General features: G+C 68.6%; 108 protein-coding genes and 1 pseudogene (1 of these 109 running past the window's edge). 72 read left to right on the forward strand and 37 right to left on the reverse strand.

Annotated elements, in window-relative coordinates; genetic code table 11:
- Positions 1-106: 106 nt before the first annotated feature.
- Together GLP40_RS19495 and GLP40_RS19500 are read right to left on the reverse strand one after the other, a co-directional pair.
- Positions 107-667, reverse strand: coding sequence for a DivIVA domain-containing protein (locus tag GLP40_RS19495; protein ID WP_154789419.1), 561 nt, complete (start codon positions 665-667; stop codon positions 107-109).
- Between the two features lie 86 nt (positions 668-753).
- Complete coding sequence (locus GLP40_RS19500) at positions 754-1,419, reverse strand: TetR/AcrR family transcriptional regulator (RefSeq protein WP_154789420.1); 666 nt, start codon at positions 1,417-1,419, stop codon at positions 754-756.
- Positions 1,420-1,476: 57 nt separating this feature from the next.
- Between GLP40_RS19500 and GLP40_RS19505 the strand changes: the two genes are divergently transcribed.
- The 7 genes from GLP40_RS19505 (at position 1,477) to GLP40_RS19535 (ending at position 9,402) form a co-directional block, all read left to right on the forward strand.
- Positions 1,477-2,970: a flavin-containing monooxygenase gene (locus tag GLP40_RS19505; RefSeq protein WP_328290394.1), complete on the forward strand. Its 1,494-nt coding sequence runs from the start codon at positions 1,477-1,479 to the stop codon at positions 2,968-2,970.
- 306 nt (positions 2,971-3,276) lie between these two features.
- Positions 3,277-3,681, forward strand: a complete 405-nt coding sequence (gene yajC / locus GLP40_RS19510) for a preprotein translocase subunit YajC (protein ID WP_154789422.1) — start codon at positions 3,277-3,279, stop codon at positions 3,679-3,681.
- Positions 3,682-3,782: 101 nt separating this feature from the next.
- Entirely contained in the window at positions 3,783-5,483 is a 1,701-nt protein-coding gene (gene secD, locus GLP40_RS19515; RefSeq protein ID WP_328290395.1) for a protein translocase subunit SecD, read from the forward strand.
- A gap of 2 nt (positions 5,484-5,485) precedes the next feature.
- On the forward strand, positions 5,486-6,721 hold the full coding sequence (secF, locus tag GLP40_RS19520) for a protein translocase subunit SecF (RefSeq protein ID WP_154789423.1): 1,236 nt from the start codon (positions 5,486-5,488) through the stop codon (positions 6,719-6,721).
- Positions 6,722-6,763: 42 nt separating this feature from the next.
- Positions 6,764-8,461 carry an ABC transporter substrate-binding protein gene (locus GLP40_RS19525; protein ID WP_328290396.1) on the forward strand — a complete coding sequence of 566 codons (1,698 nt, stop codon included), beginning with the start codon at positions 6,764-6,766 and terminating at the stop codon, positions 8,459-8,461.
- A 52-nt stretch (positions 8,462-8,513) separates the two neighbouring features.
- Positions 8,514-9,071: an adenine phosphoribosyltransferase gene (locus tag GLP40_RS19530; RefSeq protein ID WP_407671639.1), complete on the forward strand. Its 558-nt coding sequence runs from the start codon at positions 8,514-8,516 to the stop codon at positions 9,069-9,071.
- Positions 9,072-9,075: 4 nt separating this feature from the next.
- The gene (locus GLP40_RS19535; protein WP_154789425.1) at positions 9,076-9,402 is read left to right on the forward strand and encodes a hypothetical protein; all 327 of its coding nucleotides are present in this window, start codon (positions 9,076-9,078) and stop codon (positions 9,400-9,402) included.
- 193 nt (positions 9,403-9,595) lie between these two features.
- Here GLP40_RS19535 and GLP40_RS19540 read toward each other — a convergent pair whose 3' ends face one another.
- Positions 9,596-9,886: a hypothetical protein gene (locus tag GLP40_RS19540; RefSeq protein ID WP_154789426.1), complete on the reverse strand. Its 291-nt coding sequence runs from the start codon at positions 9,884-9,886 to the stop codon at positions 9,596-9,598.
- 128 nt (positions 9,887-10,014) lie between these two features.
- Between GLP40_RS19540 and GLP40_RS19545 the strand changes: the two genes are divergently transcribed.
- The 7 genes from GLP40_RS19545 (at position 10,015) to GLP40_RS19575 (ending at position 19,680) form a co-directional block, all read left to right on the forward strand.
- Positions 10,015-11,994, forward strand: coding sequence for a peptidoglycan DD-metalloendopeptidase family protein (locus GLP40_RS19545; protein ID WP_328290397.1), 1,980 nt, complete (start codon positions 10,015-10,017; stop codon positions 11,992-11,994).
- Positions 11,995-12,044: 50 nt separating this feature from the next.
- Positions 12,045-12,518, forward strand: a complete 474-nt coding sequence (locus GLP40_RS19550; protein ID WP_154789692.1) for an RrF2 family transcriptional regulator — start codon at positions 12,045-12,047, stop codon at positions 12,516-12,518.
- Between the two features lie 65 nt (positions 12,519-12,583).
- Positions 12,584-13,789 (forward strand): MFS transporter, encoded by a 1,206-nt coding sequence (locus tag GLP40_RS19555; RefSeq protein WP_154789427.1) that lies wholly within the window; start codon positions 12,584-12,586, stop codon positions 13,787-13,789.
- A gap of 170 nt (positions 13,790-13,959) precedes the next feature.
- A complete protein-coding gene (locus GLP40_RS19560) occupies positions 13,960-15,558 on the forward strand; it encodes an ABC-F family ATP-binding cassette domain-containing protein (protein WP_154789428.1) in 1,599 nt (532 codons plus the stop codon).
- A 210-nt stretch (positions 15,559-15,768) separates the two neighbouring features.
- Entirely contained in the window at positions 15,769-18,132 is a 2,364-nt protein-coding gene (locus GLP40_RS19565) for a RelA/SpoT family protein (RefSeq protein ID WP_154789429.1), read from the forward strand.
- Between the two features lie 283 nt (positions 18,133-18,415).
- A complete protein-coding gene (ppnP, locus tag GLP40_RS19570; protein ID WP_154789430.1) occupies positions 18,416-18,724 on the forward strand; it encodes a pyrimidine/purine nucleoside phosphorylase in 309 nt (102 codons plus the stop codon).
- A gap of 83 nt (positions 18,725-18,807) precedes the next feature.
- Entirely contained in the window at positions 18,808-19,680 is an 873-nt protein-coding gene (locus GLP40_RS19575; protein ID WP_154789431.1) for an LLM class flavin-dependent oxidoreductase, read from the forward strand.
- 125 nt (positions 19,681-19,805) lie between these two features.
- On the opposite strand, the gene GLP40_RS19580 is transcribed toward GLP40_RS19575, so the two are convergent.
- Positions 19,806-20,954 carry an epoxide hydrolase family protein gene (locus GLP40_RS19580; RefSeq protein ID WP_154789432.1) on the reverse strand — a complete coding sequence of 383 codons (1,149 nt, stop codon included), beginning with the start codon at positions 20,952-20,954 and terminating at the stop codon, positions 19,806-19,808.
- Between the two features lie 62 nt (positions 20,955-21,016).
- Between GLP40_RS19580 and GLP40_RS19585 the strand changes: the two genes are divergently transcribed.
- Complete coding sequence (locus GLP40_RS19585) at positions 21,017-21,961, forward strand: helix-turn-helix transcriptional regulator (protein WP_328290398.1); 945 nt, start codon at positions 21,017-21,019, stop codon at positions 21,959-21,961.
- Between the two features lie 227 nt (positions 21,962-22,188).
- Here GLP40_RS19585 and GLP40_RS19590 read toward each other — a convergent pair whose 3' ends face one another.
- From GLP40_RS19590 to GLP40_RS19605, 4 genes are all read right to left on the reverse strand, one after another.
- Entirely contained in the window at positions 22,189-23,019 is an 831-nt protein-coding gene (locus GLP40_RS19590) for an alpha/beta fold hydrolase (protein WP_154789433.1), read from the reverse strand.
- 165 nt (positions 23,020-23,184) lie between these two features.
- Positions 23,185-23,397, reverse strand: a complete 213-nt coding sequence (locus tag GLP40_RS19595) for a hypothetical protein (RefSeq protein ID WP_154789434.1) — start codon at positions 23,395-23,397, stop codon at positions 23,185-23,187.
- Complete coding sequence (locus GLP40_RS19600; protein ID WP_154789435.1) at positions 23,394-24,236, reverse strand: SDR family oxidoreductase; 843 nt, start codon at positions 24,234-24,236, stop codon at positions 23,394-23,396. Before GLP40_RS19600 ends, GLP40_RS19595 begins: the two co-directional genes overlap by 4 nt.
- 33 nt (positions 24,237-24,269) lie before the next feature.
- The gene (locus GLP40_RS19605) at positions 24,270-25,307 is read right to left on the reverse strand and encodes an alpha/beta hydrolase (RefSeq protein ID WP_154789436.1); all 1,038 of its coding nucleotides are present in this window, start codon (positions 25,305-25,307) and stop codon (positions 24,270-24,272) included.
- Between the two features lie 231 nt (positions 25,308-25,538).
- Between GLP40_RS19605 and GLP40_RS19610 the strand changes: the two genes are divergently transcribed.
- The gene (locus GLP40_RS19610) at positions 25,539-26,312 is read left to right on the forward strand and encodes an ArsR/SmtB family transcription factor (RefSeq protein ID WP_154789694.1); all 774 of its coding nucleotides are present in this window, start codon (positions 25,539-25,541) and stop codon (positions 26,310-26,312) included.
- Positions 26,313-26,335: 23 nt separating this feature from the next.
- Positions 26,336-26,869 (forward strand): hypothetical protein, encoded by a 534-nt coding sequence (locus GLP40_RS19615; protein ID WP_154789437.1) that lies wholly within the window; start codon positions 26,336-26,338, stop codon positions 26,867-26,869.
- A 14-nt stretch (positions 26,870-26,883) separates the two neighbouring features.
- On the opposite strand, the gene GLP40_RS19620 is transcribed toward GLP40_RS19615, so the two are convergent.
- Entirely contained in the window at positions 26,884-27,645 is a 762-nt protein-coding gene (locus GLP40_RS19620) for a 3-hydroxyacyl-CoA dehydrogenase (RefSeq protein ID WP_328290399.1), read from the reverse strand.
- 334 nt (positions 27,646-27,979) lie between these two features.
- Between GLP40_RS19620 and GLP40_RS19625 the strand changes: the two genes are divergently transcribed.
- From GLP40_RS19625 to GLP40_RS19685, 13 genes are all read left to right on the forward strand, one after another.
- The gene (locus tag GLP40_RS19625; protein ID WP_154789438.1) at positions 27,980-28,621 is read left to right on the forward strand and encodes a hypothetical protein; all 642 of its coding nucleotides are present in this window, start codon (positions 27,980-27,982) and stop codon (positions 28,619-28,621) included.
- Positions 28,622-28,637: 16 nt separating this feature from the next.
- A complete protein-coding gene (locus GLP40_RS19630) occupies positions 28,638-29,513 on the forward strand; it encodes a MinD/ParA family ATP-binding protein (RefSeq protein ID WP_154789439.1) in 876 nt (291 codons plus the stop codon).
- The gene (locus GLP40_RS19635; protein ID WP_154789440.1) at positions 29,510-30,163 is read left to right on the forward strand and encodes a hypothetical protein; all 654 of its coding nucleotides are present in this window, start codon (positions 29,510-29,512) and stop codon (positions 30,161-30,163) included. Before GLP40_RS19630 ends, GLP40_RS19635 begins: the two co-directional genes overlap by 4 nt.
- 178 nt (positions 30,164-30,341) lie before the next feature.
- Positions 30,342-30,632, forward strand: a complete 291-nt coding sequence (locus GLP40_RS19640; protein ID WP_154789441.1) for a hypothetical protein — start codon at positions 30,342-30,344, stop codon at positions 30,630-30,632.
- A gap of 26 nt (positions 30,633-30,658) precedes the next feature.
- Positions 30,659-30,937 (forward strand): hypothetical protein, encoded by a 279-nt coding sequence (locus tag GLP40_RS19645; RefSeq protein ID WP_154789442.1) that lies wholly within the window; start codon positions 30,659-30,661, stop codon positions 30,935-30,937.
- 51 nt (positions 30,938-30,988) lie between these two features.
- Positions 30,989-31,813, forward strand: a complete 825-nt coding sequence (locus tag GLP40_RS19650) for a hypothetical protein (protein WP_154789443.1) — start codon at positions 30,989-30,991, stop codon at positions 31,811-31,813.
- 52 nt (positions 31,814-31,865) lie between these two features.
- Positions 31,866-33,344: a hypothetical protein gene (locus GLP40_RS19655; protein WP_154789444.1), complete on the forward strand. Its 1,479-nt coding sequence runs from the start codon at positions 31,866-31,868 to the stop codon at positions 33,342-33,344.
- Complete coding sequence (locus GLP40_RS19660) at positions 33,341-34,831, forward strand: SCO6880 family protein (RefSeq protein WP_154789445.1); 1,491 nt, start codon at positions 33,341-33,343, stop codon at positions 34,829-34,831. The genes GLP40_RS19655 and GLP40_RS19660 overlap by 4 nt, the downstream gene beginning before the upstream one ends.
- A 6-nt stretch (positions 34,832-34,837) precedes the next feature.
- A complete protein-coding gene (locus GLP40_RS33920; RefSeq protein ID WP_230329740.1) occupies positions 34,838-38,227 on the forward strand; it encodes a hypothetical protein in 3,390 nt (1,129 codons plus the stop codon).
- Positions 38,228-38,250: 23 nt separating this feature from the next.
- Entirely contained in the window at positions 38,251-38,532 is a 282-nt protein-coding gene (locus tag GLP40_RS19670) for a transposase (protein WP_328290400.1), read from the forward strand.
- Between the two features lie 92 nt (positions 38,533-38,624).
- Complete coding sequence (locus GLP40_RS19675) at positions 38,625-39,245, forward strand: hypothetical protein (protein WP_328290401.1); 621 nt, start codon at positions 38,625-38,627, stop codon at positions 39,243-39,245.
- A gap of 37 nt (positions 39,246-39,282) precedes the next feature.
- Positions 39,283-41,187 carry a type IV secretory system conjugative DNA transfer family protein gene (locus GLP40_RS19680; protein ID WP_154789447.1) on the forward strand — a complete coding sequence of 635 codons (1,905 nt, stop codon included), beginning with the start codon at positions 39,283-39,285 and terminating at the stop codon, positions 41,185-41,187.
- The gene (locus GLP40_RS19685; RefSeq protein ID WP_328290402.1) at positions 41,184-41,621 is read left to right on the forward strand and encodes a DUF4913 domain-containing protein; all 438 of its coding nucleotides are present in this window, start codon (positions 41,184-41,186) and stop codon (positions 41,619-41,621) included. The genes GLP40_RS19680 and GLP40_RS19685 overlap by 4 nt, the downstream gene beginning before the upstream one ends.
- Positions 41,622-41,708: 87 nt before the next feature.
- On the opposite strand, the gene GLP40_RS19690 is transcribed toward GLP40_RS19685, so the two are convergent.
- Both GLP40_RS19690 and GLP40_RS19695 read right to left on the reverse strand, forming a co-directional pair.
- Positions 41,709-42,269 (reverse strand): hypothetical protein, encoded by a 561-nt coding sequence (locus GLP40_RS19690; RefSeq protein ID WP_154789448.1) that lies wholly within the window; start codon positions 42,267-42,269, stop codon positions 41,709-41,711.
- A 402-nt stretch (positions 42,270-42,671) separates the two neighbouring features.
- Positions 42,672-43,529, reverse strand: coding sequence for a peptidylprolyl isomerase (locus GLP40_RS19695; RefSeq protein WP_328290403.1), 858 nt, complete (start codon positions 43,527-43,529; stop codon positions 42,672-42,674).
- Positions 43,530-43,709: 180 nt separating this feature from the next.
- Here GLP40_RS19695 and hisS point away from each other — a divergent pair, with 180 nt between their 5' ends.
- The 3 genes from hisS to GLP40_RS19710 all read left to right on the forward strand — a co-directional run bounded on the left by hisS (position 43,710) and on the right by GLP40_RS19710 (position 46,967).
- Positions 43,710-44,990, forward strand: coding sequence for a histidine--tRNA ligase (hisS, locus tag GLP40_RS19700; protein ID WP_328290478.1), 1,281 nt, complete (start codon positions 43,710-43,712; stop codon positions 44,988-44,990).
- A 186-nt stretch (positions 44,991-45,176) separates the two neighbouring features.
- Positions 45,177-45,824 (forward strand): hypothetical protein, encoded by a 648-nt coding sequence (locus GLP40_RS19705; protein WP_328290404.1) that lies wholly within the window; start codon positions 45,177-45,179, stop codon positions 45,822-45,824.
- A 141-nt stretch (positions 45,825-45,965) separates the two neighbouring features.
- Positions 45,966-46,967, forward strand: a complete 1,002-nt coding sequence (locus GLP40_RS19710) for a malate dehydrogenase (RefSeq protein ID WP_328290405.1) — start codon at positions 45,966-45,968, stop codon at positions 46,965-46,967.
- Here the strand turns inward: GLP40_RS19710 and GLP40_RS19715 are convergent, their stop codons facing one another.
- Complete coding sequence (locus tag GLP40_RS19715; RefSeq protein ID WP_154789450.1) at positions 46,968-47,840, reverse strand: TIGR03619 family F420-dependent LLM class oxidoreductase; 873 nt, start codon at positions 47,838-47,840, stop codon at positions 46,968-46,970.
- Between the two features lie 247 nt (positions 47,841-48,087).
- Here GLP40_RS19715 and GLP40_RS19720 point away from each other — a divergent pair, with 247 nt between their 5' ends.
- Positions 48,088-48,837 carry an SDR family oxidoreductase gene (locus GLP40_RS19720; protein WP_154789451.1) on the forward strand — a complete coding sequence of 250 codons (750 nt, stop codon included), beginning with the start codon at positions 48,088-48,090 and terminating at the stop codon, positions 48,835-48,837.
- Positions 48,838-48,979: 142 nt separating this feature from the next.
- Here GLP40_RS19720 and GLP40_RS19725 read toward each other — a convergent pair whose 3' ends face one another.
- Together GLP40_RS19725 and GLP40_RS19730 are read right to left on the reverse strand one after the other, a co-directional pair.
- Positions 48,980-50,515 (reverse strand): hypothetical protein, encoded by a 1,536-nt coding sequence (locus tag GLP40_RS19725; RefSeq protein WP_154789452.1) that lies wholly within the window; start codon positions 50,513-50,515, stop codon positions 48,980-48,982.
- On the reverse strand, positions 50,512-50,841 hold the full coding sequence (locus GLP40_RS19730; protein ID WP_154789453.1) for a type VII secretion target: 330 nt from the start codon (positions 50,839-50,841) through the stop codon (positions 50,512-50,514). Before GLP40_RS19730 ends, GLP40_RS19725 begins: the two co-directional genes overlap by 4 nt.
- 125 nt (positions 50,842-50,966) lie before the next feature.
- Between GLP40_RS19730 and GLP40_RS19735 the strand changes: the two genes are divergently transcribed.
- From GLP40_RS19735 to GLP40_RS19750, 4 genes are all read left to right on the forward strand, one after another.
- Positions 50,967-51,953 carry an NAD-dependent epimerase/dehydratase family protein gene (locus tag GLP40_RS19735; protein ID WP_154789454.1) on the forward strand — a complete coding sequence of 329 codons (987 nt, stop codon included), beginning with the start codon at positions 50,967-50,969 and terminating at the stop codon, positions 51,951-51,953.
- Positions 51,954-51,984: 31 nt separating this feature from the next.
- Positions 51,985-53,001 (forward strand): Rv2578c family radical SAM protein, encoded by a 1,017-nt coding sequence (locus GLP40_RS19740; protein WP_328290406.1) that lies wholly within the window; start codon positions 51,985-51,987, stop codon positions 52,999-53,001.
- Positions 53,002-53,107: 106 nt separating this feature from the next.
- Positions 53,108-55,072, forward strand: coding sequence for a 2-oxoacid:acceptor oxidoreductase subunit alpha (locus tag GLP40_RS19745; RefSeq protein ID WP_230329741.1), 1,965 nt, complete (start codon positions 53,108-53,110; stop codon positions 55,070-55,072).
- The gene (locus GLP40_RS19750) at positions 55,072-56,151 is read left to right on the forward strand and encodes a 2-oxoacid:ferredoxin oxidoreductase subunit beta (protein ID WP_154789455.1); all 1,080 of its coding nucleotides are present in this window, start codon (positions 55,072-55,074) and stop codon (positions 56,149-56,151) included. The genes GLP40_RS19745 and GLP40_RS19750 overlap by 1 nt, the downstream gene beginning before the upstream one ends.
- A 10-nt stretch (positions 56,152-56,161) precedes the next feature.
- Here GLP40_RS19750 and GLP40_RS19755 read toward each other — a convergent pair whose 3' ends face one another.
- Both GLP40_RS19755 and ypfJ read right to left on the reverse strand, forming a co-directional pair.
- On the reverse strand, positions 56,162-56,605 hold the full coding sequence (locus tag GLP40_RS19755) for a hypothetical protein (protein ID WP_328290407.1): 444 nt from the start codon (positions 56,603-56,605) through the stop codon (positions 56,162-56,164).
- A gap of 255 nt (positions 56,606-56,860) precedes the next feature.
- Positions 56,861-57,781: a KPN_02809 family neutral zinc metallopeptidase gene (ypfJ, locus tag GLP40_RS19760; protein ID WP_154789457.1), complete on the reverse strand. Its 921-nt coding sequence runs from the start codon at positions 57,779-57,781 to the stop codon at positions 56,861-56,863.
- 596 nt (positions 57,782-58,377) lie between these two features.
- On the opposite strand from ypfJ, the gene aspS reads away from it, so the two are divergent.
- Positions 58,378-60,171: an aspartate--tRNA ligase gene (gene aspS / locus GLP40_RS19765; protein ID WP_328290408.1), complete on the forward strand. Its 1,794-nt coding sequence runs from the start codon at positions 58,378-58,380 to the stop codon at positions 60,169-60,171.
- A gap of 70 nt (positions 60,172-60,241) precedes the next feature.
- Here aspS and GLP40_RS19770 read toward each other — a convergent pair whose 3' ends face one another.
- Complete coding sequence (locus tag GLP40_RS19770; RefSeq protein ID WP_230329742.1) at positions 60,242-61,129, reverse strand: DUF2189 domain-containing protein; 888 nt, start codon at positions 61,127-61,129, stop codon at positions 60,242-60,244.
- A 357-nt stretch (positions 61,130-61,486) separates the two neighbouring features.
- On the opposite strand from GLP40_RS19770, the gene GLP40_RS19775 reads away from it, so the two are divergent.
- Both GLP40_RS19775 and GLP40_RS19780 read left to right on the forward strand, forming a co-directional pair.
- A complete protein-coding gene (locus GLP40_RS19775; protein ID WP_154789459.1) occupies positions 61,487-62,656 on the forward strand; it encodes a phosphotransferase family protein in 1,170 nt (389 codons plus the stop codon).
- 84 nt (positions 62,657-62,740) lie between these two features.
- Positions 62,741-64,099 (forward strand): replication-associated recombination protein A, encoded by a 1,359-nt coding sequence (locus tag GLP40_RS19780; protein ID WP_407671629.1) that lies wholly within the window; start codon positions 62,741-62,743, stop codon positions 64,097-64,099.
- 82 nt (positions 64,100-64,181) lie between these two features.
- Here the strand turns inward: GLP40_RS19780 and GLP40_RS34880 are convergent, their stop codons facing one another.
- A complete protein-coding gene (locus GLP40_RS34880) occupies positions 64,182-64,835 on the reverse strand; it encodes a CatB-related O-acetyltransferase (protein WP_407671640.1) in 654 nt (217 codons plus the stop codon).
- A 77-nt stretch (positions 64,836-64,912) separates the two neighbouring features.
- Between GLP40_RS34880 and alaS the strand changes: the two genes are divergently transcribed.
- The 4 genes from alaS to GLP40_RS19805 all read left to right on the forward strand — a co-directional run bounded on the left by alaS (position 64,913) and on the right by GLP40_RS19805 (position 70,624).
- On the forward strand, positions 64,913-67,579 hold the full coding sequence (alaS, locus tag GLP40_RS19790; protein ID WP_328290410.1) for an alanine--tRNA ligase: 2,667 nt from the start codon (positions 64,913-64,915) through the stop codon (positions 67,577-67,579).
- A 219-nt stretch (positions 67,580-67,798) separates the two neighbouring features.
- The gene (ruvX, locus tag GLP40_RS19795; RefSeq protein ID WP_328290480.1) at positions 67,799-68,323 is read left to right on the forward strand and encodes a Holliday junction resolvase RuvX; all 525 of its coding nucleotides are present in this window, start codon (positions 67,799-67,801) and stop codon (positions 68,321-68,323) included.
- Complete coding sequence (gene mltG / locus GLP40_RS19800; protein ID WP_154789461.1) at positions 68,320-69,825, forward strand: endolytic transglycosylase MltG; 1,506 nt, start codon at positions 68,320-68,322, stop codon at positions 69,823-69,825. Before ruvX ends, mltG begins: the two co-directional genes overlap by 4 nt.
- Entirely contained in the window at positions 69,800-70,624 is an 825-nt protein-coding gene (locus GLP40_RS19805) for a shikimate dehydrogenase (protein WP_407671631.1), read from the forward strand. Before mltG ends, GLP40_RS19805 begins: the two co-directional genes overlap by 26 nt.
- 27 nt (positions 70,625-70,651) lie before the next feature.
- On the opposite strand, the gene GLP40_RS19810 is transcribed toward GLP40_RS19805, so the two are convergent.
- A complete protein-coding gene (locus tag GLP40_RS19810; RefSeq protein ID WP_154789462.1) occupies positions 70,652-71,128 on the reverse strand; it encodes a DUF3291 domain-containing protein in 477 nt (158 codons plus the stop codon).
- 13 nt (positions 71,129-71,141) lie between these two features.
- Positions 71,142-71,759, reverse strand: coding sequence for a helix-turn-helix transcriptional regulator (locus tag GLP40_RS19815; protein WP_230329744.1), 618 nt, complete (start codon positions 71,757-71,759; stop codon positions 71,142-71,144).
- A 123-nt stretch (positions 71,760-71,882) separates the two neighbouring features.
- Between GLP40_RS19815 and GLP40_RS19820 the strand changes: the two genes are divergently transcribed.
- A complete protein-coding gene (locus tag GLP40_RS19820; protein WP_154789463.1) occupies positions 71,883-72,359 on the forward strand; it encodes a B-4DMT family transporter in 477 nt (158 codons plus the stop codon).
- A 125-nt stretch (positions 72,360-72,484) separates the two neighbouring features.
- On the opposite strand, the gene aroB is transcribed toward GLP40_RS19820, so the two are convergent.
- From aroB to GLP40_RS19840, 4 genes and pseudogenes are all read right to left on the reverse strand, one after another.
- Entirely contained in the window at positions 72,485-73,603 is a 1,119-nt protein-coding gene (gene aroB / locus GLP40_RS19825; protein ID WP_154789464.1) for a 3-dehydroquinate synthase, read from the reverse strand.
- Between the two features lie 803 nt (positions 73,604-74,406).
- Positions 74,407-74,898, reverse strand: a pseudogene (locus tag GLP40_RS33925) (shikimate kinase); the annotation flags it as partial.
- A 113-nt stretch (positions 74,899-75,011) separates the two neighbouring features.
- Complete coding sequence (aroC, locus tag GLP40_RS19835; RefSeq protein WP_328290412.1) at positions 75,012-76,217, reverse strand: chorismate synthase; 1,206 nt, start codon at positions 76,215-76,217, stop codon at positions 75,012-75,014.
- Between the two features lie 61 nt (positions 76,218-76,278).
- Entirely contained in the window at positions 76,279-76,746 is a 468-nt protein-coding gene (locus tag GLP40_RS19840; RefSeq protein ID WP_154789465.1) for a prepilin peptidase, read from the reverse strand.
- Between the two features lie 150 nt (positions 76,747-76,896).
- Between GLP40_RS19840 and GLP40_RS19845 the strand changes: the two genes are divergently transcribed.
- Genes GLP40_RS19845 through GLP40_RS19860 form a run of 4 tightly spaced genes read left to right on the forward strand, consistent with a single transcriptional unit; the run spans position 76,897 to position 79,423 of the window.
- Entirely contained in the window at positions 76,897-78,018 is a 1,122-nt protein-coding gene (locus tag GLP40_RS19845; protein WP_154789466.1) for a M24 family metallopeptidase, read from the forward strand.
- 37 nt (positions 78,019-78,055) lie between these two features.
- Positions 78,056-78,619: an elongation factor P gene (gene efp, locus GLP40_RS19850; protein ID WP_328290413.1), complete on the forward strand. Its 564-nt coding sequence runs from the start codon at positions 78,056-78,058 to the stop codon at positions 78,617-78,619.
- Positions 78,620-78,639: 20 nt separating this feature from the next.
- Positions 78,640-79,146: a transcription antitermination factor NusB gene (gene nusB, locus GLP40_RS19855; protein ID WP_328290414.1), complete on the forward strand. Its 507-nt coding sequence runs from the start codon at positions 78,640-78,642 to the stop codon at positions 79,144-79,146.
- Positions 79,147-79,165: 19 nt separating this feature from the next.
- Entirely contained in the window at positions 79,166-79,423 is a 258-nt protein-coding gene (locus tag GLP40_RS19860; protein ID WP_328290415.1) for a YciI family protein, read from the forward strand.
- Between the two features lie 9 nt (positions 79,424-79,432).
- On the opposite strand, the gene GLP40_RS19865 is transcribed toward GLP40_RS19860, so the two are convergent.
- Positions 79,433-80,410: a quinone oxidoreductase family protein gene (locus GLP40_RS19865; protein ID WP_328290416.1), complete on the reverse strand. Its 978-nt coding sequence runs from the start codon at positions 80,408-80,410 to the stop codon at positions 79,433-79,435.
- A gap of 84 nt (positions 80,411-80,494) precedes the next feature.
- Here GLP40_RS19865 and GLP40_RS19870 point away from each other — a divergent pair, with 84 nt between their 5' ends.
- Entirely contained in the window at positions 80,495-81,085 is a 591-nt protein-coding gene (locus GLP40_RS19870) for a TetR/AcrR family transcriptional regulator (protein WP_154789469.1), read from the forward strand.
- Positions 81,086-81,154: 69 nt separating this feature from the next.
- Here GLP40_RS19870 and GLP40_RS19875 read toward each other — a convergent pair whose 3' ends face one another.
- The 5 genes from GLP40_RS19875 to GLP40_RS19895 all read right to left on the reverse strand — a co-directional run bounded on the left by GLP40_RS19875 (position 81,155) and on the right by GLP40_RS19895 (position 86,338).
- A complete protein-coding gene (locus GLP40_RS19875) occupies positions 81,155-81,784 on the reverse strand; it encodes an NUDIX domain-containing protein (RefSeq protein WP_328290417.1) in 630 nt (209 codons plus the stop codon).
- 10 nt (positions 81,785-81,794) lie between these two features.
- On the reverse strand, positions 81,795-83,048 hold the full coding sequence (locus GLP40_RS19880) for an adenylosuccinate synthetase (RefSeq protein WP_154789470.1): 1,254 nt from the start codon (positions 83,046-83,048) through the stop codon (positions 81,795-81,797).
- A 37-nt stretch (positions 83,049-83,085) separates the two neighbouring features.
- On the reverse strand, positions 83,086-84,066 hold the full coding sequence (locus GLP40_RS19885) for a hypothetical protein (RefSeq protein ID WP_154789471.1): 981 nt from the start codon (positions 84,064-84,066) through the stop codon (positions 83,086-83,088).
- A 5-nt stretch (positions 84,067-84,071) separates the two neighbouring features.
- A complete protein-coding gene (locus tag GLP40_RS19890; RefSeq protein ID WP_154789472.1) occupies positions 84,072-85,091 on the reverse strand; it encodes a hypothetical protein in 1,020 nt (339 codons plus the stop codon).
- 95 nt (positions 85,092-85,186) lie between these two features.
- Complete coding sequence (locus tag GLP40_RS19895) at positions 85,187-86,338, reverse strand: serpin family protein (RefSeq protein ID WP_154789473.1); 1,152 nt, start codon at positions 86,336-86,338, stop codon at positions 85,187-85,189.
- A gap of 136 nt (positions 86,339-86,474) precedes the next feature.
- Here GLP40_RS19895 and GLP40_RS19900 point away from each other — a divergent pair, with 136 nt between their 5' ends.
- Together GLP40_RS19900 and GLP40_RS19905 are read left to right on the forward strand one after the other, a co-directional pair.
- Positions 86,475-86,987 (forward strand): DUF4334 domain-containing protein, encoded by a 513-nt coding sequence (locus tag GLP40_RS19900; RefSeq protein ID WP_230329767.1) that lies wholly within the window; start codon positions 86,475-86,477, stop codon positions 86,985-86,987.
- Between the two features lie 81 nt (positions 86,988-87,068).
- A complete protein-coding gene (locus GLP40_RS19905) occupies positions 87,069-88,301 on the forward strand; it encodes an FAD-dependent oxidoreductase (protein ID WP_154789474.1) in 1,233 nt (410 codons plus the stop codon).
- Positions 88,302-88,452: 151 nt separating this feature from the next.
- Here GLP40_RS19905 and GLP40_RS19910 read toward each other — a convergent pair whose 3' ends face one another.
- The 4 genes from GLP40_RS19910 to GLP40_RS19925 all read right to left on the reverse strand — a co-directional run bounded on the left by GLP40_RS19910 (position 88,453) and on the right by GLP40_RS19925 (position 92,593).
- Positions 88,453-89,079 carry an alpha-ketoglutarate-dependent dioxygenase AlkB gene (locus tag GLP40_RS19910; RefSeq protein ID WP_154789475.1) on the reverse strand — a complete coding sequence of 209 codons (627 nt, stop codon included), beginning with the start codon at positions 89,077-89,079 and terminating at the stop codon, positions 88,453-88,455.
- A gap of 719 nt (positions 89,080-89,798) precedes the next feature.
- A complete protein-coding gene (locus GLP40_RS19915; RefSeq protein WP_154789476.1) occupies positions 89,799-90,170 on the reverse strand; it encodes a hypothetical protein in 372 nt (123 codons plus the stop codon).
- Between the two features lie 49 nt (positions 90,171-90,219).
- Complete coding sequence (locus GLP40_RS19920; RefSeq protein WP_154789477.1) at positions 90,220-90,675, reverse strand: roadblock/LC7 domain-containing protein; 456 nt, start codon at positions 90,673-90,675, stop codon at positions 90,220-90,222.
- A gap of 1,027 nt (positions 90,676-91,702) precedes the next feature.
- A complete protein-coding gene (locus GLP40_RS19925; RefSeq protein ID WP_328290418.1) occupies positions 91,703-92,593 on the reverse strand; it encodes an alpha/beta fold hydrolase in 891 nt (296 codons plus the stop codon).
- Between the two features lie 411 nt (positions 92,594-93,004).
- Between GLP40_RS19925 and pyrR the strand changes: the two genes are divergently transcribed.
- From pyrR to GLP40_RS20010, 17 genes are all read left to right on the forward strand, one after another.
- Positions 93,005-93,643 carry a bifunctional pyr operon transcriptional regulator/uracil phosphoribosyltransferase PyrR gene (pyrR, locus tag GLP40_RS19930; protein WP_154789478.1) on the forward strand — a complete coding sequence of 213 codons (639 nt, stop codon included), beginning with the start codon at positions 93,005-93,007 and terminating at the stop codon, positions 93,641-93,643.
- The gene (locus GLP40_RS19935) at positions 93,640-94,605 is read left to right on the forward strand and encodes an aspartate carbamoyltransferase catalytic subunit (protein ID WP_328290419.1); all 966 of its coding nucleotides are present in this window, start codon (positions 93,640-93,642) and stop codon (positions 94,603-94,605) included. Before pyrR ends, GLP40_RS19935 begins: the two co-directional genes overlap by 4 nt.
- Complete coding sequence (locus tag GLP40_RS19940; RefSeq protein ID WP_154789479.1) at positions 94,602-95,897, forward strand: dihydroorotase; 1,296 nt, start codon at positions 94,602-94,604, stop codon at positions 95,895-95,897. The genes GLP40_RS19935 and GLP40_RS19940 overlap by 4 nt, the downstream gene beginning before the upstream one ends.
- Before the next feature lie 105 nt (positions 95,898-96,002).
- Positions 96,003-96,500, forward strand: a complete 498-nt coding sequence (locus GLP40_RS19945) for a PH-like domain-containing protein (protein ID WP_154789480.1) — start codon at positions 96,003-96,005, stop codon at positions 96,498-96,500.
- Positions 96,501-96,646: 146 nt separating this feature from the next.
- Positions 96,647-97,786: a glutamine-hydrolyzing carbamoyl-phosphate synthase small subunit gene (gene carA / locus GLP40_RS19950; RefSeq protein ID WP_154789481.1), complete on the forward strand. Its 1,140-nt coding sequence runs from the start codon at positions 96,647-96,649 to the stop codon at positions 97,784-97,786.
- Positions 97,786-101,091: a carbamoyl-phosphate synthase large subunit gene (carB, locus tag GLP40_RS19955; RefSeq protein WP_154789482.1), complete on the forward strand. Its 3,306-nt coding sequence runs from the start codon at positions 97,786-97,788 to the stop codon at positions 101,089-101,091. The genes carA and carB overlap by 1 nt, the downstream gene beginning before the upstream one ends.
- Positions 101,088-101,912 (forward strand): orotidine-5'-phosphate decarboxylase, encoded by an 825-nt coding sequence (pyrF, locus tag GLP40_RS19960; protein ID WP_154789483.1) that lies wholly within the window; start codon positions 101,088-101,090, stop codon positions 101,910-101,912. Before carB ends, pyrF begins: the two co-directional genes overlap by 4 nt.
- A 104-nt stretch (positions 101,913-102,016) precedes the next feature.
- Positions 102,017-102,859, forward strand: coding sequence for a patatin-like phospholipase family protein (locus GLP40_RS19965; RefSeq protein ID WP_154789484.1), 843 nt, complete (start codon positions 102,017-102,019; stop codon positions 102,857-102,859).
- 42 nt (positions 102,860-102,901) lie between these two features.
- Entirely contained in the window at positions 102,902-103,054 is a 153-nt protein-coding gene (locus GLP40_RS19970; protein ID WP_154789485.1) for a hypothetical protein, read from the forward strand.
- Between the two features lie 216 nt (positions 103,055-103,270).
- Complete coding sequence (locus GLP40_RS19975; RefSeq protein WP_154789486.1) at positions 103,271-103,699, forward strand: VOC family protein; 429 nt, start codon at positions 103,271-103,273, stop codon at positions 103,697-103,699.
- A 514-nt stretch (positions 103,700-104,213) separates the two neighbouring features.
- The gene (gene mihF, locus GLP40_RS19980) at positions 104,214-104,537 is read left to right on the forward strand and encodes an integration host factor, actinobacterial type (RefSeq protein ID WP_033086940.1); all 324 of its coding nucleotides are present in this window, start codon (positions 104,214-104,216) and stop codon (positions 104,535-104,537) included.
- Between the two features lie 7 nt (positions 104,538-104,544).
- Positions 104,545-105,129: a guanylate kinase gene (gmk, locus tag GLP40_RS19985; protein ID WP_328290420.1), complete on the forward strand. Its 585-nt coding sequence runs from the start codon at positions 104,545-104,547 to the stop codon at positions 105,127-105,129.
- Between the two features lie 110 nt (positions 105,130-105,239).
- Positions 105,240-105,518, forward strand: coding sequence for a DNA-directed RNA polymerase subunit omega (gene rpoZ / locus GLP40_RS19990; RefSeq protein ID WP_067713345.1), 279 nt, complete (start codon positions 105,240-105,242; stop codon positions 105,516-105,518).
- Between the two features lie 7 nt (positions 105,519-105,525).
- Positions 105,526-106,746 carry a bifunctional phosphopantothenoylcysteine decarboxylase/phosphopantothenate--cysteine ligase CoaBC gene (gene coaBC / locus GLP40_RS19995; protein ID WP_328290421.1) on the forward strand — a complete coding sequence of 407 codons (1,221 nt, stop codon included), beginning with the start codon at positions 105,526-105,528 and terminating at the stop codon, positions 106,744-106,746.
- Between the two features lie 215 nt (positions 106,747-106,961).
- Positions 106,962-108,176, forward strand: a complete 1,215-nt coding sequence (metK, locus tag GLP40_RS20000; RefSeq protein WP_328290422.1) for a methionine adenosyltransferase — start codon at positions 106,962-106,964, stop codon at positions 108,174-108,176.
- Between the two features lie 102 nt (positions 108,177-108,278).
- A complete protein-coding gene (locus GLP40_RS20005) occupies positions 108,279-110,711 on the forward strand; it encodes a primosomal protein N' (protein WP_328290423.1) in 2,433 nt (810 codons plus the stop codon).
- A gap of 96 nt (positions 110,712-110,807) precedes the next feature.
- The gene (locus GLP40_RS20010) at positions 110,808-111,032 is read left to right on the forward strand and encodes a hypothetical protein (RefSeq protein ID WP_154789487.1); all 225 of its coding nucleotides are present in this window, start codon (positions 110,808-110,810) and stop codon (positions 111,030-111,032) included.
- Positions 111,033-111,046: 14 nt separating this feature from the next.
- Here GLP40_RS20010 and GLP40_RS20015 read toward each other — a convergent pair whose 3' ends face one another.
- Positions 111,047-111,484: a MarR family winged helix-turn-helix transcriptional regulator gene (locus GLP40_RS20015; RefSeq protein ID WP_154789488.1), complete on the reverse strand. Its 438-nt coding sequence runs from the start codon at positions 111,482-111,484 to the stop codon at positions 111,047-111,049.
- 163 nt (positions 111,485-111,647) lie between these two features.
- Positions 111,648-112,502, reverse strand: coding sequence for an SDR family oxidoreductase (locus GLP40_RS20020; protein ID WP_154789489.1), 855 nt, complete (start codon positions 112,500-112,502; stop codon positions 111,648-111,650).
- Positions 112,503-112,576: 74 nt separating this feature from the next.
- Here GLP40_RS20020 and GLP40_RS20025 point away from each other — a divergent pair, with 74 nt between their 5' ends.
- Complete coding sequence (locus GLP40_RS20025) at positions 112,577-113,170, forward strand: TetR/AcrR family transcriptional regulator (protein ID WP_328290424.1); 594 nt, start codon at positions 112,577-112,579, stop codon at positions 113,168-113,170.
- 341 nt (positions 113,171-113,511) lie between these two features.
- Here GLP40_RS20025 and GLP40_RS20030 read toward each other — a convergent pair whose 3' ends face one another.
- A complete protein-coding gene (locus GLP40_RS20030; protein WP_154789490.1) occupies positions 113,512-114,309 on the reverse strand; it encodes an ABC transporter ATP-binding protein in 798 nt (265 codons plus the stop codon).
- 615 nt (positions 114,310-114,924) lie between these two features.
- Here GLP40_RS20030 and GLP40_RS20035 point away from each other — a divergent pair.
- On the forward strand, positions 114,925-115,343 hold the 5' portion of the coding sequence (locus GLP40_RS20035) for a PadR family transcriptional regulator (protein WP_154789720.1). It continues 178 nt past the right edge of the window; only the first 419 of its 597 coding nucleotides appear in the window; it begins with the start codon at positions 114,925-114,927; its stop codon lies off the right edge, out of view.

Raw genomic sequence — 115,343 nt, forward strand, 5'->3', positions numbered from 1 at the left:
CGTTTGCGCATGACGACCAGTCTGTTGTGCTGGCCCGATGCGGGAGCAGGGCCCAAAGTCCCCTCGCCTCCGACGTCGGATGGAGATTCCACTACGACTTCGGACGTCAGCACCGGCGCGCTTCGGAATTCTCGAGCTGGTGGACCACGAGGTCGAGGAATGCGTCGACCTCCTCGCGGTGATAGGCGGGGACACCTTCGGGGGCTAGGTGGAAGGTGATGTCGCGAACGTCTTCGGGAGTGAGGCCGCTCGGGCCGTGGTGGGCGAGAGTGGCGGCGAGGCGGTCGAGGAAGGCCCCGACCTCCTTGGCGTGATAGCCGGGCAAGCCGTAGGGGGGCGCGGAGAATTGGATGCGTAGGACGTCGTCGGGGGTCAACGGGTCGTGGGCGCGGCCCGCGCTGCTGCCCTGACGCAGGTATTCCAGTTCCATGCAGACCTGGTCGAGGAAGTCGTCGACCTGGTCGATGTCGTAGCCGCGGTGATCGGGTGGGGGCGCGTCGAATTCGATGAGCCGGATATCGGCGATGGTGAGATGGTCGCGGCCGAGCATGGTGTCGGCGATGCGCGCGCAGAAGGCATCCACCCGGGCGGGGTGGTAGCCGTGATGCCCGAACGGTGCATGGCCGAACCGGGTGCGGCGGACGTCGTCGGGGGTCACCCGGGTCATTGTGCCAATGGGTTCATGTCCGAATTTCTTCCGCCCCTTGCGAATCCGGCCGCACCGGACAAACCGGTCTGGTTGCGCAGGGTGGCTCAGCGCTTGCGCACACCGTCGATGAGCAGGTGCCGGATGGCATGGCTGAGATCGTCGACCGCCTGCACATCGGGGGTGCGGATACCGTGCAGGATCGCGGCCAGCAGCATGCCGGTCACCGCCCGCGCGGTGTTCACCGTGTCGAGATCCGCGCGCAGATAACCGCGCTCGACGCCGTGCTCGAGATAGCCGGCGGTCAGCGCGTCCGCGGTATCGAGCAATCCGTAGAGCCGCGTGGTCAATTCGGTGTCGATCCCGGTGGCCTGAAACAGCAGCAGCTGCGCCACCCGCCGGTCCTCGAGGAAGATCCGGTTCAGCGCGTCGCCGATGCGGTCCACCTGCGCCCGGTATTCCTCGAGGCTGTCGGCCGCGTCCGGGGCGTTGTCGGTGCCCAGCGACTCGATGATGCGCGCGGCCAGGTCGTCGATGACGTGGTCGATGATGTCGCGCTTGTTCTCGAAGTAACGGTAGAACGTCCCGTGCCCGATGCCGAGCTCATTGGCGATGTCGGCGATGCCGGTGGCGTGGTAGCCCTTCTCGGCGAAACACGCGAACGCGGTGTCGATGATCTCCTGCCGGAGTTCGGCCTTGCGCCGTTCGATTCTCGAGGATGGCTTCGTCACGAGCCCGATGATACGGTGATCACAAGCGGAATGAGGTGTCATTCCGTGACATATGCATCACTTCAGTGGATCGAACAGTGTTCTTGCGGGAGGTTCGGCGTGGCACCTCAGTACGACGCCATCGTGGTCGGCGCCGGATTCGGCGGAATGGGCGCGGGGATCGAGCTGGATCGGCTCGGCCTGAGTAATTTCCTCATCCTCGAGCGGGAGGACGATCTGGGCGGCACCTGGCACGTCAACCACTACCCGGGCCTGGCCGTGGACATCGCCTCGGTCACCTACTCGTACTCCTTCGAGCCCAATCCGTACTGGTCGCGGCTGTTCGCCCCGGGTTCGGAGCTGAAGAAGTACGCCGAGCACGTCGCCGACAAGTACGACCTGCGCCGGCGCATGCGCTTCGACACCACGGTCGGCGGCGCGCGCTGGGACGAGGAGCGGCGGCACTGGGTGGTTTCGGTCCAGAACGGTGAATCGCTGACCGCGCGCTACCTCATGGCCGCCACCGGGTTCCTGTCGCAGCCCTACACCCCGCCGTTCCCGGGCATCGACACCTTCGCGGGCAAGATCATCCATACCACCGCGTGGGAAGACGACTTCGATCTCACCGGGACCAGGGCCGCCATCATCGGCACCGGCGCGACCGCCGTGCAGTTGATCCCGGAGGTCGCCGAGAAGGCACGGGCGCTCACCGTCTTCCAGCGCACCCCGATCTGGGTGGTGCCCAAGATCGATGCCCCCATTCCGCCCGCCGTCCAGCACCTGTTCGCGCGAGTTCCGTTGACGCAGAAGGCCGCTCGCCTGGTCAACACCGCCGCGCTGGAGGCGCTCATGGTGGTCGGCGTGCTGCACTTCAAGCAGGCCAAGCCGCTCAACAAGGCCGCGGGCATCCTGGCCAAGGCGCATCTGCGGACCCAGGTGCGCGACAAGGAGACCCGCGAGAAGCTGACGCCCGACTACGACTTCGGCTGCAAGCGGCCCACCTTCTCCAATCTCTACTTCAAGACTTTCAACGAGCCGCATGTGCGCCTGGAGACCAACTCCATCGACCGCATCGAGCCCGACGGCATCGTCACCGCCGACGGCCGCAAGACCGAGATCGACACCCTCATCCTGGCCACCGGCTTCAACCTGTGGGACGTCAACTTCCCGGCCATCGAGATCATCGGCCGTGATGGGCGCAACCTCGGAAAGTTCTGGCGAGACAACCGTTTCCAGGCCTACGAGGGCATCACCGTGCCGAAGTTCCCCAACTTCATCAGCCTCAACAGCCCCTACTCCTACAGCGGCCTGTCCTACTTCACCACCATCGAGGCGCAGATGAAGCATATGGCGCGCCTGTTCGGTGAGATGTTCCGCCGCGGCGAGCAGGTCTTCGAGGTCACCGAGCACGCCAACGCCGAATTCCTCGACCGCGTCACCGACAGGCTCGGATCGTCCGTCTTCTACGGAGGCCAGTGCTCGAGCGCCCGCAGCTACTACTTCAACCAGCATGGCGAGGCGGCGCTGCTGCGCCCGACAAGCACCCTGAACGCCCACCGCGAGGCGGTCACGTTCCCGCTCGACGACTACACCTACGGGGTCGAATCCGCTTGAGCGGGACCGCGGGGGTCAGCACAGTCGGCGGCCGAGCGCGGCACTGACCGGAACGAGGTCCGCAAGCCGTCTTCACGGTTCGCGGCGCAAGCGCGGGGAGACGGAGCGCTCGATTCCGGACTGCGGCTCGATGGACCACGTCGTGGAGCGGAGGAGGGAAGAATCGAGACCACCGGCGCCGCGAACCGGTCCGGAGCGCGGAGGAAGGCAAATAGAACGCCGCCGCCGCGCATTCTCTCAGGGATTACTGGCAGACTGTGTGGGAAACGCATCCAACCGACCACTTACTAGGGGTTGACTTCGACGATGGACCTTCTGCTGCCGCTGCTGCTGGTTGCCCTGCTCATCCCGATGTTCCTCGGCGTCCGTCGCCAGAAGCGGGAGATGGCCAAGGTCACCGAGATGCAGGACGCCCTGAAGGTCGGCGATCGTGTCGTCACCACGTCGGGGCTCTTCGGCACCGTGGTCGAACTCGATGACACCAGCGTCGATCTGGAGATCGCCGAGGAGGTCGTTACCACCTGGCTGCGGCAGTCGATCCGCGAGGTGCGCAACGACGACATCGACGCCACCGGGGACACCACGGCCGAGGACAGCGCCGAGGCCGTATCCTCGAACAGCGCGGAGGCCGCCGCTTCGAACGGCACGGCGGACGATCACGTCGCCGCGCCCGAAGCCGCCGCCGACGCGTCACGGCTGACCAAGGACTGACATACTCCGCGCCATCGGCCGCCCCAGATTCCTGGCGGCCGGTGGCGCTGCGGTGTGTGCCCGATCGTTCCACCTTCGAATCCGCCTAGGAGATAAGTACTGTGCCACCTTCTCAGGGAACGGCGCACCCGTTGCGCCTGCTCGGCATCTACGCCGCGCTGGTGGCTCTGATGTTCGGCCTGATCTTCTTCACCGGAGACAAGCAGCACACCCCGAAGCTCGGCATCGATCTGCAGGGCGGCACCCGCGTCACCCTCACGCCCCGCACCCCGGATGGCGGCAAGCCGAGCCAGGACAGCCTCAAGCAGGCGCAGAACATCATCGAGCAGCGCGTGAACGGCCTGGGCGTGGCCGGCTCCGAGGTCGTCATCGAGGGCGATAACCTGGTGATCACCGTCCCGGGCGAGGATGGCGCGCAGGCCAAGACGCTGGCGACCACCGCCAAGATGTACTTCCGCCCGGTGCTGCAGAGCGCTCCCGCGCAGGCGGGTAAGCAGGCCCAGCAGCCACAGCAGACCCAGCCGCAGCAGCCGAGCGCGACCGCGACGCCGACTCCCACCGAGACCGCCCCGGCCACCAGCGAGGCGCCGGCGCCGACGACGACCGGTGAGGCCCCGCAGAACCGCGTGTTCCCCCAGCAGGCCCCCACCACCCCGTCCGCGCCGCCGTCGACGCCGGCGCAGCCGGGCCAGCAGCTGACCGCCCAGGAGATCGCGGCCGCGAAGGCGGCCCGGCAGAGCACCGATCAGACCGCGCAGCTGCAGGCGATGGCCACCCTGGACTGCTCCAAGCCGGATCCGTTGCAGGGCAATGACGATCCGAACCTGCCGCTGGTCACCTGCGGCACCGACGGCACCACCGTCTACCTGCTCGACAAGAGCGTGATGGACGGCCAGGAGATCAAGGACGCGTCCGGTGTGCTGCAGCAGGGCCAGTGGGTGGTGAGCCTGCAGTTCAAGTCCAGCGGCACCGACCAGTGGGGCAATCTCACCAACAAGTACGTGGGCAAGCAGATCGCCTTCACCCTGGACTCCCGCGTGGTCTCCGCGCCGGTGATCAAGGAGGGCGGCCAGTTCTCCGGTAGCACCGCGATCTCGGGTCCGGGCATCAACAGCAAGACCTCCAAGGAACTGGCGAACACCCTGAAGTACGGTTCGCTGCCGCTGTCGTTCGGCACCTCCGAGGCCGAGACGGTCTCGGCGACCCTGGGCATGTCCTCGCTGCACGCCGGTCTGATCGCCGGCGCCATCGGTCTGGTGGCAGTGCTGCTGTACTGCCTGCTCTACTACCGCATGCTCGGCTTCCTGGCCGGTTTCTCGCTGCTCGCGGCGGGTGTGGCGGTGTACGCGCTGATCGTGTTGCTGGGCAGGTGGATCGGTTTCACCCTCGATCTGGCCGGTATCGCGGGTCTGATCATCGGTATCGGTATGACCGCGGACTCGTTCGTCGTCTTCTTCGAACGCATCAAGGACCAGATGCGCGAGGGCCGCAGCTTCCGGTCAGCGGTGCCGCGCGGCTGGCAGCGCGCGCAGCGCACCAACCTGTCGGGCAAGACGGTCTCGCTCATCGCCTCCGCGGTGCTGTACTGGCTGGCCGCGGGCCAGGTGAAGGGCTTCGCCTTCACCCTCGGCGTCACGACCGTGCTCGACGTCATCGTGCTGTACCTGGTGACCGCACCGCTCATGATGCTGGTCTCGCGCTCGCCGTTCTGGGCGAAGCCGTCGGTGAACGGCCTGGGCGCTATTGCAGAGCTTGCACAGGAACGCAAGGCCACCGCCGGCGTCCTGGTGAAGGAGGCGTGATCATGGCCAAGTCCTCTCCCGTCGTCGTCGATTCCGACCCCGAACTCGACTACGAGGCCGCGCCGTCGGACAAGCGGCACAGCCTGTTCGAACGGCTTTACACCGGTACCGGTGGTTTCGAGATCGTCGGCAAGCGCAAGGTGTACTACGGCATCGCGGCCGTGCTGGTCGCGATCGCCGTCGCCAGCATCGTGTTCAAGGGCTTCACCCTGGGCATCGACTTCGCGGGCGGTTCGCGGATTCAGTTGCCGGCGTCCGACACCGTCACCACTTCCAAGGTGGAGGACGTCTACCGCTCGGCGCTCGGCCACGACCCGGTGACCGTGCAGAAGGTGGGTTCGGGCTCCTCGGCCACCATCCAGATCCGTTCCGACACACTGAATACCGAGCAGGCGGACAAGCTGCAGTCCGCGCTCTTCGACGCCTTCCACCCGAAGGATTCGAACGGCCAGCCCAGCCGCAACGCCATCAGTGTCGCCGAGATCAGTGAGACCTGGGGCGGCGAGGTCACCAAGAAGGCGCTGCTGGCGCTGGTGGTGTTCGTCGGATTGACCATGCTGTACATCGCGATTCGCTTCGAACGCGATATGTCGATCGCGGCGATCGCCTCGCTGTTCTTCAACCTGATCGTGACCGCCGGCATCTACTCGCTGGTCGGTTTCGAGGTGACGCCGGCGGCCGTCATCGGCCTGCTCACGATTCTGGGCTACGTGCTCTACGACAACGTGGTCGTCTTCGACAAGGTCGAGGAGAACACGCGCGGCGTGCTCCACCTGAGCAAGCACACCTACGCCGAAAAGGCGAACCTGGCGGCCAACCAGACGCTGATGCGATCGATCAACACCACCGTCATCGGCATCCTGCCGATCATCGGCATGCTGGTGATCGCGGTGTGGCTGCTGGGTGTCGGCACCCTCAAGGACCTGGCGCTGGTGCAGTTGGTCGGCATGATCGTGGGTGGTTACTCGTCCATCTTCTTCGCCGTGCCGATCCTGGTGTCCATCAAGGAGACCTGGGGCCCGGTGGCCGCGCACACCAAGAAGGTCCTCAACCGCCGCGCCGGCGGCGCGAAGGCGCGGGTGGGCATGGCGGCGGCCGAACGGGTCGGCGTTGCGGGCCGAGGTATCGACGTCTCGGCCAACGGTTACGGGCGTGACCACGCGCCGCGCAGTCAGAGTGCCGGGGCGCCGCGCCCCGGGGCCCGGCCGAGTGGGAAACGACAGAAGCGACGGCACTGAGCGCGCAGGGGGTTTGCGACGGTGAAGCAAGACCATAGGGTTGTGCGCCGGACCGCCGCCGCGCTGGCGGCGGGTGCCCTCGCCGCAGGCGCGCTGGCCGGATGCTCCAGCAAGAACCAGGTGCCCTCGATCGGGTACGGCGTGGACGCGGTCATCGCCAGCTACAACGGCGGCAGCACGCTGGGCGCCAACAGCGGTGCGGCCGCGGTGTTCTCGCGGGTGCTGACCGGCTTCTTCTACACCGGCCCGGACGGGCAGCCGGTGGCCGACACCGATAGCGGCACCGCCAAGGAGGTGCCGGGCGACGCACAGACCATCCAGTACCGGCTCAGCCCGGAGGGCGTCTACTCCGACGGAGTGCAGACCTCCTGCGATGATCTGGTGCTGGTCTGGGCGGCGCACAGCGGACGGTTCACCAAGGCCGGTCCGGGCGGGCCGGTCCCGCTGTTCGACGCCGCGAGCACCGACGGCTACCGTGATATCGAGCGGGTCGACTGCCAGCCCGGATCCAAGGACGCCACCGTGGTGTTCCGGCCGGGCAAGCACTACTCGGCGTGGAAGACGCTGTTCAATGCCGCCGAGCTGATGCCCGCGCACGTGATCGCCGCCCAGGTGAAGATCCCGAATGTGGTGACGCCGGTGCAGACCGGGGATCAGCCCACGCTCGAACGCATCGCCGACTTCTGGAACAACGGCTGGAAGCTGGCGCCGGGCAAGGTGGACCTGACGCTGCTGCCCTCCTCGGGTCCGTACCGGATCGACTCCTTCGGCGACAAGGACGGTCTGGTGCTGGTCAAGAACGAGAAGTGGTGGGGCGATCAGCCCCGGACGCCGCGGATCGTGGTGTGGGACGGCCACTCCGACCTGAAGTCGAAGGTGTCGGACAAGTCCGTCGGCGTGCTCGATGTGGGCGCGGGATCGCTGGGTGATGTGAACCTGGGCGGATTCCGCCGGCAGAATCTGCCGGGCCGCGGGGTCGAGCAGTTGGTGCTGGGCACCGGCGGGGTGTTCGGTTCGGCGGACGCCCGCCGGGCGTTCGCGCTGTGCGTGCCGCGGCAGGCGCTGTTCGACAAGTTCGGGCACCCGGACTACAATGTCAAGCTCGGGCTGGGCGCGGGGCCGCTGAATTCGCGCACCGTACAACAGGATTCGGTGTACTACCAGGCCATCTCGGGTGCGGGCGACAAGTACAAGGGCGGTGACGCCACCGCATCGCAGGCCGCGGCCTCCTCTGGGATGCAGAACCAGACCGTGCGCGTCGGCTACCTCGAGCCCGACGAGCAGCACACGGCCATGGTCGCCGCCATCGGTGACGCTTGCAGGGCGGCGGGTATCACCGTGATCGACGCGGGCGCACCGGATTTCACCGCCTCGCAGCTCACCGACGGCAAGGTGGACGCCATCCTGGGTGGCACGGCCGGCATGCCGGGCCCGTCCGGATCGCTGAACGCCACCGACGCCATCGCCTCGCTGCGCACCGGTGCGGGCCTGAATTTCGGCCGATTCGGTAACGGCCGCTACGATGCCATCGCGGATCAGCTTGCGGCCGAGGACAACTCGGGCACCGTGCTGAATCTGCTGACGGAGCAGGAGAATCTGCTCTGGAGCGAGATGCCGTCGATACCGCTGTTCGCCGCCCCCCGCACCATCGGGTTCGGCGACGGCATGGAGAACGGCGTCGCCGGCCCCACCAAGGAGGGAGCGGGCTGGAACATGGATCGCTGGGTGCTGAAACGGTGAATGCCGTGGTGGCGTGGTGGATGAGGAATTGGTGCAGATGAGCAAGCACGAGATGCGGGAGACGGCCGAGGTGGCGGGAGAGCGGGCGGCCCGTGCCGAGGCCGCGGTGCAGCGGTTGACCCGCTGGCATGACGACTTCCCGACGCCGGGAGTGCGTTTCGCCGACCTGACCCCGGTCTTCGCCGACTCCGAGGGCTTCCGCGCGGTGCTGGACTGCTTCGCCGCCTGCGCGCCCGACGCCGACCTGGTGGCGGGCGTGGATGCGCGCGGCTTCCTGCTCGGCGCGGGGGTGGCCGCCTCCCTCGGAACCGGCGTGATCGCCGTCCGCAAGGCGGGCAAGCTGCCGCCGCCGGTCATCTCGCGCGAGTACACCCTCGAATACGGTTCGGCCACGCTGGAGATCCCGGCCGAGGGCATCGACCTGAAGGGTCGCCGTGTGCTGCTGCTCGACGACGTGCTCGCCACCGGCGGCACCCTCGCGGCGGCGGCCGAGCTGTTCATCGCCGCCGGAGCCGAGGTGACCGCGGCGGCGGTGGTGCTGGAGCTCGGTTTCCTCAATGGCCGTGAGCGCCAGGGCGATTACCCGCTGACCTCGATCGTCGAACTCTGAGCGGTTGCCTCCGCCGGCGCTGACCGTGCTGGATCGGGCCGGGGGCTGGGTGCTGATGCCGAACCTCGTTCGGGTCGATGCCGTCGTGGCCCGGATCGCCGCCGCGGCAGATGTCCAGGTGATAGCTGGGACGGTCACGGCGGCAACGGTTTCCGAGATTCCGGCGCGCGCCGAGGAGGCGGGGGAGATCGCCGGCTCACCCTCGGACCGGGACGACCGACGGGGATCTGTCGCAGGGCCGATCTCGCCCCGCAATACCGGTTCGCCCCCGATCCCGCCCGCGCTCGGCTCCTGGTCGTGCTCGCGCCACCGGCCGGACATCAGCGCCTGATGGACGGCTGCGTGCCTGTCCGAGGCACGACCACAAGCGCGTCGCGGCCGCCGAGTCGCTGGTCGTGCTTCGGAATACTCTCAACTACCGCCTGAACGTATCGCCGCCCTCGCCGGATACGATCTGGGCCGCTCCGAACACAGCGCAGTTCGCCGCGGCTCGCACCGCGTTTCGATCTCTCCGGCGCCGAGCTCTAGTAGCGGCCGATGATCCGGGCGACGAAGCCGGTCACGACCAGCCAGAAGACCGCGGCCAGACCGTAATTCAGGATGATGTCGACATTCGGGCTGCCGGTGTGGAACAGCCCCGGGAAGAACAGTGCCAAAGGTTCAGCGAGCCCCTTGATGAAGGTGAAGAACTTGTTGGTCTGGTCCGCGTTGAGGACCAGCATCAGGATGTAGACACCCTCGATGAGGGCGAACAGCGCGCCGACACCGCTGATGATGCGAGCGGCGTGGACTTCGTTACGGGCGACGTACGGCATATGAGAGGGATGCCCGCTGTGTGCCCATCGAAACGGCAGTGCTGAAACGATATGCGGGTCCGTGAAACCGCGTGTCCGCCATGGCATGATGTCCGGGTGATCACCGCGGCAGCCGTGAGCGTTCGGGCGTGAGGCCCAAAGTCCTCGTGGGTGGGGCGGTCGCCCTGGTGCTGGGTCTGATGACGCTCGTCCTCGTCATCATCCTGCCCGCCAGCGAGACCAGTTGCGGCCCGGGCACACCGACGGTGCCGGTCGTCGCGTCGGCCCGCACCGAACCCAACTGCCCCTCCACCGGCTCGCCCGTCGAGGTCGGGCTGCAGGAGGGCGCGCTGCGCGTGCTGCGCTGCACGGTCGCCCACTTCGGGATGATGGATATGCGCGGGCTCGTCAACGATGACTCCGCCCCGGACCTGAAGGCCGGTCGTGCGGTCGAATTCATCGTCGGCTCGGACTCCGGCAAGGGCGACGCCATCGTCTCGTTCCTCCAGGAGAACGCCGCCGCCTTCCACATCGACTACCTGATCTGGAAGCAGCGCAGCTGGACTCCCGCCGCCGCCACCGGCATCCAATGGACCCCGCTCGGCGATCGCGGCGACGCCGCCCGCAATCGCATGGACCGCGTCCAGGTCACCATCAAGGATGTCGTTCCGACCTCCACCGTGCTCGCGCCGGCCAACGTGTCCATGGCGGCCGCGCCCGGCACGGTGAACGAGGCGGGCGGCCTCATCGGGGCAGGACGGCACCAATATCCGCTCGCCGCAGGCGCATTCACCGTCAGCGACGTGTTCGGCGCGCGTGGCGGTACCCACCTCGGCGTGGATTTGGCGGCTCCTGCGGGCACGCCCATCTACGCGGCGGCGGACGGACTCGTGGTGGCCTCCGGTGCGGCGTCGGGCTTCGGCGACTGGGTCGTCATCGATTCCCTCGACGAGAGCGGACGCCGGTACTCCACGGTGTACGGGCACATGTACGAGAACGGCATCTTCGTGCACGCCGGCGATATCGTGCTGATGGGTCAGCACATCGCCGATGTCGGCAGCAATGGCGAATCCTCCGGCCCGCATTTGCATTTCGAGCTGGTACCGGGCGGCCGGCTGACCGGCGGGCACCAGGTCGACCCCATGCCGTGGCTGGCGGGCGGCACCATTCCCGCGCCGACCACGCCCTACTGTGAGAACGGATTCGGCACGCCGGGCGGCAATCTCGCCTCCGGGAAGGTGCCGCCCGAACTCGAGATCTGGTACCGGCGCGCGGGCTCGCTGTGTCCGGAGATTCGCGCTTCGCTGCTGGCCGCCCAGGGGCAGGCCGAATCCGGGTTCCGCACCGACGCGGTCTCCCCGGACGGTGCGCAGGGCATCGCCCAGTTCATGCCGGGCACAGCCAAGGCGCTCGCGCCCGACGGACAGCCGTACGTCATCGATGCCGACGGCAAAGGCTATGCCAGCGTGCTGGATCCGGCCGACGCCATCATCGGCCAGGGGCGCTACATGTGCGCCATCGCCAAGACCATCGAGGGCTGGATGTCGGAGGGCAAGGTCTCCGGCGACCTGACCGCGCTCACCGTGGCCGCCTATAACGCCGGTGAGGGCGCGGTGCTGGCTTCGGGCGGCATGCCCAACCAGATCTCCCGGCACTACACCGAGACCCGGCCGTACGTGGCGCGCATCCTGGCCGCCGAACCGGGCTTTCGCAGCCTGGGCAGCGAGGGCAGGTTTCAGGCCGACCAGAGCTCCGATCTTGGCCCCCAGATCGTGGCGGCGGGACAGCAATGGCTCGGCACGCCATACGTTTTCGGTGGCGGCGGGCCGGGCGGGCCCAGTGACGGCGGCTTCGATCAGGCGGGGTTCACCGCGGCGGCGGTGTTCGCGGCCAGCGGCAGCACGATCACTCTGCCGCGCACGGCCGAGCAGCAGTGGGAACGGGGCGAGGATGTGCAGTTGCTCAATGCCAAGCCCGGTGATCTGGTGTTCGGTTCCTTCGGCCCGCGCGGGCCCTCGGATGTCGGCGTCTACACCGGCAGCGGTCGCATGCTGCACGCCGAATTCGGCGGCAAGGTCAGTGAGGTGCCGCTCTCGAATGGCATGAAGGCTCGTCGCATCTCCAGGTGATCCGGGGTTGGCTCGGCTAACCAGGATATGTACTATCCCTATTCGTGCTGATGGGCGAAGGCGTCGAATGGGGACTGCACTGCTGCATGGTGCTGGCTTGGCTCGATGATCATGCGCCGATCGCCACCGCTCGCCTGGCCGAGATCTTCGAGCTGCCGCCCGAGTACCTGAAGAAGCGATTGCAGCCACTGGTGCGCGAGGGCATCCTCGATTCCACGCCCGGCGCGCGCGGGGGATATCGGCTGGCGCGCACGCCCGAGCGCATCACTCTCATGGATGTGGTCGCCGCGGTCGAGGGACGTACGGAAGCCTTCCGCTGCACCGAGATTCGCCGCCGGGGGGCCGGAGCGTCCCGTGCCGGTTCGGATTTCGCCAAACCGTGTGGCATCGCGAAGGCCATGGGGCGCGCGGAGCTGGCCTGGCGGCGCGAGCTGGAGGCGCAGACCGTCGCCGACCTCTTGGCCGGCACCCCGGCCAATGCCTCGAAATACACACGCAGCTTCTATGAACGCGTCGCCACCTGAGCGGTCCGCCGTCCACGAGAACCCCACCCGGCTCCGCGCCGGGTTTTTTCGGAAGGAGATTCGGGATGCTAAATATCCCGGTTAATGCCCGGTCGCGCCCGACCGACACCACCGCGGCGCCGAACGGATTGCGGCGCACCCTGATCCTGGCGCTGGGCACCTTCGCAGTCGGCACCGACTCGTTCATCCTGGCCGGGTTCCTGCCGGACCTGGCCGGGTCCCTCGCGGTGTCCACGGCCACGGCGGGGACGGCGGTGACGGTGTTCGCCGCGGCCTACGCGCTGGGATCACCGGTACTGGCCACTGTGACCGCGCGGCTGCCGCGCCGGGCGCTACTCGTGTCGGCGCTGCTGGTACTCGCCATGGCGAATCTGGGATCGGCGCTGTCGCCGACGTTTTCGATCCTGCTGATCACGCGGATCGTGGCGGCGCTGGGAGCGGCGGCGTTCACGCCGAACGCCGGAGCGGTGGCCTCGGCGCTGGTGTCGCCGCAGGCGCGCGGGCGGGCGCTGGCGGTGGTCGTCGGTGGGTTGACCATCGCGACGGCGCTCGGAGTGCCGCTGGGTGATCTGCTGGGGCACTGGCTGGGCTGGCGGCCGGCGCTGACCGGCGTCGCGATCGTGTGCCTGCTCGCGGCGGCCGGAGTCGCGGCGTGGGTTCCCGCGCTGCCGGGAAATCCCGCGGTTCCCCTGCGCGCGCGGCTGGCGGTGCTGCGCAATCGGTCGGTCACGGCAGTGCTGCCGCTGACGGTGCTCGGCATGGCAGCGGCGTATGTCGGGTACGCGTACGCTGTTCCGGCCTTGGGAGCCTTGGGAATCGGGGCATCCACCACCGCGTGGGTGCTCATGCTGTACGGCCTGGGCGCGGTGGCGGGCAATCTGTCATCGGGTTACGCCACCGATCGCTTCGGAGCCACGCGGGTGCTGACCGTCGGCTACGCGGTGATGGCCGCCGCGTTGACGCTCATGGGCGTCCTGGCCGCGACGGAGACCCACGTGCCCGTCCTGGTCGGCCTGCTGGCCCTGGGCTGGGGTGCGGCGAGCTGGTGCCAGACGCCCGCGCAGCAGCATCGGCTCATCGCGGCGGCGCCGCAGGAGTCCGGTCTGGTGGTGGCGTTGAACGCCTCGTGTATCTACTTCGGCATCGGCGCGGGGACCGCGCTCGGCGGCCTCACCATCGGGCACGGCGCGACGGTCATGTACGGGTCGGCCGCGCTGCTGGCTCTGCTCGCGCTCGGGTATCTGCGGCTCACCGCGTGGGCCGCGCGGTGAGGGGCGGTGAGACTCGGCTCACGAAATACGTTCTTGCACGGCCTCGTTGATCTCGGTTAGCGTAATCGAGTTCTTTCCCGTCCGATCGGAGACATGCCGTTGCTCTGCTGAGGTGATCGCCGAGTGGCCCGCAATCGCGCGCCGCATTCGCTCACTCTCGGGAGGTACGCATGTCATTACCCGTTATTTCCGTTTCCGATCTCACCTTCGCGTGGCCGGACGGCACCGCCGTGTTCGATGGTCTCCACGCCCAGCTCGGACCCGGCCATGTGGGCCTGGTCGGCAGCAATGGCGCGGGGAAATCCACCCTCTTCCGGCTGCTCACCGGCGAACTGCGCCCCGCGCGCGGTTCGGTGACCATTCCGGGGCGGTTCGGGTATCTGCGTCAGGACCTCGGGCTGGCCGCCGGGCAGCGGGTCGACGAAGTGCTCGGCCTGGCCGAGATCCGAAAGGCCCTGCACCGCATCGAATCCGGGGCGGGCACCGAGGCCGACTTCGAGACCGTGGGCGCCGCCTGGGATATCGAGGAGCGCGCCGTGGCGCTGCTCGGACGGCTCGGATTGCATTACGTCGCAGGGGATGTCGCGCGGCTGGACCGGCGGCTCGACACCCTCTCGGGCGGCGAGACCGTACTGCTGGGCCTGGTCGCGGAGTTGCTGCGCGAACCCGATGTGCTGCTGCTGGACGAACCGACCAACAACCTCGATCAGCTGGCGCGGCAGCGCCTCTACGAGGTCGTGGGCCAATTCCCCGGCACCGTGCTGACCGTCAGCCACGACCGCGGACTGCTCGACCGCGTCGACACCATCGCCGAACTCCGGCATGGCGAGATCCGCACCTTCGGCGGCAATTTCAGCGAGTACGAGCGGATCATCGAGATCGAGCAGGAGGCGGCGCGCGCCGCGATCCGCGAGGCCCGCAGCGATGTCCGCAAGCAGGCCCGCGAACTCGTCGAGGCCCGCATCAAACTCGACCGGCGACAGCGCTACGGGCAGAAGATGTGGGACCAGAAGCGCGAACCCAAGATCGTCATGGGCGAGCGCAAGCGCCAGGCCCAGGTGTCGGCGGGCAAACTGCGCAACAACCACATCGGCAAGGTCGAGGAGGCCAAGGATCATCTGACCGACATGCAGGACCGACTGCGCGACGACCGCGAGATCCGCGTCGACCTGCCCGGCACCCGGCTCTACCCGGGCCAGGACGTGCTCGAGCTGACCGACGCGCGGCTACCGTGCGGGCCCACGGTGACGCTGAAAGTCACCGGCCCCGAACGCATCGCGCTCACCGGACGCAACGGCATCGGCAAAACCACGCTGCTGCATCGCATCCGGGAGGAGTCGCCGACGGTGCCGTGGCGCATGCTGCCGCAGCGTCTGGACGTCTTCGACGAATCGCAGACGGTGTTCGAGAACGTCGCGGCCACCGCGCCGCACGCCTCCGCCGAACAGATCCGCGCCCAGCTGGCCCGATTCCTGTTCCGTGGCGCCGAGGCCGATATCACGGCCGGCGCGCTCTCGGGCGGTGAGCGGTTGCGCGCGGCCCTGGCCATGCTGCTGCTGGCCGAGCCCGCACCCAAACTGTTGCTGCTCGACGAGCCGACCAACAACCTGGACCTGCCCAGCCTCGCTCACCTCACCGAGGCGCTGGCGAGCTTCCAGGGCGCGCTCCTCGTGGTCAGCCACGACCCGCGTTTCCTCGCCGGCATCGGGGTGACGCGGCGGCTGGAACTGACCGCGGACGGGCTGGTCGAGACCGTGGGCGAACAATGAGCAGGAAGTCCCGGGCAACACCGGAACGATCCAGGTCCCATGCGGCCGCGAAACCGGGCTCCGACCGGGTATCGTTCATCGCTCCGGAGCCGTTCGGACCGGCGGCGATCGCTGCCCCGGTCGGGATCCGATTCCAGGACTAAAGTGGATGATCTGGGTGGTTGAACGGTCCGATATGGTTTTCCGATCGAGACCGCGAGCGGAGGTGGCATGACACAGCATCTGGAGCAGGCGAACTCGGGGCAATCGCCCGAGGGCGAGTCCGCCACCCCACCGGCCAATGGGCAGTCCGCCGCCGCTCGCAATTCCACCGCCGTCCCCACGTCCGCCTCGCGCCGGGTCCGGGCGCGCTTGGCCCGCCGCATGACCGGTCAGCGCGGCATCGCGGCCGTCAAGCCGGTGCTCGAGCCGCTCGCCACCGTGCACCGTGAGTTGTACCCGAAGGCGAATCTGGCTCTGCTGCAACGGGCTTTCGACATCGCCGACGAGAGGCACGCGCATCAGTTCCGCAAGTCCGGCGACCCGTACATCACCCACCCGCTGGCCGTGGCCAATATCCTGGCCGAGCTGGGCATGGACACCACCACGCTGGTAGCCGCGCTGCTGCACGACACCGTCGAGGACACGGGGTACTCGCTCGACGAGCTGACCGCCGAATTCGGCACCGAGGTCGCCCACCTGGTCGACGGCGTCACCAAGCTGGACAAGGTCAACCTGGGCGCGGCCGCCGAGGCCGAGACCATCCGCAAGATGATCATCGCCATGGCCCGCGACCCTCGCGTGCTGGTGATCAAGGTGGCCGACCGGCTGCACAACATGCGCACCATGCGTTTCCTGCCGCCGGAGAAGCAGGCCAAGAAGGCCCGTGAAACCCTCGAGGTGATCGCGCCGCTGGCCCACCGGCTGGGTATGGCCACCGTCAAATGGGAGCTCGAGGACCTCGCCTTCGCGATCCTGCACCCCAAGAAGTACGACGAGATCGTGCGGCTGGTCGCCGATCGCGCGCCCTCGCGCGACACCTACCTGGCCAAGGTGCGCGCCGAGATCGTCAACACCTTGGCGTCGAGCCGGATCAATGCCGTGGTCGAGGGCCGTCCGAAGCACTACTGGTCCATCTACCAGAAGATGATCGTCAAGGGCAAGGACTTCGACGACATCCACGACCTCGTCGGCATCCGCATCCTCTGCGACGAGGTGCGCGACTGCTACGCCGCGGTCGGCGTCGTGCACTCGCTGTGGCAGCCCATGGCCGGGCGGTTCAAGGACTACATCGCCCAGCCCCGCTACGGCGTCTACCAGTCGCTGCACACCACCGTGGTCGGACCCGACGGCAAGCCCCTGGAAGTGCAGATCCGCACCCAGGACATGCACCGGACCGCCGAGTTCGGCATCGCCGCGCACTGGCGGTACAAGGAGACCAAGGGCAAGCACTCCACCGATTCCACCGAAGTCGACGACATGGCGTGGATGCGCCAGCTGCTCGACTGGCAGCGGGAGGCCGCGGACCCGGCGGAATTCCTGGAGTCGCTGCGCTTCGACCTCAAATCGCCCGAGATATTCGTGTTCACGCCCAAGGGCGATGTGATCACGCTGCCGCAGAAGTCCACCCCGGTGGACTTCGCCTATGCCGTGCACACCGAGGTCGGCCACCGCTGCATCGGCGCCCGCGTCAACGGGCGCCTGGTCGCGCTGGAACGACAGCTGGAGAACGGTGAGGTCGTCGAGATCTTCACCTCCAAGGCCCAGAACGCCGGCCCCTCGCGGGACTGGCAGAATTTCGTGGTGTCCCCGCGCGCCAAGGCCAAGATTCGGCAGTGGTTCGCCAAGGAACGCCGCGAGGAGGCCCTGGAGGCGGGCAAGGACGCCATCAGCAAGGAGGTCCGGCGCTCGGGCCTGCCGCTGCAGCGCCTGATGAGCGTCGACGCCATGAGCGCGCTGGCCCACGAACTCCACTACACCGACATCTCGGCGCTGTATGCGGCCGTCGGCGAGAGCCAGGTATCCGCGCACCACGTGGTGCAGCGGCTCATGGCTCAGCTCGGCGGCGTCAGCGACGTCGAGAACGAACTGGCCGAGCGGTCCACACCGTCCACCGTGCCCGCGCGTCAGCGCACGACAGGCGATGCGGGCGTGGAGATTCCGGGCGCGCCCGGCACCGTCTCCAAACTGGCCAAGTGCTGCACCCCGGTACCCGGCGACGAGATCATGGGCTTCGTGACACGCGGCGGCGCGGTCAGCGTGCACCGCACCGACTGCACCAACGCCGATTCGCTGCGCGCGGAGCCGGAACGGATCATCGAGGTCAAGTGGGCGCCGTCGCCGTCATCGGTGTTCCTGGTGGCCATCCAGATCGAGGCCCTCGACCGCACCCGCCTGCTGTCGGACGTGACCAAGGTGCTGGCCGACGAGAAGGTCAATATCCTCTCGGCCGCGGTCACCACCTCCGGTGACCGGGTCGCCATCTCCAAGTTCACCTTCGAGATGGGCGACCCCAAGCACCTCGGTCACCTGCTGAACGTGGTCCGCAATGTGGAAGGCGTCTACGACGTCTACCGCGTGACCTCGGCAGCCTGACCCACCCGGTCGGCGGACTCCTTTGGCGCCGACGCGGTTTCGCCGCGTCGGCGCTCCGGTCTCTGGCCGCGGACTTTCCGGGCGGGCCGCGTCCGAGCTCTCACATGGTTTGCGTCTGGGTTGCTCGGTACCTTGATCATCGAGCAGGGGCGGGCGCCGGCGGCCGAGGCTCTCGACGCCCTGCCCGACTGGACGATTGCCCGGAGGTCGCGGGTACGATCGGCGCGAACCGGACCGGCCCGCCAGGATCGGTCGTCACCCGTAGGAAGGGCCCCGTACCAGCATGAAGTTCGAGAATGTCGCCGTCACCAAGCGCGCCAACGTCTACTTCGATGGCAAGTGTGTGAGCCACACCATCGAATTGGCCGACGGCACCAGCAAGTCGGTCGGTGTCATCCTCCCCGCCACCCTGACCTTCAACACCGGCGCGCCGGAGATCATGGAGCTGCTCGAGGGCGAGTGCAAGGTCACCCTCGCGGGCGAGTCGGAGGCCATCACCTACAAGGGCGGCGAGTCGTTCTCCGTGCCGGGCGAGTCCAGTTTCCAGATCGAGGTCATCGAGCCGGTCCACTACGTGTGCCACTTCGGCTGAGTCGCCGACACCCGCTGTGGCCCGGTCTCACGAATGAGGCCGGGCCACAGCCTTTTCCGCCGTCCGCGTGGTAGGCATGGGGTATGACGACCCTGGGAGTGGTGTTCCGGCCGCAGCATCCGCCCGAGCGGCTGCGGGAGGTGGTGCGGGCGGCGGACGAGTCGGGGCTCGACGAGCTGTGGTTGTGGGAGGACTGCTTCCTGGAGGGCGGGATCGCCACGGCCGCCGCGGCACTCGCCTGGAGTGAGCGGGTGCGGGTCGGGGTGGGCGTGCTGCCTGTCCCGCTGCGGAATGTCGCGATCACCGCGATGGAACTGGCGACGCTGGAGCGGATGTTCCCCGGGCGCGGGATCTGGGGTGTGGGGCACGGGGTTCAGGACTGGATGGGGCAGGTGGGGGAGCGGGTCGCCTCGCCGATCACCCTGCTGCGCGAATACCTCGAGGCGCTACGCGCACTGCTGGCAGGGCAGCGAATCACGGTGCGGGGCAGGTACATTCAGCTCGACGGCGTCGCACTGGACTGGCCGCCGGCCGCCGCACCGCCGATCCTGGCCGCCGCGACCGGCCCCCGGACGCTGGAGTTGGTGGGAGAGGCGGCTGACGGGGTGATCCTCACCAGCTCCACGCCCGCCGACGGGATTCGAACGGCCGCCGGTATCATGCGTGCCGCACGACCGGAAGCGCTTGCGGCACAGCCATATCCGATCGTCGTGTATTTGCTGGCAGCGGCTGGTCCGGATGCCGCCGAACGGGTGGCCGCGGAGCTGCGCGCCGAGGGACACGATGGCATTCCCGATATCGGTGTCGCGGGAGATGCTCGGGCCATCGCCGATACCGTGATCCGCTGGGTCGAGGCCGGCGCCACCAGCGTGATCCTGCAACCCACCGCCGACGAGCCGGACCCGGTCGGCTTCGTCCGCTTCACCGCCGAGCAGGTCGGACCCCTGGTGCCCTGAGCACGGGGGCAGGTGCCGTACCGGCATTCGTTCGAGGGCGTGACGCATTTCGACCGGCCGACGGGGAAACGACCCGGGCGAATCGCTCAGTTCGCCTGCACCGCAGTCGAATCCGCGTCTAGGGGCTAGCGCAGGCCGCGGAAGAACTCCCGGATGTCGTCGACCAGCAATTCGGGTTCCTCCATGGCCGCGAAGTGCCCGCCACGATCCACGTCCACCCAGCGGGTGATGGTGTTGGACTCCTCGCAGTAGCGGCGGATGCACACGTCGTGCGCGAAGGCGATCACACCGGTCGGGACGCCGGAGTTCGTCCCGGGCACACCCCGCTCCCCGGTGTGCGTGTACCCGACGTAGGCCGCGGAACCGGCGGTGCCGGTGAGCCAATAGATCATGACGGTGGTGAGGAGGCGGTCGCGGTCGATGATTTTGTCCGGTACCACGTTCCGCGGGTGCGTCCATTCCCGGAACTTGTCCATGATCCAGGCCAGTTGTCCCACCGGCGAATCCACCAGCCCGTACGCGAGGGCCTGGGGCCGCGTGGACTGAATCGCGACGTAGCCGAACTCCTCTCGCATGAACGCCTGGATCCGCCGGAGCCGATCGCGCTCCACGTCGGTGAGCTCGTCGAGGTCGTTCGCGGCCGAGGGCGGCGGCAGGCTGGGGCCGCCGTTGACGTGCACGCCGATCACTCGGTCCGGCGCGGTGCGAGCCACCTCGGGGCTGACCGCGCCACCGATATCCCCGCCCTGTACGCCGTAACGCTCATAGCCGAGGCGGTTCATGAGCTCGGCCCAGACGCGGCCGATCCGCGCGCGGGTCCAGCCGGGCTCGCTGACCGGACCGGAGAAACCGAACCCGGGCAGTGACGGGATGACCAGGTGGAAGGCGTCGGCCGGACTGCCGCCGTGGGCGCCCGGATCGGTCAGCGGGCCGATGACGTCGAGGAAATCGGCGATCGATCCCGGCCAGCCGTGCGTGAGCAGCAGTGGCACGGCGTCCGGTTCGGCGGAAGGGATATGCAGGAAGTGAATGCGCTGCCCCTCGATCTCGGTGAGGAACTGGGGGTATCGGTTGAACTGCGCTTCGGCCGCGCGCCAGTCGTATCCGGTGCGCCAGTGGTCGAGGAGTTCGCGCAACCAGTGCACGGGCACGCCGGTGTCCCAGTCGTCGCCCGGCAGCGGGGCGGGCAGGCGTGCGGCGTCGAGTCGTCGCTGCAGGTCATCGAGCTGTTCGGTGGGGATGTCGATGCGGAAGGGAGTGATCTGCTCGCTCATGTGAACCACCGTATGAGGCGGTCAGGACAGATTTTGCCCTAGCTGTGCCGCAGAATCGGATCGTGTTGGAAACCTCCGCCAGACTGCTGCGACTGCTGTCGCTGTTGCAGACCCCGCGCGAGCGCAGCGGCGCGGAATTGGCCGCGCGGCTCGAAGTGGACGTGCGCACCGTGCGCCGGGATATCCGAAAGCTGCGCGCTCTCGGCTATCCCGTGGACGCCACCGCGGGTGCGGCCGGATATCGGCTGGGCGCCGGCGCGACACTGCCGCCGCTGCTGCTCGACGACGAAGAGGCCGTCGCGGTGGCCATGAGCCTGCACACCGCGGCCGGTGGGACCATCGCGGGAATCGAGGAGAGTTCGCTGCGGGCTCTGGCCAAACTCGAGCAGGTGCTGCCGTCGCGGCTGCGTCATCGGGTGACAGCGCTGAAAGCCGCGACCGTGTCCGTGCCCGCGGGTGGGCCACGCGTGGACCCGGACACCCTGAGCGCCATCGCCGCCGCCATTCGTGACCAGCATCGCCTGCGGTTCGACTACCGCACCCATACCGGCGAAACCTCCCGCCGCACAACCGAACCGCATCGCCTGGTGCATATCGGCCGCCGCTGGTACCTGACCGGCTGGGACATGGACCGTGAGGATTGGCGCACCTACCGGGTGGACCGCCTCACCCCGCGCATCCCGAACGGACCGCGCTTCACGCCCCGCGAAGCGCCCGACGCCGCCGATCAGGTCTCGCGCGGCGTCACCACCGCGCCCTACCGCTATCAGGCCCGCATCACCCTGCTGACCTCCGTCGAGCAGGCCGCCGAGGTGATCGAGCCGACCGTCGGTGTGCTCGAGGCCGTCGACCCGGACACCTGCGTACTGCACACCGGCGCCGATAACCTCGACGCCATCGCTGTCCACGTCGCGGGTTTCGGCTTCGACTTCCGTGTCATCGAGCCGCCGGAACTGACTGCGCGCCTTCGTGAACTGGCTACTCGGTTGCATCGCGCGGCGGGCTGACCTCGAGCGCGGGCCTCGGGGCCGGTACGGTCCGTTCCCGGGATTCCGGCGGCATCGAGCACTCGGCCGCGGGTCGGTGGCGTTTCCGCCGCGGCGGCGGAGCGGCTTTCGAATTGTCGTAGAGCACGGTCGGCCGGGCGCTGATCCAGTGCTGCACGGGAGTGTTCACACGGTTCTCGTCGAGATGCTTCAGGTCGGGCATCGACCGAACGAACGAAACATATGATTCAGCCCGCCAGGGCCGTCCGGGCGGCGGATTGGATGGCGGCCGTGACCGTTTCGGGCTGCTCCAGCATGACCAGGTGGCCGCAGTCGGCCAGTTCGATGGCCTCGGACGGGCACAGGGTGGTGTTGAGGCGCGCGCCGGCGGATGCGGAGAGGATGCGGTTCTCGGCTCCCCACACGGTGGTGATGGGCGGGAATCCGGGGGCGGGCCGGAAGTCGTCGAGGACGGCCAGTGTCGGCAGGTCGCGGGCGATCGCGGCGGGAGGGAGCAGCCGGCGCGGCTCGCTCCAGCGGCGGCGCAGGCCCGCGAAGGGTGAGGAACCCATGCCGCGCCCGCGGGGGCCGAGCTGTTCGCGGACCACCAGATTCGCGGCCGCCTCGGGCAGCCGGATCGCGCCCGCGATGGAGTCGAGCGGAAAGTGCGCGGCCATACGAGCCATCCAACCGGTCGGTGTGGGACGCAGCGTGGCGGCGGTCAGCGGGCTGCACAGTACGAGCGCGCGCACATTCCGCGGATTGCCGCGTGCGTAGAGCAGCGAGAGCGCGCTGCCGAAGCAATTGCCGACCAGCGTGACATCGGTGAGGCCGTGCGTCTCGATGAACTCCGACACCATCCGCACGTAGTTGTCGACGGTGTACCCGCTGCCGGGTGAATCGGAGTCGCCGTACCCGAACAGGTCCAGGGCGTATACGGCGTTGGTGGCCGCCAGTGCCCCCGTCTGGTTCATCCAGATGCGCCGGTCACCGCCGATATTGTGCAGGAACACGATCGGATCACCCGACCCGGCGCGATCGTAGGCGACGGATACGCCGTGATAGTCGAACTCCGGCATCGGGCGCTCTCCTCGTCGAGTAGCGGTGCGGCACCGCGTCTACGGCCTCGAGGGCCGTCAGCACCGACTCACCCTCACGCGGTACCAGCCATGGTAGCCGGTACCGCACGTATGCAGGCGCAGCCGCACGCGTGGCTGACCGCTGCCTCGCCGGGGCCGAAACCCTTACCGGTGGAGCGGGATTCGCCCCACCCGCAGGCGGCCGCGCTGCTGGCCGGTCTGTGGGAGCAGCGCCCGCGAGCCGATGCCGCGGCGGCGCAACGCATTCTGGCGGGGGCGCGAGACACCGTGGGCGGCGGCGGTTTCGAGGCCCTGAGTTCGGCCGAGCGGCGGGTGGCCGAGCCGGCGGCGGGCGGAAACCGCGATCGCGATATTCATCGTGGGAGACTTGGCCGTCCGCTGAGGTGCTGGTGCAGCGAATCGGCCTTGCTGATCCAGCCCACCACCGCACGGGTCACGAACGGCGGAGAAAGACGGCTGGCGAGGCCGGTGAGTTTGGTCTGCAGGCCGACCAGAACATGGGGGCCGGCCAGCGGCCGACTGGCGGTTGCGGTGTGCCACACGGCGTTCGCGACATCGTCGGGGGTGAGATGGACGCCGAGCGCGGTCGCGGACTTCGAGCCGCGGCTCACCTCGGTCATCATGTCGGTCGCGACGAACAGGGGCAGCAGGTCGCTGACCTTGATTCCGTATCGCCGCCATTCGAGGTCGAGGGCCTCGGTCAGACTTCGGACGGCGGCCTTGGTCGCAGCGTAGGTGGCCAGACCGGGCTGGCCGTACAGCGCCGAGGCCGACGCCAGATTGATCACCTGGCTGCCCTCGGTGCGGCGCAGATAGGGGAGAGCCGCGTGGCAGCCATTGAGGACGCCCTTGATATTCACGTCCACCAGGCGATGCTGGCGTTCCACCGGAATCTCACCGAATGGACCCGACACCAAGATGCCCGCGTTGTTCACCAGCAGATCCAGGCGACCGGTCGCATCGGTGAACTCCCGCAACGCCCGATCCCAGCCCGCCGGGTCGATGACGTCGAACGTTCCCGTGACGGTCCGGCCACCGATCTCGGCGGCGGTGCGCGCCACCGCATCGGCGTCGATGTCGTAGAGGCCGACGGTCCAGCCCTCCCGGACGAAGCGCGCCGCGATCGCGCGGCCGATACCCGCTGCCGCGCCGGTGACGAGGATCGCGGGGTGGGAACCAGTGGCGGATTGGGACATCGGAGCCTCTCGGGGTCAGGTCGCGGGGACGGGTCAGGCGGCGTCGCGGCCGAGGCGCCCGAGATCGATCATCGCACGGTGGAAGTCCGCCGCGTCGCGGGCTGCGTCGCGGCCGTCGGCGAGCAGATCCGCGCCCAGGTGGATGAGGGTGTGCGGCGCGCTCGGGCGGACCTGGAGCCGCATCGGTACCCCGGCCGCCTCGGCCCGCTTCGCCACCGCCAGCGCATCGGCCAGCAGCATCTCCCGGGAGCCGACCTGGAGCAGAATCGGTGGCAGACCGGTGAAGTCGTGGTTCACCACCGACCACGCCGGATCCAGTTCGCCGTCCACCGCGATGCCGCGGCGCACCACCATGTCCGGACCGACCGCGGGCAGCACCGCGTCGTAGCGGGCATTGGGGTGCGCGAGCCGGGCGGTGGAGTCGAAATCCGCCCACGGTGAGGTCACCGACAACGCCACCGGCAGCGGCAGACCCGAGTCGCGCAGGGTGAGCGCCAGCCGTAGCGCCAGCCCCCCGCCCGCGGAATCACCTGCCACCACGATCTTCTCGGGCGGAAACCCCTCGGCCAGCAGATGCCGGTACGCGGTGAGCGCGTCGTCGAGGCTTTCGTTCGGGTGGGCATCGGGCAGCTGCCGGTAATCCACCGTCAGTACCGGCAGCTCGCTCAGTGCCGCCAGGCGAGCGGTGTGGCGGCGGTAACTGTTGAGACCGCCCGCTATGAACGCGCCGCCGTGCAGGTACAGGATCGCCGCGTCGCGGTCGGCGCGCGGATCGGGAGCCGGTGCGCTCCACAGCCATTCGGCGTCGAAGTGCTCGAACCGCACCGGTTCGCGGCGGGTGCCGCGCGGCGTGCCCAACACCCGGGCGGGCTGTTCCGACAGTCGCGTCATGCGAAAGACCAGGGCGGCCGGGCGCGGACCGAGATCGGCGACCCAGGCTCCCGCGCGTAAGAACTGTTGCACGGTGGTGCGCAGGACAGGGTGGGCCAGCCTCGTCCCGATTCGTGCCGGTCGGATCGTTTCCACGATCACCGAGGAAACGGGGTCCGAGGTCTGCGGCGTCGTCGCCACGGGCACTCCTGTCCGCGCCGCGAAACACCGGGCGCTGCTGAGACAACGATGTCATTCCTGGCCGAGGGCCGTTGATCATCTTGACTGCGAATGTGCGGATTGTCATGTCCGAGAACGAAATTCCCACGTAGGAAAGGATCCGTCGGACCGCTCCCGAGACGATGCCGCCGCCCGCCGTTGACTTATGCAGGTAAATACCTGCATAATCTTCCCGTGCAACCCGAACCGGATATGGACGCGGTCTTCAAGGCCCTGGCCGACTCCACTCGCCGCCTCCTGCTGGACCGGCTGCGGGAACACAACGGCCAGACCCTGCGTGAACTGTGCGAGCGCGTCGAGATGGCCCGGCAGTCGGTGACCCAGCACCTCGACATCCTCGAGCGGGCGGGGCTCGTCACCGTGCTGCGGCGCGGGCGCGAGCGGGTGCACTACATCAACCCGACCCCGATTCACGACATCGAACAGCGCTGGATCTCCGTCTTCGACCGCCCCCGGCTCGACGTCCTGCGCGCCATCAAGAACCAGGCAGAGGAGTACGCCATGACCGCCACGATCCCGAACTACGTCTACGTCACCTACATCCACGCCGGCGCCGCCCAGGTCTGGAAGGCCCTCACCGACGCCGACCTGACCGCCCGGTACTGGGGCCATGCGAATGTGTCCGACTGGCAGCCGGGTTCGCCATGGGAGCACCGCCGTGTCGACGGCTCCGGCAAGATCGACGTCGTCGGCAAGATCCTCGAGGCCGACGAACCCAACCGCCTCGTCCTCACCTTCGAGGATTCCCCCGAGGAGGACCGCTCCCCATCCGTGGTGACCTTCGTTATCGAGTCCCACCAGGACATCGTCCGACTCACCGTCACTCATGAGAACCTGCCGAACGAGGAGATGCTGCAAGGCATTTCGACCGGCTGGCCCGCAGTCCTGGCCAACCTCAAGTCGCTGTTGGAAACCGGCGCGGTGTTGCCACAGGCCCCGTGGGAGATGTCGCAGGCCCACGCCTGATGCGCCCGGACCCAGCAGCCACCATGTTCGACACCACCCCATTGCGCGAGGTCTACGGCTCGCTCTTGGAAGCCGCTGCCACCGTGGCCGATTCGGGCCGCCCGCCGACACCGGCGCCGGGGGAATGGGACGCGGACCAGATCCTGGCCCACGTCTGCCTCGTCACCGCGGCCGCCATCACCGCCGCGTCGGCGGTGGCGGCCGGGGATCACGCCACCTACGACAACCGGATCGCCCTCGACATCTGGACCATCGGCCGTGTCATCGATCTGGCGGGCGGCCGCGCCGGCCTGTGTGAACGCCTGCGCCGTCAGGCCGAAATCCTGTGCGGCTTCGGTGGACCCGCCCTGTCCGATGCGGAACTGGACACGCTCGTCCCCACCCGCCTGCTCTCCGCGGGCACCCTCCTACTGGATCAGGCCGTGCCCCTGCGCGATCTGTTCCTCGGCCTGATCGATGTCGAGATCCCCGGTCACACCCGACAGTTGCTGGCGCTGTGCGGAAATGGCGACGGCACCGGGCGAGCGGATGCTCGCGCCGGTGCCGTCACCGCGTGATCGCCGGGCGGTGATTACCGCGGGGCCATCCGGATCGCGCCGTCGAGGCGGATCACCTCACCGTTCAGCATCGGGTTCTCCACGATGTGGCGGACCAGCGCCGCGTACTCGGCGGGGTCGCCCAGGCGCGACGGGTGCGGCACCTGCGCGCCGAGGGCGTCGATGGCCTGCTGCGGCAGGGTTGCGAACAGCGGGGTGTGGAACAGGCCCGGCGCAATGGTCATCACGCGGATCTTGAACGAGGCAAGGTCGCGGGCGACCGGCAGGGTCAGGCCCACGATGCCGCCCTTGGAGGCGGAGTAGGCGGCCTGGCCGATCTGGCCGTCGAACGCCGCCACCGAGGCGGTGTTGACGATGACGCCGCGCTCGCCGTCGGCCTCCTCGGTCGCCGAGATGCGCTCGGCGGCCAGGCGGATGACGTTGAACGTTCCGATGAGGTTAACGTTGATGATCTTGGAGAAGGCATCCAGCGGGAACGCGCCCTGCTTGCCGACCGTCTTGATCGCATTGCCGATTCCCGCGCAGTTCACCGCGATTCGCAGCGTGCCGAGCTCCTGAGCGGCGTCCAGCGCGGCGGTCACGTCCGCTTCACTGGTCACGTCCCCGGGCGAGAACACCACGCGCTCACCGAGTTCCTCAGCGATGGCCTTGCCGTCGGATGAGGGAAGGTCGAGGATAACGACCTTCGCGCCGGCCGAGTGCAGTTCCCGCACGGTGGCCAGGCCGAGTCCCGAGGCGCCGCCGGTCACTACCGCGACGATGTCTGCTGTCTTCACAAAACCTCCAAAATTCTTGGTCTTGTTAATGTAGATTCTGCTCCGTCCACAGGGAAGACCGCCCCGTCGGCGTGGCGTTCACCCGATGGCGCGAACCCTGCTACTCGCACGCGCGCGCGGATTGCACGGCGTGGCGTCCGGCGCGTCGAGTCGTTGGAATCCTGTTCATGCGAGAGAATTTCCGATCGGGACCGTTCCGACCGCGGCGCCGACGGCGACGCGATGACGGCGGGCTGCTCAGTACCATCCGAATACCGACGACAACACACCGTCAGCCACGACCGACCGCCGAGAGGGTCAGACGATGCCGAGCGACGTGCCCACAGCGGGAATGTTGAAGTCGTACAAAAAAGTATCGCGCTGGTACCCCGCCCTGGACCCCGACGCCCAGGCCTCCACCCTCGAACCGTCCGGCGCCGACGCGGCGTTCGGTGACGAGGCGGGCCCGGCCCGCTACCCGCACTACATTCACGAGGCCGAGCCCGAACTCGAGATTCCGCCGCTGCCCGAATCGGTGCTGCGGCGCAACCACTTCGACGGGTCCTGGTCGGACTGGATGGCCGACCGCGGCGAGAGTGGCTCCTACGCACCGTCGCTGCGCTACCGTGGCGGCGCCGTCGTCGAATTCCCCTCGGAGAGCGGCACATCCGCCGCGCTGTCCATCGGAAAGCCCGTCGACCGGGCCTCCCAGCTGTGGGAGTCGATCTCCGACACCGCACCCGCGCGCGCCGGGCGCTTCACGGGGTGGCGGTTCTTCACCCTCGCCTTCCTGATCGTTGCCATTGTCTTGCTAGCCATCGTCGGTGGAGTTGCTCTATATGTGCTGAATTCTCATGACGGCACTGCGCAATCCATCGGCACACCCCAGGCGGGGCCCCTTTCCGGCCCGATCGCCGTCGCGGCGGCGTACAACGAAATGACGGCCCCCGCGATCATCGGCGACGATGGACCTGCCGCGGGCGTTCCGGCCGGATAAGAGGAGAGCGGAGACAATGGATCAGGACTGGAGCCGCTGGCTCGACGAGATGCCCGAAGAGGGTGAATCGCCGGGCCGTGCCGCGCGTTCCAAGGCTCCGGTGGTGCGCGCGCGCAAGCGCCGCGGCGACTCCGGCGAGGCCGGTCCCGCGCCGCGCCCGATTCTGGTGGTCGGTGGCTGTGGCGGCGCGGGCACCACGACCACGACCCTCGGCATCGCGGGAGAGATGGGGGCCGCCGGTACCCAAACCGTGGCCGTGGACGGCACTTTCGCCGGCAGCGATCTCGCCCTTCGGGGCGCTGACGAGCACCTGAGCCCGATCAGCCTGCAGGCCTGGCTCTACGGCCGCGGCGACGACGAGGCCGCGCCGCTCAAGGAATGTCTCTCCCGCGCCACCTCCGGAATCGGGCTGTTGTGGCGCGATCCGGCTCCGCTGCGCCGCCGCGCCACCTATCTGACGGTCGCCCGCGAACTTGGCGAAACCGCGTACACGCCGGTGTACGACGGCGGCAATCCGATCGCCAGCCGCCATCTGCGCCCGCTGCTCGAGGACGGCGATATCGCGCTGGTGCTGTCCATTCCGGCGCGCGTGGACGCGGCCAACCGTCTGCGTGTCACCCTGGAGTGGCTCGACGATCAGTTCGGCGGACAGGGCGAGGGGCAGGGCGACGGCATCGTCGGCGACACCACGATTGTCGTGTCGCATCAGTTGCCGGGCAGCGATTCTCGGATCGCTGAACATTTGCGAGAGCATCTGGACGGCTGGGTCCGCGAGATCGTCGAGATACCCTATGACCCGCACCTCGCACGCGGAGAGTTGGTGCGGCACAGCAACCTGGCCGCCGAGACACGCCGCGCGTATCGCCGCCTGCTTGCTGGAGTGGCATCATGACCGCAGCCATGAAGGAACGCCGATCCTCCTCCGAGGCCGCCCTGGCGGCCGGTGTGGTGCCGCCGCCGGAATCCCGCCGCGCACCGATCTGGGACCGACCCGTACCCGGCGGTGGTCGAGCGCCTCTGGTGTGGCTGCTCGGCGTGCACGGGGGCGCGGGCGCGACCACGCTGTCGCATGTGCTCGCGCCGGCGGCGGATTCGTATCGACGCTGGCCAGGGGGATTCGACCGGGAGTCGCCGTTCGTGGTCCTGGTGGCGCGCGAGACCATCGCCGGGCTCACCCGCGCCCACGATCTGCTGCGCCAGCACCATGCCGGACTGGCCGGTTCGTGTGAGGTGCTGGGCCTGGTCACCGTGGCCGCGCGCCCGGGCCGAATGCCGGCCGAGATTCGCCGCTACCGCGATGTGGTCGGCTCGCTGGCGGGTCAGGTATGGCAGTTGCCGTGGCATGAGGAATGGACGCTCGTGGAGGCCGATCAGCTGCCGATCTGGTCGCCCGGCGACCCGGTACCGCAGCAGCGCAAGCGCAAAACCGATCCGCTGGAAGAGATTACGCCGGATGTGCGGGAGCTCGGCGCGGGCATCGTGGCCGCCGTGCAGGACGCGTTGGACGCCCCCCGGCGCGAGTTCGCCGACCCGCGGGAGTGATCATGAACGCCGACGGATCATGTTGCGCAGGAAGGATTTCCCGGTTGCGAGGACCGGTTCGGTCCCCGGGGAAGAGGGAAGGACAGTTAACCGAAGGAGTTGTCGCCGCCGGTTGGACCGCAGGGCCGATCATCGGCGAGATTGTTACTAGCAGTTCGCTTTTGGAGAAGGACAGACAATGAGCATGCTCCTCGCCGTACATGACGCGTACGGCCAGATCCTCGCCCAGGTCGGGAATCCGACCCCCGAGGCGCCGCCCGCGTCGGACAAATTGCTGAAACTGGTTCGGTACTTCACCTGGTTCGTTCTGTTGTCGGGAGTCCTGGGCATCACCTACGCCGGCGGACGGTTCGCCTGGGAAAAGTGGACGGGAGGCGGTTTGGAGTCGCCGAAGATGGTGGCGGGGGCCATGATCGGAGGTATCGTCGCCACGAGCGCGGGCACGATCATGAACGCAGTGATCACCTAATGTCCGCCGCGCTGGTGCCACAGGCGATGGCTGCTGTACTGACCGACGACACAGCCGTCGTGCTGGCCTACAAGCAGATGCCGTCGGATGTGATCCGGCCGATCATGCAGCTCATCGACTGGCTGTTGTGGTGCGTGCTGCTGTTCTGCCTGGCCTGGATGATCCTGGCCGCGGGTCGGCTCTGGTACGCCTTCCGCGACGATCTGGCCGCCAACGACGCGACGCACGGGGTGGTGATGAGCCTGCTGGGCGCGATCATGGCGACCTCGGCCAGCGGCATCGCGCTGGCCCTGCTGCCGACCTGAGGACACGGACACTGAATTGTCCACTGGCACAAACACTTCGGAGGCCACACAATGAGCGAGAAGGAGTCGCCCGAGCGCGACCGCGTCTCGTTCGGCGTCATTGCCTCGGCCGCGCTGGTCGCGGTCATCCTCATCGCCGGCCTGGTGGTCTACTTCGGGCACGGCGACAACAAGCCGAGCGCGAAGAACGACGGCACCGTGCCGTCGACCTCCGACACCGGCGCCACCGGATTCGCCTCACCCGAGGTGGATCTGTTCGGCCGCCGCGTCGACGTCCCCAACAACTCGGCGGGCCAGCCGCTGCCACAGGACCCGTCCAAGCAGCGCAAGGCCTCCGACGCCGACTGGCTCACCGCCGCCCCCCTGGGCACCACCGATCCCCACGGGTGGCAGCGGGTCTACGGCGCGTCGGTTCCCTTCTCCACCTCCGACGGTCCGGCTCGCCTGGAAAACGGCCTGGCCGTTGGTTATTCGCACACCCCGCAGGGCGCGGCGCTGGCCGCGGCCCAGATCACCTATCGGCTCAACGCCCGCCCGGCCGACCGGGAGCTGTACGTGCGGCAGGTACGCGTGCCCGCCGACCAGCTCACCGCCTACGACCAGGCGCTGGCCGACCAGCGGCTGCCGAAACAGCAGCCGGAGAAGGTGACCCGCTATCTGGTGGCCCCCGACGGCTTCCAGATCGAGAACTACGCCGACGACATGGCCATCGTGCGGCTGGCCGCGCGCGGACCGGTGGTCGACAACCGGCAGCTGTGGGCGGCGGTGCGCCTGATCATGGTCTGGGATGCCGGCGATTGGCGGCTCAAACCCTCGACCTCCAAGACCGCGCAGACCGTATACGTGGATTCCCTTGCGGGGTGGACCCGATGGTGACAACCGAAAATTCCGAACACATGGCATCGCGACCCATCGAGAGGTGGACCACATGCTGAGACGGCTATTCACGATCCTTGCGGTCGTATTCACCGTCATGATCGCGACTCCGACGGTGGCCTACGGCCAGACCTACGGTTTCGATCAGGCCTGCAATGAATTACACGACTCGCTCGACGGTCTCGGCGTGCCCGGCATCTCGCTCGGCGATGCGGCCTCGGCCGCGTGCAAGGCGGGCAATGTCGCCACCCACCCGACCGATGCCGCCGCCGCCGTGCGGGACAAGGCGTGGGACTCCACCTTCGGCAAAGTGGTGGACTCCCTGATGAACGGTCTGGGCGAGGCCTTGATCCTGGCGTTGACGTTCTGGATGAAGATCCCGAACGAACGCGTCAGTGACGCGGGCGCGCTCTTCACCAAGATCAACGACTACACCTATCAGGTGCAGATCCTGCTATTGATGGCGTCGGTAATCATCTCCGGCCTGAAGCTGGCACAGGCCAGACGAGGAGCCGCGGTCAGTGAGGCCACGGAATCGTTCTGGATGTTCGCGCGGGTGGTGTTCAGCTCTTGGATGCTGGGCGCGGTGATCGTGGCCGCCACCCAGGCCTCGGACAAGTTCTCCGAGTGGATCATCAACGACTCCACCGGCGGCAATGCCAAGAACATCGCCGAGCTGATGGTGAAAACCTCGAAGCTGCAGGCGTTCTCGCCGGGACTGGTGCTGATCATCGCCATCGTCGGCCTGCTCGGGGCGCTGGCCCAGATCGTGCTCGCCATCGTCCGCCAGGGTCTACTGGTGGTGGCCGCGGGCGTGCTGCCGCTGGCCGCGGCCGCGTCCGGCACGCAGATCGGGCGTACATCCTACTCGAAGCTGCTGGGTTGGATCATCGCGTTCATGCTCTATAAGCCGGTGGCGGCGATCGTCTACATGATCGCGTTCACCACCGCGGGCAGTACCGATGACCTGACCGGCACCGTGAACCTGCCCGACGCCGACGAGGCCCAGCGCATGCTGGTCGCCATCGTGTTGCTGTGCACGGTCGCCTTCGTGCTGCCCGCGCTCATGCGCCTGGTCACACCGGCGGTCGCCATTGTCGGTTCCGGCGGTTCGGGTTTGGCCGCCACCACCGGCACCCTGGTCGGTATCGCCGCGCTCGGTGCGGTGGGCTCGCGCGCGGTCGCCCCGCGCGGTGCCGCCGGACCCGGCGCTGCCGGATTTGTCGGACCCGGTCGCGGTGGACGGCCCGGCCGTCCCGGTCCCGGCGGACCGGGGGGCGGCGGCGCGCCGCGCCCGACACCCCCGCCACGCCCGGCCGGTGGCGGCGGCGGGGCTCCCGCCGCGAGTCCTGCCGCCCAAGGCGGTGGCGGCGCAGTACCGTCAGGCGCGTCCCGCGTCGCCAACCGGGTCGCGCAGGTGCGCGCGGCGACCGCGTCGCTGGGCAAGGCCGAGGCCACCGCGGGCGACCTGGCCGGTGATACCTGGGCCAACCGTTCACCCGACCTCGGCAGGAGCACCATTCCGCGATGACGATGACCGACACCTACGAGCGCCGCTCGTACGGACTGTGGCAGAAGCCCCGCAGCGCCGGCCTTTTCGGCCTGCGCTGGGGTGAGACTGTGGTCGGTTTCGCCGTCGTGATCACCGCGCTGCTGACGGCGCTGGCAGCCGGGCCGAAACCGGCCGCCGTGGTGGCGGGCATCGGCACGGTCGTGATGGTTCCACTGGTGTGGCGGACGGGGGGCCGCTCCGGCTACGAGAACGGATTGATGATGTTCCATTGGTTGCGCGGCCGTTCCAAGGGTGAGCACGTGTACCGGGGCGGGCGCTTCTCCCGGATTCCGGGCGGGGTCACCCGCCTGCCCGGGCTGATGGCCCCGTCGCGGCTCTATGAGGGCATCGACGCCGGCGGTTACAGCTTCGGCATGATCCACCTACCGCAATTCGCCCAGTACACCGTGGTTCTGCGCGCCTGGCCGCAGGGCCACGAGGCCGTCGACCAGCCGGTCATCGACCGCTGGGTGGGCGCGTGGGGCGCGTTCCTCGCCTCGTTGGGCCAGACCTCCGACATCGTGGCCGTGGTGCCGGTCATCGATACCGTGCCCGAGACCGGAAACCGTTTGCTCACCGAGGTTTCCACCATTACCCGGCCAGAGGCCCCCGACCTCGCACAGCAGGTCATGTACGAGCTGGCCACCGAGCTGCCGCAGGAGCGCGTGCAGCTGCTGCCGCGGGTGGCCATCACCTTCAAGGCCACCACCGCCGAGCGCCGCAAGAATCCGGCCGAGGAGGCGGTCGAGATCGGCCGCCGCCTGCCCGGTATCTGCGCGGCTCTGGCGGAGGCCGGCGTCCGCGCCCAGCCCATGGCCGCCGACGAGATCATCTCCTTCATCCGCCGCAGCTACGACCCGGCCTCGCAAGCCGACCTCGAGGTGGCCGCGGGCGAACCCGGTGGGCACGGCCTGGATTGGGCCGACGCGGGTCCGGTGTCGCACGAGGAGCGTTGGGACCACTTCATTCACGACGGCGGCCGCTCCGTGACCTGGGAGATGGACACCGCCCCCGAGGGCGCGGTCGACGAGAGGGTGCTGCAGCGGCTGCTGGCCCCGAATCCGGAGGTGCCGCGCAAGCGCATCACCATCGTCTACCGCCCGCACTCGGCCGGCGACGCCGCCCAGATCGTGGACGATGACTACAAGAACGCCTTGGTGGCACAGCAATCCGAGCGCGGCGTCGTGTCGGCCGCCGCCACCCTGCGTGTCGGCGCCACCCAGCAGGCCCGCGAGGAGCAGGCCCGCGGCCATGGCGTCACCCGCTTCGGTGCCCTGGTCACCATCACCGAACCCCTGCGCGGCGATCTGCCGCGTATCGAGGCCATCACCCGCGACCTGTCCACCCAGGCCCGCCTCAAGATCCGCCGCTGCTACCGCTACCAGGCGGCGGCGTTCGCAGCCTCCCTCGGCTGCGGGGTGATCCTCCCCGAACACGCCACCGTCCCGAAAGCGCTTGCGGGGTAATCCACCATGCCACGTGACTACGACCCGTCGGTCCGCGATCGCGACGCCGTGCCGCCGCCCGCCACACGGCGCGGCTCCCGCCGCGATCCGGTCCCCGTCAACCCCGGTGACGACGCGGACCCGTACCCTCCCACGCCCCGCGTGATGCGCGATGAACACCGTCCCCGCCGCGGCACCCTCCCGGACCGCCGCATGCTCCGCCGCGACCCCATCGAGCAGCCCGCCGCGCAGACGGACGAGGCTCCGGCGGTGCGAGAGGGCGAGGGCGACTACGCGATGCTCGAGCACGCGGACGGAGTCACGGCTGATCGAGTCAGTGCCCCGGCCCGACCGAGCGACTCGGAGTCCGGCGCCGAGTTCGAACACCCGGGCGGGCGGACCGCCCCGGACGGCGTCTCGGAGAGCGCGGCTCATGGTGTGCGCCGGCCTGATTCGGCGCGCGCGATCACGGGCCGGCCCGGGCGGGGCGATTCGGCCGCCGCCGGCAGCATCGGCGACAGCGCACCGTCCGACAGCGCCGGTCGTACCGCACACCAAGGCGATTCGGCATCCGAGGCCCGGGGAGCCGGGGTGGCCGGGTCCGAAGGCACGCCGAAATCGATCGATGTCTCGGCGGAGTCCACCACCGCGCCGAATCGCCCGGTTTCGCGGCCTGTGGCCGCCGATGCGGTGACGCGCGCCGGTGCGCGCGAGGGTGATCCGGGTCGCGACGAGCGCGGAGTCCGTTCGGATGGTGGCGATGGGTCGGCACCCGAAGCAGCCTCGAGTGTGGCTGTGCGGGAAGGCGCCGGATCCACCGAACCGACTGGTCGCGACCGTGCAGGGCAGGCGAACCCCACCGGCGGTACGCCGCCGAGGCGGCGGCTTCCGGCGTTGCCGGCGCTCGAACCGACCGGCGGCACCGCGGAATCCAGCGCTGCCGCTGTGTCCGGACCTGGGCGTGCGCCGGCCGGGCGAGAGCTCGCGATGCGGCCTGGCGCGGACTCGGCGGATGCGCTGCGGGCCGCTGCCGGGGTGCTGGGGGAGACCGCGGAGGGACCGGGACGCCGAGGTGACGCCGAGCGGCCGGATCGGGTGCTGGACAAGCGATCTGGGAGGGGCGGCGTGGCACCGCGGTCCGGCGGCGCGCGGGACGGCGACACCGAGTCGCCGGAGCGCGGGCGGGCGCGCGGGCCGGAACGGTCCGAGCGGGATCGCATCGAGCACAAGCGGAGTCGCCAGGCCACCGGTGACGGAGAAGCCGTGCGGCGCGGGGAAGCGTCGAAACGCCGCCGCGAACGGCCTCGCGCGGAGGGCGAAACCGGGCGGGAACACCGTGGCCAGGATCCGGAACACGGGCGTGAGCGACGCGGCGCCGACAGCGAGCACGGGCGCGAGCGCCGGGTCGATCCGGAGCGGGAAGCACGACGCGGGAACGGATCCGAAGGACGCGGGCGGTCCACGGATGCCGATCGTGTGCATCTGGGCGGACGCGCCGGGACCCCGGGGCGCGCGCGCCCACGACCCGACGGCGCGCCGGGGGAGCGGCCGGTACGGAACCGGTCGTCGCGTTCCGGACGGCCCGAGCGGGGCGAGGAGCGGGCGCGCGGGGGCACGCGAAAGGCCGATCAGAACAAGATCGCCGATCAGGCCGAGCGGGATGCGGCAGCCAACCGTGCCGCCGCCCGCAAGGCCGCGGCGAGGAAGAAACAGCAGACGGGTCCCAAGCTGCTCGACGACACCACGCGCGCCAAGCTCGAGGTCACCGCGCGCGAGGGCAATGGCATCAAGGCGGCCTGGGCCACCTTCCGGCTGCACACCGACGATCTGCGCCGCCGCAACTTCGCGGCCCGCGCGGAGCGCATGGAGTACGGCAGCTTCGACGAATTCGACCGCACCACAGCACAACTCACCGACCGCGGCTACATCGGCCCGGGCGGCGGGCGGATGAACGTGATCGGCCGTCCGGTCGAGTACCGCGCCACCACCGCGCAGGTCGCGGGCCTGTGGCCGTGGTCGGTCGGCGCGGGCGCGCCGCTCATCGGCACCCCGCTCGGCTCCCACCTGCACACCGGTGCGCCGGTCTGCTTCGACCCCATGAACTGGTTCATGCGCGGCAGCTTCATCACCGCGCCCAGCCTGTTCGTGCTGGGCCTCAATGGTTTCGGCAAATCGTCCCTGGTGCGCCGCATCGTACTGGGCGGTGTCGCTCAGGGCATCACGCCGCTGGTGTTGGCCGACGTCAAGCCGGATTACCGCAAGCTGGTGGAGCTGGTCGGAGGCCAGGTCATCGACCTGGGCTACGGCCACGGCAAGCTCAATCCGCTCGCGGCCGGTGTGCTGGGCTCCATCGTCCCGCGCCTGGACGGCCTGCCCGAGCTCCAGACCCAGGTGATGCAGGAGATGCGCGCTCGCCAGGTCACCCTGGTGGCGGGTCTGGTCGAACTGGTCCGCGGCGCGCGCGTGCGCGATTTCGAGGAAACCCTCATCTCCACCGGCCTGCGCATCCTCTACCGCGAGGGCAGCGGCTTCACCCCCGACCAGCCGCCCATCCTGGAGGACCTCCTGGAAGTGGTCGTGGCCGGTGGCGATGAACTGCAACTCGATGCGGGCGCGGACAATCCGGACGAATACCACGAGGCAATCAAGGGGCTGCGCCGCTCGCTGCGAGCCCTCACCCAGGGTCCGTTCGGCGCGGTCTTCAACGGCCACACCACGACTCCCATCGACACCGACTCCACCGCGGTCTGCATCGACGTCTCCCACATCCCCAACGGGGACAAGAAACTCAAGGCCGCCGTCATGTTGGCCTGCTGGGCCGACGGTTTCGCCTCCGTCGAGGCCGCGCACGTGCTGGCGGACGCGGATATGGGCCCGCAGCGCTACTTCCAGGTGGTCATGGATGAGCTGTGGCAGGTGCTGGGCCTGGGCGACTTCATGGTGGACCGCGTCGACGAGCTCACCCGTCTGCAGCGTGGTATCGCCACCTCGCTCATCATGATCAGCCACACCATCAAGGACCTGCAGGCCCTCGGCTCCGAGGCCGCCATTGCCAAGGCCCTCGGCTTCCTGGAACGCGCCCGCGCCAAGATATTCGGCGCGCTCCCCGCCGAGGAGATCGCGCGTCTGGATTCCACTGTGCCCTTCACCGCCGCCGAGGAGGAGATGGTGACCAGCTGGTCCGCGCCGCAGGCGCTGACCGGTGAGGCGCTCAAACCGGGCCAGCAGCGCCCGCCCGCGCCCGGCACCGGTAAGTTCCTGCTCAAGATCGGTGAGGACCGCCGTCCCGGCATCCCGTTCCACATGGAGTTCACGTTCTCGGAGCGGGAGAGCGGAATCCACGACACCAACCAGCGTTTCAGCGAATTCACCGAGACCACCGCCAGCCGCGGCTCGGACGAGGGGAGCGCCGCATGATGCCGCACCGGTCGTATCGAAGAGTGTCGCCGGAGGTCCGCCAGGCCGCCGTCGAACAGGTCATCGCCCTCACCGGCAAACTGCGCTCGGAATCCGAGGCCTGCCGGGTGGTCGCCGACCAGATCGGTGTGCACACCAATTCGGTGCGCAACTGGGTGCGTGCCGCCGAGAGTCCCGGCCTGGAACGCATGGATGCGATTGCCTTGCGTCGCAAGGTAGCTCTGCTGCAGCAGCAGCTGGCCGCCGCCGCCGAAATGAACCGCACACTGGTGGAAACCCTCCACGAAGCCAAGCGCGGCACATGAGCCGCCGTTGCGAGAACGAACCCGTCGCGCCGGGAAAACCGCTGGTATGGCCCGGGTATGAAGCCCAGCGACTAGCCTGGAAGGATGGTCCGGTGCTGCGCCGCCGGCGCGGACCGGGCGATGGACGCGCCGAGGTGAACGGCGCGAGCGCAGGCATGCGTCCCGCGATTGGGGTGGTGATGCTGGTGATGACCGTCGCGATGCTGGCCACCGCGTGCGGCGGCGGCTCAACCGGCGGCGGCTCGAATCCGACTGCCGGGCAACCGCCCACGTCGACCACCCGGTTGCTGGAAAATGCCCCCGCCCCGGACCCCACCACCCCCGACGGTGTCGCGGTCACCGCGCTGGAACAGATCTACACCTGGTACCCGGCCACCGAATCCGAGGGTGATGCGCTGCGCCGGGCCCGGAAATGGCTGGGACCCACCCTCATCCGTACACTGGATAACCCATCCACCAGCGTGGCAACACCGAGACCGTCACTGCGCTGGGCCGACTGGGCCAAGGCGGGCGCACACGTGGAGGCATTCGCGTTCGCCTCCGGTGAGAAGGCTCCCACGGGCGCCGACCCGAACCGGCAGCAGTACAAGATCGGCATCGAGCAGACGGTCGTCTACCCGGACGGCAAGCGGGAATCGCTGCCCCCGGCCACGGTCGTCGCCACCGTCGTGCGCGGACCCACCGGCGGCTGGTTGCTGGACGAATTCCGTTGAGCGGCAACGACCTACAGGTCATCCCAGGAGGTTAGAGATGGCGAAAGCCAAGGTGAAGGACCCCGCCGACCCGGGTCCCGACCGCACCCTGCAGCTCATCTACGCGGGTTTCTACGTCTTCGGAACCCTGTGGCTTGCAGTGCAATTGGGCAACCTGCTCAGCTCCCGGCGTCAGCATCTGCCGATCAACCCCATCGCCATCGTGGCCGGCCTGATCAAGGGCGATCTGCGCTGGCCCGCGTCCGCGACCGTGATCATCGTGCTGGTCGTCCTGTGCTCCGTCGGCTGGGTACTGCTGAAGCGCCGGCGCGCGGAGAACGCCAAGAAGGGCCGACTGGCGATCGACGACAAGGCCGACCACATGGGCACCGGTGGCGCCGTCAAGGCGCTCACGCTGGCGGGCGTGCGGGAGAAGGCCGGGCAGATCGGCGTACCGCTGGTGCGGCACGAATTCAGCAGCGACATGATCATTCCCGGCTCCCTCATGCGGCCCGGGGACCCGCTGATCCCGGGCATCCCGATCGGCATGTCGGTGGCCGATGGCGAAATGATGTACGGCTCCTACGAGGACCTGCAGGTCGACATCTGGGGGCCCCGTCAGGGCAAGACCTCCTCCCGCGTCGTCCCGGCCGTGCTCGCCGCCATCGGCCCGGTGATCGTCACCTCCAACAAACGTGACGTCGTGGACGCCACCCGCGATGTGCGCGAATCCAAGGGCAGCCCCGTCTTCGTCTTCGATCCCCAAGGCGTGGCGCCGGATTCGCACGACCTCAGTCAGCAGCAGGAGCCCGAGTGGTACTGGGATCCGCTGGCCTGGGTGAATGTGCACAAGCCCGGCTGTGAGGTGCGGGCTGTGCGCCTTGCCGGTCACTTCTCCGATGCGGAGGGCAGCCCGTCGGCCGGTCAGGGCGCCGACTCCTACTTCGACCCCGAGGCCGAGGATCTGCTGGCGGGCCTGTTCCTGGCGGCGGCCTGCGCGGGCGACAACATCCTGCGCGCCTGGGAATGGGTGAACAATCCCAATGACCACACCCCCATCGAGATTCTGCGCAGCTACGGAATGCACTACATGGCAGGCGGACTCGCGGGACAGTACAACCTCGACGTCAGGACCCGCGACGGCATCTTCGGTGGCGCGAAGGCCATGATCCGCGTCCTGAAGTTCCCGCATGTGACGCCGTGGATCATCCCGGGCGGCAACCGCGTCGCGTTCGACGAACTGGATTTCATCGAGCGCAACGGCACGCTCTACAGCCTCTCGCTCGAGGGTCGCGGCTCGGCGGCGCCGCTGGTCAGTGCCCTGACCGAGGCCGTGATCGATGTCGCGACCAGCAAGGCGTCCCGGTCGCCGGGCGGACGGCTGCCGGTGCCGCTGCTGGCCGCGCTCGACGAGGCGGCGAACGTGGTGCGCTGGAAGGATCTGCCGAAGCAGTACAGCCACTTCGGTTCTCGCGGCATCGTGGTGATGACCGTGCTGCAGTCGTGGGCGCAGGGTGCGCGCTGCTGGGGCCCGGACGGCATGGAAGCCCTCTGGGGCGCGGCCAATATCAAGGTCATCGGCAGCGGCATCGACGACATGAACTTCCTGCAGCAACGTTCCGAGGCCATCGGTGACTACGACAGCATCGCCCAGTCGGTGTCGGAATCGAAGGGCGGCAAGAGCTATTCGCGGTCGCTGAGTTCCTCGCGAACCTTCAATGCCCACGCGCTGGCGACGCTGCCGCGCGGCCGCGCCATCCTGTTCGCCTCGGGCACGCCCGCGGTGCTGTTGCGCACGGTGCCGTGGTGGGAGGGCCCCTACGCCGAGCAGGTCCAGCGCTCCATCAGCGCGCACGACCCGTCGCCGCGAAAGACCGAGATTTCCGACCTGATCAGCTCTCCCGCCGTGATCAAGGAGACACTGCCCGACGTTGCGGCTCCCAAGGAGGTTCGACCGCTGTGAGCGATGAGCAGCACCCCGAGAATTTCCCCTTCGACGAGGCCCGCGGCCGCCGTCCCGACGAGTCGCCGCCGATGGTCTATCAAAGCGTGGTCGAGTTCGTCGAGAACTACCTGAGTTTGGTGTACCGCCGGCAGGTGACCGATATCAGCGACACCGTATGGTGCCCCGAATGGTGGAAGCATGCCGAGGCGGTCGCGCGACTGGACGCCATGTGGCGGGCGTGGGAGCACTACCGCCACGACGGCAAGACCGGACTGAGCATCTGGTTCCTCGATCACGCCGACCCGCACATGGCGAAGCTGTTCGACCCCAAGGGGCCGTTCAAGTACTGCAGTGTGCGCAACGGGCACAAGGACATGCTCACGCCGCTGCCGTTGAAGTCGCCGCAGCAGGGCCTGTTCAGCAATCCTACGATCGGGGAGTTCCCGCTGTGAGAACGGCGCCGGACCCAACCAGGCCGGCGCCGAAATGGATTGTGGCGGATCGGTTTGCGATCCGCCACCGTTCGAAAGTGCTGCTACTCAGACTCGTTCGCGTGAACGTGAGCGTTCCCGCTCCCGCTCATGGGCTTCCTGCTCCCGGACCCGGCGCTGGGCTGCCTCCTGCTCCCGGATTCGTACGGCCTCCTGCGCCGACTGGGCCTGCCCGACCTCCATCAGCAGGCGCACCGATTGCAGTTCCGGCGAGATGCCCATGCGCGAAAGGTGCTGGGCCAGAGCAGTTCGCCGTTCCACCGAGTCGTATCGCACAGAGCCGCGGTTGGCTTGCTGCGCGGCCATCCGAGATGCCTCCGCCTGAGCGGAGAATCGGTCTTTCTCGAGGGATACGCCCCGTTCCAGGGGCGGGCGTTCCAAGATTCGCGAAAGTTCGCGGTTGCGCGGATCGCGTGCCTTGGCATCGGCGGCCTCCCGCAGACGACGCTCGCGAGTCTCCTTCTGCCGGGCCTCGGTAACCCTGACGCGTGCTTCCGCTTCCTTCTGGCCACGTTCCCGGGTGCGCAGCGCGACAAGTGTCGCGAGCTGCAACATTTGCCTCATCATCGCCGCTGTTTCGCGGCCGATGTCGTCGAGTTCCTCGGCCATTGCCTGCTCCCCGATGCTGCAGTTAGATCACTATGGATGATGGTGGTGCTTCGTCGCGGACATCGCCACACACGGACGGTGGTTGCGCATCGCCATGTCCCGCCCGCAAACGTGGACACCGGGAGAACGTGGGGCGTTGGGGCGGCCCGATGGGGTTTACCCGGGGCTTTACTACGCCTTGGTACTCCGTTCTACGAGATTACCAGCGAGAACTCCGAAACCGCCGTGCGCGCGCGTCGCGATCCAGCATATATCGCACAATTCCGGCGGGCGGCGGGAAAGTCAGGATTTTCTTTGGTTAGGGAAGCCTTACTCTGAAGGTTCAACGGGGCCTTCCCGAGACCTTCGTCGGAAAGAATCGGGCCCGGCGCATGAAGCGCCGGGCCCGAAAAACCATGCTGGTCAGTTGATTTGGACCGACTGGATGTTCACGTCCGAGGCCGGCTTGCCGTCCTGACCGCCGCCCTGGACGCCCGCCTTGGCGATCTTGTCGAGGGTGCCGAGCCCGGCGTCGTCGACCGTGCCGAAGATGGTGTACTGCGGCGGCAGCTGGGAATCGCCGTAGACCAGGAAGAACTGGCTGCCATTGGTGCCCGGGCCGGCATTGGCCATGGCCAGCACGCCGCGCTTGTACTCGACCGGGTATTGGGCCGCTTGATCATTCGGGTCGTACTGGTCGGTCGGGTACTCGTTGTCGAACTCGTAACCCGGGCCGCCCATTCCGCTGCCGGTCGGATCGCCGCACTGCAGCACCTGCAGGCCCTTGCCGGTGGTGATGCGGTGGCAGTTGGTGTTGTCGAAGAACTTCTGCTTGGCCAGGCTCTCGAAACTGTTGACCGTGCAGGGGGATTCACCCGGGTTCAGGGTCATGGTGATCGGACCCTGGCTGGTGTCCATGGTGGCCTTGACGTCACCGGCGGTGGAGACACCGGCCGTGCTCGGCGGGTTCACCGGCTTGTCGGCCGGCTTCTGCGACGGACGGTAATCGCAGCTGACCGAGGCCGGCTTGGCCTTGGCGGCCGGCGGAGGAGCGGCGGTCAGCGAGGCGTCCGGAGTCTCGGAGGCCTTGGCGCTGGTGCTGTTGTCATCGCCCTTGGTCAGGAAGTAGATGCCGACACCGGCGGCCACCGCGAGCACGACACCCATGGTCGACGCCGCGATGGTGAGTTGCTTGCGCTTGCGCGCCCGCTGGGCCCGGTTTGCGAGTTGACGCTCCAGCTTCCGTTTCGCCGCAGCGCGTCGCTGTTCATTGCTCGGCACTAACTGTCCCTCCGTGAGCGGTCGGTATCTGATGTCCGTACAGACTGCGGCCGTCAGCCCAGCGGCCGCGGCAGACATTACCTGCATTCGCTGAGAAAAACCTAGATATGGCAGGTGCCCGGGCCCGCGGTCGATAGCCAGTTGGACTTGACCGGCGGCCGTGGTGGAAACTTGACCATCGTGACCAAGACCAGCAGCTTCAGTGCCCCGAGGGGGGTCCCCGACTATCTGCCACCGGGCTCCGCGGAGTTCGTCGCCGTCCGGGACGGCCTCGTGGCCACCGCGCGATTGGCCGGATACGGGCATGTCGAGCTGCCGGTTTTCGAAGAGACCGCCCTGTTCGCTCGGGGTGTGGGCGAATCCACCGACGTCGTCTCCAAGGAGATGTGGACCTTCGCCGACCGCAATGGCGAGAGCTTCACCCTTCGCCCAGAAGGCACGGCCGGTGTCATGCGAGCGGTCATCCAGCACGGCCTCGACCGCGGCCAGCTGCCGGTCAAACTCTGCTACGCCGGTCCGTTCTTCCGGTACGAGCGCCCGCAGAAGGGCCGCTACCGGCAGCTGCAGCAGGTCGGCGTGGAGGCCATCGGCATCGATGACCCGGCGCTGGACGCCGAGGTGATCGCCCTCGCCGACGCCGGCTTCCGTGGGCTCGGACTCGACGGTTTCCGGCTGGAGATCACCTCGCTGGGTGACGAGACCTGCCGACCGCAGTATCGAGAACTGTTGCAGGACTTCCTGTTCGAGCTACCGCTCGACGAGGAGACCCGCCGCCGGGCCCAGATCAACCCGCTGCGCGTGCTCGACGACAAGCGTCCCGAGATCAAGGAGATGACCGCGGGCGCGCCGCTCATGATCGACCACCTGTCCGAGTCCGCCAAGGCGCACTTCGAGCAGGTGCTCGGCCACCTGGAAGCGCTGGGCATACCGTACGTGGTCAATCCGCGCATGGTGCGCGGGCTCGACTACTACACCAAGACCACCTTCGAGTTCGTGCACGACGGGCTGGGCGCGCAGTCCGGGATCGGCGGCGGCGGCCGTTACGACGGGCTCATGGCCGAACTGGGCGGGCAACCGCTGTCGGGTATCGGCTTCGGCATCGGCGTGGACCGCACGGTCCTGGCGCTCGATGCCGAGGGCAAGTCGGCCGTCGACGGTCCGCGCATTCAGGTCTTCGGTGTGCCGCTCGGCGACGTGGCCAAGCAGCGCCTGGTCGTGATCGCCGCCGAGCTGCGCAAGGCCGGCATCCGCACCGACCTGGCCTACGGCGGCCGCGGCATGAAGGGCGCGATGAAGGCGGCCGACAAGTCCGGTGCGCGCCTGGCCCTGGTGCTCGGCGACCGCGAGGTCGCCGGGGGCGAGATCGGCCTGAAGGATCTGAGTACCGGCGAACAGCGCCAGATTCCGCTGGACGAGGCCGTCGCTCAGGTTGTGGAAACCCTCGCGGGCGGACAGAACTGACGCGCTGCCCGGACCGGACAGCGCGGCTGTCCGGACCGGCCCGGCACACCCCGGGAAATCAGGCTCGAAGTGGGGAAAATCGGAGTATGCAGGTAGGTGCCTGCTGGTACCGTGCGGGGCGTCGCGCGGGGGCGGTGCGTGCCGCCGGTACGCACGACCCATCGAGACATGGACGAATGCGCTGCTGTGACTGATGAAACGAAACCGGGGTCCACCGGCGACGTCGGCCTCGACCTGATCGCCCCCGAACTGCTGGCCCCCGCCCTGCGCAGGCTCACGCTGGCCGCGCTCGGCATCGGCATCGGGGTGGGGGTGCTGATGGCGCTGTTCGTGCACTGGCCGATCGCCCTGGCCACCGGCCTCGTGCTCGGCGCGCCCACCACGCTCTACGCCCTGGCCGTACAGCGGCGACGAATCACCGTGTCCGGCACCGTCGTTCGCGCGCGCACCTGGCGCGGCGAACGCCGCCTCGACCTCGCCGCCGCCACCGCCGCCGAGATCCTGGTCTACCCGGGCAGGATCAGCCGCATCGTCCTGCGCGCCACCGCCGGCGCCGATACCCAGGTGGTGCCCCTGGCCATCTACAGCGATTCCGGCGGCGGCCGCGAACTCCACATCCTCGGTCTGCGCAAACTCGCCGACGCGCTGGCCGGTTGCCCCCTCGCCGCCGCCCTGGCCATCTCCGATCTGCTCGTCCAGCAACTGCGCGCCGAGGCCCGCGATGCGGTAGCCGAGCAACGGCCTCTCTACCGAGCCGTCCGGATGGTCCGCGATCGCGACCAGGTCGCCCCGGTCGTCCTCGCCGACTCCGACATCGCCGACCTGGCGCACTGATCGATCAATTGGCCGACACCCGAGGCGGATTCGCCACCGGCCACGGTGTCTGATTGCTCACGTGCTGCTCACGACACGGACGGGCGGTGTGAGGCTGGCTAGGGTGAAAACGGACCTAGCCGCCATCGCGAGGAGATCGTCGTGAGCAATGCCGCGCCAGTGACCGTCACCGTGACCGGAGCCGCCGGGCAGATCGCCTACGGGTTGCTCTTCCGAATCGCGTCGGGAGCACTGCTCGGGTCCGACACGCCGGTGCGGTTGCGGCTGCTGGAGACTCCGGCCGCCGTCGGGTCGCTCGAAGGCGTGGCCATGGAGCTCGAGGACGGGGCCTTCCCGCTGCTGGCCGGCATCGACATCTCCGATGACCCGTGGATCGGCTTCGACGGGGCCAACATCGCCATCCTGGTGGGGGCGCGACCGCGGACCGCGGGAATGGAGCGGTCGGATCTGCTGGCCGCCAACGGGCCCATCTTCACCGATCAGGGCGCGGCTATCAATGCCAACGCGGCCGAAGACATCCGGGTGCTGGTGGTCGGTAATCCGGCCAATACCAATGCCTTCATCGCCATGAGCAATGCGCCCGACGTGCCCGCCGGGCGGTTCACCGCCCTCACCCGGCTCGACCACAATCGCGCGATCGCGCAGGTGGCCGAGAAGACCGGCGCGGCGGCCGCCGATATCGCGCGGATCATCGTGTGGGGCAACCACTCCGCGACACAGTACCCGGATCTCACCCATGCGACGGTCCGCGGGCGCTCCGCGCTCGAGGTGATCGACGACAGCGCCTGGGTGACCGACCATTTCATTCCGACCGTGCAGCAGCGCGGCACCGCCATCATCAAGGCGCGAGGCGCGTCGTCCGCCGCGAGCGCGGCCAGCGCCGCCATCGATCACATCCACGACTGGGTGCTGGGCACCGCGCCCGGCGACTGGACGTCGATGGCGGTGCCCTCGGACGGGTCCTACGGCGTGCCCGAGGGCCTCATCAGCTCGTTCCCGGTGACCTGCAGCCGCGGTGAGTACGCCGTCGTCCCGGACCTGGAGATCGGCGAATTCGCCCGCACTCGAATCGATCACAGCGTCGCCGAGCTCGTGGGCGAGCGCGATGCCGTGATCGATCTGGGGTACGCCAAGCGGTCCTGATCAGCTCAGCTTGTCGATCACGTTCTCGCCGTACCACTTGATCTTGACGATCTTCTCCTCCAGTGACTCCGTATCGTGCTCCATGGCGTAGGAGTTGCGGAAGCCGACGATCAGATCGGTGATGCCCTTCTCCTCGAGCCGCTTCACCCCATCCGGGGTGTAGCCGTCCCGCGAGACAGCGTGGATCTCGAACTCGCCCGGATTGTCACGCTCACTGCGCAATTCATCGATGCGTGCGAGGTACTTGTCAAGGTCCTCGCCCTTACCGCCGGCGTGCATCCAGCCGTCGCACAGCCGCACCGCGCGGCGCAGCGCGGCATCGCTGTGGCCGCCGACCAGGATCGGCAGCGGCTCGGTCGGGGCGGGGGTGAGCTTGATCTTCGGGATGTCGTAGAACTCGCCGTGGTACTCGAAGTACTCGCCGCTGGACAGGCCGCGCACGATCTCGATGCACTCGTCCAGGCGCTTGCCGCGGCGCTCGAACGGGACACCCATCATCTGGAAGTCCTCCGGCCACGGGCTGATGCCCACACCCAGGGCGAAGCGGTTGTTGCTCAGGCGGGCCAGGGAACTGGCCTGCTTGGCCACCAGCACCGGCGGGCGGATGGGCAGTTTGAGCACGAACGGGGTCATCCGCAATGTGGTGGTGGCCGCGGCGATGGCGGCCGACAACACGAAGGTCTCGATGAACGGCTTGCCGTCCAGGAACTCGCGATTGCCGTCGGCGGTGTACGGGTACTTGGAGTCCGACTCGGCGGGGTAGGCGATGCTGTCGGCCACGGTGATGCTGTGGAACCCGGCGGCCTCCGCGGCCTGCGCGAGGGGGATGTAGTAATCCGGGTTGGTCATCGCCTCCGCGTAGGTGAAGCGCATCGATCATCCTCTCGACAGTGAGCAGTGCGACAACTAGAACACATTCTAGTTCTGAAGCTGATGCTAGCGGGGCGCTCGCGGGAACGGCAGCCGAACGAGCGATCCGCGCCCACCCCGCACCGATCGCACAGCGGGTGCTCACCTGTCGTATCGCAGCGCTGGTCCGCCCGGTTGTAGCCGTCCCGGTGGCTGAGATGTCAATCCCGATGGTCTTGTCCAGTTCACTGGATCTTGTTCTAATCGCGTTATGACGATCGCCATCACAGGCGCCGGCTCGGGCATCGGCGCGGCCACCGCCGCCGCCCTTCGTGCCGCCGGGCACCACATCATCGGCATCGACCTGCGCAACGCCGACATCACCGTCGACCTCGCCGATCCCGCGGCGCGTGCGGCCGCGGTCGAGGAGATCCTGGAGCGGTCCGGGGGAGTGCTGGACGGTGTGGTGCTGTGCGCGGGCGTCGGCCCCCAGGTGCCCGACCCGAACCTGGTGGTGGAGATCAACTACCGGGCCACCGTGGCCTTGCTCGACGCCCTGCTGCCCGCCCTGCGCAAGGGCGAAAACCCTGCGGCCGTGGTGGTTTCGTCGGTGGCCTCCACCCAGATCAAGTGGGAGGACAACCCGATCGCCAAGGGCAACGAGGCCGAGGCCTTCGCCCGGGCCGGCGATTTCGCGGGGCACTACGCCTACGCGTCCTCCAAGAACGCCGTCACCGTGGCCGTGCGCGAGCGCGCCGTCGAGTGGGGCGCCGCAGGCGTGCGCCTCAACACCGTCGCCCCCGGCAGCGTCGAAACCCCGCTGCTGCAGGCCGGTTTGGACGACCCCCGCTACGGTGAGGCCATCCGCAACTTCGTGGCGCCCATTGGCCGCAATGGCAAGCCTGAGGAGATCGCCTCCCTCATCGCCTATCTGGTCAGCCCTCAGGCCGGATTCATTCATGGCGCCCAGTTCGTCATCGACGGTGGCATCGACGCGCAGACGCGACCGACCGTGGTGTAACCCACCGCGGCGCGCGACCGCGCCCTGAACGGTGGCCGAGCCCGCGGGGTGTACAGCCGCATTTCGGCCTCCACCGATGCCGCGGTGACCGGGGTACCCGACCCGATCACCGCGGCATTGCGCTGTCCGCAGACAGTGCCTCCTACCGCTCGGCCTCCTCGGTCCGACCGATGACGCCCGGGGCGAACATGCCCAGATTGCCCGTGAGTTCGCTTTCCGCCGACGTACTTTGGTGCGGCTGGACGGTGCGGCCCTGCCGGGCCGCACGGCCCTGGCCCGCGCCTGCCGTGGCGGGGGAGCCCATGAAGCTGGAACCCGCGGGACCACTCATACCGGACACGTTCGCCATGCCCGCGCCGAACGGATCGGCGGGGTTGACAACCGTCCCGCCCGGAATCGAGGAGCCGGGTCCACCGGGTGCGGAGGGCCGACCGCTGCCGAGACCACCGGCACCGCCTCCGATGCCTCCTCCGCCCCCGCCGACGCCCGCGTTGGCGGTGTCCGGCAGACCGCCGACGTTCGGATCGGCCTTCCCGGGTTGGGGCCGCATCGCAGTGGCTGTCTGGAGACCACTGTCGAGCAGGCTCTTGGCCTGTTCGAGGATCGACTCTCCGACATTCTGGGCGAGGAACTGCGCGACCTCGGCCGGATCCGGGCCGCCGCCCTGACCGAGCAGTTGGCCGATGATGCCCTGCACCCGCGCGGTGTAGACCGACAGCTCGCCGTGCGTGGCATTGACGACCGTGACGGCCTCGCCGAGGTGGCGGGTGGCCGAGGCGATCAAGGTGGTCTGTCCGATCGGGGTGAGGATCACCGGGGCCAGCGCTGTCGCCTCGGCGGCGAAGGCCTGTGCGATAGCGGTGAGCTGGATATTGCCCCGCCGCACGACGGCTGCGGCCCGAGTGGTGATGGCCGACAGGTCGAAGCCGCGCTGGGTGGTGTCCTGGCCGTGGTTCTCGGCTTGCCTGCCCGATTCCCGCGCGCTCTGGGAAGCCTTGCCCCGCCACAGGAATTCGACCGTCTTCAGCGCGCCGCCGCCCACCTGGACAGCGGACTCGATGAACTCCGAACCCGTGGAAAGCAGGATGGCCGGATTCAGCTGACCCAGCGCGCCGGTGCCGAAGCTCTGCAGCAGCTCCAGGAACGGTTCGAACAGCGCGTCCAGCCCGGGAATCGCGGGCAGTGCCAGACCACGCATGAGATCGCCGACAGGATCGGCGGGCAGGGGCGGCAGCGCGGATGCGGGATTCGCGGCTGTCCGGGCGAACGCGGCCTGGGCGGCGTTCAATGCGTCGGGTACTCCGTTCAGCGCCGCTTGCGCGTCACCGAGGACGGTCCGGGCGGTATCGAGCGCCTCCTGGGCGGCCGAGAGCGCGCCGTCGAACGCGGGTGCGACGGCGCTCCCGAGCGTTCCGGCCACGGTCTCATCGGTCGGTGCCCCGCCGGTGAGGCCACCGGGCGTGCGCCCGGTGAACGGCGGCCCGCCCTGCTCGAACTCCTTGCGCGCCAGCGCGAATGCGGGCGGCTGGAATGACGGCACCTCGGCGGGCAGGGTGCCCAGCGGGAGATCGGGGATCGGGCCGGACGAGCGGACGGTCACGCTGTCGACTCCCCTCGCGGTAGTGCCGGGACCGGCCGGGTGGATGGCGCCGATGACGCCGGAGTCCACCGGCGTCATGCCCGCTCGCCGATCTGGCCGGCGATCGCGCCGAGACCTGCGGCGAATTCGGTGTCCGTGGCGTCGTAGGCGGCGGCCGAGCCGGAGGCGGCCCGGCCGATCGTGCCGAAGCGGGCCGAGAGGGCGTTGATGTCGCGATCGTGCAGAAGTTCCGCGACCGCGAAACTGGCCAGGAAATCCGCGCCGATGAGCCCGAAGACCGGAGTCATGGCCGCGACATGGGATACCGTGTCGAGTCCACCCTGGGTGGCGATGTCGGCGGCGACGCCGTCCTGCCTCGCGGCGAAGGTGCGGACCGCGCCGATGTCGACCGAGAATTCGGCCATTGTGAGCCCCCCTGTCGTCATGGCCATGCGGATGCCGAATATATCCGATCGAGGGTCCGGCCCGGCGTGGCGTGCGCGCCCACACCGTTGTTGCAAATTAGAACAAGTTCTATATTCTCATCACCATGAAGGTCGCAGTCACCGGCGCTGCCGGGTTCCTTGGCACCAATTTGCTTCGCCTGCTTACGGATCGCGGTCATGAGGTCACCGCCATCGACCGGGTCGCGGGTGCGAGCCAGGCCGGTGTCACCTGGATCAATGGTGACGTGCTGGACCCGGTGTCCATGCGTTCGGCGCTGGACGGGGCCGAGGTGGTCTACCACCTGGTCGCGCTCATCACCCTGGCCCACAAGAACGACCTCGCCTGGCGGGTCAACACCGAGGGTGTGCGCGTGGTCGCCGACGCCGCGCGCGAGGTCGGCGTGCGGCGCATGGTGCACACCAGCTCCATTCACGCGTTCAACCAGTACTCCTGTGGCGGCCGCATCAACGAGCGTTCGCCGCGATCCAGCGACCCGGACCTGCCGGTGTACGACCGCTCGAAGTGGCAGGGCGAGATCGAGCTGCGCAAGGTCATCGACAAGGGCCTGGACGCGGTTGTCTGCAACCCGACCGGTGTGTACGGCCCGATCGACAACACCGCCTCGCGCATCAACCAGACCCTGTGGGACGCCGCGCGCGGCCGGGTGCCGGTCATGATCAGCGGCGGCTTCGACCTGGTCGACGTACGCGACGTCGCCAAGGGGCTGATTCTCGCCGGCGAGCGCGGCCGCACCGGTGAGAACTACCTGCTCGGCGGTCACTTCACCGATATGTTCCAGGCCACCCGCACCGCGGCGGAGGTCAATGGAAAAATGAAGCCCGCCTTCGCGATTCCGGCCAAGGTCATCAACGCGTGCATGCCGGTCATGGAGCCCGTCGCCCGCGCGCTGGGCAGCGATCGCATCTCCAGGGCGGCCATGGGCGCGCTGCTGTCCGCGCCGATCGTCGAGCGCACCAAGGCCGCCGAGGAACTGGGCTACCTCCCGCGTCCGGCCGAGCAGACCATTCGTGATCTGGTCGCCTTCTACAACGGGCATCCGATCGAGGCCGACACGCAGAAGATTGCTTGACAGTCGTTAGAACGCATGTTCGACTGGGGTGGTGCGTTGGCAAAGGCAAACCCTCGGCGCCGATGACGGCGCGCTGCCCGGGCTCGAACGTGCGGGTTTCGTACGCAGCGTACAGACGCCCGAGTTCGAGGGCATCACGTTTCACGAGGTGCTCTGCAAGAGTGCCCTGAACCGGGTGCCGGACAGCGGCGCCCTGCCGTTCAACTGGACCATCAATCCCATGCGCGGGTGCTCGCACGCGTGCCGCTACTGCTTCGCCCGCGGCACGCACGAGTACCTCGACCTGGACGCGGGGGCCGATTTCGACTCCCAGATCGTGGTCAAGACCAATGTGGTTCCCGTGTTGCGGCGCGAGCTGCACAGGCGCTCCTGGCGCCGGGAATCGGTGGCGCTGGGCACGAATACCGATCCCTATCAGCGTGCCGAGGGTCGCTACCGGCTCATGCCGGGCATCATCTCCGCCCTCGCGGAGTCCGGCACCGGGTTCTCCATTCTCACCAAGGGCACGCTGCTGCGGCGGGATCTCCCGCTGCTCGTCCAGGCCGCCGGGCAGGTGCCGGTGCATCTGGCCGTGTCCATCGCCATTCTGGACCTCGACCTGCACAGGGGGCTCGAACCGGGCACCCCGTCGCCGCGGGCGAGGCTCGAGCTGGTGCGCGCTCTGGCCGAGGCCGGATTCGCGGTGAATGTCATGGTGGCGCCGATCATTCCGTACCTCACCGACTCCAACACGCATCTGGACGAGCTCTTCGCCGCCATCGCCGAGGCGGGGGCCGCCGGGGTCACGGCCTTCCCGATGCATCTGCGCGGGTCCACCCGCGGCTGGTTCCTCAACTGGCTGGCCGAGGCTCACCCGGCGCTGATGCGGCGCTACCGGCAACTGTATGGTCGGGGTACTTCGGTGACACCGGAGTATTCTGCGTGGCTACGCGGCCGCATCGAGCCGTTGCTGGAGAAACACCGTTTGAACCGCGATCGGCCGGCCGAGCCCAAGGTCCGCGCCGCCGAATCGCACACGCCCGATCCGCAGCTGGCGTTGTTCGCCTGACGGCGATTCTTTCATCGAAACCATTGCGCTTCGCGGGTGTGTCGCGAATATTGCGGAGTAGTTTGGCGTTGATACCTCACACCTGACGAGGAAGTGATGCACGCGCATGGTTTCGCAGCATGACGACTCTGTGGCAGCCGGAAACGGCGGCGCCACAGAGAAATTGGCGGTCGAGAAACTGGAAAGGGTCGTCATCCGCTTCGCGGGCGACTCCGGTGATGGTATGCAGCTCACCGGTGACCGTTTCACCCATGAGGCCGCCGCCTTCGGCAACGACCTTGCCACCCAGCCGAATTTCCCCGCGGAAATCCGCGCGCCGCAGGGCACGTTGCCCGGCGTGTCGTCGTTTCAGATCCAGATCGCCGACTACGATATTCTGACCGCCGGTGACCAGCCGGACGTCCTTGTCGCTATGAATCCCGCTGCGCTGAAGGCGAATCTGGAGGATTTGGCCCGCGGCGCGACGGTCATCGTCAACACTGATGAATTCACCAAACGTAATCTCGCCAAGGTCGGCTATGCCGGTGATCCGCTCACCGATGACACGCTGACCGATTTCGTGGTGCACAGGGTGCCCATGACCTCCCTGACTCTCGGGGCAACCGAACCGACCGGTGTGGGAAAAAAGGATGGGCAGCGCGCCAAGAATATGTTCGCGCTGGGCTTGCTGTCCTGGATGTACGGGCGGCCCATCGGCGGCACCGAACAGTTCATGCGGGAGAAATTCGCGGCCACGCCCGACATCGCCGAAGCAAACATCCTCGCATTCCGGGCAGGCTGGAATTATGGCGAAACCACCGAGGCCTTCGCCACCACCTATGAGGTAGCCCCCGCGACACTGCCGCGCGGCACCTATCGGCAGATCACCGGGAACACCGCGCTCGCCTACGGCATCGTCACCGCCGGGCAGCTGTCCGGGCTGCCGGTCTTCCTGGGCACCTACCCGATCACCCCGGCGTCGGACATCCTGCACGAACTGAGCAAACATAAGAACTTCGGCGTCACCACCTTCCAGGCCGAGGACGAGATCGCCGGAATCGGTGCGGCGCTGGGCGCTGCCCTGGGCGGGGCGCTCGGGGTGACCAGTACGTCAGGACCCGGCCTGGCGCTCAAGAGCGAGACCATCGGCCTGGCCGTCATGACCGAGCTGCCGCTGGTCATCGTCGATGTGCAGCGCGGCGGCCCCTCCACGGGCCTGCCCACCAAGACCGAGCAGGCGGACCTGTTGCAGGCGCTCTACGGCCGCAATGGCGAATCGCCGGTGGCGATCGTCGCACCGCGATCGCCCGCGGACTGCTTCGACGCCGCCGTCGAGGCCGCCCGCATCGCCGTGACCTACCGCACGCCGGTGCTGCTGCTGTCCGACGGCGCCATCGCCAATGGCTCCGAGCCGTGGGCGATTCCGCAGGTCTCGCAGCTGGCCCCGATCGATCCGGGATTCGAACCCGCTGGCGCGGACGGGGATTCGTTCCAGCCGTACGCCCGCGATCCGGAGACCCTGGCCCGTCCGCTGGCCGTGCCCGGCACGGTCGGCCGCGCCCACCGCATTGGCGGGCTGGAGAAGGCCGACGGCAGCGGCAATATCTCCTACGACCCGGCCAATCACGAGCTCATGGTGCGGATCCGGCAGGCCAAGATCGACGGCATCGCGGTGCCGGAGCTCGAGGTGGGCGATCCGGGCGACCGCGCCGAGCTGTTGCTCATCGGCTGGGGCAGCTCCTACGGGCCGATCGGGGAGGCGTGCCGTCGGGCGCGGCGGCGCGGGGTGCCGGTGGCGCAGGCGCATCTGCGGCACCTGAATCCCTTCCCTCCCAACCTCGGTGACGTGCTGCGCCGGTACCGCACCGTGGTCTGCCCGGAGATGAACGGCGGCCAGCTGGCCATGCTGCTGCGCGCCCGCTACCTGGTCGACGTGCAGCCGTGGACCAAGATCGCCGGCACCGCCTTCCAAGCACAGGAACTGGTCGGCGTCATCGACGCGGCCCTGGACGGCTCCATCGCGGAGATGGAGCAGGCCAAGGCTTTCGCCGCTCGTGCGCGGGCGACCTACCGCACCCCAGGGGGCAACTGATGACCATTCTCGAAAACCCGCTCGTGGGTACCGATCTCGGGCTCACCGGACTGTCCGGCGTGCCGCGGGCCCACCGGCCGCAGAAGGTGAAGGACTACACCTCCGACCAGGAGGTGCGCTGGTGTCCCGGGTGTGGCGACTATGTCATTCTCGCCACCGTGCGCGGCTTCTTGGCCGACCTGGGGCTCGAGCGTGAGAACCTCATGTTCGTCTCCGGCATCGGCTGCTCGAGCCGGTTCCCGTACTACCTGGAGGCGTACGGGATCCACTCCATCCACGGCCGTGCCCCGGCGATCGCCACCGGCTTGGCGGTGACCCGGCCGGACCTGTCGGTCTGGGTGGTGACCGGTGACGGTGACGCCCTGTCCATCGGCGGCAATCACCTCATCCACGCGCTGCGCCGCAATGTGAACATGACGATCCTGTTGTTCAACAACCGGATCTACGGCCTCACCAAGGGCCAGTACTCGCCGACCTCGGAAATCGGCAAGGTCACCAAGTCCACCCCGATGGGTTCGGTCGACCATCCGTTCAACACCCTGTCGGTGGCGCTGGGCGCCGAGGCCACCTTCGCCGCCCGAGCCCTGGATTCCGACCGGGCAGGGCTCACCGAGGTGCTGCGTGCCGCAGCCGAGCACCGCGGCACCTCGTTCGTCGAGATCCTGCAGGATTGCCCGATCTTCAACGACGGCTCCTTCGACGCCCTGCGCCGTGAGAATGCCGAATCCCATCTGATCCGGCTCCAGCACGACCAGCCCATCCGCTTCGGCGCCGATGGCGAATTCGCCGTGGTCCGTGACGGTTTCGGCCTGCGGGTGGCGCGCGCCGACAGTGTCGCCGAGGCCGACATCATCGTTCACGACGCCTACACCGACCACCCCGAGTACGCCTACGCCCTGTCGCGGCTGTCCGATCAGGACCTCACCCACGTCGTGACCGGTATCTTCCGCAGCGTCTCCCGCCCCACCTACGACGACGGCGTCCGCGCCCAGCAGAGCATCGCCGCCGAACGCAGACCGGTGAGCGAGAACTCGCTGCAGGAGCTGCTCACCGGACGCGAAACCTGGACGGTCGGCTGAGTTTTCGCGGCTACGCCGGAGTGAAGGCGTTCAGCAAGCGCTGGAACAGATCGTCGAAGCGCTTGCGGGACGCCTTCTGCTCGTCGCTGAGCCCCTCGCTGAGTTCGGGCGCGTACACGATCAGATGCACGTCCTGATCGGGCGTCCGCGGCATGTAGTCGATGATCGAGGTGCCCTTGTCGGCCGCCTCCGGCGTCCCCATATCCACCGCCGCCAACGCCCGGATCTCCGTGGCCGCCGCGTCGAGCACGTCGGCGGGGACAGTGCCGTTCACCGGCTGCGCGGAGTCGGCGGCCCGCTTCACCGCCTGCCCGTCCGACTGGACCTCCAGCACTGGACGCAAATCGGTGCGCGTCTGCCATCCGGCGGGCATGGCGGTCAGGGTCAGCATGGCGATCGACGGAGCCGGTGCCGGATCCGCTGCCGCGAATCCGCCCACGGCCGCGAGTGTCACGGCCGAGAGAACGGTGGCTATTGCCGCTCGCCACCCACGCGTTGTCCCGAATCGTGCTGTGCCCCTGGCTTTTCGCATCGCAACCCTCCGAATTCCCTTGCGGGCACGCGCCCGCCGCCGCCGATTTTGCCGCCCACCCTTTCCCCGCCCGCGGTGCCACGCCGACTCGCCCCGAGAAGCGAGCGACCCGACAGCCGCACCCACCATCGAAATGGCGAGGTCCCCGGACCGTGGGGGCTCAGGGGCCGGTAGTAGTCAGCGGAGGGCAGGCGGGTTGCCGAGGTCTCGGGCGGAGAAGGTGTCGCAGGCTTTGACCTGGCCGGATTTGTAGCCGGTGAGAAACCACTTCTGGCGTTCCTCGGAGGAGCCGTGGGTCCAGGCCTCGGGGTTGACGCGGCCGGTGGCGGCCTTCTGGATGTGGTCGTCGCCGACGGCCGACGCGGCGGACAGCGCATCGCGGATATCGTTGTCGGTCAACGGCTTCAGGAAGGGGATGGTGGAGCCGGGGGCGGGGAGCTTGTCGGCGTGGTAGGCCCAGACGCCCGCGTAGCAGTCGGCCTGGAGTTCGGTACGGACCGCGCCGGAGGTGGCGCCCTGGGGATCGCGCTGGGCGCGGTTGATGTCGCCGAGCAGGTTCTGGATGTGATGGCCGAACTCGTGGGCGACAACGTACTCCTGGGCCAGCGGGCCACCGCTGGAACCGAAGCGATCGACGAGTTCCTGGAAGAAGCTGACATCGAAGTAGGCGGTGCGATCTGCCGGGCAGTAGAAAGGGCCCACAGCAGACGATGCCTGTCCACAACCGGTCGAGGTGGAGCCGGAAAACAAAACTACCTGCGGCTTCACGAAGGTGGTGCCGGTTTGTGCCGACAGCTGGCCGGCCCACACCGCGTTGAGGCTCTGTGCGGTCAGCGCAACTCGGCAGTCGGCGTAGCGATTCGCGTCCGCGCCCGTCTTGCAGTGGGAGGGCGTACCAGCGACGGTGGCTGGGTTCGTACTCGGCTGACTTCCTGTGAGCTGACCCAGCAAGGAACTCGGATCACCACCGAACAACAGTGCCAAGACGAGCACCAGGATGCCGCCTGCACCGCCGCCCAGGACCAACTTCCCACCCATCCCCGGACCACGCGATGAGACTGCGTCGGGGTCGATCTGCATACCTTCGTTGAAGGTCATCGGGGCCCGCCTTCTCGAGTTGACTGAGCCGGCGCGTGTGCCAGGCAAGTCCGTTCCACGCGGAATTTATCAGTTCGCCCAGCGCGACACACATTGCTTCAGGGCCTGTGATCGGCGGCGCTCATCGCCGAACCACCTGCGCTGAACGGCTAGGAGATGCGTATCCAGAGCGTTTTCGGCGGCATTCAGGTTGTCAGATCGAGCGCTGAGCTCGCATGAAACGCCCTACCTGCCCTCGACCATGAACGGTGCCAACAGCTTTGAGGTGAGGATTGCCCCGAGAACGCGCTAGGCGTAGGCGAAGGCGTCGATAACCATCAGGCATCGTTGCTGAAGCCGCTCCGGACGCGTGCAAGAGCCGGGTGGCGTATGGATCGTGTCGTTGCCGAGGGATAGCAGCCTCCCTGCGACCTGACAGGTCGCAGGCGCGCTCGAATCGGGCATGGGCTGGTCATCGATGATGACCCGGCACGGATCGATCTCCGGCCTGAACCCACCGCATCGATATCGGTTTCACTCGTCTGGATGCTCCTCATTACGATGGGTCTGCACCTGGTCACCCTTACCGGGTGCTTCGACCCGTCGAAAGGAATCCCGTGCTGCGCACCCACTTGGCTGGTTCGCTGCGAAGCGAGCACGCCGGTCAGACCGTCACCCTCACCGGCTGGGTGGCCCGGCGGCGAGACCACGGTGGCGTGATCTTCATCGATCTGCGCGATGCGTCGGGTGTGTCCCAGGCCGTCTTCCGTGAAGGCGAGCCCGCGGAGGCCGCCCACAAGCTGCGCAACGAGTTCGTCGTGAAGGTCATCGGCGTGGTGGAGAACCGCCCCGCCGGCAGCGAGAACCCGAATCTGCCGACCGGCGCCATCGAGGTCAACGTGACCCAGCTCGAGGTGCTCAACGAGGCCGCGCCGTTGCCGTTCCAGCTCGACGACGAGCCCGGCGAGGAGGCCCGACTCAGGTACCGCTACCTGGACCTGCGCCGCGAAGGCCCGGCGCACGCGATCCGCCTGCGCTCGAAGGTGAACGCGGCCGCCCGCGCCGTGCTGGCCAAGCACGCCTTCGTCGAGGTCGAGACCCCGACCATGACCCGCTCCACCCCCGAGGGCGCGCGCGACTTCCTGGTTCCGGCCCGCCTGCAGCCCGGCAAGTTCTACGCGCTGCCGCAGTCGCCGCAGCTGTTCAAGCAGCTGCTCATGGTCGGCGGCATCGAGCGCTACTACCAGATCGCGCGCTGCTACCGCGACGAGGACTTCCGCGCCGACCGCCAGCCCGAGTTCACCCAGCTCGACATCGAGATGAGCTTCGTCGAGCAGGAGGACGTCATCCTGCTGGCCGAGGACATCCTGACCGCGCTGTGGAAGCTGGTCGGCTACGAGATCCCGACCCCGATCCCGCACATGACCTTCGCCGATGCCATGCGCCGCTTCGGGACCGACAAGCCGGACCTGCGCTTCGGCATCGAGATCACCGAGATGATGGAGTACTTCAAGGACACGCAGTTCCGCGTGTTCCAGGCTCCCTACGTCGGTGCGGTGGTCATGCCGGGCGGCGCGAGCCAGCCCCGTCGTCAATTCGACGCCTGGCAGGAGTGGGCCAAGCAGCGCGGCGCGAAGGGCTTGGCCTATATCACCGTGAACGAGGACGGCACCCTCGGCGGCCCGGTCGCCAAGAACCTCACCGACGCCGAGCGCGAGGGCCTGGCCAAGCAGGTCGGCGCGGAGCCGGGCGACTGCGTCTTCTTCGCCGCCGGTGACGCCAAGTCCAGCCGGGCGCTGCTGGGCGCGGCCCGCGGCGAGATCGCCCGCCGCTGCGGCCTCATCGACGAGAACGCCTGGGCCTTCGTCTGGATCGTGGACGCGCCGATGTTCGAGCCCGCCGCCGACGCCACCGCGAGCGGCGATGTGGCCCTGGGTCATTCGGCCTGGACGGCCGTGCACCACGCCTTCACCTCGCCCATGCCCGAGCACCTGGACACCTTCGACGCCGACCCTGGTTCGGCGCTGGCCTACGCCTACGACATCGTCTGCAACGGCAACGAGATCGGCGGCGGTTCGGTCCGTATCCACCGCCGCGACGTGCAGGAACGCGTCTTCAAGGTGATGGGCATCAGCGAGGAGGAGGCGCAGGAGAAGTTCGGCTTCCTGCTCGACGCCTTCTCCTACGGCGCTCCGCCCATGGGCGGCATCGCCTTCGGCTGGGACCGCATCACCGCGTTGCTGGCCGGGGTGGACTCGATCCGCGAGGTCATCGCCTTCCCGAAGTCCGGCGGCGGGGTCGACCCGCTCACCGACGCGCCCACCCCGATCACGCTGCAGCAGCGGCAGGAGGCGGGCCTCAACGCCAAGCTCGACGCGAACGGCAACCCGGTCAAGGACGACGCCAAGTAGCCCCTACGTGCGCAGGACCAGTGCCCTCCGGTGTCACCGACAGCGGAGGGCACTGGTCCTGCTCCGGATGTCAGACCGGGACGATGAGCCGGCCCGTGAGTGTCCGGTAGGCGTAGGTGGTGCTGATGGCGGTCACCGGTCCTGCGATCAGCAGACCCAGACCGCAGAACAGAGTGCCGATGGCGGTGATGAGCAGCACCGCCAGCGCCAGCAGCGAGACGTGCAGGGCATTGGCGATGACCAACCGCACACTGGATTGGATTGCGGCGATCGGATTTTGGTCCTGATCGATCACGAAGTGCAGCGCGAACATGCACAGCACGCCGACGATCACCGCCGGGAACAGGCACGCGATGGCCGCCACGAAGCTGAGCGCGAACACGATCAGCGCGGTGATGAGCACATTCCCGGCATTCACGAATCCGAAGAAGGCCGGGAAATCCGGTGGGGTCCCGTCGGTTTCGTAGAGCGCGCCGCGGATCATGGCCGCCTGCAGCAACCACACCACCAGCGACGCCACCGCGAACAGCAGGACGACCGCCGACAGCGACCGCACATCAACGATTCTCACCAGCAGCGTGACCACCAGCCAGGAGATCATGCCGATCAGCACCATGCTCACCCAGGGAATGGGGTTGAGCCGGAACCGATCCCAGCCGTAGGTGAGGGCCGCGCCGACATCGAGGGTCTCGCGTGGGGGCGTATAGGGCTGTTGCCGGACCGGCTCGGTGGGTGGGGGACCGGCGGTCGGCGGCATCGCCTCCGGCGGGAATCCGCCCGGCGGAGGCGGATTGCCCGGCGGCATCGGCCCCGGCGGCAACTGCCCGCCGCTGTGGCCGGCCGGCGGCCGCGGCGCGCCCGGCGGTGGGGTGAACGCGGGCGGGGGCGCCACGGCCTCGCTGCCGTATTGGGCGGCACCGGGTCCGTCGAACTGCGGGTACCCGGCGAGTCCCGGCATCTGGTGTCGGCCGTGTACGGGGCCCGGCTCGGACGCTGCGGAAACCGGTGCGGGCTCGGGGTTTTGGTGCTGACCGGCGCGGGGTGGATACGGTTCGCCGCCCCCGGCGACGGGACGGTCGCCGGGGGGGTCGTACGGTGCGGAGGGCGGCGTGCCAGTCATGGTCGCAAGCCTTTCACATTTCCCGGTTTACGGTGTGGCGCACGGCAGTTGACCATGAGACAACTAGACGGTGCTGGTTGTGTCAAGCAACCAGCGCCGTGTGGGCAAACCCTTCACAAAGACACGCCGTCCGACGCGCGAAAGGTTGCGCAACCGCTCGCTGAAAGTGACCTGACGGGAGTAACTTGGGTTCCGATGACCGCACTACTGGCCGAACGCGCCGCCGAAGTCGTGTCCGCGGCACAACAGTTGCTCACAAAGCGAATGGGTGCTCCGGTAAAGCTGAGTGATCCGATGGAACTCAGCGGCAGTGGAAGGACGACGGTACTCCGTGTCCGCGTTGCGGAGAACGCCTTTTCACTTCCTCGCACACTGATCGTGAAGCAGGTAGCGGGCACGGCGTCGCAGCGGCGCACCGGGGGCATGGCTCCCGGTGTCGCCAGCATCGACTCCGCATTCCTGCGCGAAGCCGTGTCCTACCAATTCACCACCGCCCTCGGCCGTGACCATCGGCCCGGCGCGTACCTACTCGGCTACAGCCTGCCCGACCGCCTGCTCATTCTCAGCGACCTCGGCGAGAACACCTCTCTCACCGCGGTCCTGCAGTCCGGCGCGGAACCCGCCGGCCGCAATGCGCTCATGGCGTTCGCCCAGGCGCTGGGTCGCATGCATGCCGCCACCGTCGGCCGCGAGGCGGACTTCGTGGCGCTGCTGCGCCGGGTGGATGTGGTGCACCGCGTGGACGGCATTGCGCAGCAAGCCGAGTCCGCGGTCGGCGAGGTGCCGGTGATGTTGCAGCGCGAGCTCGGCATCGAGGTGCCGGGCGAGATCGCCGAACGCATCGTGCGCGGCAACCGGCTCTTCTCCGCCGGGCGCTACCGTGCCTTCAGCCCCTCGGACCTGTGCCCCGACAATGTCATCCTCAATGACGAGGGCGCGCGGTTCCTCGACTACGAGTGGGGCGGCTTCCGCGACGCCACCCTCGATATCGCCTACGCCCTGGTCTCCTTCCCTGGCTGCCTGTGCGATTTCGAGCTGTCGCGTGAACGCGCCCGCCAGATGGTGGAGGCCTGGCGCTCCGAGGTGGTCGCGGTCTGGCCCGCCCTCGCCGACGACGATGTGCTCGCCGAACGCATCCTCGAGGCCCGGCTGATCTGGGTGTGGTTGTCCACCTACTGGTTCCTGCCCGCCGACCACACGCGCATCGCCGCGGCCCGCGAGCACGGCCTGTCCATCCCGCGCTCGGCCGCCCTCATCAACCGCTGGGCAGCCCTCGCCGAGGACGCCCGCTGCACCGGCGACGACACTCTCGGCGACTTCGCCGAACACGTGTCGGCCACCTTGGAAGAGCGCTGGGAGGAATGATCGTCCACGCCACGGCGGGCTGGGATTCGAGGGCGGATCCCGGCCCGCCGTGATGTGTCGGACGTGCTCGGTAGGGTCTTGGGAGTGAGTGATGGGTTGTTCGATGCGCCGGGCACGCAGGCCGTATCCGACGACTACGAGACGGGAGCCGCGCGCATTCCCAGCGGGGACGATCGATACGCACCGCTGGCCGTGCGCATGCGGCCGCGCACTCTCGACGAGGTGGTGGGCCAGCAGCATCTGCTCGGTCCCGGCTCGCCGCTGCGGCGGCTGATCGAAGGGTCGGGGGCCGCGTCGGTGCTGCTGTACGGTCCGCCCGGGACCGGCAAGACCACGCTCGCTTCGCTCCTGTCGCAGGCCACCGGCCGGCGATTCGAGGCGCTGTCGGCGCTGTCCGCGGGCGTGAAAGAGGTCCGCGCGGTCATCGATGTGGCGCGGCGGCGGCTCACCGGGGGTGAACAGACCGTGCTGTTCATCGACGAGGTCCACCGGTTTTCGAAAACCCAGCAGGACGCGCTGCTGGCGGCGGTGGAGAACCGGATCGTGCTGCTGGTCGCGGCGACCACCGAGAATCCGTCGTTCTCCGTGGTGTCGCCGCTGCTGTCGCGTTCGCTGGTGCTGCAGCTGCGGTCCTTGTCGCCGGACGACATTCGCACGGTGCTCGCTCGCGCCATCGCCGATCCGCGCGGGCTGGCGGGGGAGTACACGGTCACCGATGCCGCGCTCGACCACATCGTGCGCATTGCGGGCGGTGACGCCAGGCGCTCGCTCACCGCGCTCGAGGCCTCGGCGGAATCCTCCCTGGACGGCACGGTCGATGTGTCGCTGGTCGAGGCCAGCGTCGACAAGGCCGCGGTGCGCTATGACCGCGCCGGTGATCAGCACTACGACGTGATCAGCGCCTTCATCAAATCCCTGCGCGGCTCCGATGTCGACGCCGCGCTGCACTATCTGGCCCGCATGATCAGCGCCGGCGAGGACCCGCGATTCATCGCCCGCCGCTTGATGATCCAGGCCAGCGAAGAAGTCGGCATGGCCGATCCGACGGCGCTGCAGACCGCGGTCGCCGCGGCGCAGGTGGTGCAGCTGGTCGGCATGCCGGAGGCGCAGCTGGCCCTGACCCAGGCCACGATTCACATCGCCACCGCGCCGAAGTCGGGTGCCGTGGTCAAGGGCATCGGGGCGGCGATGGCCGATGTGCGCGCGGGCAAGGCGGGCGCGGTGCCCGCCCACCTGCGCGACGGCCACTATCCGGGCGCCGCGGCGCTCGGCAACGCCCAGGGCTACAAGTACCCGCACGATCATCCGGACGGCGTTCTCGGCCAGCAGTATCCGCCCGACGAACTGGTCGGCGTCGACTACTACCACCCGACCGATCACGGCTACGAACGCGAAGTCGGTCCCCGCGTCACCAAACTCCGCCGCATCGTTCGTGGCACATAGCGCTCCCGTGCGGGTGCGCAGCGCGCCGAATCGCACCGACCGCCGAAACGGCCGATAGCCGCGAATGCGCTTGCGGCGCTGGTCAGTCCGCGAGCAGTTCGTTGTGGAAGGCGATCCGCTCGATCTCGGCGGGCGTGCCGCCCATGATGGCGCGCACATGCTCGGTGATCAGCTCGGTCGGCCAGTTCCACCAGGCCGCCCGCAGTAGCCGGGTCACATCCGCATCGGAGAAGCGCTGCTTCACCACCTGCGCCGGATTGCCGCCCACGATCGTGTAGGGCGGCACATCGGCGGCGACGACCGCGCCGGCGGCGATGATCGCGCCATCGCCGATGCGCACGCCCGGCATGATCAGCGTGTTGTAGCCGAACCACACGTCATTGCCGACGACCGTGTCGCCCTTGGACGGAATCGAGGTGATGAGGTCCATGGTCTCCTCGGCCCAGGCGCCGCCGAAGATGGTGAACGGGAAGCTCGACACACCCGAGGTCGCGTGGTTCGCACCGGCCATGATGAAGCGGGTGTTGCTCGCGATGGCGCAGTACTTGCCGATGATCAGCTTCTCCGGCCCGAAGGCGTAGAGGACGTTCTTGGTCTCGAAGGCCGTCGGCGCGTCCGGATCGTCGAAGTAGCTGTAGTCGCCGACCACGATATTCGGCGAGGTGACGTGCGGTTTGAGGAAGACGGTGCGATGCGCCTGGGGAAGCGGGAAGCGCTGGGATGGGTCCGGGATCACAGTCACTCCGGCGATGGTAGCTATCGCCCGGTGGTGGGTGGAAACTCCCTGGACTCGGACCGGTAGGCTGGACGGTTGTGCAGACCCACGAGATTCGACGGCGCTTCCTGGAGCATTTCGTAAAGGCCGGACATACCGAGGTGCCCAGTGCCTCGCTGATCCTGGCCGACCCCAACCTGCTCTTCGTGAACGCGGGCATGGTCCAGTTCGTGCCGTATTTCCTCGGTCAGCAAACCCCGCCCTTCAGTACCGCGACCAGCGTGCAGAAGTGCGTCCGTACCGGCGATATCGAGAACGTCGGCGTCACCACCCGCCACAACACCTTCTTCCAGATGGCGGGCAACTTCTCCTTCGGCGACTACTTCAAGCGCGAGGCCATGGAACTGGCCTGGTCGCTGCTGACCAAGCCCGTCGAGGATGGCGGCTTCGGCTTCGATCCGGAAAAGCTCTGGGTCACCGTCTATCTCGACGATGACGAGGCCGAGCAGATCTGGCGCGAGCTCGGCGTGCCGGACGAGCGCATCCAGCGCCGCGGCATGGCCGACAACTACTGGTCGATGGGCATCCCGGGTCCGTGCGGCCCGTGCTCGGAGATCTACTTCGACCGCGGCGCCGAGTACGGCGTCGAGGGCGGCCCCGAGGCCGACGAGGATCGCTACCTCGAGATCTGGAACCTCGTGTTCATGCAGAACGAGCGGGGCGCCGGGCGCGGCAAGGACGACTTCGAGATTCTGGGTCCATTGCCCAAGAAGAACATCGACACCGGCATGGGCATCGAGCGTGTCGCGTTCCTGCTGCAGGGTGTCGACAATGTCTACGAGACCGATCTGCTGCGCCCGATCATCAACAAGGCCGAGGAGCTGACCGGCCGCTCCTACGGTGTGGAGCACGCCGACGATGTGCGCTTCCGCGTCATCGCCGATCACGCCCGCACCGCCGCCATGCTGATCGGCGACGGCGTGAACCCCGGCAACGACGGCCGCGGCTACGTGCTGCGCCGCCTGCTGCGCCGCATCGTGCGTTCGGCCCGTCTGCTCGGCGCCGAGAAGCCGGTCATGGGTGAGTTCATCAAGGTCGTCACCGACCTCATGGCTCCCTCCTACCCGGAGCTCGCCACCGACTTCAGGCGCATCGAAACCGTCGCCGTCGGTGAGGAAGCCGCGTTCCTCAAGACGCTGAACACCGGCACCAAGCTGTTCGACGAGACCGTCGACGAAATGCGGGCTCAGGGCAGCAAGAAGATCAGCGGCACGGACGCCTTCACGCTGCACGATACCTACGGTTTCCCGATCGACCTGACCCTGGAGATGGCTTCCGAGGCGGGCCTGCAGGTCGACGAGGAGGGCTTCCGCGCGCTCATGGCCGAGCAGCGCAAGCGGGCCAAGGAGGACGCGCTCTCGCGCAAGCACGCGCACGCCGACCTCACCGTCTACAAGGAGTTCGTGGACCGCGGCGAGACCGAGTTCACCGGCTTCGACGAACTGTCCACCGAGGCCACGGTCCTGGCCCTGATCAAGGACGGTGTCCGGGTGCCGGTCGCCGAGGTCGGGCAGGATGTCGAGGTGATCCTGGACCGCAGCCCGCTCTACGCCGAGTCCGGTGGCCAGATCGCCGACCGCGGTTCGATCATCTCCTCGCACGGCCTGAAGGTGAAGGTCAACGACGTGCAGAAGATCGCCAAGAGGGTGTGGGTGCACAAGTCCACCATCGAGGCCGGTCAGCTCACCGAGGGTGACACGGTGCTGGCCCAGGTCGATCCGGCCTGGCGCCACGGCGCGACGCAGGGCCACTCGGGCACCCACATGGTGCACGCCGCGCTGCGACAGGTGCTGGGGCCCAACGCTGTTCAGGCCGGCTCGCTGAACAAGCCGGGCTACCTGCGCTTCGACTTCAATTGGCAGGGCGCGCTGTCCGAGCAGCAGAAGGCCGATATCGAGGCCGTCTCCAACGACGCGGTGGCCGACGACTTCCAGGTCAACACCTTCGTCACCGATCTGACCTCGGCCAAGAAGATGGGCGCGATGGCGCTGTTCGGCGAGAACTATGGCGACGAGGTGCGGGTCGTGGAGATCGGCGGACCGTTCTCCATGGAGCTCTGCGGTGGCACCCATGTGCAGCACTCCTCGCAGATCGGCCCGATCACCGTGCTCGGCGAGTCGTCGGTCGGTTCGGGTATCCGCCGCGTGGAGGCCTTCGTGGGCCTGGACTCCTACAAGTACCTGGCCAAGGAGCGGGCGCTGCTGGCCGGTGTCGCCTCCTCGCTGAAGGTGCCGTCCGACGAGGTGCCGGGTCGTGTCGAGCAGCTCGTCGAGCGTTTGAAGGTCGCCGAGAAGGAGCTCGAGCGCACCAAGATGGCGGCGGTCCTTGCCTCCGCCGGAAGTTTTGTGGAGCGGGCGCGGCGTATCGGCAACGTAGTTCTGGTCGCGGAAGCCGCGCCGCAGGGCGTGGGCGCGGGCGATCTGCGCACCCTGGTGTCGGACATCAAGGGTCGCTTCGGTTCCGAGCCCGCCGTCGTGGTGATGCTCGGCCATGCCGACGGCAAGGTGCCCTTCGTCGTCGCCGTCACCAAGACCGCGCAGGACCTAGGCATCAAGGCCGGGGATCTGGTGTCCGCGTTCGGTCCGGCCATTTCCGGCCGGGGCGGCGGCAAACCCGAGATGGCCCAGGGCGCGGGTTCGGACCCGTCGGGCATCGAGGCGGGTCTGGCCGCATTGCGCGCGCGGGTCGCCGAGCTCGCCGGGTAAATGGCCGAATCGGATACATCCGACACATCCGGTCCCGCACGCGGGACCGGGTCCGCATCCGAAACCTCACGCTCGGCGGCCGCATCCGCGGTGCCGTATTCCGCGGAGTTGGGCGCTTCCACGGGCGGAGTCGAGGAAGCTGGTGCGGAATCCGACTTCTCACGGGTGGATTCGCGGCTTTCCTCCGGATTTGCCAGGACTCCGACCGAGGCCTCCGGCGTGTCCGCCGACGGGCGCGGGTTCGCATCCGAGCGACCGTGTGCCGAGCGGGATCCGGGCCGGGGCCGGCGCATCGGCATCGACGTGGGATCGGTGCGCATCGGTGTCGCCTCCAGCGATCCGGACGGGCTGCTGGCCACTCCGGTCGAGACGGTGCCGCGCGCGAAGAAGGTCGCGCCCGGCACCCTCGCGTCTGATCTCTCCAGAATTGCCGAGATTGTGCGGGAGTACGAGGCCGTCGAAGTGATCGTCGGTCTGCCCCGCACATTGCGCGGGGAGAGCGGCTCGTCGGCTAAGCTGGCGGCCACCTTCGCGGGTCGTTTGCGGGCCCTGATCGCTCCGGTGCCGGTGCGACTTTCCGACGAACGTTTGACTACGGTGTCTGCTGCACGTGCGTTGCGAGACAGTGGAGTTCGCGCACGCGGGCAGCGGCAGGTCATCGATCAAGCCGCCGCCGTGTCGATCCTGCAAGGATGGTTGGACGAACGGAGTGCCCTTTTGAAGCCGCGCGGTGATGACGCATGACCGACCGCTGGACGCGGGCCGAGGAACGCTACCGGCAGAACGCCGAACGGCGTTACCGCCGCGACGATCTGGATTGGTCCGAGGCGGACGATTACGAAGACGACACCACCGTCATACCCCGCTACGAGGATGAGCACTACGACGAGGAGCACTTCGACGACGAGCACTACGAGGGCGAGGAGTACGACGAGCACCCGCTCGCGCCCGAACCACCGCGCCGCAGCGCTACCCAGCGCGTCGATCGCGCCCAGCGCGTCGACCGTGGCCGCCGCGCCACGCGATCGCAGTCCCGGTCGTCGGGATCCCGGAGCCCGCGGCCCAAGCGATCCCGGATGGCGTCGCGGAAAGCGGCCGAGCGCAAGCGGCGCCGCCGCAACCTGTTCGTCATCGCGGGCGTGTTCGCCGTATTGTTCGTCGGCGCAGTCGGATTCGCGGGCTGGAAGTTCATCGGCAAGCTGAACGGGCCCGCTGACTTCTCCGGCCCGCAGGGCCCGCTGGTGGTCATCCAGATCAAGTCCGGCGACACCTCGACGCAGATCGCGCAGACCATGGCCGACAAGGGTGTGGTGGCCAGCAGTGGCGCGTTCTACGAAGCGGCCGTGCGCAATACGAACATGAACTCCGTCCAGCCCGGCTACTACGCCATCCCGAGCCACAGCAAGGGCGCCGAAGCGGTGAACGCGCTGTTCACCAAGGACGCCCGGGTCGGCAATGTGGTCATCTCCGAGGGCCGCCAACTGCACGACTCCAGCGACGTCACCACCGGCGCGCGTAAGGACGGCATCTACCGCAAGATCGCCGAGGCCAGCTGCGTCGGCACCGGCACCGCCGCCAAGTGCGTGACCTACGAGCAGCTCGATCAGGCCGGGGCGACCGCCGATCCGGCCGTGCTGGGGGTGCCGGCATGGGCGCTGGAGCGGGTGAAGTCGGTGCCGGACCGCTCACGTCAGCTCGAGGGCCTGATCGCCGGTGGCACTTGGGATTTCGACCCCAGTGCCAGTGCGCTGGACATCCTCAAGCAGCTCGTTTCCGCGAGCGCCATGAGCTATGAGGCCACCGGGCTGGTGCAGTCCGGGGCGGCGAACGGCCTGAGCCCCTACGACACGCTGATCGCGGCGTCGCTGGTGGAGCGGGAGGCCCTGCCCCAAGACATGTCGAAGGTGGCGCGGGTCATCGTGAACCGGCTCGCCGCCCAGCAGCCTCTGCAGTTCGACTCCACCGTCAACTACACCCTCGACAAGACCGAGGTCGCCACCACCGATTCCGACCGCGCGCGCAAGACCCCCTGGAACACCTACGCCATGGCCGGTCTGCCCGCCACGCCGATCTCCGCGCCGTCGCTGGATGCCATGCGCGCCATGGAGAATCCGGCGCCCGGCCCGTGGCTGTACTTCGTGACCATCGACAAGCAGGGCACCACGTTGTTCACCGAGAACTACCAGGAGCACCTGCGCAATATCGAAAAGGCCAGGCAGAGTGGAATCCTCGATAGTGGACGGTAAGCGAAGGGCCGCCGTGCTCGGCAGCCCGATCTCGCATTCGCGTTCGCCGCAACTGCATCTGGCGGCCTACCGGGCGCTCGGCCTGGACTGGAGCTACGAGCGCATCGAGTGCACCGCCGAACAGCTGCCCGGCTTGGTCGACGGACTCGGCCCGGAATGGGTCGGGCTGTCGGTGACCATGCCGGACAAGGTCGCGGCCCTCGAATACGCGGACGAGCGCACCGAGCGCGCGGTCCTGGTCGGCTCGGCGAACACCCTGGTGCGCACGGAGTCCGGCTGGCGCGCCGACTGCACCGACGTGGACGGGGTGCGCGGCGCACTGGAAGGCGCGGGGGTGAGGGAGATTGCCCGCGCCGTCGTGCTGGGTGCGGGCGGCACCGCCCGCCCGGCGCTGCTGGCGCTGGCCGACCTGGGCGCGCACACCGTGACCATTGTGGCCCGTGATCGCGGGCGCGCGGCCGAAACCCTGGAACTGGCCGAGCAGCTGGGCATGTCGGCCGAGGTGCTCGGCTTCGACCCCGAAGGCCTGCTGTTCGTCTGCTCTGACGTGGACGTCGTCGTCAGCACCGTTCCCGCCGATGCGGCTGCGGCCGTGGCGGATTCGGTGGCGGTGGCCCCGGTGGTGCTCGACGCCATCTACAACCCGTGGCCGACGCCGCTCGCGGAAGCGGTCGCGCGGGCGGGCAATACCGTCGTCAGTGGCCTGGAGATGCTGCTGAACCAGGCGTACGGCCAGGTCGAGCAGTTCACCGGCAGGCCCGCCCCGCGCGCCGAAATGGCCGCGGCACTGCGGGATTGATCTTCCTCTGCGCGCCGGACCGATCCGCTAATCGAGGACGGCCGCGGAGGCTTCCGCGGCCGCCTCCGGCTGGAATGCCTGCCGGAACGTGAAAGCGTAAGGCGTGGGGCCGTTCTCACGCAGGTGGTCCAGGCGCGCCATGGCGTCGGTGAGGGTCGGCAGCGTGCTCTCGGGGATCCACCACAGTACCGTGAACGCCTCGCGCAGCGGGATGAACCACTCCCGGCGGCGGCGCACGTATTCCATGTGGCCGCTGCGATACACGTAGTCGAACAATGCTTCCCGCGATTCCCACAGGCTCATGTTGACGAGCGTGTCCGGGTCGCCTTGGTACGGGCGCAGGGAGGTGGCGTTGTTGGATTCACCGTCCACCATGCGCCAGACGAAGCCGGGGGAGGAATCGGCGACGGCATTGATCTCGTCGAGGGCCGCGAAGAATTCGGCGACTCGGGGATCGCCTTCGGGGGCGATCATGCGCCCGATATTGAGCTGTGCGAGGTGCATGTTCCGACTATAACTAGTCAAGATTGCTTTTAGAAAAGCTCACGCAGCATCGACCCGGGGCCGGATCCATCCGCGCGGTCCAGCCCGCCGCGGCGGCCGGGCCCGCCAGCAGGGCCAGATTCATCCCGCAGACCAGGGGCGGGAAGTCCACGGCCAGCTTGTGGAACGGGCAATTGCGCAGGCGGAGCACGTCGCCCTCGAGGTAGGGCTCGTATCCGCGCTCGCGCAGCGCCTCGGACAGCTCACGGCCCTCGAGGGCGGGCCCGTGCGCGGCGGCGGCCTTCGCGATGGCCTCCTCGAAGCCCTCATGCTCGATCACCTCGGCGAGAACCGTTGCGACGGTGCGATAGTCGCGGGCGGGGAGCGTGACGGCGAATTCCGCGCCGGCGCGCCGATAGAACTTGGCGGGCCGTCCCGAGCCCGGTCCGGTGCGGCCCTCCGGTCGGCGGAACACCGCGTCGAGCAGTCCGGCCTCGGTCAGCTTGTCCAGATGGAACGCGGCCAGCGGCCGTTTGATCTCGACCGCCTCCGCCGCTTCGTCCCGGCTGACATCGTGGTCGGCGGCGGCGACGTAGTCGTAGAGTCGCTTGCGGACCGGATCCTGAAGCAGAGCGACGGCTTCGATGCTCACCGTGTCTTTCTAGCAGCGTGTCGGGCCCGGGTGTGGCCTCCGGTCCCGCTCCGGCTATGGTTCTGAAACAAGTTTCAATTCATTCGGTTCGGCCGGGCGGCCGCGCAGGTTAAGGTGATCGACATGAATGCGTGGGTGTTGCGCGCCATGGGGCTGGGGGCGCTGACCGTTGGGCTGGAGATCCTGCTCGGTTTCGGCATGAGGTACTGGCCGACCTCGGGCGCCTGGATGCGGATCCTGTCCCTGATCGTGCTGGTCGCCGCGGTGATCGCGTGGGGGTGGCTGGACGGCCGCTCCGATCGGCGGGCCAATCCCGATCCCGAGCACGGCGCCGATCTGACCATGCGCTGGCTGAAGGCCGCACTCGCCGGTGGCATCGGCGCCGGGCTGGTGGCCTGGATCCTCGACTTCATCCCCGGCTTCGATCTGGGCGATCAGGGCCTGGTCTTCAACATCACCTCGGGCGCGGCCTTCATCGTGCTGCTGATCTTCATCCCCGGCATGCTCGGCGTGGCCCTGGGCCGGTGGCTGGCCGGCCGCGACGGCAAGAAGAACGCTCCCGCCACCACCGCCCCCGACCCGGAGCCCGCCAACGCCTGACGTTGCGCTGAATTCGACCCCGCGCCACCTGTCGGGTGGCGCGGGGTCCTTCGTATCCGGCGACGTATGCGATGGCGCCCGCCGCCGGTATCGGCCGCGGGCGCCATCGTGAAAGCCGTTGTGCCCTAGAGCAGGATGGCTCCGCCCGTCGGGCCGTCCTCGCGGGCGATGGCCGAATAGGCCGCGGCCAGCAGGCTCGGATCCGGGCCCTCCAGGCGGCCGGGCTTGGCCAGCCCGTCGAGCACAACGAAACGCAGCACCCCCGAACGGGTCTTCTTGTCGGTCTGCATGGCGTCCATCAGCTGCGGCAGCGCGTCGGCGTCGTAGGTGGTGGGCAGGCCGACGCTGTCCAGGATGGCACGGTGGCGATCGGCGGTGGCGTCGTCGAGACGGCCTGCCAGCCTGCCCAATTCGGCCGCGAAGACCAGGCCCACCGAGACAGCCGCGCCGTGCCGCCAGCGGTAGCGCTCGCGGCGCTCGATGGCATGACCGAGGGTGTGGCCGTAGTTGAGGATCTCGCGCAGATCCGATTCCTTGAGGTCGGCGGCCACCACATCGGCCTTGACCTGGATGGCACGGCGGATCAGCTCGGGCAGCACGTCGCCGGTCGGGTCCAGGGCGGCCTGCGGGTCGCGCTCCACCAGTTCCAGGATCACCGGGTCCGCGATGAAACCGGCCTTGATGATCTCGGCCATGCCCGCCACGATCTCGTTGCGCGGCACGGTTTCCAGCGTGGCCAGATCCACCATGACCGCGGCCGGCTCGTGGAAGCTGCCGACCAGGTTCTTGCCCGCCTCGGTATTGATGCCGGTCTTGCCGCCCACCGCGGCGTCCACCATGGCCAGCAGGGTGGTCGGCACGTGCACGATGTTCACGCCGCGCATCCAGGTGGCGGCCACGAAACCGGCCAGGTCGGTGGCCGCGCCGCCGCCCAGGCTCACGATCACGTCCTTGCGGGTCAATCCGATCCGGCCCAGCACCTCCCAGCAGAAGCCCGCGACCTGCAGATCCTTACCCGCCTCGGCGTCGGGGATCTCCACCCGGTGCGCGTCGATGCCCTTGTCCGCGAGGGCCTTCCGCACCACCTCGGCGGTCTCGGCCAACGGCGGCTGATGGAAGATCGCCACGGTCCGCACGCCGGACCGGCCGGTCACCTCGTCGACCAGGTCCCCCAGCAGTCCCCGTCCGATGATCACCGGGTACGGGTCGGCGGTGCGGACCTCGATGCGAGTTGGCTCGCTCATCAGGACTCCTCCGTGAATGGTCCCGCCCGATGGCGGGGAAGTAGCGAGTCCCCGGGTGTCGGGGACATGGTCGATCGATTCGGCGCCGCTCACTGACCCGGCTCCGCCGCAGGGGAACCGGAGCCCGGACCCGAATCCGCGGCCGAACGGGCGTGCTCCTGTTCGCGAGCGCGTGCCCGGGCCCGCCGTGCCCGCGCGCGGCGGGAGCGCCCGCTGCCGGGCGGTGCGACCGCACCGCGGGGACGCGCCGCATCCCGTTGTGCGGCGCTGTCCTGCCCGGCCGGAGTTGATCCGGTGATGTCTGAGCTGCCGTTCGTGGCCGTGGACCGGGTTGAATCCACGCCGCCGCCAGCGGGATTCACGGGCGCGCCGGCCCCACGGGAGGCGCGGCGGCGGCGTCCGCGTCCGGCGGGCGGCCGTGCGGAGTCGGATTCGCCGCCTGTCTCCCCGGTCGCCGCGGGCGAGACCGACCGGTCGCCGGATGTGTTCGTCGCCGCGGCGTCGGCCGTCGCCGCGGGCGAGCCGGTCTCGGCTGTCCGGCCGCCGCGGCGGCGCGAACGCCGGTTGCGGCGCGGCCGTTTCGTGCCCTGGTCGGCTGGCGGGGCGGGCGAGGACTCGCCGTCACGCGAGCCCGTGGCCGAGTCGGCGTCGGTCGTCGTGGCGGTGGTGGCCGGATCGGTCTCGCCCCGGCCGCGGCCGCCGCGGCGGCGCTTGCGGCGGCCGCGGGAGCGGCTGCTGATGCCGGGTTCGAGGGTCGTGGTCTCGGTGGCCGAATCCTCCGGGCGCGCAATCGGTTCCAGACCGAGCTTGGCCAGGATCATGCGGACCACGCGGCCGGGGCTGCGGCCGTCGGTGCGCACGCGCACGGTCGCCACCTCGCGGTAGAGCGGGCGGCGGATCTTCATCAGTTCGCGGTACTTCTTGGCCGGGTCGTCGCCATTGAGCAGGGGGCGGTTGGTGCTGGCGCCGGTGCGGCGAAGCCCTTCGCCCACACTGATTTCCAGGTAGACGACCGTGCGGTCGCGCAGCAGGGCGCGGGTCGCGGCCGAAAGCACCGAGCCGCCGCCGAGGGACACGACGCCGTGCCCGGCGAGGACGGCGTCGCGGACGACCTCCTCCTCCATGCGCCGGAACTCCGGCTCGCCGTCCTCGGCGAAGATCTCCGGAATCGTGCGTCCGGCGCGCTCCTCGATTCCGGCGTCGGTGTCGTACAACTCCACGCCGAGCTCGCGGGCCAGCTTGCGCCCGATGGTCGACTTACCCGCGCCCGGCGGGCCGACCAGCACCAGACTGATTGCGCGACGGCCGGTTTCACCCCGCGCGTCGACATCGGGCACGGCCGCGGTGTCCGCGGCCTCGGCCGCGGCGGTCGGTTCGTGCTCGCCGGACACCGCGCTATCGTCAGCCGTCACTGCCCGGCGTGGCCCGGGAGGTGCGGGCGAGCGTTGATCCGCTTCAGGTAGGCGTTGACGTTGTCGACGGTCTCGGGCAGCGAGTCGCCGCCGAACTTCTCCAGCACGGCCTGCGCGACGACCAGCGCCACCATGGCCTCGGCGACCACGCCGGCGGCCGGGACCGCGCACACATCGGAGCGCTGGTGGATGGCGACAGCCTCCTCGCCGGAGGACATGTCGATCGTCGACAGCGCCCGCGGCACGGTCGAGATCGGCTTCATGGCCGCGCGCACGCGCAGCGCCTCGCCATTGGTCATGCCGCCCTCGAGACCGCCCGCGCGGTTGGTGGAGCGCAGCACGCCGTCGGGGCCCGGCCGCATCTCGTCGTGGGCCTGGCTGCCGCGGCGGCGCGCGGTCTCGAAACCGTCACCGACCTCGACACCCTTGATGGCCTGAATTCCCATGAGCGCGGCCGCGAGTCGCGAATCCAGGCGCGCCTCACCGGAGGTGAACGAGCCCAGGCCGACCGGGAGACCCTCGATCACGACCTCGACCACACCGCCGAGGGTGTCGCCGTCCTTCTTGGCCGCCTCGATCTCGGCGATCATGGCCGCCTCGGCGTCCTTGTCGAACGCGCGCACCGGCGATTCGTCGATCGCGTCGGAATCGGCGGCGGTCGGTACCACGCCGGTGGTGTTGGCGGCGGTGCCGATGGACACCACGTGCGAGACGACCTCGACACCCAGTGCCTGGCGCAGGAAGTTCTTGGCCACGGTGCCCGCCGCGACCCGCGCCGCGGTCTCGCGGGCGCTGGCGCGCTCCAGTACCGGGCGCGCGTCGTCGAAGCCGTACTTGAGCATGCCCGAGTAGTCGGCGTGGCCCGGGCGGGGACGGGTCAGCGGCGCATTGCGCGCGAGCTCGGCGAGCTCGGTCTCGTCCACCGGGTCGGCGGACATGACCTGCGTCCACTTGGGCCACTCCGAGTTCGCGACCTCGATGGCGACCGGGCCGCCCATGGTGCGGCCGTGCCGGACGCCGCCGATCATGGTCACCACGTCGGCCTCGAACTTCATCCGCGCGCCGCGCCCGTACCCGAGACGTCGCCGGGCCAACTGCGCGCCGATGTCGGCGGAGGTCACCTCGACACCGGCCACCATCCCCTCGAGGATGGTGACGAGAGCAGGACCATGGGATTCTCCGGCAGTTATCCAGCGCAACACGGGTTACATCTTTCCATGACAACAGGGGTGCTCGAACACGCGGTCCACGCATAGCCCGATGTCAGCGCCCGGCCACCAGCGCCACCACACTGGCGGCACACATCGCGGGCCCGTGGGGGAGCGTCCCGATCGCATCCGCACGTCGCGGGAGTTCGACCTCGCGGCGGCCCACCAGGTTCACTGCGAGCATGCCGATTCCGGCCGAGGCGGTGAGCATCGGGGCGGCCAGCGCCGCCCACGACCAGGCGTGCGGACCGGCCAGGGCTGTCGCGGCCCCTAGACCGAAAGCGAGTTTCACATCGCCCGCGCCGAGGGCGTGCGGGCGGCAGAGGTGGACCAGCAGGTAGGGGACGGCGAGCAGCACCGCGCCGGTGATCGCGAATGCCGGCTCGCCGACGGCGAATCCGTAGCCGAGAGCCGCCGCGGCACCGGGAAGGGTGAGGGCGTTCGGCAGGCGTCGCCCGTACACGTCGTGGGCGGTCAGGGCGGCGCACCACACGGTGAAGAGGAGCAGGGGCAGCGGGGTCATGGTTCGAGGGTCTCGCGCTGGAGGCAGGCACGGGGCGCGGGTTCGCGAAATGTGGAGAACTGCTTGGTATGTGAACAGTGGCAGTTCCATAACCGGGCCATGCACGTGTTGCGTGTCGGTGATGCGGCGTGTCGGCGGTAGCTTTGACGCATGTCTGCTGATCACGATCCGGCCCGGCCCAACTACGCGCTGCGCAGGGCCAACCTGCGCAACCTGCTGGTGGAGAACCGCGTCGACGCCCTGCTGGTCACGGACCTGATCAATATCCGGTACCTTACCGGCTTCACCGGCTCGAATGCCGCACTGCTGGTGTACGCCTGGGACTCCAGCGAGGACCGCACCATCATCTGCACCGACGGCCGCTACATCACCCAGGTCGGGGAACAGGTGCCCGATCTGCGCGCCGAGATCAACCGAGCCAGCGCCCGCCGCGTCATGGAGATCGCGGGCGAGTGGCAGACCGGCCGGGTCGGTTTCGAGAGCCACGTGGTCACCGTCGAGCAACATCGCAGTCTCTCCGCGCTGGGCACCGGCCTGGAGCTGGTCCCGGTCGCGGGCCTGATCGAGGAGCTGCGCATGGTGAAGGACGAGTACGAGGTGGGCCGCCTGCGCGCGGCCTGCGAGGCCGCCGACGCCGCCCTGGCCACCCTGCTCGACCGCGGCGGCCTGCGCCCCGGCCGTACCGAACGTCAGGTGGCCCGGGAGCTGGAGTGGCTCATGTTCGAGCACGGCGCGGACGCCGTCGCCTTCGAGACCATTGTGGCCGCGGGCGTGAATTCGGCTGTCCCGCACCACCGTCCGACCGAGGCGGTGCTGGCCACGGGCGATTTCGTGAAGCTCGACTTCGGCGCGGTGGTCGGCGGCTATCACTCCGATATGACCCGCACCTACGTGCTCGGCAAGCCGACGGATTGGCAGCGGGAGGTCTACGACCTGGTCTATGTCGCGCAACAGGCCGGGCGTGAGGCGCTGGCCCCGGGTGCGTCGACCAAGGCGGTGGACGCGGCGTCGCGCCGGGTGATCGAGGCGGCCGGTCACGGCGAGTTGTTCGTGCACAGTCTCGGACACGGGGTGGGTCTGCAGATTCATGAAGCGCCCGGAATCGCCAAAACGGGCACGGGTACACTGCTGGATGGCGTGGCGGTGACCGTCGAGCCAGGCGTGTATTTCCCCGGCCGCGGCGGAGTCCGGATCGAGGATACGCTCGTGGTTCGCAAGGGGGGCCCGGAACTGCTCACCCGCACCAGCAAAGACCTGACCGTCGTCGACTGACGCGCGGTTGCACCGACTAGTAGGAGATCCGAGGACAGTGGCGGACACCAGCGACTTCAAGAACGGCCTCGTGCTGAAGATCGACAATCAGCTGCAGCAGATCGTCGAGTTCCAGCACGTGAAGCCGGGTAAGGGTCCCGCCTTCGTGCGCACCAAGCTGAAGAACGTGGTCTCGGGCAAGGTCGTCGACAAGACCTTCAACGCCGGCGTCAAGGTGGAGACCGCGACCGTCGACCGTCGCGACATGACCTACCTCTACCACGACGGTGAGGACTACATCTTCATGGACGGCGAGACCTACGACCAGGTGCACCTGAGCGAGCAGCTGCTGGGCCGCAACGCGGGGTTCCTGCTGGAGAACATGGCCGTGCAGATCGCCATGCACGAGGGTGAGGCGCTGTTCGTCGAGCTCCCGGTCGCCATCGACGTCGTCGTCACCCACACCGAGCCGGGCCTGCAGGGCGACCGCTCCTCCGCCGGCACCAAGCCCGCCACCGTGGAGACCGGCGCCGAGGTGCAGGTGCCGCTGTTCATCAACCAGGGTGACAAGCTGCGCATCGACACCCGCGACGGCAGCTACATCAGTCGCGTCAACAACTGACGCGACGGATAGTGTCTGCCGTGGCCGATCAATCGGACAAGAAGTCTTTCAAGAAGCTCGGCGCACGGCACAAGGCGCGCCGGCGCGCGGTGGATCTGCTCTTCGAGGCGGAGGCCCGCGATATCGATCCCGCCGACCTGCTGTCCGAGCGCGTCTCGCTGTCGGTGCGTGAGGAATCGGTCGCGCCGGTGAGCCCTTACACCCGCGTCCTGGTCGAAGGCGTCGCCGACGACCTGGACCGGGTGGACGGCACCATCGAGTCGTATCTGCAGGACTGGACACTGCCGCGGCTGCCCGCCGTGGACCGCGCCATCCTGCGGGTGGCGGTGTGGGAGTTGTTCCACGCCAACGACGTTCCGCCGGTGGTGGCCGTGGACGAGGCGGTGGAGCTGGCCAAGGAGCTGTCCACCGACGATTCCCCCTCATTCATCAACGGCGTGCTCGGCCAGGTGGTCCAGGTGGCCCCGCAGGTCCGGGCCGCCGCGGCCGCGACCCGCGCCACCGTCGTCCCCGACGACGACCAGTAGTTCGAAGGAGAAGCGCAGGGTGCGCAAGTATCTCGTGATGGCAATGCGCACCCCGCGCTTCGACGATTCCGTCCTCATCCCGCACAAGGAATGGCTGGCGGCCGTGGGCGAGCGCGGACAGCTCGTGGAAACCGGCAAGTTCACCGACGGCAGCGGCGGCGCGTACGTGATCACCGCCGAAAGCCTTTCCGCCGCACAGGATCTGATCCACACCGACCCGATTCACATCACGGGCGCGTCGGAACTCACCGTCTACGAGTGGGAGATCACCGGCTGAGCCGGTGGCTCAGGCGCGACCGGGTCGCAGCACGATCGTGCCCTTGGCGGCCCGCTCGGCCAGCAATTGGTGTGCGTACGCGGCCTGTTCGAGCGGCAGTACCCGGTCGACCAGCGGGGTGATCGAGCCGGTCGCGGCCCGCTTCAGCGCGGCCCCGCGCGCCTGGGCGACCCCGGCCAGCCAGTCCGGTCCGGAGCAGCCGATCAGCGTGAGGCCTCGCATGATCAGGTCCATGGCGCTGACCTGGGCGGGCGCGCCGGACAGAAATCCGTAGCTGAGCATGCGGCCGCGCAGCGGCGTCATGAGATCCAATAGAGCGAGCGCGGATTCGCCGCCCAGGGAATCGAACACCACGTCCAGCGTTGCGCCGCCGAGTGTTTCGCGCAGTTGTCGCGGCCATTCGGGATCGAGGTGATCGATGACCACGTCGGCCCCGAATCCGCGTGCCTGCTCGGCCTTTTCGGTTCCGCCGGCGGTGGCGATGACCCGCGCGGCACCGTACTCCTTGGCCAATTGGGTGAGATATGCGCCGACACCTGTGGCGGCCGCCTCGATCAAAATCGTCTCGGTGCCGGTCAGTTCCGCGGTCTCCAGCAGGGGAATGGCCACCGACGCGCTCATGCCGACGGCCGCCGCGTCGACCGTGGACAGCCCGTCGGGAATCGGGGTCGCGAGTGCGGCGGGGACGCTGACCTGTTCGGCGTAGGTGCCGAAGGTATTGCTGCTCACGATGACTCGCTGCCCGAGGAGCGCGGTGTCCACGCCGACACCCACTTCGGTGATCACGCCCGCCGCCTGCGTCCCGAAGACGATCGGGAATTCCACCGGCATCGGGAACGCACCCGAGCGGAGCATGGTCTCGGGGAAGAGCACCGGAATCGCCTCGGCGCGCAGCAGGATCTCGTCGGGGCTCGGCTGCGGCGTGGGCACCTCGCTCGCCACCAGGACGTCGGGTGCGCCGGTACCGGTCAATAGGATTGCTTGCACGGAAAACCTCACAAGTTGACTGTCGGTCAAGTTACGTCTGCGAAGATATTGACCGACGGTCAAATTGTCAATGAAAGTGGTGATATGGACCGGCCCAAGGAACGCGCCGACGCCGCCCGCAACCGGCAGGCGATTCTGGAGGCGACGCGCAAACTCCTCGCCGAGGAGGGGGCGGACGCGGCCACGATGGAACGGATTGCCGCCGCCGCGGGGGTCGCCAAAGGCACGCTGTTCCACCGCTTCGGCAATCGGGCCGGCCTTCTGTACGAACTCATCGCCGAGGGCGCAGTCAATCTGAGGGAGGCTGTGACGTCCGGTCCGCCGCCGCTCGGTCCCGGCGCTCCCGCGGGGGAACGCTTGCTGGCCTACTTCGACGCCATGACCCGACTGGTCGCCGACGACATCGAACTGTCCGTCGCCTATCAGGCCCTTCCGCCGCACCCCCGGCGCGAGGAGTTCCACGCTTTCTGGGCCGCCCACATCGCCGCGCTACTTCGCGAGGCGCGTCCCGATCTCGATGCCGACGTGGTCGGTGGCCTCCTGCTGGCACCCCTCGGCGGTGAACTGGTGCCCTACCTGGTCCGAGCCGGTCAGAAGGACCGCCTCCTCGAGGGCGTCCGCCAACTCGTCCGATCCGTTCTCAACCAACCCGCTCGAGCGCCCAGCGCTTCGTGAAGGTTCCGGTGACTTTGTGGCCGGAATCCACCGTGGTGGGATGGATGCCCGCCGAAGCCCGTGTGGTCGTCAGGCCTGGCTGAACGACCAGACGGCGGCGGGGCGGCCGGTGGCTTTGACGCGGACGCGTTCGCCGGTGCGGCCGAGGCCGGGGATGGCGGCAAGGATGCGGTTGAGGTTGCCGGGGTCGGGTCGGGTGCCGTGCAGGGCGGTGGTGAGGCCCACGGCTCGAGTGGCGGTGAACTGGTCGCCGATCAGCGCCCGCGTGAATGTGAGGTCCTTCCAGAGCATTTCGGCCAGTCGTGTCCGGGCGGCGGTGATGATCTGGTTGTGGTCGAAGGCCAGAGGCGGGACCGCGTCGAAGGGAACCCAGGTGGCGATATCGCTGTCGTGGTCGCCGACGACGGCCCACATGGCGATGGACAGGGTCGGCCCGCGCGGGTCGCGGTTGGGTTCGTCGAAGGTGGCGACCTGACCGATGGCGCGGATGGCGTCCTCGGGCACACCGAGTTTGGTGTGCACCGCGCGGTGGGCGGCCTCGGCGAGGCGTTCGCCGCGGTGGAGCAGCACGCCGGGCAGGGCGAGCTCACCGGCGAACGGCTCCCACTTCCGCGCGGCGATGCCGAGGGTGGCGGTCGGGTCGTCGGGCCCGGAGCGCAGGGCGATCACATCGATGGATACCGCGGATTGTTGCTCCACAAATGGACAATCATGCCTGAGCCGGGATCCGGATCGTGCGATCGGCTCGGTCCGGGCCGTGCGCGGTGAGCACCACGGGCGCGCCGAGTTCGGTCTCCAGGTAGCGGGGCACGTCGGCGGGCAGGTCCGCCAGCGCGGGGGTGGCGGCGTCGAGGAGATCGGTGAGCCGCCGCTGGTGATCGAGATCCCGCCAGACCCCGCACTCCAGCCGGTCGACATATCCGTCCACGGTGAGATAGCCGGTCGCGCCGCGCAGGCCGCCGACGGCGTCGAGGTGGTTGACGGCCAGCCCGTCGATTCCGCCGCACGCCTCGACGGCGTAGCGCAGCAGTACCGGATCGAGGTGTCCGCGTCGGAAAGCGCCCTGATATTCGCCGGTTCCATTGTGCGGCTCCGCGATCGCGAGCGCCGGATCCTCGGTCGGGAAGGGCCCGGCCCCGTGCCTGGTCATGTACGCGCGGGTCACGCCCAGCACGTAGCCGGGAGCCCCGAGACGCGCCAGCATGGCCCGCGCGTGCCGGGGTTCGACGGTCGACCACGTGGTGTAGGGGTGGGTGCCGCGCCACTCGTCGAGCAGCACCCCTTGCGCGCCTTCGAAGACGAGCCGGCCCTGGCGCGCGAAACCGGCGAGCTGTTCGCCCGGAAGCACGGCCACCGCCTCCGCGAACGCGCGGTACGCCTCGACGAGTTCGTCGATCGGGTCATAGCGGTGCCGCCCGCCCGCGAGCAATGGCGCGTAGTGCTCCTCGAGCGCGATCAGCTTGCGTCGCAGCACCTCCGGCCGTCGGCAGTCGGCGACCCGGGGCGCATCGTGGCCGAGGGCGTAGCTCGCGGTTTCGCCGATGCCGATGCCGCACGACCCGTGCCGGGCGGTACCCCTCGCATCCTCCCGGCAGCGGTTGGCGGCGCCGTGGATCGGCGTGGTGAGCAGGGCCCGCTGGTCCACGGAGAGCAGGGACAGCGGATCGGTGACCCCCAGCGCGGCGAGTTCCCGCGCCTCGGCGGCCAGGGCCAGCGGCTCCACCAGCATGTGCCGCGACAGCAGGGTCGGCACACCCGAGAGCGTGCCGGACCCGAACTGCCGGAAGGTGTGGTGGCGGCCGTCGGCGATCACGGTGTGGGCGGCCTGCGCCCCGCCGTTGAACCGCACCACCGCGGCCACGTCCAGACCGGCTCGCGGTGAGCACAGCCAGTCCACGGTCGCGCCCTTGCCGGCATCGCCGAAACCCAGGTCCACGACGATCAGGTGACTGTCACCGAACATGAGGTGTCCCTTCGTCTTCGGTTTCCCGTGCGGCGCGTCAGAGATCGACGTCGTCGGTTCCGGTGGCGGCGGGAAGCGCGCCCACGCTGCGGCCGCGCCGGGCGCCGGCCATCGGAGCGAGGGCCTTGCTCACCGCGTCGGCCTCACTGGTGGAGCCGATATCGCGCAGATCGGCCAGCCCGGCCCCGAGATCGATGCGGTCCTCTGCGATGCCGATGGTCAGGGCGATGAGCTCGCACACCGCGGCCGGATCGTCGAGCCGCAAGAACCGCTCGCCCAGCAGTTCCTGCCAGTGCTCGGCGATCTCCGGATCCCGGTAGTAGCTGGACTGATTGGGCAGGATGTAGTGCACGTGCCAGCGGTCGGCCAGCTCCCGGTAGACGGAGTTCACGGTGATGTCCCGGTCGACCTCGTCGCCGATGACGGCGCGAATGTGACGGGCGGCCAGCCGCTTCTTGTTCAACTCGTCGCCGACGATGAACAGGTAGCCCTTGCGTCCCCGCTTGTCCCACGCATCGGTGACGGTGTGCCTGGCGATGAAATACGCTGCCAGCTCGTAACTTTCGGACTTCTGCCCGCCACCGCCGCCCTCCAACAGGATGAGCCGCAGCTGTTCGTCCATCCGGTTGTCGGATTCGAACTGCCCGACCTGCAGTGGCACCCGGTCGCTGTCGGCGTCGCCGATCGCCCCGAACAGGATCTGCGGATCCTCGGCATAGCCCTTGCGCTGCAGCAGTCCGTGCAGTCTGGCCAGCTTCTCCTGCATGATGCGCGGCACGCTGCCCATGGATCCTGTCACGTCGAACAGCACCGCGATCGGGAGCGAATTCCCGTGGTCGTCGGAGTCTCGCGACTCGCGCACGGTCACCCCGAACGGATCCAGGGTGGAATGCGCCTTCCACTGATCCCACGGCACCGACCGCATATCCGCGGTGTAGCCGAAGTCGTCGAGGCCCTTGGCGGCGCGGAAGGTCCGCGCCGCGTCATAGGCCGTGTCATCCCAGCGTCCGTAACCCATTGCTGTCACTTACCTTTCGTGAGCTCGAAGGGCCGGAAGCGGCGCTTCCCGTAGAGCCGGTCGAGCAGATCGTCGAATTCCCCGAGCAGGTCCGCGGCATCGGGCCGCAGGCGTGGATCGGATTGCAGGCATCCGGTGGCGTAGGCCCGCATGGGGGCGGGCGCGCGATCGCCGAGCATGGTGAGCATCAGCCGATGGGCGAGGTGGACATCCGTGGCGGGGGAGACCTCGTCCCGGATCTCCGGCGGATAGTCGAGGGATTTCAGCGTGGCCGCCGCCGGATTGCCCGGCCGGGTCGCGAAAGACCATCCCGTCAGCACGATTCCGTGCAATCGCGGATGCACCAGCACATTGGCCGGACTGATGGCCGTGTGCACCCACCCCGCCAGCCGCGCACCGGCCAGGCAGCGCAGCAGCCGGCGATGCATCCAGGCGTAGTCGCGCGGGTCCAGGCCGTCGGGATAGGCGGCTCGCACGTCCTCGAGCGTCACGAATTCCTCGACGAGCGCGCCGAGCACGTTGACCGTGCGGTGCTCTCCGGTCGCGGAATCCAGATGATCGACCGTGTCGACGAGTTCCGGGAAGTAGGGCCGCAGCCACTCGTGTTCTTCCGCCACGGCCGCGATGTCGCGCAGGGCATTCCGTTCTCCGGCCAGCAGCCGATTGGCCGCCGCCCGCCGCGGGATCTTCACGACTCGATCCGATCCGCTGCGGTACACATCGGCGATCGAGCCGGACGCGTGCAGCGCCCCGACTCTGTACCGTCCGTGCGCCCCGATCACCTCGAAGGCGGGCTCGTCCGGATCCAGCCAGTGCCGGTACAGCTCGGCCAGCCGCGCGAACGCCGCCCCGGCGATCCCCGCGTCCACGGCCTCCGCCCGATCCGGATGAACGATCCTCGCCAGCCGGTGATACCGCCGCCGCGCGTCCTGCCGCGCCGTGGAATCCGTTGCGGCAGCGCCGAACAGATCCTCGGGCCGCCGGGCCGCCAGGATATTCTCCGCGGCTTCTCGCGCTGTCGTCATTGTTTTAGACTAAATGACTAAAACGGTGCCCGCCAGAGGTTCGGGACAACTTTTTGTAGCTTCGACAAAAAGCCTGTTCGCAACTCGTCCGGCTGTCAGCGGCCCGGATGCGCCACCCATCCGGCGACAACGGCCAGGCTGGTGGGGCGGTGCACCGCGAGAAAGCCGAAAGGTCGGTCGAAGGTCACCGTGGTGTGCAGCGCGGTGCGCTCCTTGTGGAGGAATCGCGCGCTGGCGAGGTTCATGGTCATGGCGGTGACCGCGGCGGCGTCGAACCCGTCCTTGGTGAACCGTGCGAACACGTCCTGCGCGGCCTGGTCGACGTACAGCGGGTGCTCCGACATGCCCGGAAAGTGGCCGCGCGCACTGTCGGTGACCGTTGTCAGGCCGAACAGCGCGGACTGCTCGATCAGATCGTGCAGGCAGCGAATCTCGAAGGGCGGCAACGACATCTCCAGGCGGTCGCCCTGTCCGCGATCCTTCACGGCCTTGACGTTCAGTCCGGGCGAGCGGGTGCCGGCGGGCAGGTGCCCGCGGACCGGGACGGTTCCGGCGAGGGCTTCGAGGCCGGCGGTGAGGACCGCGCCCGGCGTTCCCCTGCCCAGCAGCAGATGGACGTCGAGATCGCCTGTGCCGCAGACGATCACACGCGTCACCGGATCCGTGGCGTCGAGAATGGTTGCGTCCTGGGGGCGCGACGAAGAGCGCGTCAACGCGGGGCCGGCATGTCCCCGCCACGGCCCGTCGGTGATCGACATGGTGTCTTCGTGGAACGGGTCGAGCCACGTGGTTCGTGCCGCCAGCGCGGTGGCGAGCACCATGACCGTCATGCTGTCGACCGGAAGCGGGAACTTCTCGATGAGGCCGCCGGTGTGGCGGTCCGCCCAGGTGTCGAGCGCGGCCTGGTCGGTGATGGCCTGCACGGTTCCGGCGGGCAGGCTCGTCGACCACTCCCGGCGCAGCGGCAACCCCTGACGAACCCAGATGCCGAGGGCCGCCGACACCGATTCGGCCTGGGCGAGGGTGTGCAGCAGCTCCAGCGCGCCGGCGTGCGCGTCGGCGGCGGGCAGGCCGGTGGCCGCGGCGAGTTCGGAGCGCCCGGGCTCCTCGGCGGTGGCGGCCAAGAGCGCCAGCAGCGGCCATGCGCCGCAACCGGATAGGACGAAGTCGCCGGGCCCGGCGGTCGCGCACCAGCGGGCGGTGAGGCGGTTGGCGGCGTCGATGTGGACGGACAAGGCGGTCGGCATGACGCCAGCCTAGGTGTGGTGTGGGGGATGATCGCGGGATACAGTGAGAGGAAATATGTCGTTTGCCCTCACCGAGGAGATGATGATGGTTGCCGCTGACTCGGCGACGGAGGGCGCCGCGCGCCTCGAGGCGTTGATGGCCGCCGGAAGTACGGCCGCGCAGGCGTGGGAATTGTTCGACAGCCTGCCCGCCGTGCGCGTCGACGAGGTGACAACCGGTCGGTGGCGCGGGGACGAAGTGGGGACCGGACATCCCTGGGACAGGCTGCTGGTGGAATCGGGTTGGTACGGGAAGCAATTCGACAGCGCGGACAGTGTGCAGCCGCTGCTGTTCTCCGGACCCGGCGGGGATATCTTTGCCGTCGATCCACGGCGGGTACCGCTGTTCCTGGCGGGGCACGTGCCGGCGTCGGCGCTGAAGCCGGTGCGGCGCTCGCTCGGCGTGTTGCGCCCGCTCCTGCGGACCCGTGCGCCGCGGGCGCGGCTACGGAATCTGGAATTCCGTGGAAAGACCAGTGCGGCAATGATCTACGACGATCTGCCGATCATCGATATCTTCCGCAGGGTCGACGAGAACACGCTACTGGGCGTCATGGATAAGCGCGGGCTGAACGAACCGTACTTCTTCGTGCTGTATCGCGACCGGTAGCGGGCCGGCGAAGCGTCTGTGCCCGAGCCGGACTCGGCCTATCATCGAGGTTGACGGTGGTCTTCGGCTCGGGAGGTCCCGATGGAACGCACGACCTGTCTCATCGTCGGTGGGGGACCGGCGGGAATGTTTCTGGGACTGATGCTCGCCCGCGGCGGCGTCGAGGTCACCGTGTTGGAGAAACACGGTGACTTCCTGCGCGACTTCCGCGGCGACACCGTGCATCCGACCACCCTGGAACTCATCGATGCCCTGGGCCTGCGTGAGGACTTCGCGAAACTGCCGCAGCGGCGGCTGAATACCGTGCAGATTCCCATCGGTGGCCGGATGGTGCCGCTGGCGAGCTTCGGGCACATTCCGGGCAGGCACAAGTATGTGGCCATGGTGCCGCAGTGGGATCTTTTGGATCTGCTGGCCCGCGCCGGTGATGTCGAACCGACCTTCCGGCTGCGGCTGAATACCGAAGCGGTGGATCTCCTGCACGAGCACGGCCGGGTAACCGGTGTCCACTACCGCACGAAAGACGGTGCGACCGGGGAGATTCGGGCCGACCTCACGGTCGCTTGCGACGGCCGCTCGTCGGTGCTGCGCGCGGGTGCCGGTCTCGGGGTGCGGAACTGGGCGACACCCTTCGACACCTGGTGGTTCCGGATCCCGCGCCACGGCACCGACCCGGCCGGGCTGATCGCGGTGGTCAGCGCCCATCGAGTGGTGGTCATGTTCGACCGCGGCGACTACTGGCAGAGCGCCACCCTCATCGCCAAGGGCAGCGACCCGGAATTGCGGGCGCGGCAACCGGTCGCGGAGATCATGCGCAGCCTCGCCGCAGTGGTGCCGTGGCTGACCGACCGCATCGACGCCCTCCAGAGCTGGGACGAGGTGAAACTGCTGGACGTCAAACTGGATCGGCTGGACCGGTGGTACACCGACGGGCTGCTGTGCATCGGCGACGCCGCACACGCCATGTCGCCGATCGGCGGGGTCGGCATCAACCTGGCGGTCCAGGACGCGGTCGCCGCGGCGCGCATTCTCGGTCCTAAACTGCTGTCGCACACCGTGACCACCGCGGATCTGGCCCGGGTGCAGCGCCGCCGGCTGCTGCCGACCGCCGTCGTCCAGGGCATGCAGCGCCTGGCCCATGCTCAGCTTGTGCGCCCAGCCGTCGCGGGTCGGCTGAATATCTCGAATTCTCGCGACACGCCCATGCCGTTGAAGGTCTTCCGCCGTATCCCGGTGATACGCAGTCTTCCCATCTTCCTGGTGGCACGGGGTGTCATTTCCGAACCGGTTCCGGAATTCGCCCGCCGCGCCTGAACGGTGGCCGGGCGCCCGAGCGCGGTTCGAGGCGCGGCCGTCAATCGCTCTGTGCCGCAAACGATCCGGTCGACCGGAGGGTCGCCCTCCAGCCGGAGTTCCGCTGACATCCCTCCGGTGCGGGGAGTGCTCGCGGCGTCCGAATCCCTCGTTACCGGACACCGCGCGGGCGGAATTGAATGCTGATGCGCGGCCCCACGGGCCGCTTGGTCTTGGGCACCGCGTGCTCCCAGGTGCGCTGGCAGGAGCCGCCCATGACGATGAGATCCCCGTGCCCGAGTGGATATCGCACGCTCGCCCCGCCGCCGCGCGGGCGCAGCAGCAGCGCGCGTGCCGCGCCCACCGAGACGATGGCCACCATGGTGTCCTCGGTCGCCCCGCGTCCGAACGTATCGCCGTGCCAGGCGACGCTGTCGTCCCCGTCGCGGTAATAACACAGGCCCGCCGTCGCGAACGGCTCGCCCAGTTCACCGGAGTAGTATGCGCTCAACGCCTCCCGTGCCCCGCTCAGCACCGGATCCGGTAGCTCCCGCCCCGCGTCGTAGAAGCACAGCAGCCGCGGCACATCCACCATCCGGTCGTACATGGCTCGCCGATCCGCGCGCCACGGCACCTCCGTCACGAGCCGTTCGAACAGCACGTCCGCGCCGCTCAACCAGCCCGGCAGCAGATCAACCCAGGCTCCGTCGCCGAGCTCGGTGCGCCGCATCCCCCGCAGTGCACCGAGCTCCACCTGCCCGAAGCCGTCCAGAAGCGATCCCTGCCAAGGTGTCGACATACACAAGAATCTACCACAGGTGCGAACATATGTTCGATACCGGCCGTTGCGTGCCGCGAGGTCCGGGGGCTCCGGACCGGTGAGGTCGCGTCTTCAATTGTCGCGGGTCGGCGATGGTTCCAACCGACGGGTGATCGGAACCGGGGCGGCGACATGGCGGCTCCAGGTGATTGCTGCTTCCGGCTGCGCGTTTCGTTTGTGGTGCTGTGGTGATAGCCGAGAGTGTCAGCGGCGATCGGTGGGGGCATCTGCCGGACGTGGTTGGCGTATGAGGTCGGCGCCAACCGGTAGATCGACGGCGGCTACCGATCCAACGAGAATGCCGATCGGGCAGCCGAATACGGGCTGGTGCTGGTGCTCACCACTCGGCGGCAGATCACGGATGCCGCTGGACTGGGGCCATGCGTCTTTCAGCTGCAACTCCTCGTCTGCGAACATCCGCGGCGGCACGAAATCCAACCTCTGGCACACCGATCAATCTCATCGGCAGCCGAGCCGAACATCAACAGCCTCGCCCGCGGTCTCAACGAGAGCAAACGCCTTCTGCCCAGCTCATACGTCGAATGTTGTTGGATTCTTCGGCGTTTACTACCGGAGCGCCTTTCTGTCCGGCAGTCATGCCTGCCAGCCCAACCCGTGTGCGGTCGTAGCCGCGTGGGATGGCAGTCCGGTCCCTCGTCATTCGAGGGACCGTGGAAACGGTTGCGGCGGCGGCTGATTCAGATTTCGAGTTCTTCGTCGATCTTGCGCAGATGGTGACGAGCCAGAGCGAGATTGCCGCGGATGCGGTCGAGGGCGAGATAGAGGAACAGGCGACTCGACGGGTGGGCGCTCAGTGGGCGCAGCAGATGGTACTGACCGGTCAGGGTGATCAGGATGTCTTCGATCCCCTCGTCGAGGCCGAGCTGTTCGATGGTGCGCATCTTGGCGCGGACCACCTCGGTATTGCCGGCCGCGCCGACCTGCAGGTCCAGGGATCGGGATCCCCCGGCGGTGCCGAGGGTCATCCCGCTGCTGTAGTCGACGACCGCGGCGCCGAGCGCCCCGTCGATGTTCATCATTTCCTTCAGTGCCACATCCAGATTCGACATGGGTCTCCCTTTCTATGTGATATCACCGATCAGTGGAATTCAGGTGCCGTCAGTGGCGATGGGCCGGCGCCAATGTCGCTGCGATGGCGCGGGCCGCCGGGCGGGCCTCCAGATGAACACGGGCCAGCGTGGCGTCGGAGTCCGTGAGCAGGGCCAGGCAGGCCGTGGGGCCGGCGCGGTAGACCGCCACATGACCGACGCCGCTGTCGAGCACCACCTCGTGCAGGTCGGCGCCGTGGGTGGCGGCCGCGAAGGTCAGCGACACCGACAGCAGTGCCGCGGTCAGCGCCGCGATGCCGGTTGCTTCTATGACATCCGGGAGATCCTCGGCCATCAGCAGGCCGTCACTCGAGGCCACTGCGGATCCGATCAGATGCGGAACACGTCGACGCAGCGTACGCAGGTGGGCGTCGAGGTCGCTGTCCACCGAATCCGTACGCGGTGAATTGATACGAGCGCCGCTTCCCGGTCCGGTGAGGGTGATGGCTTCCGGCGTGATCGTCATAGGCTCGTCTCCTGTCTCGGCTGGAACCTCTTCGCTCAAACTCGTGCGACTTCGCACCGCGGCCCGGCGACGCTCCACACGGAAACGTGCGCGTGCGGCGTGCCCGCCCCGGCTGGGCGCCACGTACCCCTGTCGATCTCGAGCCGAACACGTTGTGTCACTGCGTGATCTATGACGAGCTCTGCATTGCCGCGGCACAGCGCTTCGATTCCGAAACCACCGCAACTGGACGAACGAACACAATGACCATGACGTGCGCGCGTCAACGCCTCTGATCCCATTGGGGCGCTGATGGTTTCACAAGCCCACCTTCGACTCCATCCAGGATAGCGATCCATCGGCGAATGCGCAGCAACAACTTGTAATCCGGTACCGAGAATGAATTTCAGGGTTGGCGCTCCGTCATATCCGAACCGTCGACTCCGGACGAGTTGCGCGCCCGGGCATTTCAAATCCGACCGACCAGTCGTGTCGCGTTCGTTGACTTCGCACGCCGATCGGTCACGCGGGGCAGGGCTGCTTCGAGGCTCTCCGGTCGGCACGCGGCTGGCGGCCTCGGTCTGAATGGTCGACATGCGTGCGGCCGGGCGTTGGGCCTGGCCGCGAGCGTCCGATATCACTCGGGCCCGGACCTGATCGTGCCGGTTCACGAAGTCGAGGAACCGCGGAATCACCCGCGCGAGGTCATCAGGGCGGTGTCGATCGGCCTGATGCCGCTGGATGATGTGCGGCGTCAGGACAATCGGGTGTTCGCGGCGTTCATGCGGCCGATCCGACCGGGAATACCCGTCACCTCGGAGGAGATGATGGGTGCGCCGCGGTATCTGATCACCGGCTTCTCCGAGCAGCTGCCGCGGGAGCGTCCGGGGGGAAACCCGATACGCGTGCACTGGAACTCGATGCGGAGCTGGTCGTGCTCGCGGTCACCGGGATCGGTCGGGCGGTCCTGGCCGGCGGGGCCACCCGGGAGACGGCGGTCGAACTACTCGACCACCTGCTCGACCGGGTGTTCACCGCGAAATAGGGGCTACCGGCCCTGCTTGCTCACCTGCGCGCGCACGAAATCGACCACCGCGTCGGTGAATTCGTCATTGGCGTCGCTGGCGGCGGTGTGGGCGGCGGTGCCGATCTCGGTGTAGTCGGCGTGCGGGACCAGCGCACGGAAGGCCGCGACGCCCTCTTCGCTGACGACGTCGGAGAGCGCGCCACGCACCAGCAGCACTGGAATATCCAGCTGACGGGCCGCGTTCTCCAGCTGCTCGGTGTGGACGTCGATCTCCTCGCCGCGGCCGTCGCGCGGGCCGCCCATCATGGCCGGATCCCAGTGCCAGTACCAGCGGCCGTCGGCGCGCTGGCGTAGATTGCGTTGCAGGCCTTCGGGATTGCGCGGGCGCCGACGGTGGGGGAGGTAGGCGGCGACGGCGTCGGCGGCCTCCTCGAGGCTGGCGAAGCCCTCCGGGTTGCTGCTCAGGAAATTGATGACGCGCTCGACGCCCTTGCGTTCGGGGCGCGGTACCACGTCGACGAGAACCAGGCCGGTGATGCGCTCGCGCTCGGGGTGGGTGGTGGCCATGAGTCCGGTGAGGCCGCCCATGCTGGCTCCGACGATGAACGCGGGCTTGTCGAGTTCGCGCAGTGCCGCCATGAGGTCTTCGACCATGGCCTCGCGGCGGTAGTTGCCGTCGGGGTCCCAGTCGCTGTCGCCGTGTCCGCGCGCGTCGAGGAGGACCGCATGCATCCCGGCCTTGGCCAGGGCGAGTCCGGAGTCCTTCCACGAGCCGCGGGTCTGCCCGCCGCCGTGCAGGAATACCACCAGCGGGCCGTCTTGGGGGCCCCAGCTGTCCCCGGCGATGGTGATCCCGCCGTGCCCGCGGAAGCTCACCCGGGCGGGTTCGGTGAATTCAGCGTCATTGCTCACCCCTCGAGCATCGCACACATCGGTTTACGGTGTATGAAGATACTGACTGGTAGCCAGCATCGGCGACCCGTCGGAGGCGGCCGGGTTCGTCGGTGGCGATCACACCGGCACCGGAGGGCCTGAGCGGTTCACCCCGCTCACGGCGATCGATGCCGACCTCGCACGACACCCCGACTGCTCCGGCTGCCGATCGTGAACCTGGACACAGGGTGGTCGGGTTCGCATAGCTGCGGGCTTGCCGGTTGGTCTGGGGGTTCGGGATTCGGGCACGTCACGGCATGTCGCTGGAAGGCATGCGGACCGTGATTGCGGAGGGGTGCCGGGTCAAGGGGGTGAAAGCGCGCTGGTAGGGTGACCGCTCGAAAGACATCCTTTAACGGACCGTCCCGTGAGGCGGGGAAGGAGGTCGGCATGGCTGTGCCCGAAGACCGGGCGGCCAAGTCGAGCGCTGCCGAGTTCTCGCAGCGGCACGACCCGGACCGGGTCCAGGCCGGACGCGAGCTGCTCTCGGATTCGGATGTCGGCCGGACCATCGCGCGCATGGCGCACCAGATCATCGAGAAGACTGCTCTGGACTCCGGCGACCCCCATGTTGCCCGTGTGGTGCTGATCGGAATCCCCACCCGCGGAACCACTCTCGCCCATCGTCTGGCGGGCCGGATCGAGGAGTTCTCCGGCGTGCGCCCCGCGATCGGTTCCCTGGACATCACTCTCTACCGCGATGACCTGCGCTCCAAGCCGCATCGTCCGCTCGAGCGCACCTCGGTGCCCGAGGGCGGGATCGAGGACGCGCTGGTGGTGCTGGTCGACGATGTCCTGTTCTCCGGCCGCACCGTCCGCTCCGCCCTGGACGGCCTGCGCGATCTGGGCCGTCCGCGTGCGGTGCAGCTCGCGGTGCTCATCGATCGCGGCCACCGCGAACTCCCCATCCGCGCCGACTATGTGGGCAAGAACGTCCCCACCGCCCGCACCGAGGACATCTCGGTGCTGCTGCGTGAGCACGACGGCCGCGACGGTGTGTACCTGCGTCAGGAAGGTGACAACCGGTGAAGCATCTGCTGTCGGTCACCGACCTGGACCGCGGCGCCGCCACCGGTCTGCTCGACGAGGCCGAGCGGTTCGAGCAGGCGCTGCTGGGCCGCGAGGTCAAGAAGCTCCCGACGCTGCGCGGGCGCACCGTCATGACGGTGTTCTTCGAGAATTCCACCCGCACCCGCGTCTCCTTCGAGGTCGCGGGCAAATGGATGAGCGCCGACGTCATCAATGTCAGCGCGTCGAGTTCCTCGGTGTCCAAGGGCGAATCGCTGCGAGACACCGCGCTGACGCTGCACGCGGCGGGCGCGGACGCGCTCATCATCCGGCATCCGGCATCGGGCGCGGCGCATCAGATCGCGCGCTGGTTCGCCGAGATGGACGAGTCCGCAAGCGGTTACACGGGTCCCGGCCCCGCCATCATCAATGCCGGTGACGGCATGCACGAGCACCCGACCCAGGCCCTGCTCGACGCGCTGACCCTGCGGCAGCGCCTCGGCGACCTGGAGGGCAAGCGGGTCGTGCTGGTCGGCGATATCCTGCACAGCCGGGTCGCGCGCTCGAATGCTTTCCTGCTCGACACCCTCGGTGCGGAGGTAGTCCTGGTCGCGCCGCGCACCCTGTTGCCGGTGGGCGTCGAAGCCTGGCCGGTCCGGGTCTCGGACTCCCTCGACGCCGAGCTGCCGGGCGCGGACGCGGTCATGATGTTGCGTGTGCAGGCCGAGCGCATGAACGGCGGCTTCTTCCCGTCGGCGCGCGAGTACTCGATCCGGTACGGCCTCAGCGAACGCCGCATGCAGATGCTCGACGAGCACGCGGTGGTGCTGCATCCCGGACCCATGCTGCGCGGCATGGAGATCGGTTTCTCGGTCGCGGATTCCCCGAAAGCCGCTGTGCTGCAACAGGTCAACAACGGAGTCCATATGCGCATGGCGGTGCTGTTCCGCCTGCTGGTCGGAACCGACGAGGTGGTGGCATGAACAACGTCGTGATCAAGAACGTCCGTCTCTACGGCGAGGGCGACCCGGTCGACGTGCTGCTGGCAGACGGCGAGATCCGCGAGATCGGCACCGACCTCGGCGTCATCGACGCCCAAACCGTCGACGGCGCGGGTCAGGTCCTGCTTCCGGGCTTCATCGACCTGCACACCCACCTGCGCGAGCCGGGCCGCGAGGACACCGAGACCATCGAATCCGGTTCCGCCGCAGCGGCTCTGGGCGGATATACTGCCGTGTTCGCCATGGCCAACACCAGCCCGGTCGCCGATACCGCGGTCATTACCGACTACGTGTGGAAGCGTGGCCAGGAGGTCGGCCTGGTCGACGTGCATCCGGTGGGCGCGGTCACCGTCGGCCTCGAGGGCAAGCAGCTCGCCGAAATGGGAACCATGGCAGCCGGAGTCGGCGCGGTGCGCATCTTCTCCGACGATGGCCACTGCGTCTACGACCCGCTGATCATGCGCCGCGCCCTCGAATACGCGAACTCGCTGGGCGTACTCATCGCCCAGCACGCCGAGGAGCCTCGCCTGACCAAGGGCGCGGTCGCGCACGAGGGCCCGACCGCCTCCCGCCTGGGCCTGGCCGGCTGGCCGCGCGCCGCCGAGGAGTCCATCGTGGCTCGTGACGCGCTGCTGGCTCGCGATGCCGGCGCTCGCGTGCACATCTGCCACGCCTCCACCGCCGGCACCGTCGAACTGCTGAAATGGGCCAAGGCCCAGGGCATTTCGATCACCGCCGAGGTCACCCCGCACCACCTGCTGCTGGACGACTCGCGCCTGGAGACCTACGATGCGGTGAACCGGGTGAACCCGCCGCTGCGCGAGGCCTCCGATGTGGCCGCACTGCGTCAGGCCCTCGCCGAGGGCGTCGTCGACTGTGTCGCCACCGACCACGCCCCGCACGCCGATCAGGACAAGTGCTGCGAGTTCGCGGCAGCGCGTCCCGGCATGCTCGGCCTGGAGACGGCGCTGTCGATCATCGTGGAGACCATGGTCAAGCCCGGACTGCTCGACTGGCGCGGCGTCGCGCGGGTCATGAGCGAGAACCCGGCGCGGATCGTGGGCCTGGACGATCAGGGCCGGCCGCTCGCGGTCGGCGAACCCGCCAACCTGGTGCTGATCGATCCGGCCGCCGAATGGACGGTGGAGGCGGACGACCTCGCCTCGATCGCCCGCAACACGCCCTTCCAGGCGATGACCCTGCCCGCGAAGGTGACCGCCACCTTCCTGCGCGGCCGGCTCACCGCCCGGGACGGCAAGATCGTCGCCGGTTGAGCCGGCGGGTCGGGACCCCGGAATGAGCGGTCAGGGGCCGGAGGCGGAAGCTTGCGTGACCACGCAGGCCCCCCACCCATTCCTCGATGGACACGGAGGACCGTAATGGAGCGAACGCTGCAAGTGCTGGGTTTTGTGGTGCTGTTCGCACTGTGCCTGTGGCTCATGTACCGGGCGTGGACCGGGCGGGCCAAGAAGCAGGCCTCCGCGATCGGCGACCTGCCCGCGGTGCCCGCCGACTGCGGCGCGCAGCTGCTGGAGCCGACCACGGGGCTCTACCTCGGCAGCACCCTCGCCCCGAGCTGGATTCAGCGAATCACCGTGGGCGACCTGGGTTTCCGTGCCACGGCGGAACTGACCCGATTCGAACGCGGCATCCTGCTGGAGCGGGACGGCGCGGCGACGATCTGGATTCCCCAGGAATCCATTACCGCGGTGCGCGCCGAGCGCGGGCACGCGGGCAAGGTAATGACGGAAGACGGTGTGCTGGTCATTCGCTGGACATTGCCGACCGGGACCGAGGTGGATACCGGTTTCCGTGGCGATGACAAGACGGTGTACCCGGCATGGACCGGCGCTACGAAGACGGGAGACACGGAATGAGCGGTCAGGGGCCGGAGGCGGCAGCCCGCGTAACCATGGAGGCCCCGCGCTCATTCCAGAAGGGACACGGAATGAGCGGTCAGGGGCCGGAGGCGGCAGCCCGCGTAACCATGGAGGCCCCCCGCTCATTCCAGAAGGGACTCAACATGAGCAGCGGGAATCGGGGCGAGGCAGGGGGAGATGTCGCGGCGATGGTGCTCGAGGACGGCCGCGTGTTCCGCGGGACGACCTTCGGCGCCGTCGGGCAGACTTTGGGTGAGGCGGTGTTCTGTACCGCCATGACGGGCTACCAGGAGACCCTCACCGATCCCAGCTACGACCGCCAGATCGTGGTGGCCACCGCGCCGCAGATCGGCAACACCGGCTGGAACGACGAGGACGACGAGTCCTCCAAGATCTGGGTCGCCGGGTACGCGGTGCGCGACCCCGCGCGCCGCGCCTCCAACTGGCGCGCCAAGCGCACCCTGCAGGAGGAGCTGGAAAACCAGAACATCGTCGGCATCGCGGGCATCGACACCCGAGCCCTCGTGCGGCACCTGCGCACCCGCGGTTCGATGAAGGCGGGCATCTTCTCCGGCGAGTCGCTCGGCGACTACGAGGAGCTGGTGGCGCGGGTCAACGGCCAGCAGCCCATGCTGGGCGCGGATCTGGCCGGTGAGGTCTCGACCGACCAGATGTACACCATCGACCCGATCGGCGAGCACCGATTCACGGTCGTCGCAGTCGACCTCGGCATCAAGTCCAACACCCCGCGCATGTTCGCCCAGCGCGGCATGCGGGTGCACGTGGTGCCCTCGAACGTGACCCTGGACCAGATCAAGGAACTGAACCCCGACGGCGTGTTCCTGTCCAACGGTCCGGGCGACCCGGCCACCGCCGACACCCAGGTCGCGCTGACCCAGGGTGTCCTGGGCGAGGGCCTGCCGCTGTTCGGCATCTGCTTCGGCAACCAGATTCTGGGCCGGGCGCTGGGCCGCAACACCTACAAGATGAAGTTCGGCCACCGCGGCATCAATGTGCCGGTCGTCGAGCATCATTCGGGCCGGATCTCGATCACCGCCCAGAACCACGGCTTCGCCCTCGAGGGCGAGCGCGGCGAGGTCTTCGACACCCCCTTCGGCAAGGCCGAGGTCAGCCACGTCTGCGCCAATGACGGTGTCGTCGAAGGTGTGCAGCTGGTGAGCGGCCGCGCCTTCTCCGTGCAATACCACCCCGAGGCCGCGGCCGGACCCCACGACGCCGCCTACCTGTTCGACCGTTTCGCCATGCTGATGGAAGGAGCCTGATGCCACGCCGCACCGATCTCAACCACATCCTGGTGATCGGCTCGGGCCCGATCGTCATCGGCCAGGCCTGCGAGTTCGACTACTCGGGAACCCAGGCGTGTCGCGTCCTGCGGTCCGAGGGCCTGCGCGTGTCGCTGGTGAACTCCAACCCGGCGACCATCATGACCGACCCGGAGTTCGCCGACTCGACCTATGTGGAGCCGATCACCTGGGAGTTCGTCGAGAAGGTCATCGCCAAGGAGCGCCCCGACGCCATCCTCGCGACCCTGGGCGGCCAGACCGCCCTCAACTGCGCTGTCGCCCTGCATGAGAACGGCATTCTCGAGAAGTACGACGTCGAGCTGATCGGCGCCGACTTCGAGGCCATCCAGCGCGGCGAGGACCGGCAGAAGTTCAAGGACATCGTCGCCAAGGTCGGCGGCGAGTCCGCGCGCTCCAAGGTCTGCTACACCATGGACGAGGTCCGCGAAACCGTTGCGGAACTGGGCTTCCCGGTGGTCGTGCGCCCGTCGTTCACCATGGGCGGCCTGGGCTCGGGCATGGCCTACGACAACGAGGACCTCGATCGCATCGCCGGGGGCGGCCTGGCCGCCTCGCCCACCGCGAACGTCCTCATCGAGGAATCCATTCTGGGCTGGAAGGAATTCGAGCTCGAGCTCATGCGTGACGGCAAGGACAATGTCGTCATCGTCTGCTCGATCGAGAACGTGGACCCCATGGGGGTGCACACCGGTGACTCGGTCACCGTCGCCCCGGCCATGACCCTCACCGACCGCGAATACCAGAAGATGCGCGATCTCGGCATCGCCATCCTGCGCGAGGTCGGCGTCGACACCGGCGGCTGCAATATCCAGTTCGCGGTGGATCCGCGCGACGGTCGCCTGATCGTCATCGAGATGAATCCGCGCGTCTCGCGCTCGTCCGCCCTGGCTTCCAAGGCAACGGGATTCCCGATCGCGAAGATCGCCGCCAAGCTGGCCATCGGCTACACCCTCGACGAGATCCTCAACGACATCACCGGCGAGACCCCGGCCTGCTTCGAGCCGACCCTCGACTACGTCGTGGTCAAGGCCCCGCGCTTCGCCTTCGAGAAGTTCCCGGGCGCGGACCCGACGCTGACCACCACCATGAAGTCGGTCGGCGAGGCGATGTCCATGGGCCGCAACTTCTCCGAGGCGCTGGGCAAGGTGCTGCGCTCGCTCGAGACCAAGGCCGCGGGCTTCTGGACTCAGCCCGACGGCGCGTGGACCGATGTGCAGGCCATCCTCGACGACCTGAAGGTCCCCACCGAGGGCCGCATCTACCAGGTGGAGCGCGCGCTGCGCCTGGGCGCGAGCATCGAGGACGTGGCCGCCGCCTCCGGCATCGACCCGTGGTTCGTGGCCGAGGTCGCGGGCCTGGTGGAGCTGCGCCAGGAGATCATCGACGCCCCGGTGCTGGACGAGCCGCTGCTGCGCACCGCCAAGCACTACGGCCTCTCCGATCGCCAGATCGCTTCGCTGCGACCGGAACTCGCCGGTGAGGGCGGCGTGCGCGAGCTGCGCCACCGCCTCGGCATCCGGCCGGTGTTCAAGACCGTCGACACCTGCGCCGCCGAGTTCGAGGCCAAGACCCCGTACCACTACTCGGCCTACGAGCTGGATCCCGCCGCGGAATCCGAAGTGGCGCCGCAGAAGGAGCGGGAGAAGGTCATCATCCTCGGCTCCGGACCGAACCGCATCGGCCAGGGCATCGAGTTCGACTACTCCTGCGTGCACGCGGCGCAGACGCTGTCGGGCGCGGGTTACGAGACCATCATGGTCAACTGCAACCCGGAGACCGTGTCGACCGACTACGACACCGCCGACCGCCTCTACTTCGAACCGCTCACCTTCGAGGACGTGCTCGAGGTGTATCACGCCGAAACCGAGTCCGGCACCGTCGCGGGCGTCATCTGCCAGCTCGGCGGCCAGACCCCGCTGAGCCTGGCCCAGCGTCTCACCGACGCGGGTGTGCCCGTGGTCGGCACCTCGGCGGCCGCCATCGACCTGGCCGAGGACCGCGGCGAGTTCGGCGATGTGCTCGTCGCGGCGGGCCTTCCGGCTCCCAAGTACGGCACCGCGACCACCTTCCCGCAGGCCAAGAAGATCGCGCACGAGATCGGTTACCCGGTGCTGGTGCGCCCGTCGTACGTGCTGGGCGGGCGCGGCATGGAGATCGTCTACGACGAGAAGTCCCTCGAGGACTACATCTCCCGCGCCACCGAGATCACCCCGGACCACCCGGTGCTGGTCGACCGGTTCCTGGAGGACGCTATCGAGATCGACGTCGACGCCCTGTGCGACGGCGAGGAGGTCTACCTGGGCGGCGTCATGGAGCACATCGAGGAGGCCGGTATCCACTCCGGCGACTCGGCGTGCGCCCTGCCGCCGATCACCCTGGGCCGCAGCGATATCGAGGCCGTGCGCCGCTCGACCGCCGCGCTCGCCAAGGGCATCGGAGTGAAGGGCCTGCTGAACGTGCAGTACGCGCTCAAGGACGACGTGCTCTATGTCCTCGAGGCCAACCCGCGCGCCAGCCGCACCGTGCCGTTCGTCTCCAAGGCCACCGCGGTGCCGCTCGCGAAGGCCGCCGCGCGAATCGCGCTGGGCGCCACCATCGCCGAACTGCGCAAGGAGGGCCTGCTCCCGGCCGAGGGGGACGGCGGCTACGCGCCGATCGACGCCCCGGTCGCGGTCAAGGAGGCCGTGCTGCCCTTCCACCGTTTCCGCCGCCCCGACGGCAGCGGCGTGGATTCGCTGCTCTCCCCGGAAATGAAGTCCACCGGCGAGGTCATGGGCATCGACGCCGATTTCGGCACCGCCTTCGCCAAGTCGCAGTCGGCCGCCTACGGTTCGCTGCCGACCGAGGGCACCGCGTTCGTGTCCATCGCCAACCGCGACAAGCGCGCCATGGTGTTCCCGGTCAAGCGCCTGCACGACCTGGGCTTCCGCATTCTCGCCACCGAGGGCACCGCGGAGATGCTGCGCCGCAACGGCATTCCGTGCGATCAGGTGCGCAAGCATTCCGACAACGCGCCGGAGGAGCCCAGCATCGTGGACATGATCAAGGACGGCGACGTCGATATCGTGTTCAACACCCCGTACGGCAACAACGGTCCGCGCGTGGACGGCTACGAGATCCGCACCGCCGCGGTGGGCGCGAACATCCCGTGCATCACCACCGTGCAGGGCGCGGCCGCGGCCGTGCAGGGTATCGAGGCCACCATTCGTGGCGGCATCGGGGTGCGGTCGCTGCAGGAACTTCACGCGGTGCTGCGCGGATGACGACATTCGGTGTGCGGCTGCGGGAGTCGATGCGCGCGCACGGCCCGCTGTGCGTGGGCATCGACCCGCATCCGCCGCTGCTGCGGGCCTGGGGACTGACCGAGGACGCGGCCGGGGTGGCGACGTTTGCCGACGCCTGCGTGCGGGCGTTCGCGGGCCGGGTCGCCCTGGTCAAGCCGCAGGTGGCGTTCTTCGAGACCTACGGTTCGGCCGGAATCATGGTGTTGGAGGAGACCATCGCCGCGTTGCGGGCGGCGGGCACCCTGGTGCTCGCCGACGCCAAGCGCGGCGATATCGGCTCCACCATGGACGCCTACGCTCACGCCTGGCTCGGTGAGGGGCCGCTCGGCGCCGATGCGGTCACCGTGTCCCCGTATCTCGGATTCGGTTCGCTGGCACCGGCTCTGGACCTGGCCAAGGCCAATGACCGGGGTGTGTTCGTGCTGGCCGCCACCTCCAACCCGGAGGCGGTGGAATTGCAGACCATCACCGGTCCGGACGGCCGTAGCATCGCCCAGCGCATGGTCGACGACGCGGCCGCGGTCAACGCGGGCGCCGAGTTCGGCTCGGTGGGTGTGGTGGTCGGTGCGACGCTGACCGATGCGCCCGACCTGAGCAAGCTCAACGGCCCCATTCTGATGCCCGGCGTCGGCGCGCAGGGCGGGGGAGCGGACTCCATCCGAAAGCTGGTTCCGGATACCGAGCTCGGCGCGGTCGTGCCCAATGTCTCGCGCGAGGTCCTGCGCGCGGGACCGTCCGTGGCCGCGCTGCGGGCCAAGGTCGCCGAACTCAGCGAGGAATTCGCCTTCTTACAGAACTGATTCGCCGCAGGCGATCGTCTCTCGCGGCACCGGACCCGTTCCGGTGCCGCGAGCTTTTCGGAGAGACCTTCTCCGCTTCAACGTTTTCCGGCTACAGTGACGTCATGCCTGCCACAGTGCCGCCCAACGGAACTCGTCATGCGCTCGTGCTCGGAGGGGGCGGCGCGGTCGGCATCGTCTGGATGGCCGGACTGACGCTCGGGCTGCGGGATGCGGGCATCGATCTCGGCCGCGCCGATCGCATTGTCGGGACCTCCGCGGGTGCGGTGGTCGGCGCGAACATCGCCGCCGGGGTGGACCCCGGCACGATGCTGGTCACGCCGTCGCCGAATTCCGAAGCGCCGCCGATCGATGCGTCGGGGCTCATGGAGATTCTCGCCATGCGCCCCGAACCGGGGGAGAGCCTCGCGGACCAGCGCCGGCGGGTCGGTGCGCGCGCCCTCGAGATGAACGTCGGCGACCCGGCCGATCACCTCGCCCGCATGGGCCGTCTGCTCGGGGTCACCGAATGGCCCGACCGGGACCTGATCGTCACCGCCGTCGACGTCACCACCGGCGAACTCGAGCCCTGGACCCGGGACGGCCGGGCCACCCTGCTCGAGGCCATCGCTTCCAGCACCTCGGTGCCGGGGGTATTCCCGCCCATCCCGATCGGCGGTACCTACTACATCGACGGGGGCATGCGCTCGCCGATCAACGCCGACCTGGCCGCGGGCGCCGACCTGATCCTCGTCCTCGAGCCGCTCGCGCATATGTTCCCGCACGCTCCCAGCGATAGCGAATTGGGCGGCGCGACAGCGATATTCGTCACGCCGGACGCCGACGCCCTGGCGGTCTTCGGGCCCGATGTCTTCGATCGCTCGGCGCTCGAGCCCGCCTTCGCGGCGGGCGTGCGGCAGGCCGCCGAGGCCGCCACGCGACTGAAGGGCGTGTGGCCCGGCGCCTGAACCGGCGCGTGCACGGCGTCATCTCGGTGCCGCGGCACCTTCGTGGCCTTCCGGCAGGGTCTGCTCACCAACCTGCGCGATCCCAAGTGCGCGGTGTTCCTCATCGTCCTGGTCCCGCGGTTCCTGCCCGCTGAGCCGTCGGCCGCGGGCACCCTCGAGCCGGCGGCGGTGCGCGCGGTCGCGAACGTGGCCTGATTCGTCACGCCGGCCTTCGGTGTGGGCACGCTGCGGCATGTGTTCCCCGCGCCCGGGTGCGCCGCGTCCTCGACGCCGCCCCGGGCACGTTCACGGTCGATCTGAGCGTGCGAATAGCCATGGAGAGCAACTGATTTCCGCCTTCGCGCGCTGATACGCCCTTTTTGCCGAGCGCTACGCTGAAGCCGACCGCTCGGTAGAAAGGTGGGATTTCATATGTCCGACGCCGGCCTCGGCCTCGTCTCCTACGGCCAAACCCGCGTCCTGGTGGACGATTTCGCGTCCAGCTATCGCTTCTATCGCGATGTCCTGGGCCTGCCCCCGAAGCAGGAGGTGCCCGGCGACGTCCCCGAATCCGACGACGGCCCCTACGCCTGCTTCGCCCTCCCGGGCGGGGATTTGGCGCTGTTCACCCGCGCCTACATGGACGCCGCCATCGGCGCCGAGCATCGCGCGCGCGACGGGGTGGACGGTGTCGTGCTGGTGCTGCGGGTCGCCGATGTCGACAAGGCGGTCGCGGTCGTGCGCGAGCGCGGCGCCCGGATCGCCGCCGAACCCGCCGAACAGCCTGCCTGGGGCATGCGAGTGGCCCATCTGCGCGCGCCCGAGGGCACCCTGGTCGAGCTCTGTCAGTACGACGACTGACCCCCGCGCGTTCGCCCGTTGCGAACGGTTTCGTCCGCGAGCGGCGATATCAGGGCCCGAAACAGGCCGTCTTGTCGGCTTTCCGGGGCGGGAACCACGTCCGACCTGCACCGGAGCGATGTCGGAAATGTGTGTTTCACTGCCGCCGCGACCACTCCCGGTGATGCGCGACACGCAGTGTGCAATCGAACGACACGCCGAGAAATCCAAGAAAAATCCAGGTCGCGAGATTACAGCTCGGTCACGGTTTCATCCGGGGCCAGTCCGGCCCCTCCGGTGCCCTCTCGGAAAATCGAAAAAGCCCTGGCTGCAAGGACATTCGCGGTCGAGGCGGTAGCATCGCCGCAGCCGGTCGGAGAAGGCCCCCGAGGTTGCCCATCCGGCCCGGTCGCGGCCCGAATCACGCGCTGACCTGGGGGGTGGGTTCGCAATCGGCAAGCGTCGTGGGTACGGTCGCTGAGACCACCGGGTTACCGGAGGTAGATCAAGCAATGAACGATGAGACGGAGGAACCGTGGCCCTTCCCCAGCTGACTGACGAGCAGCGCGCCGCTGCTTTGGAGAAGGCGGCTGCCGCTCGCCGCGCTCGGGCGGAGCTCAAGGAGCGCTTGAAGCGTGGCGGCACCGATCTGAAGACGGTCCTTGCCGATGCCGAGAAGGACGAAGTCCTCGGCAAGATGAAGGTTTCGGCTCTGCTCGAGGCTCTGCCGAAGGTTGGCAAGGTCAAGGCGGCCGAGATCATGAGCGAACTGGAGATCGCTCCCACCCGCCGCCTGCGCGGACTGGGCGACCGGCAGCGCAAGGCGCTGCTGGCCCGGTTCGACTTCAGCGCCGAATAATCCGAGGGTGGTCGAACACACTCGGAAGGGTCGACTGGTAGTTCTGGTCGGCCCCTCGGCCGTCGGCAAGTCCACCGTCGTGCGCTGCGTGCGCGAACGGATTCCCGAATTGGTATTCAGTGTGTCGGCCACCACCCGGGCTCCGCGGCCCGGGGAGGTCGACGGCCAGGACTACCGATTCGTCACCCGTGAGACGTTCGATGCCATGATCAAGGCGGACGAACTACTCGAATGGGCCGATATCCACGGTGGACTGCAGCGGTCGGGCACCCCGGCCGCACCCGTGCGGGAAGCGCTCGCGGCCGGGCATCCGGTCCTCATCGAGGTCGACCTCGAGGGCGCGCGCTCGATCCGCAAAGCCATGCCGGAAGCCCTGCTGGTCTTCCTGGCCCCACCCAGCTGGGACGAGCTGGTGTCCCGGCTCACGTCGCGCGGGACGGAATCGCCCGAGGCGATCGAGCGTCGGCTGGAGACCGCTCGCACCGAATTGGCTGCATGTGACGAGTTCGACATCGTCATCGTGAACGACCACGTGACCAGCGCCTGTGAGCAGTTGGTATCGTTGTTCGTTAGCACAAATTCGGGGTCGTAGTTTTCGAACGATCGACACCGGACCGCCGGCTCCGATCTCTGTCTCGATCGATCAGACAGGGCAGTGAGCCGGCACCCACCCTTCCGAACAACCCCGCAGGAGCCTTCCTAGTGAGTACGGACATCAAGACCGCGCCCGCCTACGACACTCCGGTCGGCCTCACCAACCCGCCGATCGACGAATTGCTGGAGCGGACTTCGTCCAAGTACGCGCTGGTCATCTACGCGGCCAAGCGGGCCCGGCAGATCAACGATTACTACAACCAGCTCGGCGACGGCATTCTCGAATACGTCGGTCCGCTGGTCGAGCCGGGTCTGCAGGAGAAGCCGCTGTCGGTGGCCATGCGCGAGATCCACGCCGACCTGCTCGAGCACTCCGAAGGCGAGTAGTCCAGCGGTGACCCGAATCGTCGTCGGAGTCGGCGGCGGTATCGCCGCCTACAAAAGCTGCAACCTCGTGCGCCGGTTCACCGAAACCGGGCACGAGGTTCGTGTCATTCCCACCGAGTCGGCGCTGCAATTCGTCGGTAAGGCCACCTTCGAGGCGTTGTCCGGCCATTCCGTGCACACCGGTGTCTTCGCCGATGTGCCGGACGTGCCGCACGTGCGCCTCGGCCAGGAGGCCGACCTGGTCGTCATCGCCCCCGCCACCGCGGACCTCATGGCTCGCGCCGCGCAGGGCCGCGCCGACGATCTGCTCACCGCGACGTTGCTGACCGCGCGCTGCCCCATCCTCTTCGCCCCGGCCATGCACACCGAGATGTGGGAGCACCCGGCCACCCGGGCGAACGTGGCGACGCTGCGCGCGCACGGGGCCGTGGTCATGGAACCCGCCTCGGGCCGCCTGACCGGGACCGACACCGGCCCGGGCCGACTGCCCGAGCCGGAGGAGATCTTCGGCTTGGCCCGGCTGCTGCTCGAACGCGCCGACGCCATGCCGCGCGACCTCGAAGGCCGCCGCATCGTGGTGTCCGCGGGCGGCACCCGGGAGCCGCTGGATCCCGTTCGCTTCCTGGGCAATCGGAGTTCCGGCAAGCAGGGCTACGCGCTCGCCCGCCTGGCCGCCCAGCGTGGCGCGCAGGTGACGCTGATCGCGGGCAATACCATCGGACTCGAACCGCCGGCCGCGGTCGAGGTTGTGCACGTGACCACCGCCGAACAGTTGAAGGTGGCCGTCGACAAGCACTCGCTGGGTGCGGACGCGGTCATCATGGCCGCGGCGGTGGCCGACTTCCGTCCGGTGAACGTGGCGGCGGCTAAGATCAAAAAGGGTGCGGGAGAACCGGATTCGATCGCACTCGCCAAGACACCGGATATCCTGGCCGGGTTGGTGCAGGCCCGTCGCGACGGGCACCTACCGGGCACCGCGATCGTCGGCTTCGCCGCCGAGACCGGGGACGAGCACGCCGATGTGCTCACCCACGCCCGGGCCAAACTGGCCCGCAAAGGCTGCGACCTGCTGGTCGTGAACGCCGTCGGAGAGGGGAAGGCCTTCGAGGTCGACACCAACGACGGCTGGTTGCTCGGCGCCGACGGCACCGAGATCGCCCTGGACCATGGGTCCAAGGCACTGCTGGCTAGCCGGGTGCTGGACGCACTCGGCCCCTTGCTCCGCTGAAGCCTCGGCACCGCAGGGTCAGACAGTTGACGGCTCCGTCCGATGTCGTCGACGTATCGCCGCAACTGTCTGAGTCGCAATGTGTTCGTCACGGTGGCAGCTCGCCCCTGTGACGGACATATTGGAATAACCTGAGACAAAGGGTTGTGCGATGCAGCGGAGACGCTACTGTCGCAGGCCGATACGAGAAACCCGTTGAGGGAGAGGGAACAACTGTGCGCACGTCTGGCAGCCGCCTATTCACCAGTGAGTCGGTGACCGAGGGTCACCCCGACAAGATCTGTGATGCCATCAGCGATTCCATCCTCGACGCGTTGCTCGCGGCCGATCCGCGCAGCCGGGTCGCGGTGGAGACCCTGGTGACCACGGGTCAGGTGCACGTGGCCGGTGAGGTCACCACCTCGGCTTACGCCGATATCCCGACCATCGTCCGCGAGAAGGTCCTGGAGATCGGATACGACTCCTCCGCAAAAGGTTTCGACGGCGCGTCCTGCGGCGTGAACGTCGCCATCGGCGCCCAGTCGCCGGATATCGCTCAGGGAGTGGACACCTCGCACGAGGCTCGCGTGGGTGGCGAGGACGACGAGATTGCGCGTCAGGGCGCGGGCGATCAGGGTCTGATGTTCGGCTACGCCACCATCGAGACTCCGGAGCTCATGCCGCTGCCGATCTCGTTGGCGCACAAGCTGTCTCGCCGCCTGACCGAGGTCCGCAAGTCCGGTGTGCTGCCGTACCTGCGTCCCGACGGCAAGACCCAGGTCACCATCGAGTACGACGGCTCAATCCCCAAGCGCCTCGACACCGTGGTCATCTCGACCCAGCACGCGGCCGATATCGACCTGGACAACCTGCTCACCCCGGACATCCGTGAGAAGGTCGTCGACGCGGTGCTGTCCGAGCTGCAGCTGCCCAACCCCCTCGATACCTCCAATGTCCGGCTGCTGGTGAACCCGACCGGCAAGTTCGTGCTCGGTGGCCCCATGGGCGACGCGGGCCTGACCGGCCGCAAGATCATCGTCGACACCTACGGCGGCATGGCCCGCCACGGTGGCGGCGCCTTCTCCGGCAAGGACCCGTCGAAGGTCGACCGCTCGGCCGCCTACGCCATGCGCTGGGTCGCCAAGAACGTCGTCGCCGCCGGCCTGGCCGAGCGGGTCGAGGTCCAGGTCGCCTACGCCATCGGCAAGGCCGCGCCTGTCGGCCTGTTCGTCGAGACCTTCGGCACCGAGCTGATCGACCCGATCAAGATCTCCGATGCCATCGGTCAGGTCTTCGACCTGCGTCCCGGCGCGATCATCCGCGACCTGGACCTGCTGCGCCCGATCTACGCGCCGACCGCTGCCTACGGGCACTTCGGCCGCACCGACGTCGATCTGCCGTGGGAGCGCACCGACCGCGCGGAGAAGCTGCGCGCGGCCGCCGGGCTGTAATTGACCGGCACCTCACCACTGTCGACGGGAGCGTCGGGCACGGAGACCACCTCCGAGCCCGACGCTCCCGCCAATCGCGGGGAAGTGGAGGAGCGCGTTGGCGTGTCGCGCCCCATCGCCCGGGTCCTGCCCCTCCTCGAACCCGCCCACCTGGACCGGGATTTCGACTACCTCGTCCCGCCCGAGATGGACGGCCTCGCCCAACCCGGCGTCCGGGTCCGAGTCCGCTTCTCCGGCCGCCTCGTCGACGGCTACCTCCTCGAACGCCTCGAAAAGTCCGACCACACAGGCAAACTCGTCCGCCTCGAACGCGTCGTCTCCGGCGAACGAGTCCTCACCCCCGAAATCCTGAAACTGGTCACCGCCGTCGCCGCACGCTACGCCGGCACCCGAGCCGATGTCCTCCGCCTCGCCATTCCACCCCGACACGCCAAGGTCGAATCCGAGGGCACCGAAAAGCCCGAGCACACTTCGAAGAAGGGCCCGGGTGCCGCCGCTGACGCGGCCACATCCGCGACGCTTGGAACCGCTGAACACAGCGCTGTGCGCCCCGGTCCGCACATCGGTGTGTCAGGACAGGGACCCGGGGGGCCGGGTTGTCCCGCCCAAGGTCGCGTCGCGGGCGGCGCATCCGGTGGCGCTGGGGGAAACGGCGCAACCGCTGACCCGATTCGCGACAGCGACGCGTGCGGCACGGGTGAGGTGACTCGTGCCGCGGACGTCGAGTCGGCGTCGGTGCCTGCGAGGGGCCACGCGGGAGCCGTCGACGCGATCGCGCAGGGTGATCCGATTGCCGGTGCGCCCGGGGCCGGCGTCCATTCGACGGCTCCGGTGGCCGCGTTGGTTCCGACGGGAGAGTTGGGGCAGCAGCCGGCGGCTGCTGCTTCTCGGACGTTGTCCGCCGAGTTCCCGGCGTGGGGGCGGTATGTGCATGGTCATTCGTTCTCGAATGCGCTGGCGGTGGGGCGGGGGCCGCGGGCCGGATGGCAAGCGTTGCCGGGGGAAGACTGGGGGCGGCGGCTGGCGGAGCTGGCGGCGGTGACCGTCAGGGGTGGGCGTAGTGCGGTGATCATGGTGCCGGATCAGCGGGATCTGGATCGGGTGCTCGCGGAATGCGTCACGCTCGTGGGTGAATTGGCGGTCGGGCTGGCGGCGGGATTGGGGCCCGCGGCGCGGTATCGGCGGTGGCTGTCGGTGTTGCGTGGGAACGCGCGGGTGGTGGTGGGGACGCGGAGTGCGGTGTTCTCGCCCGTGAAAGATCTCGGGCTCATTGCTCTGTGGGATGACGGGGACTCCACGTTCGCCGAACCGCGGTCGCCGTATCCGCATGCGCGGGAAGTGGCCATGCTGCGGGCGCACGAGACCGGGGCCGCGTTCCTGGCGGGTGGGTTCTCGCGGACGGCCGAGGTGCAGGCGATCGTCGAATCGGGGTGGGCACACGATCTGCTCGCGGATCGGACGGTGTTGCGGCAGGCCATGCCCCGCATCACCGCGCCCGGTGATACCGATGCCGCGCTGGAGCGGGATCCGATCGCACAGGCCATTCGTATCCCGGCCGTGGCGTTCATGGAGGCGCGCAAGGCGCTCGAGGCGGGTGGGCCGGTGCTGGTTCAGGTGCCGCGGCGCGGATATATTCCGGCGCTATCGTGCGCCAAGTGCCGGACTCCGGCTCGCTGCCGCCACTGCAACGGGCCTTTGGCGCTGCCGGACACCGCCCCGGCGTCACGTGGCGCTTTGCGCAGCGGGCGAGGAGGCGTCGCAGAGGCGCAGAGCCCGGCCTGTCGATGGTGCGGAATCACCGAGGCGGCCTTTCGCTGCGGTGTGTGCGGGTCGCGGGCACTGCGGGCCGTCGTGATCGGCGCTTCGCGTACGGCCGAGGAGTTGGGGCGGGCGTTTCCCGGTGTGCCCCTACGGGGTTCGGGCGGGTCTTCGGTTCTGAGCACGGTCCCGGAAGGGCCGCAGATCGTGGTGTCGACCATCGGCGCGGAACCTCGGGTGCCCGGTGGCTACGCCGTCGCCATGCTCCTGGACGGCTGGGCACTGCTGGGTCGCGCCGATCTGCGCGCCGCAGAGGACGCTCTGCGGCGCTGGATGTCGGCCGCGGCGCTGGTGCGTCCCGACGGCCGGGTCATCGTCATGGCGGATGCCGCGCTGCCGACGGTGCAGGCGCTGGTGCGCTGGGATCCGGTGTGGCACGCCAGTTTCGAGCTCGAGCAGCGTAGCGAGGTGCGGTTCCCGCCCGCGGTCCGCTTCGTCGCCATCGACGGCACCGCGGATTCTATCGCCGAATTGCTCGGCGAGGCACAGCTTCCCGGCGGCGTCGAAATCCTGGGCCCGGTGCCGCTGCCGCCGGGTGCGCGAAAACCGTTCTCGTCCGGCGATTCTCCCGCCGAGGTGGAGCGAATCATTCTGCGCGCCGATCGCGCCACGGGTTCGGCCCTGTCCCGCGCGCTCACCGTGGCTCAGGCCGTCCGCAGCACCCACCGCTCCGACGCGCCCCTGCGCGTCCAGATCGACCCCATCGACATCGGCTGAGCGCTCGCGCGCCCTCGCCAGACGGGACCAATGGCCCGCCGATCAGGGTCTTCGTCATCGATTCCCCGGTGGTCACGTCGGGGCATAGTCATCGGCATGAACACGAATCCGACCGCGGTTTCCCGAACCGATCAGATCGAGCGCAGGCTGCTCGGAGTGCCCTGTGATGTGTGGTGGTCCTGCCAGGACGCGGCCTACCTCGCCTTCAGTCCGCAGTTTCCCGGCCTGGTGTGCGCCGACGCGTGGTCCTCGCTCGGGGCGATCAACCGCCTCGAGAACGAGATTCGCCGCGTTCTGATGACCGAGCCCGTCCCCGCCTGAATCCCGAAACCGCCTCAGTCCCCGACGATCTCGTCCCGGGGAAGACCGGCCAGCGCGGTGAGCGCGTTGAGGAAGCCGCGGCGGTCGGCGGCCGGGAGCTTGCCGAGGAGGCGGTCTTCCTGCATCTGGATCTCGGCCTGCGCCGCATCGCGGAGTCGGCGGCCCTCGGGGGTCAGGGCGAGCAGCCGGGCGCGACGGTCGGCCGGATCCGGGTGGCGTTCGATGAGGCCGCGTTCCTGGAGATCGTCGAGCACCGCGATGATGCGCGTCTTGTCCGCGCCGATTTCCTGGGCCAGCACGCCCTGACCGCGCGCGGGCCCCTCGTCCAGATGCAGCAGCACGACATAGGCCCACATGGTGAGGCCGTGGGCGGCCAGTACCGGTTGCTCGGCCGCCATGAGGGCGCGGCCCAGGGGGACGATCATGGCTGCCAAGTCCGGACGGTCTGTCATGCGGACAAGACTAGGCGGCGCGCCCATGCGGCCTCTCTCGATGATGTCCGCGCGGGTCGAAATGGTGTCGGCGTCGAATGTTTCGGGCCATCGCACGAATCGGCGCATGCCCCGCTCCGACTCCCACACCGAGATCGACCCGCCGCGGAATTTCAACGGTGTTTCAGCGGTTTGAGCGGAAGGCGGGAGCGACGCGCACCGCCCATTCGGCATACGCCGTCGCCGGCCGCCGCAGCACCCGCTCGACATCCCCGCTGACCAGCTGCTCCTCGCGCGTCGGTTCACCCAGGATCGTGAGGGTGTGGTCCGCGACGGATCCCGGCATGAAGCGCAGCATGTTCACCCGCGCTTGCTCGCGGGTGAGCTCCACGAACCGCAACGGCTCCCCGAGTGCGGCCGCCAGCGCCTGTGCCTGTTGCCGTGGGGTGACGAGTTCCGGGCCGGTGACGGTGTACGCCCGCCGATCATGGCCGTCTTCCCGCAGCGCGGCCGCGGCCATGGCCGCGATATCGCGCGGATCCACCTGCGGCAGACCGACATCCCCGAACGGCGCGGGAATCATCCGCTCGGCCCGCACCGGCTCGATCCAGGCGAAGGTATTGGTGAAGAACCCGCCCGGCCGCAGCACCGTCCACTCCAGATCCGACGCGGCCAGGGCCTGCTCGAACTCCAGCGTGCGCGCGTAGCCGTCGCTCCCCGGCCGGGTCGCCGCGCCCTGCGAGGACAGGAACACCACTCGCCGAACACCCTCTGCCGCAATAGTTTTCAGAACCTCGGCGGGAGCGGGTCCCTCGACCAACTGCGGGCCGGTAATGAGCAGGAACAGCGCCCGCGCACCCGCCACCGCCTCCGCCAGCTTGTCCGGATCCCCGATGTCCGCCCGACGATGCTCCGCGCCCTCGGGCAGATTCACCGGCTTCTCACCCCGCGATACCGCGACCACTTTCTCTCCGGCCTCCGCGAGTTCCCGCATGAGAGCGCTGCCGACATTTCCGGTTGCGCCGGTCACCACGATCATCTGTCACTCCTGAGTTAGTTGGCTGACTAACTCGAACATAGGACGCTCGGCCGGTGTTGTCTATAGTTAGTTATGTGACTAACTCAGTGGCGTGGGCGGCGACCCCGAAAGCTGGAAAGCGCGAGCGGCTCGCGGACGCGGCGGCCAAGGTCTTCCACGAACAGGGCGTGGAGAAGACGACCATCGCCGATATCGCGCGGGCCGCTGAGGTGCCGGTGGGCAACGTGTACTACTACTTCAAGACCAAGGATCAGCTGGTCCAGGCGGCGATCAGCGCCCACGCCCGCACCGCCGAGGAGATCATCGCGGCCCTGGAGCAGCTCGACGCCCCGGCCGAACGGTTGAAGGCACTGGTCCGCGGCTGGGTCGAGCAGCGCGAGCTCGCCGCCCAATTCGGTTGCCCCTCGGGCTCTCTCGCCACCGAACTGGACAAGCGCGCCGACGGCCTGGACCGCGAACTCGCCGATGTCATGCGCGGCCTACTGGACTGGATCGACGCCCAGTTCGCCGCCATGGGCCGCACCGACTCCCGCGAGCTGGCCGTCGCCCTCCTGGCCGCCTATCAGGGAATCTCCGTGCTCACCAACACCTTCCGCGAGCCGGCCATGATGGAAACCGAGGGCGCGCGCCTGCAACGCTGGATCGACTCGCTCGTCCCCGCGACCTGAACTCCCCGGCGGGCAGCCGGATGGCCGCGTCGCGGTGAGCAGCAGTATCTCGCCCGACGCGGTAAGAGATGCGTGTCAGTGCTATCGGCCGGCTGGGGCAGGCGGCGAGTTTCCGCCGACCGGTCGAGCGCCGTCGATGCCCGAGCTTCATCGCGGGGCGGCTGGAAAAATCGGCGTGATCCGTGGCGGAGGAGTGCCGTCGGAGACGGTGGGTGGTCTCGCGCGGGCGGTGACGTCGATCCCTCGGTAGTCGACGAGCGCCCGGTGTCGCCGTGCGCATCGGACCATGGCCGGGTGGCGGCCGGGGGTGCGAGGTTATGAGGTCGTTCGGTGGATCGAGGTCAGTTCAGTTGCGGCTGAGCGGGTCTGACGGACCAGCGGCCCTCATCGCGGAGGATGCGGACCGGGTGGTCGAAGCAGGCGCTGATGTGTGCCGTGGTGATCACCTCGCCGACCGGGCCCGCGGCCACCGTGCGGCCGTCGCGCAGCAACATGGCGTGGGTGGTGCCCGGCGGAAGTTCTTCGAGATGGTGGGTGACCAGGACCGAGGCCAGGTCGGTGTGGGCGCGCTGGAGCAGGTCGATGCGCTCCAGGAGTTGTTCGCGCCCGGCCAGATCCAAGCCGGTGGCGGGTTCGTCGAGGAGCAGCAGGCGCGGATTCGGCATAAGGGCGCGGGCGATGAGGGTGCGGCCGCGCTGGCCCTGGGAGAGGATCTGCCAGTCCGCGTCGCGGCGGTGGGACAGGCCGAGCAGGTCGATGAGGCGATCGGCCTCGGCCAGCTGGGCGGGTGTGGGCTGCCAGCGGGGGATGAGGCCGGCGGTGTTGGTCGCGCCGGTGATCACCACATCGTGCACGGTCATCGGGCCGCTCGGGATGTGGCGCGGATCGACATGGCCGATCCCCGCACGCAGTGCCCGCATGTCCACTCGGCCCAGCCGCTCGCCCAGCACCTCCACGCTGCCCCGAGTCGGATGCTCGAAGGCGCCGAGCATGCGCAGCAGGGTGGTCTTGCCCGCGCCGTTGGGACCGAGCAGTGCCCAGTGCTCACCGGCGTGCACGGTGAGTGAAACCCTTTGCAGGATCGGATTTCCGCTGCGCACCACCGTCACGTCGTTCACGTTCAGCACCGGGTCGGCCATGGGTTCACCCTAGCAAAGTCCTCAGACAAGTTGAGGAGTGGCGGCCTTGCGGATCCTTCTCGATCGGATGTGGATGCCCTAGCTCGACACCGGCGACGTGCACCGGCACTGACCGCGGCAGGTCTGCGCGTCGGCTTGGCCGGGTATATCGCCTTCGGCATCCGCCCCCCGCGGTGACCGCGGCATTGATACATCGCCGACTTCGCACTGTCTTTCGAAGTCGGCGCCGTCGAGCGCGATACGCGCATCGTCCAATCGGTCCTCGGCAATCTCGGCGTGGCCGCGCACATGGTCGGCCACAGTGGCGACGCCGACGGCGGTGCCCCTTGGCTGTGCATTCGCCCAGGTGGATGCCCCGCTGCCGACGGCAGATCGTTCGTCCGGGCTGTGGGAGGCCGTACGCGGCCTTGTCTCTTGACCGCCTGAAATAGAAACAGCATGTGATTCGCATCACCTTGTCTTGGATATGTTGTCGATATATCGTCGATATCAACAAACGCAACGACGAGCCTTGAAGGAGGCACGACCATGGAACACATGGACAACACCGAACGGGGCCGCGGCCCCTGGCGGCGACCGCGCGCCGAGGAACAGCAGGGCCCCGAACATCCGCGAATGCGTCGCGGCGGCGCGCGCGGCCCACGAGGCGAATTCGGCCCGCACCGCCACGGCCACGGCCGTGGTTTCGGCCCGGACTTCGGTCCCGGCTTCGGTCCCGGTCCGCATTTCGGTCGCGGTCGCGGCCGGGGCGGGCGTGGCCGACGCGGCGATGTCCGCGCGGCCATCCTCCTGCTGCTGCGGGAACGGCCCATGCACGGCTACGAGCTGATCCAGCAGATTCGCGAACGCAGCGAGGATGTCTGGCGTCCCAGCCCCGGCTCCATCTACCCCGCGCTGGCGCAGCTCGAGGATGAGGGTCTGGTCCTCATCGAGAAGGTATCGGGTCGAAAGACGGCCAAGCTCACCGAATCCGGCGTCGAGTACGTCGAGGCCAACCGCACCGAACTGGGCGATCCCTGGCAGGACGTCAAGGA

This window comes from Nocardia aurantiaca, assembly GCF_009708175.1.
GTDB classification, from domain to species: Bacteria; Actinomycetota; Actinomycetes; order Mycobacteriales; family Mycobacteriaceae; genus Nocardia; species Nocardia aurantiaca.

Coding starts and splice junctions, on each gene's coding strand:
- GLP40_RS19495 (WP_154789419.1), bottom strand. CDS start 667: ATGACCCGGGTGACCCCCGACGACGTCCGCCGCACCCGGTTCGGCCAT.
- GLP40_RS19500 (WP_154789420.1), bottom strand. CDS start 1,419: ATGACACCTCATTCCGCTTGTGATCACCGTATCATCGGGCTCGTGACG.
- yajC (WP_154789422.1), top strand. CDS start 3,277: ATGGACCTTCTGCTGCCGCTGCTGCTGGTTGCCCTGCTCATCCCGATG.
- secF (WP_154789423.1), top strand. CDS start 5,486: ATGGCCAAGTCCTCTCCCGTCGTCGTCGATTCCGACCCCGAACTCGAC.
- GLP40_RS19530 (WP_407671639.1), top strand. CDS start 8,514: ATGCGGGAGACGGCCGAGGTGGCGGGAGAGCGGGCGGCCCGTGCCGAG.
- GLP40_RS19540 (WP_154789426.1), bottom strand. CDS start 9,886: ATGCCGTACGTCGCCCGTAACGAAGTCCACGCCGCTCGCATCATCAGC.
- GLP40_RS19550 (WP_154789692.1), top strand. CDS start 12,045: ATGGGCGAAGGCGTCGAATGGGGACTGCACTGCTGCATGGTGCTGGCT.
- GLP40_RS19555 (WP_154789427.1), top strand. CDS start 12,584: ATGCTAAATATCCCGGTTAATGCCCGGTCGCGCCCGACCGACACCACC.
- GLP40_RS19560 (WP_154789428.1), top strand. CDS start 13,960: ATGTCATTACCCGTTATTTCCGTTTCCGATCTCACCTTCGCGTGGCCG.
- GLP40_RS19565 (WP_154789429.1), top strand. CDS start 15,769: ATGACACAGCATCTGGAGCAGGCGAACTCGGGGCAATCGCCCGAGGGC.
- ppnP (WP_154789430.1), top strand. CDS start 18,416: ATGAAGTTCGAGAATGTCGCCGTCACCAAGCGCGCCAACGTCTACTTC.
- GLP40_RS19575 (WP_154789431.1), top strand. CDS start 18,808: ATGACGACCCTGGGAGTGGTGTTCCGGCCGCAGCATCCGCCCGAGCGG.
- GLP40_RS19580 (WP_154789432.1), bottom strand. CDS start 20,954: ATGAGCGAGCAGATCACTCCCTTCCGCATCGACATCCCCACCGAACAG.
- GLP40_RS19590 (WP_154789433.1), bottom strand. CDS start 23,019: ATGCCGGAGTTCGACTATCACGGCGTATCCGTCGCCTACGATCGCGCC.
- GLP40_RS19595 (WP_154789434.1), bottom strand. CDS start 23,397: ATGAATATCGCGATCGCGGTTTCCGCCCGCCGCCGGCTCGGCCACCCG.
- GLP40_RS19600 (WP_154789435.1), bottom strand. CDS start 24,236: ATGTCCCAATCCGCCACTGGTTCCCACCCCGCGATCCTCGTCACCGGC.
- GLP40_RS19610 (WP_154789694.1), top strand. CDS start 25,539: ATGGACGCGGTCTTCAAGGCCCTGGCCGACTCCACTCGCCGCCTCCTG.
- GLP40_RS19615 (WP_154789437.1), top strand. CDS start 26,336: ATGTTCGACACCACCCCATTGCGCGAGGTCTACGGCTCGCTCTTGGAA.
- GLP40_RS19630 (WP_154789439.1), top strand. CDS start 28,638: ATGGATCAGGACTGGAGCCGCTGGCTCGACGAGATGCCCGAAGAGGGT.
- GLP40_RS19635 (WP_154789440.1), top strand. CDS start 29,510: ATGACCGCAGCCATGAAGGAACGCCGATCCTCCTCCGAGGCCGCCCTG.
- GLP40_RS19640 (WP_154789441.1), top strand. CDS start 30,342: ATGAGCATGCTCCTCGCCGTACATGACGCGTACGGCCAGATCCTCGCC.
- GLP40_RS19645 (WP_154789442.1), top strand. CDS start 30,659: ATGGCTGCTGTACTGACCGACGACACAGCCGTCGTGCTGGCCTACAAG.
- GLP40_RS19650 (WP_154789443.1), top strand. CDS start 30,989: ATGAGCGAGAAGGAGTCGCCCGAGCGCGACCGCGTCTCGTTCGGCGTC.
- GLP40_RS19655 (WP_154789444.1), top strand. CDS start 31,866: ATGCTGAGACGGCTATTCACGATCCTTGCGGTCGTATTCACCGTCATG.
- GLP40_RS19660 (WP_154789445.1), top strand. CDS start 33,341: ATGACGATGACCGACACCTACGAGCGCCGCTCGTACGGACTGTGGCAG.
- GLP40_RS33920 (WP_230329740.1), top strand. CDS start 34,838: ATGCCACGTGACTACGACCCGTCGGTCCGCGATCGCGACGCCGTGCCG.
- GLP40_RS19680 (WP_154789447.1), top strand. CDS start 39,283: ATGGCGAAAGCCAAGGTGAAGGACCCCGCCGACCCGGGTCCCGACCGC.
- GLP40_RS19690 (WP_154789448.1), bottom strand. CDS start 42,269: ATGGCCGAGGAACTCGACGACATCGGCCGCGAAACAGCGGCGATGATG.
- GLP40_RS19715 (WP_154789450.1), bottom strand. CDS start 47,840: ATGCGCTTCACCTACGCGGAGGCGATGACCAACCCGGATTACTACATC.
- GLP40_RS19720 (WP_154789451.1), top strand. CDS start 48,088: ATGACGATCGCCATCACAGGCGCCGGCTCGGGCATCGGCGCGGCCACC.
- GLP40_RS19725 (WP_154789452.1), bottom strand. CDS start 50,515: ATGACGCCGGTGGACTCCGGCGTCATCGGCGCCATCCACCCGGCCGGT.
- GLP40_RS19730 (WP_154789453.1), bottom strand. CDS start 50,841: ATGGCCGAATTCTCGGTCGACATCGGCGCGGTCCGCACCTTCGCCGCG.
- GLP40_RS19735 (WP_154789454.1), top strand. CDS start 50,967: ATGAAGGTCGCAGTCACCGGCGCTGCCGGGTTCCTTGGCACCAATTTG.
- GLP40_RS19745 (WP_230329741.1), top strand. CDS start 53,108: ATGGTTTCGCAGCATGACGACTCTGTGGCAGCCGGAAACGGCGGCGCC.
- GLP40_RS19750 (WP_154789455.1), top strand. CDS start 55,072: ATGACCATTCTCGAAAACCCGCTCGTGGGTACCGATCTCGGGCTCACC.
- ypfJ (WP_154789457.1), bottom strand. CDS start 57,781: ATGACCTTCAACGAAGGTATGCAGATCGACCCCGACGCAGTCTCATCG.
- GLP40_RS19770 (WP_230329742.1), bottom strand. CDS start 61,129: ATGCCGGGACTCGCCGGGTACCCGCAGTTCGACGGACCCGGTGCCGCC.
- GLP40_RS19775 (WP_154789459.1), top strand. CDS start 61,487: ATGACCGCACTACTGGCCGAACGCGCCGCCGAAGTCGTGTCCGCGGCA.
- mltG (WP_154789461.1), top strand. CDS start 68,320: ATGACCGACCGCTGGACGCGGGCCGAGGAACGCTACCGGCAGAACGCC.
- GLP40_RS19810 (WP_154789462.1), bottom strand. CDS start 71,128: ATGCACCTCGCACAGCTCAATATCGGGCGCATGATCGCCCCCGAAGGC.
- GLP40_RS19820 (WP_154789463.1), top strand. CDS start 71,883: ATGAATGCGTGGGTGTTGCGCGCCATGGGGCTGGGGGCGCTGACCGTT.
- aroB (WP_154789464.1), bottom strand. CDS start 73,603: ATGAGCGAGCCAACTCGCATCGAGGTCCGCACCGCCGACCCGTACCCG.
- GLP40_RS19840 (WP_154789465.1), bottom strand. CDS start 76,746: ATGACCCCGCTGCCCCTGCTCCTCTTCACCGTGTGGTGCGCCGCCCTG.
- GLP40_RS19845 (WP_154789466.1), top strand. CDS start 76,897: ATGTCTGCTGATCACGATCCGGCCCGGCCCAACTACGCGCTGCGCAGG.
- GLP40_RS19870 (WP_154789469.1), top strand. CDS start 80,495: ATGGACCGGCCCAAGGAACGCGCCGACGCCGCCCGCAACCGGCAGGCG.
- GLP40_RS19880 (WP_154789470.1), bottom strand. CDS start 83,048: ATGTTCGGTGACAGTCACCTGATCGTCGTGGACCTGGGTTTCGGCGAT.
- GLP40_RS19885 (WP_154789471.1), bottom strand. CDS start 84,066: ATGGGTTACGGACGCTGGGATGACACGGCCTATGACGCGGCGCGGACC.
- GLP40_RS19890 (WP_154789472.1), bottom strand. CDS start 85,091: ATGACGACAGCGCGAGAAGCCGCGGAGAATATCCTGGCGGCCCGGCGG.
- GLP40_RS19895 (WP_154789473.1), bottom strand. CDS start 86,338: ATGCCGACCGCCTTGTCCGTCCACATCGACGCCGCCAACCGCCTCACC.
- GLP40_RS19900 (WP_230329767.1), top strand. CDS start 86,475: ATGGCCGCCGGAAGTACGGCCGCGCAGGCGTGGGAATTGTTCGACAGC.
- GLP40_RS19905 (WP_154789474.1), top strand. CDS start 87,069: ATGGAACGCACGACCTGTCTCATCGTCGGTGGGGGACCGGCGGGAATG.
- GLP40_RS19910 (WP_154789475.1), bottom strand. CDS start 89,079: ATGTCGACACCTTGGCAGGGATCGCTTCTGGACGGCTTCGGGCAGGTG.
- GLP40_RS19915 (WP_154789476.1), bottom strand. CDS start 90,170: ATGTCGAATCTGGATGTGGCACTGAAGGAAATGATGAACATCGACGGG.
- GLP40_RS19920 (WP_154789477.1), bottom strand. CDS start 90,675: ATGACGATCACGCCGGAAGCCATCACCCTCACCGGACCGGGAAGCGGC.
- pyrR (WP_154789478.1), top strand. CDS start 93,005: ATGGCTGTGCCCGAAGACCGGGCGGCCAAGTCGAGCGCTGCCGAGTTC.
- GLP40_RS19940 (WP_154789479.1), top strand. CDS start 94,602: ATGAACAACGTCGTGATCAAGAACGTCCGTCTCTACGGCGAGGGCGAC.
- GLP40_RS19945 (WP_154789480.1), top strand. CDS start 96,003: ATGGAGCGAACGCTGCAAGTGCTGGGTTTTGTGGTGCTGTTCGCACTG.
- carA (WP_154789481.1), top strand. CDS start 96,647: ATGAGCAGCGGGAATCGGGGCGAGGCAGGGGGAGATGTCGCGGCGATG.
- carB (WP_154789482.1), top strand. CDS start 97,786: ATGCCACGCCGCACCGATCTCAACCACATCCTGGTGATCGGCTCGGGC.
- pyrF (WP_154789483.1), top strand. CDS start 101,088: ATGACGACATTCGGTGTGCGGCTGCGGGAGTCGATGCGCGCGCACGGC.
- GLP40_RS19965 (WP_154789484.1), top strand. CDS start 102,017: ATGCCTGCCACAGTGCCGCCCAACGGAACTCGTCATGCGCTCGTGCTC.
- GLP40_RS19975 (WP_154789486.1), top strand. CDS start 103,271: ATGTCCGACGCCGGCCTCGGCCTCGTCTCCTACGGCCAAACCCGCGTC.
- GLP40_RS20010 (WP_154789487.1), top strand. CDS start 110,808: ATGAACACGAATCCGACCGCGGTTTCCCGAACCGATCAGATCGAGCGC.
- GLP40_RS20015 (WP_154789488.1), bottom strand. CDS start 111,484: ATGACAGACCGTCCGGACTTGGCAGCCATGATCGTCCCCCTGGGCCGC.
- GLP40_RS20020 (WP_154789489.1), bottom strand. CDS start 112,502: ATGATCGTGGTGACCGGCGCAACCGGAAATGTCGGCAGCGCTCTCATG.
- GLP40_RS20030 (WP_154789490.1), bottom strand. CDS start 114,309: ATGGCCGACCCGGTGCTGAACGTGAACGACGTGACGGTGGTGCGCAGC.